Genomic DNA, 115,343 nt, shown 5'->3' with positions numbered 1-115,343 from the left:
GCGACGAGGTAGAGGACGCCGTCGACGCACTCCGGTTCGTATCGTTGCATACCCGCGGTGTATCTCGCCCCGAGTAATAATAGCGTCGTCACCCTCGGCGGGCGTCCGACGGAAGAATGAGGGGGCGTGCAGACGCCTCGATTCGACCTCGACCGAGGCGGTCCGTTCGGACGACCGCGTTCAGTCCGAGTTCGCCGTCTCGGAGTTCGCGTCGGCCGTCTCGGCGGCCGCGTTGGCGAAGAACTCCTCTTTGCTCTCGGCGGCCCCTTCGAGCGGTTCGCTGTCCCAGTAGCGGTGGTTCGGGTCCTCGCGGAAGCAGGCCGCCTTCCCGTCGCCGTCGTCGACGTCCGCCAACGTCGGGTGCTCCTCGCGGCACGCCTCGCGCGCGACCGGGCACCGCGTGTGGAAGCGACACCCGGACGGCGGGTTCACCGGGTCCGGAACGTCTATCTGCCGAATCGGCGGGTCCTCGGCCTCCATCGCGTCCAAGTCGAGGTTCGGCGTCGCCCACCGCAGCACCTCCGTGTAGGGGTGCCGCGGGTCGTGGATGAGACGCTCCGCGGTGCCTATCTCGACGATTTCGCCGAGGTACATCACCGCGATGCGCCCGTCGCCGTGCTCGGCGAAGTACCGCGCGTTCGAGAGGTCGTGACTGATGAACAGGAACGACGTGTCGAACTCCTCCTGCAGTTCGAGCATCAGGTCCATTATCTCGATGCGCAGGGAGACGTCGACGGCGCTGATGGCCTCGTCGGCCAGGATGGCGTTCGGATTCATCAACAGTGCCCGCGCGAGCACCACACGCTGCTTCTCGCCGCCCGACAGTTGGTGCGGGTAGCGGTCGAGGAAGTCGCCCGCCGGCGTCATCCCGACGCGCTCCAACAGCGAGTGCATCCGCTCGCGTCGCTCGGCCTGACTGATGTTCGGGTGCGTGTGTCGCAGCGGTTCCGAGAGGATATTCGCGATGCGTCGGTTGGGGTTGAGCGCGCTTCCGGGGTCCTGATGGATGATCTGCAGGGCGCGGCGAATCTCCTCATGAGATATCTCGGCGTTCCCTCCGTCGTCCTTCGCCTCCCAGATGTCCTGCCCCCGGTACCGTATCGACCCGCCGGTCGGACGCTGCAGGCCGATCATCGTCTTCCCGAGCGTGGTCTTCCCGCATCCGGACTCGCCGAGCAGGCAGACGAGGTCCTGCTCTTCGATGTCCAGCGAGATACCGTCGACGGCGCGGACGACGCTCGCGTCGCTCCGGAACCGGTCGAGCAGTCCCTGCTCTTTCTCGAAGTGCACCTCGACGTCGTCCAATGAGAGTAGGGACGTCTCGTCCGGCCGGGTCGCCTTGCCGCCCGTCGACCTCGCGGACCCGGATTCGGACCCGGACCCGGGGACCTGTCCCTCCTTGATGGTCGCCGCGTCCTCGCCGAAGTTGAGCGGAATCTCCTCTTGTGCCTCCTGCCAGTGGTGACAGGCGGTGCGGTGGGTGCCGCCGTCGCCGACGGCCGCCAGCGGCGGGTCGACCTCCCGGCACTCGTCGGTGGCGAGCGGACACCGCGGGTGGTACCGGCAGCCCTGCGGCACGTTCACCGGCGCCGGCCCCTCGCCCTCGATGGGTTGCATCTCCTCCAACGGCGCGTCGAGGTTCGGCGTCGCGTTCAGCAGCGCCCTCGTGTACGGATGGGCGGAGTCGCCGATGATCTCGTCGCGCGGGCCGATCTCGGCGAACTGGAACGCGTAGATGATGGCCATCCGGTCGGCCAAGGAGGCGATGAGCGGCAGGTCGTGCGTGATGAAGATGATGGTGAGGTCGTACTGACTCTGCAGGTTGTCGAGCAGTTGCAGGATCGACCGCTGCATCAGCAGGTCCAGCGCCGCGGTCGGTTCGTCCATCACCAGCACCTCCGGGTCGAGCACCATGCTCAGGGCGATGAGTGCCCGTTGTTGCATGCCGCCCGATAGCTCGTGCGGGTAGGAGTCGAGCACCCGGTTCGGTTCGAGGTAGAGGTTCTCTAAGAGTTCGCGCGCGAAGTCCAGCCCCTCGGAGACGTTCTTATCGTGCGCCTTCAGCGTCTCCTTGAAGTGGGCGCTGATCTTCATCGTCGGGTTGAACGAACTCATCGCCCCCTGGAACACCATCGACACCTCCTCCCAGCGGAACTTGCGGAGTTCCTCGTCGGAGAGTTCGAGCACGTCGACCGAACTCCCGTCCTCGCGGTTGTACGTTATCTGTCCCGTGAGGAGGCCCGGGTCCGGCACGGCGTCCATGAGCGCCGATGCGAACATGGACTTGCCCGACCCCGACTCGCCGACGATGCCGAGCACTTCGTGGCGGTCGATGTCGACGTTCACGTCCTCCATGACGTACGTGTCGCCGCCGCTGTAGGTGACGTGCGCGTCCCGTACCTCTAAGATGGGGTCGTTGACGACCCCTTGCGATGCCGCGTCGTCGGCCGATGACGTGTTCGTGTCTGTGTTGATTGCCATGTTATATCAGGCCCACGTGGAAGTGGTCTCGTTCTCGCTCTCCTCGTCGACGGACTCGGACTCGCCGGTCAACCGGGTGCGCACCCGCGGGTTGAAGATGCGGTCCATCCCCTGACTCACGAGGATGAGACCGAAGGCAAGTCCGACGATGGCGACGATGGGCACGAGCAGCCAGTGGAGCGCCTGCATGGTGAACAGGCCGCCCTGGTTGTACGCGTTGTTCAGCGTGACGCCCCAGTTTTGACCCGTGTACGGCAGCACGCCGATGAAGTACAGGCCGACCGAGGCGAAGATGGTGTACCGCGCGGCGAGCACGAAGTTGACCATCACGTACGGCATGATGTTGGGCATGACGTCCTTGAGAATGATTCTGGACGTCCCCGTGCCCATCGTGCGTGCGGCCTCGACGTAGCTCGCCTCGCGAATCGACAGCACCTGCGAACGGATGGACCGCCCCAGCCCCGCCCAGTAGTTGATGGTGAGTATCATCCCGAGGAAGATGGGGTTCTCCGGACTGAACGTGATGGCGAGGATGATGACGAGCGGGAGCCCCGGAATCGCCATGAAGAAGTCCGAGACGGACGTGATGACGGTGTCGACGGCGCCGCCTTTGTATCCGGAGACGGTGCCGACGAGGACGGCGATGCCGGTGGCCCAAACGCCGCCTGCGAGCACCATCAGCAGGATGAACGGCGTCGAATCGATGATGAGCGCCAGCAGGTCGACTCCTGACTGGGTCGTTCCGAGCGGGTACGCCCAGTTCTGGAACGGCGGGAGAAGCCGCTCAGCCTGACTGGGCGAGGGGTTGCGCCACAGGCCGAGAACCTCGACGAGCGCCATGAGCAGGTAGACGCTGAGGATGACCATACCGACGCGGGTGCGGCGGTCCGACCACGCGACGACGGCGGGTTCGTATATCGAGTGGCGGTAGAACTCCTCGAGTCGGTCGCGGCGGCTCATCTCGACCGACGACGACTCCGAGCGCCAGTCGATATCGTCCGAGGAGGACGTGGAGTCCGCCTCAGTAGCCATCGGAATCACCTGCGCTGATGCGCGGATCGATGAGACCGTACGTCAGGTCGGCGACGTAGACCGCGACGACGAGCGTAACGGTGATGACGAGGAAACAGCCCATCATCAGCGGGTAGTCGTTCGCGTTCACCGCGGCGATGAGGTAGTAGCCGAGTCCGGGGTAGGAGAATATCTGTTCGAGAACGACGGTGCCGCCGAGGCGGAAGCCGATGAGCAACAGCAGTCCGGTGTACATGGGAAGGATGGCGTTCTTCGCGACGTACCGGGTGGCGATGCGGCTATCCGAGAGACCGCGGAGGCGTGCGACTTCGACGTACTCCTCGCCGAGCACCTGAATTCCGTTCCCGCGCATGTTGAGCGCGGTGGAGCCGATTCCCCCGATGGTGAACGAGAGGATCGGCAGGGCGGCGTGATGCAGCACGCTCGCGAAGTACTCGACGCTGAGGGACGCTTCGACCCCCCTGTCGACCGCGTTCCCCGTCGGGAACAGGTTGAACTGGAAGGCGAGGAAGAACAGGAAGACGACCGCGAAGATGTAGTAGGGAACCGCCATCAGGAAGATGGAGCCCCCCGAGGCCATCTGGTCGAAGGCGGAGCCTTCCCAGTACGCCTGCACGGCGCCGATCAGAACTCCGATGACGAACATCAACACCGTGGACGTCACAACGAGGAAGATGGTCCACGGGATGGCGCGGGCGAGAACCTCCATGACGGGTTGGTTGAGCGAGATGGATTGCCCCAGGTTCAACTGAGCGACGCCCACGAGGTAATCGAGATACTGCTGCCAGAGCGGGGCGTCCGGCCGGATGTTCTGCAGGGCCTCGATGCGTGCGTTGACCTGTTCGACGGGGACTCCCTGCCGGATGAGTTGGATTCTGAGCTGGGTGAACGGCCCGCCGGGGAGCAGTCGGATGAGCCCGAAGGTGAGCGTCGCGACGGCGAGAACGGTCAACGGAATCCTGAGCGTGCGTCGGAGGTAGTAATTCATATTGGTGGATAGTGTCGGGTGGTCACGCGGCTATTGCTTGTACTGCAGGTCGCCCTCGTGGACCCACCAGAACGGCGGCCACTTGACGCGCCGGTTGGTGCTCCCCTCGGAGGCAACCGTCCAGTCGTCGTTCGTGACCCACGACTGCTCGAACTTGGAGACCAGTCCGAGGAACGGCAGTTCGATGTGATTGTGCCACGCCGACTGCTGGACGTACTGTCTCGCCTCCTCGTTGCTGGGCTGTCGGGCGATCTGTTTCGTCACTTCGAGCGGGTTGATCGTCATCTCGCCGCCGCCGCGGGCGGGAATCGTCTGTTCGGATTCGGCCTTCTCGCGGTAGCCGTGACCGCCGCCGATGTCGGTCGCCCACAGTTGGTAGTACAGCGGGAAGTAGGGGAACGCCGAGCGCGACCCGCCCGGCAGCCAGTAGAGGCTCCCCATCTTGAAGTTGCTGTTGGAGTACTGACCGAACCAGTCGTTCGTCGGCTTGGTGCTGATGGAGAAGTCGAAGCCGAACTCGTTGAGTTGACTGACGACCGTCTGGGTCATCGTCGTCCAGTCGGTCCACCCCGCGGGCGAGTAGTACTCGCCGCCGAGGGTGCCGCCCTCTTTGCTCTGCCACTTACCGCCCTGCTTGGAGTAACCGGCCTCTTCCAGCAGTTTGGTCGCCTGCTCGGTGTTCGAGGACTCCGGGCCGTACGTCTCGAAGTCGTCGAACCAATCGCCGAGCCACTGTTCTTGGTCGCGCGGCGCGATGCCGCACGGTGTCGGTGCCACGAACTTCGTGCGCGGCCCCGCGTTCTGCACCACGGCGTTCCGATTGATGACGTGCGCGATGGCCTGTCGGACCGCTCGGGTGCCAAAGTCGGGGTCTTTGTGGTTGAAGACGATGCCGTACCCCCACTTCGCCGGGATGTTCACCTCAACGACGTGGTCGGGGAAGCGGTCCGCAATCTCCGGCGGCGTGAACAGACTCGTCGCCGCGTCGACTTCGCTCCCCGAGATGAGCGCTTGGTGCTGGGCGGTGTTGCCCCCGTAGCTCTCGATGAGATAGGAGCTGAAGTTGACGTTGTCGGACTTGTAGAACTGCGGGTTGCGCTCGAACTCGAACGCCTGCTGGTCCTTGTTCACGAACGAGAACATCCCGCTCGCCACGGGGTCTTCCCACGCCCACTGCAGGAACGCCGACGCCTCTTGGTCGAGCCACTGCTCGTGGGTCTCCTTCTTCGTGTCGACGAAGAAGTTCGTCAGCTCGAACTTGATTATCTGTGGGTTCGTCGGCCCCGAGAGCAGCAGTTTGGCCGTGTGGTCGTCGACGATTTCGTAGTCGTCGACGTATCCCCAGAGGGAGCTTCCCGTCTTCTGGGCCAGTTGAATCTGGACCTCGAAGTCCTCGGTCGTCCACTCGTCGCCGTTGTCCCACATGAGGTCGTCCCGGAAGGTCAGCGTGACTTCCTGGTCCTGTATCTGGAGGTCCGAGAGCGCTCCCATCAGGAACGACTTCTCGTTGAAGGAGTACTTCAGGTACGGCGCGAACACCGCTCGGCCGGCCGGCCAACTGAAGTTCTGCGTCGCCGAGGAGTTGAAGTGTAGGTCGACCGGATTCCCGGTGTAGGCGTTGACGAACGTCGCGTCCGCCACCGACCCGCCCGAAGAACCGTTCGTCCCGGCGTCGGTCCCTCCGGACCCGCCGGACCCGCCGGTTCCCGATTCACCCTCTCCTTCGCCTCCGTCGCCGCCCGAACAGCCGGCGAGCGCGGCCACACCAGACGCACCCGCCGCCGCCAGCATCCGCCGCCGGCTGATTGTTCTGTCGTACTCGCCACGCCCGCTCCTGGATGACATAACATGGCATTCTTGTCCATAATGGTTTATAAGTATTGTGGATCATCGTTAAGGTGGTACATTGAACAGAAATCGGTCGGGCCTCAGCCCCGCTCTCGGGCCCTCTCGACGACTTCCTGTCCGTCCGCCCGTCGACGGTTCGAACCATCACCATCGTTTTATCGGACGCCGACGAGTCGACGGTCGCACCCGATGAACGACTACGACGACTGCTGGCTCCGGTACGACCGCGCGGACGCGGACCGCCTCGACTCGTACCGACGACTGTGTCGACACGCGTACGTCGCCGAGAAATCCCCCGAACTGAGCGCGGTTCGCGACGAACTCCGGCGAGCGATTCCCAGCCTCCTCGGTGACGACCCGCACCTCTGGCAGCACCCGCCGTCGACGGCCGGGGGATTCCTCGCTATCGGTACGCCCGACGACATGCGGATGGTCGCCGACTCGGTCTCGGTCGACGAAGTCGGGAGTCTAACCGACGGGGGGTTTCTCCTCAGAACCGTCGAGTGGGAGGGCCAGCGCTGCGTCGTCGTCACCGCGCCGACGGACCGAGGGCTGGTGTACGGCACCTTCCACCTCCTCCGACTGATGAGCGTCGGCGACCCCATCGACGACCTTGACGTCCGCGAGGAACCGGCGTACGCCAATCGGCTCATCGACCACTGGGACACGCCGTTCCACCGGTCGGTCGAGCGCGGGTACGGCGGCGAGTCCATCTTCGACTGGGAGCGCCTGCCCGACCTGCGGGAGCGATACGAGGACTACGCCCGGTTGCTCGCCTCGGTGGGAATCAACGGCGTCGTGCTCAACAACGTCAACACCGAGAAGCCGCCGCGACCGAGCGCTAGCGAGGCGTTCGACGCCTTCGAGGGCTGGCAGTTGTTGGAGTCGCAACGGCTGGAGGCGATGACCGGACTCGTCTCGGTCTTCCGGCGGTACGGCATCCGGACGTACCTCTCGGTGAACTTCGCGTCGCCGATGCTCGTCGGCGGCCTCGACACCGCCGACCCCCTCGACGACGAGGTTCGAGAGTGGTGGCGACGGAAGGCCGACGAGGTGTACGACCTGATACCCGACTTCGGGGGCTTCCTCGTGAAGGCCGACTCCGAGGGGCAACCCGGTCCGTACGACTACGACCGCGACCACGTCGACGGCGCGAACGCCATCGCGGCGGCGCTGGAACCCCACGACGGCCGCCTCTGGTGGCGCGCGTTCGTCTACGGCTCCCACGAAGACCGCGCGGTGCAGGCGTACGACACGTTCGAACCGCTGGACGGCGAGTTCGCCGACAACGTCACCGTGCAGGTGAAGAACGGCCCCATCGACTTCCAGCCCCGAGAACCGGTGTCGACGCTGTTCGGCGCGATGCCGGAGACGGACCTCGGACTGGAGTTTCAGATAACCGGCGAGTACACCGGTCAGGGGGTCCACGCGACCTACCACCTCCCTATGTGGGAGGAAGTGTTCGAGTTCGACACGCACGCCGACGGCGCGGGGACGCCGGTGAAGTCGCTGTTCCGCGGCGACGGCGAGGGCGTCGTCGGCGTCGGCAGCGTCGGCGAGGACCACACCTGGACCGGCCACTACTTGATGCAGTCGAACCTCTACGCGTTCGGGCGCGCCGTCTGGAACCCCGACCGCTCCGTCGAGAAGATAACCGAGGAGTGGGTCCGGCAGACGTTCGGGTCCGACGAGGCCGTCGTCGACACCGTTTCCGAGATTCTCAGAGACTCCTGGGAGGCGTGCATCGACTACGAGACGGGGGGTCTCGGCCTGATGCACATGATGTACAACGGCGAGGCCTTACTCGAAAATCACTACGACCCGTCGCCGGGGGAGTGGCCCGGTTACCACGGCGTCACCGAGGACGGCGTCGGCGTCGACCGGACGAGCGCGGGGAGCGGCTACGCCCCGCAGTACCGGGACCCGGTCGCGGAGCGCTACGAGTCCGTCGAGACCTGCCCCGAGGAACTCCTCCTGTTCTTCCATCACCTCCCGTGGGAGCACGAACTCTCGGACGGGACGACCGTCGCTCAGCGACTCTACGACAACCTGTTCGCCGGCGTCGAAGAGACCGAGCGACTGCGCGACCTGTGGGGTACGCTGGAGGGCCGGGTGGACGAGAGGCGGTATCGCCACGTCGCGGAGCGGTTCGACGAGCAGGTGGCGCAGGCGGAGCGCTGGCGGGACACGCTCGCCGCGTACTTCTACGAGCACTCGGGCGTCCCCGACGAACGGGGTCGGGTTCCGTCGGAATGACGCGGCGGAGCGGCGCGGTGCGCCGCTTCACAATTTAGCATCTCTGTTATTTCCGACCTGTCGTTAGTTCCACACAATTATATAATATGATTGTGTCTGCCGCAACGCAGTTTATGTCAGACGATAATGCTAATTTCCGAAGCGGACGGCGACCGTTCCTCAAGTCGATGGGCGTCCTGGGCGTCTCGGCGGCGTTCGGAACGGCCGCGGCGGGCGCACAGTCGGACGACTCGCTCGGCGCGTACCACGCGACGCTCCGAGAGGAACTGACGGCGTCGAGCAGACAACAGAAACAGCTCCCGGCGGGGGAGTACGTCTACGGAACGACGGAGGAGGAGGCCATCGAGGCGTTCTCGCTGGTCGGCGGCGACGAGTCGACGATTTCGGTCGACTCCGACGCCATCCCCATCACAATGGGCGAGCGGCTCGAACTCCCCGCCGACGGCGGGAGTCCGTCGGACTACGCCTATCGCGGGGAGATATCGGACCGCTCGTTCGAGGAGGGCGACCTGCTGTTGGCCGTCGCGTACCTCCGGAGCGACGCGCCGGACGCCGAGGTGGCGGCGAACTTCGCCTACCACTACACCGACGAGGACGGGGCCGACGCGACGAGCGCGAACTTCGTCCAGCGGGGGACGCACGTCGAACCGTGGGACCGGTGGATGCGCTACTTCTTCCCGATACAAGTGGGCGCGGCGCCGACGGCGGACGCCGCGCCGGCGCTGGAGTTCTGGACCTGCTACGGCGAGCAGACCGTCGATGTCGGCGGTATCGCGCTGTTCGACTACGGCGACGCGGAGGTGACGCTCGACACACTTCCGCCGTACGACTATGAGGGGCGCTCTCTCGACGCGGCGTGGCGCGAGGAGGCGGCCGACCGCATCGAAGAGACGCGCAAGCGGGACTTCGAGGTGCGCGTCCTCGCTCCCGGCGGCGAACCGATGACCGACGCGACGGTGGACGTCGAGATGACCGAACACGCGTTCGACTTCGGGAGCGCCGTCTCGGTGGCGCACATCACGGGCGACGACCCCGACGACGAGAGGTACCGGAGCACCTTCTTGGAGGACTTCAACAAGGCCACCGTCGAGAACGGCCTGAAGTACCCCGCCTGGGAGAGCGAGGAGGGATGGGACATCGACAACGAGACGACGCTGGCGACGCTCGAATGGCTCAACGACCGCGACTACCCGGTGCGCGGCCACTACCTCCTCTGGGAGCAGTTCACCGCCGACGGCGGCGGCGGGATGGCGATGGAGAACGGCGAGTTCCTCTCGGCCGAGGAGATTCGAGCCATCGTCTCCGAGAAGATTCGGAACCACGCCCACGAGTTCGAGGAGGAAGTAACCGAGTGGGACATGCACAACCACCCTATCTGGCAGTCCAACTTCCGCGACATGGAGGAACTCGGCTGGGACGCCGTCGCGGAGTGGTGGGCCGCGGCGGACGAGGCGACGGACCACGCCCTGTACACCAACGAGATGGGCGCCGTCGGCGGGCAGTGGCAGCGGAGCCAGTACCTCGACTACGTCGAGCATCTCGTCGAGAACGACTACCCGCTCGACGGCATCGGCTTCATGGGCCACCACCAACAGCAGTACAACCAGATGCTCGACGTGGGGAACCTCATCGACGGTTTCGAGGCGTTCTCGGAGTTCGGCGTCCCCCTCCTCGTCACCGAGTTCGACATCCAGATATTCAGCCGGCGGAACGCCCAGGACGTCGAGGTGCAGACGGACTACCTGCGCGACTTCCTGACGGTGGCGTTCAGCCAACCCGCCGTCGAGGGCGTCGTCTCGTGGGGATTCTGGGAGGAGGACCACTGGCGGCCGACCGGCGCGTACTACGACGCCGACTGGAGCATCCGCCCGCACGGCGAGATGTACCGGCAACTCGTCTTCGAGGAGTGGTGGACCGAAGAGCGCGGCGAGACGGACGAGGAGGGCGTCTTCGCGGCGAACGGCTTCAAGGGAAGCTACGAAGTGACCGCCCAGAAGGGCGCGCTATCGGGAACCACGGTCGCGACGGTGGACGAGGACCACGGCGCGGTGACGGTCGAACTCGAATCGTCGTCGGACGGGGACGAGTCCGAGGGGCGCGGCGACGACGAGAACGGAGAGAAGCGGGGGCACGACGAGAAGAAGGAAAAAGGAGACGAGAAGGAGGACGACGACCACGACGACGAGGAGACGGACACAGAGAGCGACTGATCAGCCGACGCGAGCGGAGACTAACTCCCGGCCGCGGGGGAGCGCGGCTCCGTCGGCCGAACGACCGCCGGATTTTTTACGTGAGTCCGCCGACCAGCAGTCATGTCCAAAACGTCGGCGCTGCTCGACCTCGTCTGCGCGCAGCGCAAGCAGATGAAGGTCATCCTGGCGCTCCTCATCGCGTCGGGCTTCCTCCTCGGACTCTCCTTGCTCTTCGTCGAACCCGGCGACCGGTCGTACCCGCTTCTTGTCGTCGACCTGGTCCTCGTTGTCGTCGGGTTCGCCTTCTTCAGCACGACCTACTGGTACTGCACGAAGCGCGCCATGGACGAGTGAGGGACGGTCGTCTCCGGACGCCCGATTCAGGACTCTTCTGCCAAGAACGCGGCCGTCTCGGCCGCTATCTCCCGCACGTTCTCGTCGTCGTCGGTTTCGGCGACGGTCCGAAGCTTCGGGACGGCCTCCTCGTCGCCGAGGCGTCCGAGCGCCCGGACGACGCGCGCGCGCACGAACGTTCGTGGATGGTCGAGACGGGCGCGCAGTTCGTCCCTCGCGGGGGCGACGGCCTCGGGGTCGGCCACGGCCAGTTCGCCGAGGGCGTCGACGGCGCCGCCGACGACTGACGGGTCCACGTCGTCCAAGAGACCCAGCAGTCCCTCGACCGTACCGAGCGCCGACTCCGGTTCCTCCTCGCAGACGGCGACGACCACGTTGACGAGCGTCCGGCGGCCGGAGGTCCGCCGCTGGCGCTCGGACTCCTCGTGTTCTTCGAGCGTCCGCCGGGTCACCGGGTCCTCGACGGCGCTGAAGTCGTCCGGGGTGGGGTCGGGTTCGGTGGCGCGAATCGCCGCGACGAGTTCGCCGACGAACGGGGCGACGAGGTCCGGTCGCTTCACGACGAGCACCCCGAGCGCGGCGGCCGCGGTCAACTGGACGTCGACGATTTCGCTGTCCGCCGCGTCGACGAGGCCCGACGTCGCGCCGTCGAGCGCCGCGGGGTCCGCCCGGGCGACGGTGTCGAGGACTGAAACGGCCCGCAGGGCGACGGCGGCGTTGTCGTCGCCCGCCAGCGGAGCGACGTCGTCGAGGAGGGGTCGGACAGCCTCGACGTCCGCCGCGGCGAGCGATTCGCAGACCGCCACCCCGCGCTGTCGCACCGAGGGCGTGTCGGACGCGAGGGCGGACCGGACCTCTCGGTCGTCGACGTCCTCGGGGGTGACGGATTCGGGTTCGATACCGTCGAGCGGTCTCGACGCGTTCGCGGTCATGGCGGTACGATACGTGCCGTCGTGTAAATACGTGAGGGTTAGCTCGGTCCGCGCCGTCGGTACCGACGAAAATGATTTATCGTCCAAGTCGAAACCTCCAGTGAATGACTGGAGACGATTCGCGGGGGCTCTCCCGCCGGACCATGGTGAAAGCGGCGCTCGCTATCGGCGGGTCGAGCGCGCTCGCGGCCTGCCAGGAGGCGGAGCGCTCCCCCGACGAGGAGACGACCGAGGGGCCGGAGTACCCCCGCGGGACCGAGGACCCGTCCGCGCTGCCGGCGCGCCAGCACGCGTGGGACGACTATCTGGTGAACAGCGTCCACGGCACCGTGACGCAGAGCCAACACCAGTTGCTGCTCGGTCTCTCCTACGAGGGGTCGGTCCCGCCGACCGACGAGGAGCGAGAGCAGGTCGAAGCGGCACTCCGAACGTTGGAACGCGCCTTTCAGTGGGGGAGCGGCCTCGACACGAGCGGCAGCGTCAACGACGGCCTGCTGTTCATGGTCGGGTACGCGCCCCGGTATCTGGAGCGGATGGGCATCGAACTGGACGAACTCCAGCGACCCGAGACCGTCCTCGCGGAACTCGGCGAGGACGAGTCGCTGGCCGCCGACTTCGACGCCCTCCTGCTCCTCGACAGCGACTACGCGTCCGTGCTCCTGGCCGCCGAGCAGGCCCTGTTCGCGGAGAAGGAGCGACTCAACGGCGTCGAGGTGGAGCACCGCCTGTCCGATATCTTCACCGTGACGGAGCGCCGGACCGGCGTCCTCGGGAAGGGGCGACCAGCCCAGGAGATAGACAACGAGGACATCCCCGAGGACGCGCCGCTATCGATGGGGTTCCGGGCGGGATTCAGCAACAGTCTCCCCGCCGAGGACGCCGCGACGCTCTCGACGGGTCCGTTCGCCGGCGGGACGACGCTGGCCGTCTCGCGCGTGCGGACGGACCTCGACCGCTGGTACGACCAACCGCACGAGCAGCGGACCAAGGAGATGTACTGCCCGGCCCACGACTACGAGGACGTGGGTGACGTGGGTGACGCCCTCGGCGACCACAGCGAAATCACCGAGGAGAACGTCGAGAATTTGGAGGAACTCGCGGCCGAACACGGCATCGTCGGCCACGCGCAGAAGGTGGCTTCCGCCCGCGACGAGGAGTTCCGGACGCAGATTCTGCGGCGCTCGGAGGGCGTCGCCACGGACGACGTGCACGGCTCCGCGTTCAACTTCTCGTCGGTCCAGACGGACACGCGAAAGTTCGTCGAGGTCCGGCGGGCGATGAGTGTCGAGGAGTACGACGTGGACGTCCCCGCGGACAGGCACGGTATCGTCGACTACCTCGGCACGCTCTCGCGGAGCACGTTCCTCGTGCCGCCGCGGGCGGACCGCGCGCTCCCGAGCGACCGATGAGTCCGCCGCGCACCGGGGCGACCGGGACCCAAACCCGAACTCGAACGCGCCTCGCCGCGATGACGCTCGCGCTCTTACTTCTCTCGTCGGGCTGTCTCGGCGGCGTCGCGGACACCCTCTCCGGTGCCCCGGACACGACTATCGACTTCCGCGAGCGGACGGACGCCTCGGGCCTCGCCTACCAGACCGACGGCGGCGGCGCCGGCAACGGCGACGACGGCGTCTACGTCGCCGACTACGACCGCGACGGTTGGCAGGACGTGCTGGCCGTCGGCGGCGAGCGCCCCGTTCTGTTCCGAAACGTCAACGGCACGTTCGAACGCGACGCCGCGTTTCCGACGTTCGACGGAGCGGTCAAGGGGGCGCTGTTCTTCGACTACGACGGCGACGGCTGGGACGACCTGCTGGTGCTTCGCTCCCACGCGGAACCCGTCCTCCTCCACAACGACGGGGGGACGTTCGAGCGCTCCGGGGAGGAGTTCGGTAATCTGACGTACCCGATGGGGGCGACGGCCGCCGACTACGACGGCGACGGCGACTTGGACCTCCTCGTCTACCAGTCGGGCGACTGGACGTACGGGAAGCCGGAGGGCTACTTCGGACTCCACAAGTACGTCCGCGAGGACAACGGCAACCCGAACGTCCTCTACGAGAACACCGGCAACGGCTTCGAACGCGTCGCGGACTCGGAACTGAGCGACGCCGCGCGGTGGAGCCTCGCGGCGAGTTTCGTCGACTTGAACGGCGACGGCCGGCAGGACGTCCACGTCGCCAACGACTACAACACCGACGTGGTGTACCTGAACCGGGGGAACGGGACCTTCGAGGCGCGCCCGATTCGCGGGAACACCTCCCGCAACGGGATGTCCTCCGAAATCGCGGACGTGAACGGCGACGGCGCGCAGGACGTGTTCACGACGAACATCTACCTCCCTCTCGACGAAGTCGAGGACAAGGAGCGGTACGAGCGGCTCAGACTCCTGTTCGGCTACGTCATCAAATCCGGGCGGACGAAGGGGAACACGATGATGGTGAACGACGGGTCGGGCAACCTCACCGACCGCGCCGTGGCCTACGGCGTCCGGCAGGGCGGGTGGGGGTGGGCGGCCAGTCTGACCGACCTCGACAACGACGGCGACAGGGACCTGATACATGCGACGCAGAACGTCGTCAGAATCGACCGCGACGACCCGCACTACACCCTCCCGATGCTGTTCGAACGCGACGGCAACAGCTTCGAGAATCTCGACGCCTCCGAACGAAACCTGACCGAACACGACGGGCGCGGACTCGTCTCGTTCGACTACGACCGCGACGGCGACATGGACGTGGTCATCGCCCCCTACGACGGCGAGGTGACCGTCTACGAGAACGTCGGCGTCGGCGCCGGCGCCGACAGCCTCGACTTCCGCGTCGCCGACGCGAACGGGTCGACCGTCTACGGCGCCGAAGTGACCGTCTCGGGCGCTCCCGGCGGGCCGACGACGGTCCAGCAGACCGTCGGATCCGACTTCCTCTCCCAAGAGGGACGAGTCTCCCACGTCGGCGCGGGCGGCGCCGAGACGGTCGACTTCGCCGTCCGCTGGCCCGACGGCACCGAGCGCACCTTCGAGGACGTGGCGACTAATCAGCGGGTGCTGGTCACGAAAGACGGCGTCGAGACGGTCGTCGAGTACGGCGACTGAGAACCGCTCCCACCCGTCCGTTCTCGTCCCGTCCCCGTCCCGAAGCCGGACCCGCAAGCTTTACTATCGGGTTTCGGGATATACGCACGTAATGGTCGACTACGCGAAGCTACGCGACCCGAACGCGGAGTACACGATGCGGGACCTCTCCGCGGAGACGATGGGCATCACCAACGAACGCGGCGGCGTCCGCGACGCTGAGATTACGGACGTACAGACGACGATGGTCGACGGCAACTACCCGTGGATTCTCGTCCGCGTCTACACCGACGCCGGCGTCGTCGGTACCGGCGAGTCCTACTGGGGCGGCGGCGACGACGCCATCATCGAGCGGATGAAGCCGTTCCTCGTCGGCGAGAACCCCCTCGACATCGACCGTCTGTACGAGCACCTCGTTCAGAAGATGTCCGGCGAGGGTTCCGTCTCCGGGAAGGTCATCTCGGCTATCTCCGGCATCGAAATCGCTCTGCACGACGCCGCCGGGAAACTCCTCGACGTGCCCGCCTACCAACTCGTTGGCGGGAAGTACCGCGACGAGGTGCGCATCTACTGCGACCTCCACACCGAGAACGAGGCGGACCCCGAAGCCTGCGCCGAGGAGGGAGTGCGCGTCGTCGAGGACCTCGGTTACGACGCCATCAAGTTCGACCTCGACGTGCCCTCGGGTCACGAGAAGGACCGCGCGAACCGCCACCTGCGCAACCCCGAAATCGACCACAAGGTCGAAATCGTCGAGGCCGTCACCGAGGCCGTCGGCGACCGCGCGGACGTCGCCTTCGACTGCCACTGGTCGTTCACCGGTGGGTCGGCAAAGCGCCTCGCCCGCGAACTCGAACCGTACGACGTCTGGTGGCTCGAAGACCCCGTGCCGCCGGAAAACCACGAGGTCCAGAAGAAGGTGACAGACTCCACGACGACGCCCATCGCCGTCGGGGAGAACGTCTACCGGAAGTTCGGCCAACTCTCCCTGCTGCAACCGCAGGCGGTCGACATCATCGCGCCCGACCTCCCGCGCGTCGGCGGCATGCGCGAGACGCGGAAGATAGCCGACCTCGCCGATATGTACTACATCCCCGTGGCGATGCACAACGTCTCCTCGCCCATCGGGACGATGGCCTCGGCGCAGGTCGGCGCGGCCATCCCGAACTCGCTGGCCGTCGAGTACCACTCCTACGAACTCGGCTGGTGGGAGGACCTCGTCGAGGAAGACAACCTCATCGAGGACGGCCGCATGGAGATTCCCGAGAAGCCGGGTCTCGGCCTGACGCTCGACCTCGACGCCGTCGGCGAGCACATGGTCGAGGGCGAGACGCTGTTCGACGAAGCGTAGCTTCGTCGTGCAGTCCGACGAAGAATAAATCCGATTCGACGGCCGCAGCCGCCTTTTTTGCACCTCGTCGCTCAGAACGCGCTGTCGCCGAAGCCGCCGTCGACGGTGGCGACTTCGCCGGTGACGTAAGAGGCGGCGTCGCTGGCGAGGTAGACGGCCGCGCCGACGATTTCCTCGCGGTCGGCGACTCGTCCGAGGGGCGTGCGCTCGTCGATGCGCGTCCGCTTCTCCGTCCCCTCGGCGTACGTGTCCTCGTTCTGTGGCGTGATGACGAATCCCGGCGCGATGGCGTTCACGCGCACTTCGGGAGAGAGTTCCTTCGCGGACGCGCGGGTGAACGCCTCGACGCCGCCCTTCGCGGCGGAGTAGGCGGGGAGGTTCGACATCGAGAGCGTGGCCGCCAGCGAGGAGATGTTGACGATGGCTCCCGACTCGCTCTCTTCGAGCGCCGGTGCGAACGCCTGTGTGACCCGGCGGACGCCGTCGAGAGCCACGTCGGTCACGAAGTCCCAATCCTCCTCCGAGATGTCCCGAACCGACTCCCGGGAGATGGCGCCCTGCGAGGCGACGACGATGTCCACGCCGCCGAGTTCCTCGACCGCTCGGTCGCGGACGCGTTCGAGCGACTCGGCGTCCGTCACGTCGCAGGTCACGCTCACCGTGTCGGCCCCGCGGTCCCGAATCGCCTCCGCGGTCGACTCCACTTTCTCTTCGCTTCGACTCGTCGCCACCACGTCGGCGCCCTCGCTCGCGAACCCGAGCGCGATGGCCTCACCGATGCCGCTGGTCCCGCCGACGACGACGGCGCGCTTGTCCTCGACGGTGACCGGCGTGTGCTCGTACGAATCCATACCTCGGTCGACAACCGCATCTGTCTTTATCCCTGTGGTCGCTCGCCGCTCCCGAACGGGCGACCGCTCCGCTGACCGACACGCTGATAACGCTCCCGACGGGAGTCGGATACATGCGAGGACTCACCAAGACCAGCCGCGGTCACGGCTCGATGGAACTCGTCGACGTCAACCGACCGACGCCCGCGGCGGACGAGGCGCTGATCGAAGTCGACTACGCAGGACTCTGCGGGAGCGACGCCGGCATCTACGAGTTCGAGTCGGCGTTCGAGCGGATGAACCTCCCGACGATCATCGGCCACGAGTACACCGGTCGCGTCGTCGAAACGGGCGACGCCGTCACGAAGTTCGCGGTCGGCGACCGCGTCGTCGAGCGGCCAATTCGGGGCTGCGGCGACTGCTACCAGTGCGAAATCGGCGAGGAGAACGTCTGTCAGAACGCCGTGATAACGGGCGTCGACCACGACGGCGCGTACGCGGGCTACGTCACGGCGCCCGAGACGGCGCTTCACCCCGTGCCCGACGGCGTCGACCCGAAGCACGCGGCGCTGGTCGAACCGACGAGCATCGGCGCGCGCGCGGTCATACAGAACTCGCGCGTCGGCGCCGGAGACAGAGTGCTGGTCGCCGGTCCGGGCCCCATCGGTCAACTGACCGCCCAGATCGCCGACGCGCAGGGCGGCGAGGTGGTCGTCGCGGGCGTCGGACAGGACACCGAGTATCGACTACCGCTGGCCGAGGAACTCGGATTTCGGACGCTCAACGTCGAGGCGGACGACATGGCGGCCCGCCGCGAGGACCTGACCGACGGCATCGGCTACGACGTGGTGTTCGACACGACCGGTCATCCGTCCGGACTCACGATGGCCGTCGAACAGGTCCGGAAGGGCGGACAGATCGTACTCATCGGACAGACCGGCGAGACGACGATGCCGTACTCGCCGCTCGTCCGGTCGGAGATAGACCTCCAGTGCTCCTACGCGTCGATGTACGAGGACTTCGAGAACTCCTTCCGGCTCATCGAGTCGGGCGACGTGGACCACGCGACGTTCCTCGACGACCGTTTCAGCCTGCTCGACGCCGACGAGGCGTTCGAGACGTTCCTCTCGGGCGGGACGTGCAAGCCCGTCTTCGACGTCTCGGTGCTGCGGGACGAGTAGGGAACGTCTCCGCGACACCCTGCTCGAAGATGATGATACTAGTCGAATAGAAACTATTTTGCGACGCGCTACGGAAGCGGCAATCCGTGCTATGGTAGTCGAATTTGCGCACAGCCCCTTGCTCACGTTCGTCGTGGGTCTTGTCTTCGTGGTACTGTTCTTGGTCGTCTGGGACCTCCCGGCGTTCGTCGGGTTGACGCTCGCGGCGCTCTCGGTCGGTCTCGTCAACTCGGTGTTCGTCGCCGACTTCGCGTTGGCGGACGCAGCCACCCGGACGGCGACGGCGTTCGGAAACGGGATGGCCGGTATCGGCATCCCCATCCTGATGGCGGCTATCATCGGGAAAGCGATGCTGGAGGCGGGGTCCGCACAGCGCATCGTGCGCGGCTTCCAGTCGGCCCTCGGCGAGGACCGAAGCGAGTACGCCCTCTGGGGGAGCAGTACCGTCCTCGCGATTCCCGTCTTCTTCGACAGCGTCCTCTTCCTTCTCGCACCGCTGGCTCGTTCGATGCGCGCGCGTCGCGGGAAGAACTACGCGCTGTACCTCGTCGCCGTCGGCGCCGGCGGGTCCGCGGCGCACGTGTTCATCCCGCCGACGCCCGGTCCGCTGGCCGTCGCCAGCGAAATCGGCGTCAACCTCGGCATGACCATGCTCGTCGGCGTCGCCGTCGCCCTCCCGTCAGCGACGGTGTCGGGACTCGTGTTCGGTCACTGGATCAACCGCCGCGTCGAGATTCCCCTCCGCGACGCGATGGGTACCTCGACCGAGGAGTTGATGGAGCGCGCGAACCGCTCCGCGGAGAACATCCCCGGCACGTTGGAGGCGGCGCTTCCTATCCTCCTCGCCATCACGCTCGTCAGTTCGCTCACCGTCGTCGACACGCTCGAATCGCTCTATCCGATGCTCTCGACGGTCAAACCCGTCGTCGCGTTCATCGGGGACAAGAACGTCGCGCTGACCATCGCGGCCATCGCGGCGGCGCTGACGTACCTGCGATGGTCCGACTTGACGCGTTCGCAGTGGGAAGACGAACTCACCGAGGCGCTGAAGAGCGGGGGTAACATCGCCGCCATCACGGCGATGGGCGGCGCCTTCGGCGCGCTGTTGGCCGCCTCCGGAATCGGCTCCTACATCGCTGGCAGCCTCCAGGGTATCGGCATCGGGCTGCTCGTCACCGCGTGGCTCATCGCCGCCATCGTTCGCATCGCGCAGGGCTCCGCGACGGCCGCGATGCTCACCACCGCCGGCATCATGGCTCCCCTCGCGAGTCAACTGAACGTCCACCCGGCGTACCTCGTCATGGCCATCGGCTCGGGCGGCATCATCTGCTCGTGGTACAACGACTCGGGCTTCTGGCTGATGAAAGAGGTCGGCGGACTCACGCAGGCGGAGACGTTGAAGACGTGGACCGCGCTGACGACGGTGCTCTCGTTCACCGGCATCGTCTCCGTCCTCCTGCTCTCGACGTTCGTGCCGCTCTCGTAGCGCACCCGATCCCCGATACGTTTTTAACGGAACCTCATCATCAATGGGTATGCGATATTACCGACTCCCCGGTGGAGAGTCGCGGTCGGATTCCGACTCGCTCGTCGTCGTCGACGACGAGGGGGACGCCTACGACCTGTCGACGGCGTCGGACGACCTCGGCTCGTTCACCGCACTGGCCCGCGCGGCGAACGCCAGCGATCGGTCGATCGACGACATCGCTCGCGACCGAATCCCGGACGCCGTTCGGCGCGACCTCGACGACGTCGAGGGGAACGCGCTCTTGCCGGTCTCGGCGGAAGAGGTGTGGGCCGCGGGCGTCACCTACAGCATCAGCGAGCAGGCTCGCGAGGCCGAGAGCGGCAAGCCCGAGGTGTACATCGACGTCTACGACAGCGAGCGCCCGGAACTGTTCCTGAAGGCGACGCCCTCGCGGACGGTCGGCCCGCACGACGCCGTCGGCATCCGCGGCGACTCCGAGTGGGACGTCCCCGAACCGGAACTCGGCGTCGTCCTCCACCGGGAGGAGGTCGTCGGCTACACCATCGGCAACGACGTCTCCAGTCGCTCCATCGAGGGTGAGAACCCCCTCTACCTCCCGCAGGCCAAGGTGTACGACCGCTGCTGCTCGCTCGGACCCTGCGTCGCTACCGAGTCGGTCGTCGAGGACCCCCACGACTTGGAGATGTCGCTGACCATCGAACGCGACGAGGAGGTCGTCTACGAGGACTCCACCTCGACCAGCGAGATGGCGACGACCTGCGAGAAGTTGGTCGAGTACCTTCGGCGGCACAACAATCTCCCGGAGACGCTCGTGCTGCTCACGGGCACGGCGCTCGTCCCGCCGGAGTCGTTCACGCTCCACGAGGGCGACCGCGTCTCCATCGACATCGACCACATCGGTCGCCTCGTCAACGACACCGTCGTCGTCTGAGCGGTCGATTCGAGCGCGGACGGCGGCGGACGCGCGGAGAAGAGAAGCGCAGCGACGAACGGAGCGGCCGGCGACTCGCCGACCCGACGACCTACTCGGCGTCCGAGACGGTCGTCCCGGCGAAGTACGCCCGGCCGTTCTGCGGCACCTCCTTCGTTCCGGTCACCTCGAACGACGCCGCGGAGACGACGTCGGCGGCGGAGCGACCGACGCGGAACTCGTAGGGTCCCTCCTCGACCGCGAGGTCGAAGTCGCGGTCGTGGTAGGCCAGTTGGGTCGCGTCCACCTCGAAAGCGACGCGCGCGGACTCGCCGGAGTCGAGCGAGACGCGCTCGAATCCGACCAGTTCCTGCACCGGACGCGCTTGGTCCGGGTTCTCCGCGCGAGCGTACAGTTGGACTACCTCGCGTCCGGAGCGGTCGCCCGCGTTCGCGACGGTGACCTCGGCCGTGACGGTACCCGCGGGGGCGAGTTCGTCGCTCGACAGCGAGAGGTCGCCGTACTCGAACTCCGTGTAGCTCAGCCCGTGACCGAACGGGTAGAGCGGGGCGCTCTCGGTGTAGACGTACTCCTCGTTCGCCGTGTTCGGCTTCCTGCTGTAGTGGACCGGAAGCTGACCGACGGTTCGCGGAATCGAGACGGGGAGGCGGCCGCCGGGGTTGTGCTCGCCGAACAGGACGGAAGCGATTCCCTCGCCGCCGCGTTCGCCGGGGAGCCACGCTTGGAGTACGGCCGGCACCTCCTCGGCTATCCACTCGATGGCGTGGGGCTTCCCGCTGGCGACGACGACGACGAGGGGCGTGCCCGTCTCGTGGAGTCGCTCGACGAGTCCCTGCTGGACGCCGGGGATGCCGAGGTCGACCACGTCACAGCCCTCGCCGCTGGTGGCGACGCTCGGCATGTTGACGCGCTCCTTGTCGGAGTCGGAGAAGTCGACCGCCGACCGCGCGCCGACGAACGCGAGCGCCACGTCCGCCGATTCGGCCGCGTCGGCGGCCGCGTCGAAGCCGTCCGTCTCGGGTCCGGTCGTCGTACAGCCCTGTTCGTGCAGCACGTCGAACCCGTGTTCGTCGCCGCGCGCTCGGAGCGCATCGAGCGGGGTCGTCGCGTCGAGTTCGACCTCCTCCTCGGGGTAGTGGGCGGGGTAGGCGTAGTCGCCCATGAGTTCCTGGGCGTCGTCCGCCTTCGGACCGACGACGGCCACCGAATCCGTCTCCCCGCCGGCGATGGGGAGCAGGTCGTCCTCGTTCTTCAGGAGCGTCATCGATTCGCGGGCCGCGCGGGTGGTTAGTTCCTCGGCCTCGTCGGTGCCGAACGGGTCGGCAGCGGCGTCTGCGTCGACCGTCGAGTCGTCGAGGAGTCCGTGCTCGACCTTCGCGCGGAGGACTCGTCGGACCGCCGCGTCGAGCGTCGCCTCGGAGAGTTCCCCCTCCTCGACCGCCTCCGCGAGGTGCTCGCCGTAGCAGTCCGTATACGGGAGTTCCACGTCGATGCCGGCCTCGACGGCCATCACACCCGCTTCGCGTTCGTCGGCGGCGACGCCGTGTTCGCTCCGCAGGAACTCGACGCTGTAGTAGTCGGAGACGACGGTGCCGTCGAAGCCCCACTCGCCCCGGAGTACGTCCGTCAGCAACCACTCGTCGCTGGCGCAGGGGACGCCATCGATGTCGTGGTAGGCGTTCATGACGGACTTCGCGCCCGCCGTCCGAATCGCCGCCTCGAAGGGGAACAGGTGCGTCTCGCGGAGTTCGCGCCGACCCACGTTGACCGAACTACGATTCTTCCCGCCCTCGCCGGCCCCGTGACCGGCGAAGTGTTTCAACGTCGCCGTGATACCGTCTCCGTCCCCTTGCAGGCCGTTCACGTACCCGCACGCCATCGCCGCGACGAGGTACGGGTCCTCGCCGAACGTCTCCTCGACGCGGCCCCACCGGTGGTCGCGCGCGATGTCGAGCACCGGCGACAGCGCGTGCTTCGTGCCGATGGCCTCCAACTGGGTCCGAATCGTCCCCGTGACTTCTTTGAGGAGGTCGGGCGACCACGTGCTCGCCATCCCGAGCATCTGCGGGAACGCCGTTCCCTCCGGCCCCATGTACCCGCTCAAACACTCCTCGTGGGGTATCGCCGGAATTCCGAGTCGCGTCTCCTCGCGGAGGTACGTCTGAAGTTCGTTCGTCCGCTCGGCCGCCTCGGCGGGTGGGAGGCTTCCCTCGCCGCCGAGTCGCGTGAGATGCCCGATACCCTCCGAGAGATGCTTCTCGACGGCGTTCCGGTCGAGAGTTCCGTCGTCGTTGAGGATAGCCTCGGCGTTCACCGACCCCAACTGCGCCGCTTTCTCTTCGAGTGTCATCCGATCGAGCAGTTCTGCCACCCGACGCTCCGTCGACGCGTCGCCGTCTCCGCTAGTCGAACCTGTTTGCATCACTTTTTGCGTCACGACCCCATACCTTAACGATTCGGACGCGGTCGCGTCCATATTATCTCCGAATCTGTTCTCTATAGAAGAATTCGACACGGGGAGAAATCACCACATAGGGGGATTCTCGGACGATATCTATTGGGGGGACATTTTGATAGTCTCTTTGTGACCGCTATCTGGACGCTACACGTTCTCACCTCGACGTTCTGAAATACGAAACAAATCGCAACGGTCGTCCCAACCGCCGATACGTGGCTATGGACATTACGAATTTAGTGATGTAATGGAAACTCTCCTATTCGACTCGCAGGCCGTCTCGTCTCGGCTTCCCTGTGGCCCCCTTCGCTCGCTCGGCACACCCAGCGGGTTCGCGCGAGTGAGATGCTGTTCTCTATTACAGAATTGCTAGCGTAATCTGTCATCAGACCGCTCGGGGATATAGAAGTAATTGTACAACCCTGCCGACGGGGGTATAGCCAGCCGAACGAGTTACTAATTCCGTTCTCAACTTTTATCTACACGTACATATCTAAATGTCTTGCCTTTCTATCTTATACTTCTGCTCTAGACAGCTATTACCGGTAAATGGGCCCTTCTATTGTATTACTTCTCCTTTCCCGTGGTATCTCTATTCAGATCGAGTTGGCTCCGACTTTGAACCTCTCGAACTCAGTTCCGTGAATGTACACTCAACGGCTCCAATTCGGGTGAAAACGGCGTATAAACGTTCAGTACGCCGAACTACGAAAAGAGTCAGACATACTCCACGTGTCAGCACGTCGCTCGGGACTCTAACACCGTGTAATGAGAGCGTAACCGTGTTCTCAGACGTTCTGACTCTCACTTCATATCGAACTCCGGAAGTCTCCTTCAGTCATCGGTCGTCGCGTCAAACTCGCGACGCGGCGAGTTCTATTATACAACTACTTATATCGAATTTGAGAAGGGTATTCGACGGCCAGTCTTGTCTACTCCCCGATTCGTCGGCGAGGGTCGAGATGGACGCCGGCGTTCGCGACGACCTGAGTTCGTCGATACGTTTTATCCGCCGTGGTAGTCTCTGGACGGCCGACCGCCCCACCGTCTCCTATGTACGGCGGTGACCGGGTGCGCCCGGCCGATATCCGTCACCCGACTGCACGAGAACCTGGGACTTTGTTTGCACCGGCCCAAATTTTTTTGCGCTGATAGACGAGAATATTAACCGATGGCGTGGCGCGGCTCTCGACTGGCGGTCGGGCGCCGTCCGCCGGGCCACGAGACGAACGCCGAGGCGGAGTCTTTCGTGCCGGACCGGGGCCGGCGTCGGGGTGGACGTACGATAACCCGACGCACGCGCGTCCCGGTCGGACGGGCGCGCGGACTCGCGCGAACCGCGCCGCATCCCGAGAACTAGCGCGGACGGCGAACCGAACCACGGAACCCGATACAGAACATGAGTACGGAGCAATCCGCGAGCCAAACAAGCAGTACCGAGACCGAACCACTCCCGTCCGTGCCGAACGTCGCGGACCCGCAACCGGGCACCGCGGTGTCCGACGACTTCGAGACCGGCACGGCGAACGACCCCACGGTGGGGACCCGAGGGACCGAAGAGACGCGGATTACCGTCGACGGGCAGACGGTCACGCTGCCCGAGGGGGCGACCATCTACGACGCTATCGACGAGATAGAGCCCGATAGCTCCGTTCCGGCCCTCTGCAACTACGACGAGGACAACGAGGACGCCGACCGAATCGGTCCGCGCAGCGAGTGTCGGACCTGCATGGTCGACACCGACGAGCACGGGATGGTGCCCTCGTGCAGTTTCCCGGCCGAGGACGGACTCACCGTCCACACGAGCACCGAGGAGGCCGAGGAGGCGCGCAGCGTGAACCTCGACCTCATCCTCGGCGACCACAACCTGCGGTGTACGACCTGCGGGCAGAACGGTCGTTGTGAACTACAGGACGCCTCAATCGAGGAGGACGTCGAGGACCCGCGCTACGGCGTCTTCGACGACCGGGACGCGTACGAACCCATCGACGACTCGTCGCCGTTCATCCAGATCGACCGCAACAAGTGCATCCTCTGCAACCGCTGCGTCGAGGCCTGCAACGACGTGCAGGTGGAGGGCGTCCTCCGCATCGAGGGGAGCGGTCCGGACACGCGCATCGCGTTCCAGAACGGCGCGGACACGATGATGGACTCGACGTGCGTCTCCTGCGGTCACTGCGCGACGGTGTGCCCGACGGGGGCGCTCGTCGAACAGGGCCTGACCGACATGGCGACCATCCCGCTTCCGGGCTTCAACCAGAAGAACAGCATCGGGAAGGTCATCGGCGAGGACTACGAGCACCAGCCCCGTCAGATGACGCCCATGAAGAAGGACGAGCGACCGAACATGAGTGAGAACGAATGAGCGACCAGCACCCGGACGAGACGAACTCCGAGGAGAAATCCGGCGTCGCGGGCTACATGGCCCAGGCGAAGGAGATGGCACAGTCCGCCCAGGAGCGAGGCGAGACGACGACGAGCCACGGGTCGGACGAGGGGCACGGCGGCCCGTTCGCGCCGGCCGAGCACCTCGCCGAGTCGTTCGCGGCGAACACGATGTCGGAGGGGCGCCTCTTCGACATGGCCGACGCTATCAGCGACTACCGGCTCAACGACGTCGACGTCACCGACACCACCTGCGGCTACTGCGCCGTCGGCTGTCGGTTCGACGTGCTCTCGAAGGACGACGAGGTGTTGGGTATCCGGCCGAACGCCGAGAAGGCCCCCATCAACGGCATCTCGACGTGCGTGAAGGGCAAGTTCGGCTACGGCTACGCCGACGACGAGGACCGCCTGACGACGCCGCTCATCAAGGAGGACGGAGAGTTCCGCGAAGCGTCGTGGGACGAGGCGCTGGACCGCGTCGCCGAGGAACTGCAGGAGACGAAAGACGAGTACGGAGCCGACGCCCTCGGACTCGTCTCCTCCTCGAAGACGTCGAACGAGGCGAACTACCTGATGCAGAAGCTGTCCCGGCAGGTCCTCAAGACCAACAACATCGACAACTGCAACCGCCTCTGTCACTCGCCGACCGTCGCGGGCCTCTCGCAGACGGTCGGGTACGGCGCCGGGTCGGTCGGCACCGAGGCACTGAGCAACACCGACTGCTATCTCATCACGGGGTCGAACACGACCGAGGCCCACCCCGTGCTGGGGACGGACATCAAGCAGAATCTCAAAGAGGGCGCCGAGGCGTACGTCTTCGACCCCCGGAAGGTGCAGATAGCCGAGTACGCGACGCAGTACGCCCGCGTCCAACCCGGCTACGACACGGTCTGGATCAACGGGCTGACCCGGCACATCCTCGAAGAGGACCTGCAGGACGACGAGTTCATCGAGAACCGGACCGTCGGCTTCGAGGAGGTGAAGGAGGGCGTCGAGAAGTTCACCCCCGAGTTCGTCGAAGAGCACACGGGCGTCCCGCCGGAGAAACTGAAGAACGCCGCCGAGGCCATCGCCACGGCCGATAGCTGTACGTTCTGCTGGACGCTCGGGCTGACCGAGCACAGCCACGGAACGGAAAACATCATCTCGATGGCGAACCTCGCCTTAGTGACGGGCCACGTCGGCACCGAGAAGTCGGGGCTGGCGCCGTTCCGCGGGCAGAACAACGTGCAGGGCGGCGGCGGCGACATGGGTCCCGTCCCGGGCAACTTCCCGGGCTACCAGAAGGTGACCCACGACGACGTCCGCGAGAAGTTCGAGGACTACTACGGCGTCGACGACCTGCCGGACGAGGTGGGTCTGACCATCACCGAACAGTTCCTCGCCGCCGACCGCGGCAACATCAAGTCGATGTTCGTCGAGGGCGAGAACCCGGTCATCTCCGAACCGAACGTCCAACACGCCGACGAGGTCCTCGAAGGCCTCGATTTCCTCGCCGTTCAGGACATCTTCCTGACGGAGACGGCGGAGTACGCCGACGTGGTCCTGCCGGCGACGGGCCACGTCGAGACGAACGGGACGTACACGAGTTCGACCCGGCACGTCCAACTCGTCAAGCGCGCCGTCGACCCGCCGGGCGAAGCCAAGGCGGACTGGCTCATCACCCAGGAACTCGCCGAGCGCTTCGGGTTCGAGTGGGACTACGACTCGCCCAGCGACATCATGGACGAGATAAACGACCTCACGCCCATCTACGGCGGCGTCACGCACGAGCGTCTCGAGAACGGCGAGGAACTCCAGTGGCCCGTCTGGGACGAGGACCACCCCGGAACGCCGCATCTCTACAAAGAGCAGTTCAACACGGCCGACGGGAAGGCGCACATGTTCCCCACGGACATCACCGGTCCCGCCGAGCGTGACATGGACGACGGCGACTACCCGATCAAACTGACGACGGGGCGCGTCCTCTACCAGTACCACACGGGGACGATGACCAACCGCGAGGAGGGTATCCGCTCGTACACGGACGAGTTGTTCGTCGAAATCAACCCCGAGACGGCCGAGTCGCTCGGCATCGCGGACGAGGACCCGGTCCGCATCACCTCGCGCAAGGGCGAGATAGAGGCGATGGCGCAGGTGACCGACCGCATCGGGCCGGACGTGGTGTTCGTACCGATGCACGTCCTCGGCGACGGCAGCGACGTCGTAAACGAACTGACGGACGAGAGCCACCTCGACGAGCAGGCGCACGTGCCGGAGTTCAAGGTGACCGACGTGAAGGTGGTGCCGCGGGACCGCCCCACGGCCGTCGACGACGACGCGAACACGTCGAGCCCCGAGAGCGCCGACGACTGAACCAGACCCAAACACAGCTATGACAGACGACTACAACGAGAAAGAGACGCCCGAAGAGGACCCGGACAACCCCACCGCGCAGGACCACGAGTGTCAGTTCTGCCACGAGTCGTTCGACTCGGAGGAGGAGATGCGCGACCACGTCGAGGCGGAGCACTCGAGCGTCGAGAAGCCCTCGGACGGGGACTGAACACCGAACGATGAAACGAACCCACCAGTTCAAGAAGCTCTTCGGACTCGCGAACGGCCCCGTCGGGGTCGAGAGCGACGACGAACACGACGTACACGACTGCACCGTCTGTGACACGCGGTTCGACGCGGGGAACGCGAAGTGTCCCTCGTGCGGGAGCGGCATCTACCGGACGAAGACCATCGTTCCGAACGCGACGCTGAACCTGCTGTTGGTCTTCGTCGTCTCCGGTCTGGGCGTCGTCTACAACTTCCTCACCGGGGACATCCCGAAGAAGTCGCCGAAGGAGGAGTGACGCGATTCGAATGAGTCGGCAGCGCGAACCGGCGTCCGAACGCGAGTCCGACGCCGAGGCCGACGTCCCGCCGGACACGGACGGAGACGGGGACGACTCCCGGCGGTACGCCCCCGTCGACACCGTCTGTCCGTCCTGCTCGGTCGGGTGCGGCCTCCGCTACAGCGACCGGACCGGCGGCGCCGTCGGCCGCGAAGGCGCGCCCGTCAACCCCGAGGGGCGCCTCTGTCCGAAGGGTATCGAGGCGTTCGACGGCCTCGACGAGAACCGACTGACGACGCCGCTGGTCCGGGAGGACGGCGAACTCGTCCCGGCCTCGTGGGAGGAGGCGCTTGGCCGCGTCGAGCGAGAACTCGGCGGCCTCGTCGACGCGCACGGCCCGGATTCGCTGGCCTTCCTCGGCGCGCCGCGCTGTACGAACGAGGAGAACTACTTGTTCGGAAAGCTGGCGCGGATGCTGGGAACGAACAACGTCGACAACCGCGCGCGCATCTGTCACCGCTCGGCCGTGACGGCGACGACGCGCCGCTTCGGGTGCGGCGCGATGACGAACACGCTGGAGGACATCTCGGAGGCCGACGCGTTCCTCGTCGTCGGGTCGAACCCGGCGGCTCAACAGCCAATCGCGTTCGACAGCTACGTTCGCCCCGCCGTCAACGACGGCGCGACGCTGGTCCACGTCGACCCGCGCGCGAACCGGACGACGCGCGCGGCGGACGTCCACCTCGCGGCTCGACCCGGCACCGACGCGCTTCTCGTGAACCTCCTCGTCGCGGAACTGCTCGAACTCGACGCCGTCGACCGCGAGTTCGTCGAAGCGCGAACGACCGGCTTCGAGGCGTTCGTCGACTCCTTCGAGGCGTTCGACGCCGACGCCGGCGCCGAACGGACGGGCGTGGACCGAGAGAAGATACGCCGGGTGGCTCGCGCTATCGGCGACGCGGACGGCACCGCGGTCATCGTCGGCACGGGCGCGGAGGCGCCCGACCACCGCGGCACGGAGACGGTGGACGCCCTCCTGAACCTCCTGCTCCTCACCGGGAACGTCGGCCGTCGCGGCGCCGGGATGAACGTCCTCCGCGGCCTCAACAACGAACAGGGCGCCAACGACGTCGGCGCCCGCCCGACGACGCTTCCCGGGTTCGACCCCGTGGACGACTCCGAGGCGCGCGAACGCGTCGCCGCCGAGTGGGGCGCCGACCCGCCGACCGACCCCGGTCTGTCGGAACTCGAAGCCGTTCGCGCCTTCGGCGACGACGTGCGCGGCGCGTACGTCCTCGGCGAGAATCCGGCGGTGACGCGGATGGAGACGCAGTTCGTCGCGCGCAAGTTCGAAACGCTCGACTTCCTCGTCGTGCAGGACATCGCGCCGAGCGAGACGGTCGAACACGCCGACGTCGTCCTGCCGGGGAGCGCGTGGGCCGAGAAGGGCGGCACGGTGACCAACCTCGACCGACAGGTCCAGCGGATGCGCGCGGCGGCCTCGCCCCCCGACTCGGCCCGGCGCGACATCGACGTCGTGCGCGAACTCGGCCAACGGCTGACCGGGACCACGTTCGCGGCCGAGACGCCCGAGGGGGTCTTCAAGGAGTTGACGCGCGTGAACCCGCTGTACGCCGGCATGTCCTACGCGGGCCTCGAATCGGGCAGCCAGCGCTGGCCGTTCCCGGAGGGAGCGACCGAGGGGGTCGGCGTGCTCCACCGGGACCGATTCATGAACGGCGAGAAACGCGCGCCGCTGCTTCCGATACGCGAGACGGACGACGCCGAAGGGGGAGAGACAGACGTCGGCGACTCGCCCTCCGGTCTCGTCGTGCTCACGCGAACGCGACTCAACGAGGGTCGTTCCGGACCGGACGACGGCGACGCGCCCGAACTCCTCGTCCATCCCGACGACGCCGCGGCGCGCGGCATCCGCGACGACGGCCGAGTCGTTCTCGACGGCGCCGAACGGGTCGACGCCGTCGCGTCGCTCTCCGCGGAGGTCCGCGAGGGAACGGTCTTCCTCGACGCCGAGTGGGCCGACCGACTCCTCGCCGGCCGGGAGTCCCGTACGGTCGACGTGCGAACGGCAGACCCGAACTCGGATTCGGACCCGAAATCGACGTCAACGTCGACGTCGGACTGATCGGTCGCCCTTCCCGCTGAACTCGACGCGAAACCGCGCGGCGCCCCACGGGGGCCGACCGCTTCATCTCCCACTCTTCTCGGCGAAATAGTTAGATTTCTACTATTTAATGGCGCCGTAGCGCGATAATAGTTCGGTAATTCTACCTTTCTTTCGCCGGTTCGTTCGTTTTTGTCCAGCGGCGTCGCCTCCCTCCCGTCTCTTTCGCCGCCCTCCGGACCGATTCGGGTTCGCTCTCGGGGTCGGGAACCGCAGACGACGGCCGGAAGCGCCCGACGGCGACGACTGAGCGAGCGGTAAGTCGCCCGTAACTATCCGCCGGGGTCGCCTGCCGGCTAGCGATGAGAGGAGCGAGACGAGCGCCGCCCTCCGCTCGGCGTCGCGCCCACAGCGTCCACGAGTTCGTGCGCGTACAACCCAGAACGGCGAGCTACCACGCCTCCGGAAAGGAGGCGCTTCGCGTCGGTCTGTCACTGCTGCTATCGAACGGCGACGACTCGGACCCTGGTTCGCGACGCTCTCCCGGCAGCTCTCGGACGGACGGCGTCGCGTGGCGCGGCGAGATGTCGTGGGCGACCCGGCGGGAACTGCGGCGGACGGACCCCGAGGCGGTGCGTCGCGACCGCCGGGAGGCGTACCGCGTCTGGGCGTCGGCCGCGACCGACTGCGAGGGCGTCGCGCCTGTCTTCGAGGACCTCCCGTCCGGCGCCTGTCCGTGGGTTTTCCCGGTCGTGGTCGACGCCGGCGGGAGACGGGCCGAACGGCTCGTCTCCCGGGTGGACGATGCGTTTCGGTGGCCCGGACTCCCCGAGGCGGTAGCCGACGACGCGGCCTTCCCGACCGCGAACCGACTCTCGCGGTCGGTCGTCTGCCTGCCGCTCCGCCGCCCGACCGACGAGGCGCACGCCCGGCGACTCATCGGAGGGACGGACGACTGAGTTTCATGGACGTCTCGCGCTCCAGCACCGTCGTCTTCTTCGCCTCCATCGGAACGACCGCGGCGGGATTCGTCGGTCACGTCTACTTCGCCCGCGTTCTCGGCCCCGAACTGCTCGGCGCCTTCTTCCTCTTTCAGGCGCTCCTCACCGTCTCTATCGTCGGGACCGACCTCGGCGTCGGGACCGGCGTCGAGAAGCAACTGAGCGGTGCGTCCGACCGCGAGGAGACGTTCTCGACCGCGGTCGCCTTCTACGCGGTCACCGTCGGCGCCGTCGTCTGCGGCATCCTCCTGTTCTCCGCTACGATCGACCGCTACGTCGGCATAGAGGTCGCGGCGCTGCTTGCGGTGGCCGTCTGCGCCAAGCAGTGCAAGCGCCTCCTCAACACCACGCTCAAGGGGGAACTCCGGGTCGGCGAGATAGCCGGCCCGATGCTGGTCGACCGGGTGGGATGGGTCGCCGTCGGGGCGGCCCTCCTCGCCCTCGGGTTCGGCGTCGAGAGCCTCGTCTACGGTACCATCTTCGGGTCCGTCGTCGGCCTCGTCTGGATCGCCGCGAAGATAGACACTTCGTTCACCCGGCCGTCGCTCGACCGCCTGCGGTCGCTGCTCGGGTTCGCGAAGTACAACTTCGTCCCCTCGCTCGGTCTGCAGGTGCACAACTGGATGGACGTGTTGATCATCGGCTACTTCCTCTCGCAGTCGGCCGTCGGCGCCTACGAGACGGCGTGGAAGGTGTCGACCATCACGACCATCCTCGCCACGTCGGTGAGCACGACGGTCCTCCCGCAGACGAGCGCTTGGGACTCCGGAGAGGAACTGGACCGCATCGAGCGACTGCTCTCGTCGGCCATCACGCCCAGCATCCTCCTCGTCGTCCCGGCGTTCTTCGGCGTCGTCGCCCTCGCGCCGAACATCCTCGGACTGCTGTTCGGTCCGGAGTTCACCGTCGCGTCGTTGGCGTTGGTCGTCCTCGTCGCCGGGAAGATACCCGAGGCGATCCAACTGCTCGTCGGGCGCTGTCTGCTCGGAATGGACAAGCCGAACCTCGTCGCGCGAGCGACCGTCTGGACCATCGGACTCAACCTCCTGTTGAACGTCGTTCTGGTCGTCCAGTTCGGTCTCGTGGGCGCGGCCGTCGCCACGACGGCCTCCTTCACCGTCGGACTGCTCCTCCGCGCGAAGTATCTCTCGTCGCTGATGGACCTCCGAATTCCGTACCGCGAGGTCGGGTGGTGCGTCGTCGCGTCGGTCGGGATGTACGCCGCCGTCGTCAGCGCCACCGCCGTCTTCCCCGCCGACACCCTGCCGCGACTCTTCGGGGTGGTGCTCCTCGCGGCGGTCGTGTACGGTTCCATCCTCCTCCTGTTCGGTCGACTCCGCACCCGCGCGGTGGGGTTAGCCCGGAGTTTCTCGCCGCTCTGACGTCGACACGACAACTCACTGGCAAAACAACTTCGGTACAAATATTCTCGTAATGAAATAGAAAAATAGAGTGGTATTTCGCCCCGTCGTGTCCAGTACCGCCGCGAGTTCGTGACGGAGTGTCTGGCGTGGGTGGACGAGCACGTCGACCCCGACTCGGCATTCGTCCGCACGACGCCGGAGTTCGGCGACATCAGGCCGTTCGGCTGGAACGACTTCGAGGCGACGCCGTTCTACACGTACGCCGTTGACCTCACGACCGACCGGGAGGATCTGCTACAGAGGTTCAGCCGCGACGCGCGGAGCAACGTCCGCAACGCCGACAAGAGCGAGTACACGGTCGAAGTGGGCGGCAAGGAGACGCTCCGGGAGACGTTCCGCGCGGTGGCGGACCGACACGACGAGACGGGCGCGCCGCTGAAAGTCGACCAGTCGTTCGTCGTCGACCTGTACGAGCGAACGCCCGAGGGCGCCGTCCGACCCTACGCCTACCGCGTCGACGGCGAGTTCGCCACCGGGATGATAACGCTCTGTTCGAATTCGACGGTCTACCGCTGGAAGGGCGGCGGGCGGAGCGACACCGGTCTGCAGGCGACGGACCTGCTCGATTGGCACATCATGTGCGACGCGATGGACCGCGGGCGCGAGCGCTACGACCTCGTCGGGGCGAACATCCCCCGCATCTGCGACTACAAGGCCAGGTTCGGCCCCGACGTGCAGACGTACTACACGCTGGACCGGGCCAATAAACTGTTCTCGGCGTCCGCGGCGGTGAAAGGAGCCATCAGCCGGTAACTCCCCGCCGCGGGACGGCCGACGCGCGCGCACCCCGACGGCCGTACCCTCTGATTTTTGACGCGACGCGGCGATGCTCCGACCGCTATGCTCGACGACACCGTAGCTATCGTCACCGGCGGTTCGACCGGCATCGGAAAGGCTATCGCGGAGACGTATCTGGAGCACGGCGCGGACGTCGTCGTCTCCAATCGTACCGAGGAGTCGGGGCGGGCGACGGCCGAGGAACTCGGCTGCGAGTACGTGCAGTGCGACGTCTCCGAGTACGACCAGGTGGAGACGCTGGTCGAGGCCACCGTCGAGGAGTTCGGCCGCCTCGACACCGTCGTCAACAACGCCGGCATCGGCCACGCCGCCCCCCTCGAAGAGATGTCCATCGAGGACTGGCAGCGGGTGGTCCGAATCAACCTCGACGGAGTGATGTACGGGTCGCGGGCGGCGCTGCCGCACCTGAAGGAAACGGAGGGCTCCATCGTCAACGTCGCCTCCATCTACGGCCTCGTCGCCGGCCCCGGCGCGCCCGCCTACTCGGCGGCGAAAGGCGGCGTGGTGAACCTCACGCGCCAGATAGCTGTCGACTACGCGTCTGCGAACGTCCGGGCTAACTGCATCTGTCCGGGATTCGTCGAGACGCCGATGACCGATGACTACCTCGAACAGGACCAGTTCTACGAGTTCGTCCGCGGAGAGACGCCCCTCGGCCGGGTGGCCCAACCCGAGGAGATATCGGGGCTCGCGGCCTTTCTCGCCTCCGACGAGGCGTCCTCATCACGGGTGCGAACATTCCCGTCGACGGCGGGTGGACGGCGCACTGACGCGTCTCGACTCTACAGCCTCACAGTAACGACGACAGCGAGAAGGCGATGGGCGACGACGCCCGCGACGGCCGACGCCCGAACGAGGTTTCTGAGCCGACTCGGCTGTGCGCCCGACTCAGCCGAGCCAATCCCGCAGGACCGCGCCGAACCCGGCCGCGCCGATGCCGAACGAGACGATGCCGCCGACGCCCGTCAGCGCCAGCGCGCCGTTGATGCCGGCGGCGACCAACAGCGGTTTGGTCCAGCCGTCCTCGCGGCCGACGAGTCGGTCGGCGATAGCCAGAAAGGCGATTGCGGCGCCGACGGCCCAGACGACGTAGGCGACCAACCCGAGCGGGATGGCCAGCAGGATGCCGACGAGAGTGAAGACGAGAAGCACCGCGACCAGCACGACCGCCACCAGACAGAACAGCCCGTAGGCGAACGACTCGACCGGCTCGTCACGCACCGTCGCCATCGTCCGCTCGACGTATCCGGGGGCGACGGCGACGAGGATGGCGCCGACGACCAGCGTCGTCAGGAACGCGCCGACCGCTCCCCCGACGACGCCGGAGGCGGGTCCAATATCGACATTCACGTCCGTGCCGACCTGTGTGGCCTGTGCGACCCACGCGACCGTCCGGCCGAGCGCCGGCGTGGCGATTCCGTTCATCGTCCGACCGAAGCACGTCCACCTACTTATCCCCCGCTGACGCCGCCGCGACGCGCCGGTGCCGGAACGCGACGGGGCGGAGCGACCGGACGCCGGTTACTCCCCCTCGAAGTCGTCCAGCCATCCGCTCACCATCTCCTGGAGGGCGCCGGTCGTGCTCCCGAGGTGGAGGAGTTGGTAGCCGTTCTCGGCTTTCTCGTTCACGTCGTCCATGCCGAAGCCGAGTCCGCCGAGGGGGACGCCGGCGTCGACGGCGGCCGAACGGACCGTCTCGACGGCCTCCTCCACGTCGGGGTGGTCGAGTTCGCCGGGGTGGCCGTACGACACGGAGAGGTCGAGGGGGCCGACGAACACGAAGCCCAACTCCGGGGAGTCCAGAATCTCCTCGATGTTCTCGACGGCGGACTTCGTCTCGATGGTCGTCCCCACGAGCGTCTCGCGGTCCTCGGTGCCGACGTAGTCGTCCGCGAGTCCCCAGCGGCGGGCGCGCGGCGCGGCTAGTCCGCGGTGGCCCGGTTCGCCGTCGTACTCGTACCGCGAGGACCGTACCGCCGCGCGGACCGTCTCCGCGTCCTCGACGCGCGGGATGAACACGTTGCGGGCGCCGAGGTCGAGGGCTTTCCGGACCGAGGTGGGGTCGGAGTCCGACAGGCGGACGAGCAGTTCGGTGTCGGTCCGCTCGGCCGCCCGGAGCAGGTCCTCGACCGCCGGGCCGTGGTCGGGGGAGGGGCCGCCGTGTTCGAAGTCGATCCAGACGAAGTCCGCCCCGAGTTCGCCGTAGAACTCCACCAACGTCGGGCTGTAGGCGTTGTCGAGGACGCCGAGCGCGACGGTCCCGTTCTCGAAGTGTTCTCGCAGTCCGTTGGTCGGTTGTTCGCCGTTCATGCTCCTTCGTTGACGCCTCGCTAGCTTAAGGGTAGTTGCCGGACGCGACGACTGTCTTCGATTCGTGAGCCGTCGCGCGGTTCTCGGTCGCCTGCGGTCGGCCGAACCGGTCAGACAGCCACCAGGTTTTTCACAATCGTATCCGACGGATTTCGTGATGTTTGATGAATTAAATAATCGTTCGTCGTCAGACCTGCGCAGACGCGAGTTCGTCGGCGGCATCGCGTCGCTGGCGGCGGCCTCCGCGTTCTCGGTGAGCGTCTCCGAGTCGGCGGCGGCGCAGGTGGAGGAGGGGGACGACGAACCCGGCCAGACGCTCGCCTCGCCCGACGGGTCCGTCGAGATTTCCGTGGACGTGACGGACGGCGTCCCGAGTTACTCGGTGTCGCGCGAGGGGACGAAGGCCGTCGAGGAGTCGACGCTCGGATTCGAGTTCGAAGACCAGGCGCCGTTCAGGGAGGGCGTCGAGGTGACGGGCACGGAGCGTTCCAGCGTCGACGAGCGGTGGACGCCGGTGTGGGACCAGTACGACGAGATACCGGAGCGATACGAGCAACTCCGAATCGGACTCCGAGAGACCGCAGAACCGAACCGATCGCTGACGCTCGAACTGCGCGCGTTCGACGACGGTGTGGGCTTTCGGTACGTGTTCCCCGCCGAGAGCGGGTTCGGCGACTTCGCCATCGCCGCCGAGCGAACCGAGTTCGCCTTCGCGGACGACCACACGTCCTGGTGGATCGAGAACAACTTCAACAGCTACGAGTACGCCTACGAGGAGACGCCGCTGAGCGACATCGGAGAGCTGAGTTCGTTCGGCGGGGCGCACACGCCGCTGACGATGAAAGCGTCCGAGGACCTCTACCTCAGCGTCCACGAGGCGAACCTCGTCGACTACGCGGCGATGGCCGTCGAACCGACCGCCAACGGCGGCGGAACGACGTTCGAGTCCGTCCTCGCACCACTCCCCGACGGGACGAAGGTGACCGCCTCCGCACCCCACCGGACGCCGTGGCGGACGGTGCAACTCGCCTCCCGGCCGGGCGAACTCGTGGAGTCGAACCTCGTCCTCAACCTGAACGAACCGTTCGACCCCGAGTTGTTCCCGAAAGGCACCGACTGGATCGAACCGGGGAAGTTCGTCGGCATCTGGTGGCTGATGATCACGGGCCGCGCGGACTGGGAGTATCAGGGTCCGGAGACGGGCAACCACGGCGCGCAGACCGGCCGGATGAAGCGCTACATGGACTTCGCAAGCGAGCACGGCATCCGGAGCGTCCTCGTGGAGGGGTGGAACGAAGGGTGGGATAGCTACCCCGGCGAGGGGAGCACGATGGACTTCGACGACTCGTACCCGGACTTCGACTGGCAGGCGGTGACCGACTACGGCCTGAACCTCGACCCGCCGGTGGAGATGACCGCGCACAACGAGACGGCGGGGAACGTCTCCAACTACGAGTCGCAGTTGGAGAACTCGCCGAACCCGTTCGCCGACTACGAGGAGAAGGGTATCCGCTCGATAAAGACGGGCTACGTCGCCGATTCGGGCGTCACCATCGACGGCACGACGTACAACCACCACTGCCAACCGCTGGTGAATCACCACCACCTCGTCTACCGCGAGGCGGCGAAACACCGGCAGATGCTGGAGGTGCACGAACCCATCAAACCGACCGGCGAGCGGCGGACGTATCCGAACGTGATGACCCGCGAGGGGGTGCTCGGACAGGAGTACGACTCGTTCGGCTACGTCAGCCCCGACCACCACGTCACGTTCCCGTTCACGCGGATGCTCGGCGGCCCCGTCGAGTACACGCCCGGCATCTTCGACATGGACTCGGGGTCCGGCGGCATCGAGACGACGCGCGCGAAGCAACTGGCGATGTACCCGACGTACCTCAGCGGTCTGCAGATGGTCGCGGACCTGCCGAGTTCCTACCTCGCGGAGCAGGACGCGACGCTCGGCGTCGCCGAGCAAAGCTCGGCTGCCCGCCGGACGCAGTCCGGCGACGTCGGCGACGTGGCGCAGGCGGAGTTCGGCGACCGAGACGGCCTCTCGCGCGCCGCCCGGTGGGCGAACGCGCAGGGCGGTCGGTACGTCCCCTTCGACCCCAACGCGGCCGACTCGGGAGCGAGCGTCTCGTGGACCGTCGAAGACGTTCCGGCGGCGGGCGAGTACGACGTGCACCTCCGCTACGCCAGCGACGCTGAGGAGAACGCCGTCGCCGCCGACACGCCGCGGACGGCCACCGTCGTCGCCGGCGACTCCTCGACGCGGGTGACGCTTCCGCCCACGGCGTACTGGGACGAGTGGGCGACGACGACGGCGGCGCTCTCGTTCGACGAGGGCGAGAGCGACCTCTCCGTGACGCTCGGCGAGGACGACACCGGCGGGTTCAACCTCGACGCCGTCGCCGTCACCGAGTCCGGGGCGGCGATGCCGACGCCCGAGGCGGACCCGACGCTCGGCCCGACGGTGCCCGAGTTCGAGTTCGTCGAGGACGTACCCGCCGCCGGATGGGACGACACGACGGTGCTCGACTCCGAGATAGGCGAGTACACGCTCACGGCCCGACGGAAGGGCGAGGAGTGGTACGTCGGCGCGATGACCGGGTCCGACGGACGCGCGCTGGACGTGCCGCTGGACTTCCTCGCGCCCGGCGAAAGCGGTGATGCGCCCGGCAAGAGCGGGGACGCACCGGGGAATAGGGGGAACGGAAACTCGAACGGCGCGCCGCGCGGCCCGAAGTACGTCGCGGAGATGTACTCAGACGCCGCGGACGCCGCCTACGACTCGAATCTAGACGACGTCCGCGTCGACGAGTTCCTCGTGGACCCGAGCGCGACGGTGCTCGCGTCGATGGTCGAATCCGGGGGAACCGCGCTCCGACTGCGACCGCCGGAGGACGGCGAGGCCGGCGACCTCCCGCGGTACGAACGACCCGAACAGGACGTGGACGTCACCATTGCCCCGGAGACGTTCGTCGAGTCGACGTTCGTCACCGCCACCGGGTCGAACGCGGGCGACTACGTCGGCGGAACGACGGTCGAGGTGGTCGTCGACGGCGAGGTGGCGTCTACCTCGAACGTCCGCTTCCCGCCGAACTCCTCCGAGCAGTCGTACGCGTTTTCGTTCACCATCGACGACGCGGGGACGTACGACGTGGCCGTCCGAACGCCCGACGGAAACGTGCTCGCGCGGCGGACGGTGACGGTGAAACCGCCCGTCGAGGTGGCGTCCTTCGCGGACCCGCCGGGCGACGACGTCGGCCCCGGCGAGTACGTCTACCCCACGAACGAGGCGTTCGAGGACGGGGCGTTCGACCTGCGGTCGTTCGTCGTTTCGCGGACCTCCGACGCGTACCAGTTCACCTTCGCGGTCGAGAACCTGTACAACGCCTTCGGGAGTTCCCGCGGGTTCTCCCCGCAGATGTTCGTGCTCTGGGTCCGCGACCCGAGCGCCGACGGCGGGCGGACGGACAGCCTCGACGACCTCGGCGCGAACGCGACGTTCGAGGCGCCGTGGCACTACCGAGTGGAGATAAGCGGCTTCACGAAGAGCGTCGTCGACGCCTCCGGGACGCCCCTGACGTCCGACGACGGGAGCGCCGTGACGCCGGCCGAGAGCGTCGACGCCGAGGCGGGGACGGTCACGCTCACGCTCCCGCGAGACGCCTTCGACGGCGTCGACGCGGCCGAGTTGGAAGTCGTGGCGATGGTCCAATCGGAGGACAGAGGGTCGCTCCGACCGGTCGCGGAGACGGCCGAGGGCTACGTCTTCGGCGGTGCGACGGCCGGCGCCGTCGAACAGGCGCCGCTGGTGATGGACCTCGTCACGGACGCCGACGTCGACCAGTCGGCGGCGCTGTCGTACTCCTCGGAGGAGAGAGCGACGCTGCCGTACGTCTCGCTCGATGGAAGCGAGAGCGGCGACGAAAGCGAAACGGAGACCGAAAACGGCGAGAGCGACTGAGTGCGGGCGATGGCGCTACGCGTCGTTGACGAGCAGCACCTTGCCGCGGAGGTCGTCCTCTTCGGCCGTCTCGTGCGCGTCGATGACGTCGCTGAACGCGAAGCGCGCGGAGATGGCGGGCGCTATCGCCCCCTCGTCGACGAGCGAGGCTATTTGCTCCAGTTCGTCGCCGACGCGTTCCTGATGTTCGCCGAGCAGGACGGGGAGAATGACGAGGACGACGCCCAGTTCGAGGGAGTTTTGATGCATCGCCGAGAGGTCCTGCGTCGAACTCGACTCCGTCGAGAGGACGGTGCCGAACGGCCGCACCGCCTCGAAGGCGGTCTGGAGGTGGTCGTCGCCGACGGGGTCGAAGACGGTGTCGAATCCGACGCCGTCCGCGTACTCCTCGACGTACGTCTCGACGTCCGTTTTCGTGTAGTCGACGGTGGCGTCCGCGCCGAGTTTCTCGGCGAACTCGCGTTTGTCCTCGGAGGAGGCCGTCGCGGTCACGGTGGCGCCGAGGTGGTCCGCGAGTTGGACGCCGATGTGGCCGACGCCGCCGCTGGCGCCGTAGACGAGGAGGTTGTCCCCCTCCTCGGTCTCGGTCTTGTCCGTGAGCATCTCGAACGCCGTGAGGGCGACGACGGGGAGGGCGGCGGCCTCTTCCAGCGAAATGGACTCGGGGGCGTCGGCGAACGTCCCGGCGTGGCCGACGGTGTAGTCCGCGAGCGACCCCTGCTGGCCCGCGCCGCCGGGCATCCCGTACACCTCGTCTCCCTCCTCGAACCGGTCGACGTCCTCGCCGACGGCGTCGACGACGCCCGACACGTCGCAGTGCAGGGTCGCCGGGAACTCCGGGGTGAAGTCGGGAATGGCGCCCTGTCGAATCTTGTAGTCGACGGGGTTGACGCTGGAGGCGGCCACGTCGACGCGAATCTCTTGGGGACCGGGTTCGGGCATCTCGACGGTGGTTCGCTGGAACACGTCCGGGTCGCCGTACTCCTCGATAACGTAGGCGGTCATCTCCGCGGGCATTGGGGTTCGTCGTTCGACCCCCAGACACGAATATGCGGCGGCCCCGGAAGCCGTAGGAAAAACGGAGTCGACGCCGGATGCCGGACGCCCGCTACTTCGAGATGCCGTAGGTGTCGCCGGTCCACTCGCGCGCGGGCGTGTCGTAGACTACCTTCTCGCGTTCGATGTCGTCGATGCGCCGTTTGTCCTCCTCGTCGAGCGACCACTCGAACAGGTCGAGGTTCGAGCGGACGTGGTCCGGTGAGGAGGACTTCGGCAGGACGACCACGTCGTTCTCGACGGCCCACTTCAGGATGATCTGCGGGGCCGACTTCTCGTACTCGTCGGCTATCTCTTGGACCGTCTCGTCTTCGAATACTTCCGTCCGCCCGAGGGGGGCGGCCGCCTCGACGACGGTGTCCGTCTCGCGGCAGTGCTCCACCACGTCGTCCTGCCTGTTCCACGGGTGGTACTCTATCTGGTTGACCGCGATGGGCACGTCGGAGACGTACTGCGCACAGCTCAGTTGGTACGCGCTGAAGTTCGAGACGCCGACGTTCTTCACCATCCCCTCCTCGTGGAGCGTCGCCATCGCGTTCAGCGTCTCGCGGAGCGAGATGGCCGGGTTGGGCCAGTGGATCAAGTAGAGGTCGAGGTGGTCGGTGCCCAACCGTTCGAGCGACTGCCGACAGGAGTCGATAACCGAATCGTAGTTGAGGTTCTTCGGCAGCACCTTCGAGGTGAGAAAGACGTCCTCGCGGTCGTAGTCGGCGAGCACGTCGCCTATCTCCGATTCGTTGCGGTAGCCTTCGGCGGTGTCGACGTGGCCGTATCCGGCGTCCAGTCCCGCGCGGACGGAGTCGCGGACGGTGTCGCCGTCGATGTTCCACGTGCCGATGCCGACCATCGGCAGTTCGTCGCCGCTCGGGAGCGTCGTCGTCGGTAGTGTCATCGGGCCGTCGTTCTCGGCCTCCCCCCAAAGCAGTTCGGTTCACAGCGACCCGCGGGGGGTTCGAGGCGGCCGGGAACCCGGTTCCGGGTTCGAGTCCGTCTCGCCGTCTCAGGCGTCGACGTCGTCGCGTTCCCGAAGCGCGACGGTCTCGTCACCCTCGATGGTCGAGTCGTCCGTCGAGTAGACGAGCGCCAGGTTCTTCTCCTCGAACTCCTCGCGGAACGTCTCCCACTCGACCTCCGTCAGGTCCTCGTCGTCGTCGCGGGAGCCGATGCGGAGGAGGCCCTCGTCGCCCTGCCCTTCGGACTTCGCGGCGTGGGCCGGGTAGCCGCCGCGGTCCTCGACGACGCTCTGAGCCGTCCACGGGTCGTCGGTGTACTCGGTGGTCGACTCGCTCTGACTCGTCTCGGCCTCGGTGTCGTCGGATGACATCGTCACCGCCTACTCCGCGCGCCGCCGGAAAAGAAGCTACGGCAGACCCGCCGGACGGCGAGTTCGGCGCCGCCGCTCTCGCCCCGAACAACGGACAATACATTTACACGACGGCGCGAGCGACGCGACCGTATGTCCCTCCGACGCGACGCCGGCGCCATCGCACTGGTCCTCCTCGTCGTCCTCAGCGGCTGCCTCGGTGGCGGCGCGACGTCGGGTGAGAGCGCCGCGAACACCGACGCCGCGACGGGTGCGTCCGCGCCGTCGTCGGCGCGAACGACCGGCGGGCCGGCCGCCGGAACCCCGACGATGGGGGAGATACCGACGCCGACCGACCGGACCGAGGAGGTTCTCGAAGAGATTCGGCGAAAGCAGGCCGACATCGGGAGCTACCGCGCGACGGTGACCGAGCGGACGGTGACGCAACTATCGAACGGGAGCGAACTCGTCCGCGAACGGACGCGGTACGTCTGGGTGAAGTACACCGAGGAGGGCGTCTTCGCGCGCGTCGAGACGCCGTCGCCGGGGGATTCGTCCGACGAGCGGCGGGTGTACGTCCGGAATCGCACGGCGAGCGTCACGTACGACCCGGCGCAGGACGAGTACCTCGTCGACCGGAACGGCGGCGCGGCCGACGCCGACGAACCCGTCAACCTGCACCCGCACCTTCGCTCCGACGGTAACGAGTACACCCTCTACGAAGCCCCGACGTCGGTCATCGAGACGGAGAACGCCGTCTCCTACGAGGGTACCGAGGCGGTCCGCGGGAAAGAAGCGTACGTGATTCACCTCGACGGCAACCCCAACGGCGGCACCCGCGCGTACTACGACGCCCAGACCCTCTGGGTCGATACGGACACCGGGTTGGTGCTGCGGCAGACGGCCCAGAAACCGCGTCTCGACTCGATGCCGAACGTCTCGGTGAGCGACGTCCGCAATCCCGAGGAGAACAGTCCCTTCAACGACTCCGACGACGGCCCGAACGCGGTGTACTTCGGCGACAAAACGATAACGACCACGTACACGAACGTGAGCGTCGGCGTCTCCGACGGCGTGCTCGACGCGGACGTTCCCGCGGGTGCGGACGTCGAGAACGTGACTGACGGGTCGGCGTAACGGGAAGAGTAGACACTCGAAACTACTGTCTGTATATAGATACTTTCTTGCATAGAGTTATGTTGGATAAGCGTACATACATCTACCGTGCACGATCTCACCGGATTTCAGCGCGACCTGCTCATCGTCGTCGCCGGTCTCGACGAACCGCACGGACTCGCCATCAAGGACGAACTCGAAGAGTACTACGAGAAGAAGATCCACCACGGTCGGCTCTATCCGAACCTCGACACGTTGGTGGAGAAGGGATTAGTCGAGAAGGGGACGGTCGACCGGCGGACTAACTCCTACGCGACGACCCGGCGGGGGCGGCGCGAACTCGACGCCCGACAGGAGTGGGAGGGGCGGTACCTGGGCGCGTAGCGCCCGTCCCCCGCGGTCCCTCAGGCACGCCATTGACCCGTCCCGACGGGGCCGCTACGCACCGAGCACCTGTCGAGGGTTCTCGTAGACGACCTGCCGAATGGTGTCGACGTCGAGTCCCATCCGGTAGAGCTCGAATATCGTCCGCTTGAACGAGAACACGTCGCTGCGGAGGATGCCGGCGCTGTCCGTCTCCACGAGGACGCGTTCGGGTCCGTACTCCAGAACCACCTCGGCCACGTCGCGGGGCGTCACGCCGAGCAGCCACGGGTAGCTCACGGTGAAGCTCAGATAGCAGTCGGTGTTCTCCAGCACGTAGGGCGCGATGCCTTGGTCGGCGTGCGACAGCACTACCTTGTCCTCGGCGAGGCCGGCCTCTCCGGCCAGTTCGACGTCGAGTTCCGTCGCCGCCCGCTTGACGTCCTCGGCTTCGAGGACCGGGTCCTGCTGGTAGCTCATGTCGAGTTCGTAGCCCGGGATGGTCCCCCGCTTACGGTACGGGATGTCCACGTTTTCGAGGTCCGGTGGCGTGTGGACGACGGCGGGCAAGTCGTGGTCGGCGGCTATCTCCATCTGTCGGCGCATCACCTCCTTCTGCTCTTCGAGCGGCCACGCCGAGACGTGCTGGGAGGCGGTGATACCGATTTCGCCGACGGCCGCGACTTCGTCCAGCGCGCAGTACTCGGGCATGACGTCGAGCAGTTCCTCGGAGTCTTCGACGCGCGCGCCCGTGTGGACGCCGACGCCGAGTTTCGCGTCGAACACGTGCGAGCGCCGTATCTGCGGGAGGCGGTTGAGCGCGTCGTCCCACAGATACCGCACGTCTTCGGCGGCCACCGGCTTGTAGGGGGTCCAGTAGTATGCCGCCGCCATCATCACCATCCCCTGGCACCCGCTCAGCGCGAACTGCTCGCGCTCGTTCCACGAGAGCGTGTGCGCGTGGTTGTGTACGTCTATCCACGGGACGTTCGTTAATTCCGGTGGGAACGGTTCGGGGGCCTCCCCGGTCCGGAACGCTGCGTCGGTCGGTCGCTTCGTCGGGTAGTTGGTGTCCATCGTCTGTCTGGTATCGGGTATCGAGTGTCGGGACGCGCGTCGGAAATCAGCGGGCGGTCGGAGAGCGCTTCGAGTGCCGGTGAGACTGGGACCGACCCCGTCAGTCGACCGTAATGTCGGGCAGTTGCTCGTCGATGTAGTCGATGTCGACGTCGAGCCAATCCGGGACTTTGAGGTTCTCGCCCAGTTCGTCGACGTCTTCGTCGAGCGTCACGCCCGGCCCGGTGGTCGCGAACTCGAACACCGCTCCGCCGGGTTCGGTGAAGTACATCGACCAGAAGTAATCGCGGTCCTTCCGTGAGGTTGTTATCAGCCCCTCCTCGCGGAACCGATTGCTCCACTCCTTCTGCTCCCACTTCTCGCCGGCGTCGAAGGCGACGTGGAGGAACGTCCCGGTCCCCATGACGCCCTGCGGCGCGTTCGGTCGGATGAGCACGTCGACGAACTCTGCGCCCGTTCCGTCGCCGGGTGCTTGATACCGGACGCGGTCGCCCGCCTGCGGGTAGTTCTGCCGGCCGACGCGCTTCCAGTCCATCGTCTCCAGCGCGCGGAACGTGCCAGCCGGGTCGTTCGAGTGGACCGTCACGCTGTGCAGGCCGCAGATGGCGTGTTCGCCCGGTACGTCGCCGCCGTCCCACGGTTCGATATCGGATTCGCCGGTGACGAGTTCGAACGGGGTGCCGTCGGGGTCGGTGAACTCGATGGCCGTCTCGTCGAAGCGGTCGGTGACGACGTGTTCGACGCCGTGGTCCTCGAAGCGGTCCGTCCAGTAGTCGACCGACCCCTCGGGGATGACCAGCCCGCACCCGCTGAGTCCGCCCTTGCCGATCGAACCCTGTTCCATGTCCTCAATGGGGAAGAACGTGACAATCGACCCCGCCGACCCCACCTCGTCCCCGTAGTAGAGGTGGTATATTTTCTCCGGGATGTCGAAACGGACGGTTCGCTTGACGAATCGCAGTCCGAGAACCTTCCTGAAGAAGTCTAGGTTCTTTTGCGCGTCGCTCGCGAACGCCGTTACGTGATGGATGCCGCCAATTTCTCCCATGATAATCCGTGTTTGACCAAGTGGTAAACTATCAAATCGCTACCGTTACCGGAGATTGTTGACGGTTTTTGTTGTGAGACCGGTCCAACCGCCGTCGACAGCTGTCGGTTCGAGTGCGTGACCGGCCGAGACGACCGCCGACGTCGGAACCCGACCGCGCGTACCCGCGGACGGGTGCGTCGAACGGGAGACCTCGCCCGTCCGACGGACCGGTCGCCCGACTCGCGCGGGACGTCAGCGAACGCGGCGGTTTACCGTTCGGTCAAGTCCAGCGGAGACTGTCTAGAAGAACGCGAGCGATTCAGGGGGAAGCGGGCGACTCCGGTCTATTCGGCCGGTCCGGTCGTCTTCTGCCGCGAGGAGACGACGAACTCCGGTTCGAGCAGCGACGCGAGGACGAACTGGTGGACGCTCCGCCGCGCCTGGTCGGGGGCGTCCTCGTGGCCGAGCGAGATGCGCCGCGCGCGGGCGGCGTGGATGACGTCGGTGATGAACTGCGCCGTCTCCTCGGCGTCGACCGGTCGGAAGGCCCCCTCCTCGATGCCGCGTTCGATGACCTGCGTGATGCTGTCGCGGATGGCGACGTAGTGGTCGTTGAACACCTCGCGGTGGCGTTCGTTGTGTTGCGCCTGCGAGAACAGTTCGTGGTACACCTTCATCCGCTCCCAGTGCCCGAAGTCGCTGTCGAACTCGGGGCCGAACAGGCACTGGTCGATGCGTGCGTTCAGTTCGGTCAGCGGGTCGGCGTTCTCCTCGACGCGCACGCTCCCCTCGTACTGCTCGATAACGTACTCCAAGAACGCCGAGATGAGGTCGTGCTTGCCGTCGTAGTGGTAGTGGATGAGCGTTCTGCTCATCTCGAACTCCTCGCCGATGTCCCGCATCCGGAGGTCGTTGTAGCCGTGCTTGCTGAGCGCCCGGAACGTCGCCTCCATGATTGCCTCCCTCGTCTCCGCAGAAGAACCGGATTCGGCCGACGAGTCCATACGGTCACGTTCGACGGCCGAGGTCTTATACTCGCGGACTCGTCCGCCCGCGCTCAGAACCCGATGTGCGAGGAGGAACTCGGTCCGTCGTCCCTCTGGACGCCGCCCTCGTGCAGGTAGCTGTAGTTGTCGTCGACGAGGTAGACGCTCCCCTCCTCCGCCGCGACGTCGACGTCCGGCAGGGTCGTCCCGGCGGCCTCGCCGTTGTCGCAGGCGCCCGAACAGGCGTCGAACATCGACCCGTGCCGCGGACAGATTATCTGTCCGTCCCGCATGGCGGCGCCGGACCCCCGGTCCAGTCGTTGGTCCTCGTGCGTGCAGTTGTTCACCCACGCCTCGACGCCGGGGTCCTCCTCGCACCGCACGAGGATGACCTCTCGCTCGTTGGTGAAGGCGTCCTCGGCGGTGAACAGATACGACCCGGTCGCCGGCACGTCGTCGACGCTCGCGATCCGCGTTCCGTCGTCCATCGGACCGACGTACTCGACAGACGCGCAAATAGTCGTCGCCGCGCCGAGAGGAACGGTCCGACCCGCCGCCGAACTTCCGCTTGCGAGACCGTTATCAGCGACGGCGACATTCCGTCGAGTATGGACGAGTACGCCGCCGAGAGCGCGGCCGCGGGACCGGTCGCCGGAGAGACGGTCCGGCACGGAACCGGCGTGAACTCGAACCGCGCGTTTCCGACGAACGGCTACCCCTCGAACCTGGACCCGTTCGTCCTGTTCGAGCGGTTCTACATCGACCCGGACACCGGATTCCCGATGCATCCGCACCGCGGGTTCGAAATCGTCTCCTACATGCTCGACGGCGGGATGGCCCACGAGGACTCCCTCGGCGTCTCCCACGTCGCCCGGGCGGGAAGTGCGATGCACGTCGTCGCGGGGTCGGGCATCGAACACGCCGAACTCCCGGCCGACGGCGCGGGGTGCAGCGGTCTCCAACTCTGGGTGAACCTCCCTCGGGAGAAGAAAGGGATGGACGCGTCGTACGCGGACGCCGAGGCGGCGGAACTCCCGACGGTCGACCGGAACGGAGCGACGGTCACGACGGTCGTCGGCGAGGGGTCGCCGCTCTCTCCCGAGACGCCGATGGAGTACCTCGACGTCCGCGTGGACGACGCGTGAACGTGGGACGCCCCCGAGAACCGAGCGGGGTTCGTCTACGGCGTCTCGGGGTCGGGAACGGTCGACGGCGAGGCGTTCGGCGCGGGGGACGTGCTCCCGGTGGCCGAGACGCGACCGGTCGAACTCCGGAACGAGGACGGTCTCCGCGTCGTCGCCGTCTCCGGTCGCCCGCACGGCGACCCGATTCGACAGCGCGGCCCGTTCGTGCTCTGAATCGGACGGCCCTCGCTCACTCGGCCTCGAGGCGTTCGCCGCCGACCCCGTCGCGGCGATGCGCGGCATCGACGACGCGTTCGGGGAGACGCCGGTCGGGAGCCCCCACGAGTTCTCGGGGTTCCCCGAAGCGGTCGAGTGGGAACGCGAGTACCTCCCGGAGGAGGACCGGCCCTCAGCGACCGCCGACGTCCGGCAGAGGACAGGAGTCGGCGGCGGTCACGCCCGTCGCGTCGGCGCCGACGACGGCCTCGCCCGAACAACTGATTCGCGTGTCCTTGAACTGACCGGCGCCGTCCTCGAACACGACGCCGTGCTGTCCGTCGGCGTCTAACCGGAGACAGCAGCCGTCGAATACCGTCCCGTCGCGGCCGCGAACGCGGACCGCCGCGCCCCCGGACCCGCCGTAGCCCGTGACCGACACGTTCGAGAACGTGATACGGGTGTCGTCCCACTGGACGTTCGGCGACCCGGCGCCGACGACCTGCCCCACGTCGTCCGAGGTAACGCGGACGCGCGTGTCCCTGACGACGGCGGCGCCGACGCTGTTCCCGACCACGATGGCGCCGGAGGCGCGTCCCGTCTCCATGTGGACGTCGCAGTCCTCGACGAGCAGGTTCGTTCGGTTGGCCAGCCAGATGCCGCGGGCGTTGACGACGGGGTCGGGTTCGCTGCCCGACCGCGGCATGATGTCGTACCCGCGGGAGTCCCACGTGTCGCCCGAGGGGTTGCGCTCGTTGACGACGGTGACGCCTTTCACCGAGGAGTCGGTCGTCCCGATTCGGACGTTGGCGATGTTGTTGTTCTTGTAGACGCCGCCGAGGACGTGCACCTCGCCGTCGCCGCGTTCGGTCGTCTCCGTCCCCCCGTAGGAGCCGACGTATCCGGGCGAGGACGCGTAGAGGCCGTTGTCCGACCAGTTCCACACCTCGCAGTCGACCACGTCCAGGCGGCCCGCGTGGGAGTCGGCGACGAAGATGCCGTGCGACGGCGAGTCGTAGCCGCTCCCGTCGCGGGCGTAGAACCGTTCGACGGTTCCGACGCCGTCGGGGTCGTCGACGGCGACCGCCAATCCGTCCACCGAGTCGGGAGCGATGCCCCGGACGCGGACGTCCTCGACGTGGAAGTCGCCCTCGCGGGCCATGAGTCGCAGCGACCCGCCGTACCCCTCCCGGGTGAAGTCGAACTCCACCCCCGAGACGACGTAGTCGCCGCCGGTCTTCAACAGCAGCGTCCAGTCTTCCGACTCGGCGGTGGGTTCGGCCGGGACGAACACGGGGTCGGCGCCGTCGGCGGCGACGAGGCCGACGTTGTCGGACCGAATCCAACAGGAGTCGATACGGTACCGTCCCGTCGGGAACTCGACGCGGGTTCCGGGCTCGACCGATGCCAGCGTCTCGTCGACGACGGCTCCCTCGTCGGGATCCAATCCGAGATCCGCGACGGCGTCGACGGTGCGGTCGAACGTGATGTCGTGGCGCGTCATGTCCCCTCCGAGTCTGACGATTTCCGGTTCACGTTCCCGAAAGACCCTCCCCTCTGGTAGTCGTTCGGGCCGTCCGAACGAGGGGTTCTACCGCGTGACTCACACTCGTGATTCCGCGTTCGGCGCAACTTTCAGTTCGTACGAGCCTCGAACGGTCGAAGAAAAGACTCTATTCTGAAATACGAACATAGATTATCAGATAGAATACCAGACACGAAAATGTCGCTCGACAGCTGCCGAGTACAATTCTATAATCGGCTGAGATAGAAACATAGGTGGTCGAGTAAATCTATCAGCCGTCGAAGAAAACTCACAGGAGGTCGTTCTCGATGGATTTCGCGGTGCTGACGACGAGGCCGGTGATGTCCTCCTCCAACGTCTTGCCGGACATCCGGTCGGTCGGGCCGGAGACGCTCACGGCGGCGACGGCGCGCTGCCGGGAGTCGGTGACGGGGGAGGCGACGCTCTGCCACCCCGTCGCGCTCTCCTCGCGGTCGAACGCCACCCGCCGGTCCCGAATCGACCGAAGCTCTCGGCGCAGTCGGTCCCCGTCGGTGATGGTGTTCTCGGTGACGGCGTCGAGGCCGTCGTCGACGACCCGGTCGACCTCTTCGGCGGGACGGTAGGCGAGTATCGTCTTGCCGCCCGCCGTCGCGTGCAGGGGGACGGCGTCGCCCTCGCTCACCGGCGGGGCGAGGGCGTCGTCCCCGCAGGTCTGTGCGACGACGACGCCGCGACCCGACTCATAGACGACGAGTGTCGCCACGCACCCCGACACCTCCGCGAGTCGCTCGACGGCCGGCAGCGCCACCCCGTAAACGGGGAAACGCTCGCGCGCCGCCGCTGCGAACTCCAAGAAGCCCAGTCCGAGGTAGTAGTCGTCTCCCTCGCGGGCGAGCAGTCCGAGGGAGGTGAGCGTCCGCAGGTGCTTGTGGACCGCGCTCTTCGAGAGGTCCAACCGGCGCGCGAGTTCGGAGACGCCGACGCCGTGCGCCTCCATCACCGCCCGCAGCACCCGGACGCTCGTGTGCGTCGCCTTCACCGGGTAGTCGTCGGTCACAGGCTCACCTCTCGCCTACCGTCGCACCTCGTACTCTCGACGACCCCCACGTCGGGCTGTTTCGACAGCCGTTCTCTATGAGTGAACATAGTTCGAATCGCCGTCGGGTACTGTTATAGCTTTCGCTCGGAGTCCCGCTTGTCGGTATATAGCCTCGTGCAACGTCTCTTCCCTCTGTTTTCCCCCCGAAACCGGTGTACGAGAAGAGCTCGGCAGGCATCCTAAAATTACAAGTCTACAGCTGTAACGGAAGCTGGTCTTTCCGTATCCGTACTCGACGTTCGTTAGCCTCGTGTCGATATCCTCCGTGTACGCCGGTCGCATCAGCCGACTGTGGGAGCCCGTTAACTATCGGAGAACGAGTCGCGGAGGGCTTCCGAACTCTCTGGACTCACAAAGGGGGTGCGAATGCACCGAACTATGGTAAAAGTTCGGTATGAATCATCGCTCATCGAACGGCCGGCCGAACGTCGTTCGTTTACCATTAGGAAACGGACGACGGTCCTCGCACTTCCTTTTCGATGCGCTTCGCCGCGGAGATCGTCAGTCCGACCACGTCCTCTTCCAGCCGTTTTCCGGACATCTGCTGGACGTCCCCCGCCACGCTCACCGCTCCGACGGGCGTCCCGTCGTCCCGGAGGACCGGGGACGCCACGGACTGACACCCGCGGACGTACTCCTCGCGGTCGAACGACGCCCGCCTGTCGCGTATCGACTGCAGTTCGCGGTCCAGCGCCGACCGGTCGGTGATGGTCTTGTCGGTGCACGCCGGCAGTCCCGTCCGGTCGAGAATCCCTCCGCGCGTCTCCTTGTCGAGGTTGGCGAGTATCGCCTTCCCGTCCGACGTCGCGTGCAACGGTGCGATTTCCCCTTCGGTTCGCTCCGCGGGGGCCGACTCGGACGGGTCGGCGCGACAGACGTAGACCACCCGGTCGTTCTCCCGGACGGAGAAGTGAGCGGCGTGTCCGGTCGTCTCCGCCAACCGGGCGACGACCGGTTCGGCGACGTCGTACGGGAGGCGCTCCCGCGCCCGCGTCGCGAGCGTCAGAAAGCGGAGGCTCAGGTGGTATCTGTCCCCCTGACGGACGAGGTACCCGAGTCGGGAGAGCGTCTGGACGTGCTTGTAGACGCCGCTCTTGGAAACGCCCACGTCGCGAGCGAGTTCGCTGATACCGGCGTCTCCGTTGGTCCGAACGGCCTCGATGATGGCGAAACAGGTTGCTGTCGATTTGATCTCGGTTCGTGCCACGGCGTCTCGTCACACGGAGTGGGAGAGCAAAAGTCGTTCGTCGACGGAGCCGGGACCCCGCCGCCAGCCGTTCTCCAATAGTTAACGCCGGCCGCCGGTCACCCGACTCAGTACCGTCCTCGGACCGACGCGGCGTCGACGGAGAACGGGCGGAACGCGAACGTGAACGCCGTCGGTTCCGGTTCGACCCGGTAGCGTTCGAGCGTCGCCGGCCCGCAACTGCCGGACCCGAGACCGCAGTGTGCGGCGTCGAGCGTCACGTGGACGGCGTCCCGACGGGGGAGTTCGTTCCGGTGTGCGGCCGCTTCGAGGTCCGCGGTGGTGTAGCGATGCGCGGAGAAGTCGAACGACTCGCCGCCGGCGACTTGGAGGCCGACGCCGCCGTCGTCCGAGAAGGTGACCCAACGGGTGTCGGTCCGGTTACCGTTCTCCTGGGGTGCGACGTACGGGGTGTGGAGGTCGTCGACGGACGCCTCGTACCGGCCGAGAAGCGCGGCCTCCCTGCTGTCGGCGTAAGACTCCCCCGGACCACGGCCGTACCACGTCGTCCGGTCGAACTCGTCGCCGAGCGTCAGGTCCACGCCGAGGCGCGGGAGCGACGGCAGCGCCGAAAGGTCGCCCTCGGGGTCGAGGCGCGTCTCGACGCTGACCGTGCCGTCGCTCTCTATCGCGTACTCCTGTTCGACGCCGAAGCCGTGCTCGAATATCGGCGGCGCGAGTCGACCCTCAACGGAGATGCGCACGCGGTTGTCGCTCGCCTCGTACTCGACGCCGTCGGTCCGAAATCGGAGGCTGTCGAGGCCGTGTTCGCGCCACAGTTGCGCGAAGCCGACGGTCCGGACGTCGTCCGCGTCGAGTGTCTCCCCCGCCTCGTGACGTCGCACCATCGTCGTGAGGAACGTCCGGGAGAGGGGGAGGCCGCGGTCGTTATCGGTCGGCGCGCGCCACATCCCGACGCGCGGGCCGTCTTCGAGGAGTTCGCGGCCGCGGTAAGAAAACGAGTCGACGACGCCGTGCGTGTCGTCGAAGACGAGTTCGAACCGCGCGTTCGAGACGACGATTCCCCGCTCCGTCTCCTCGCACGTTAGCGGCGACGCTGTTTCGGAGACGGGAAGCGACGAGGCGGCGTCCCGTCCGCCCGCCGCGGCGTCACCGTCGAGTTCGAACTCGCCCGTCGAGATGACGTGGCCGCGTTCGGCCCACGGCGTCTCCGCGGCGAGGGAAGCATCCAACGTGAGGACGAGTTCGCCGTCCGCTCCGCTCGGGTCCCCGTCGACGGGGACCCGAACGGACGCGCTCTCGCCCGGTTCGACGGACGGCAGTTCGAGCGACCCGCTGTCGACGACGGCGCCGTCGACTGCGAGGCGCCACCCGACGTCGAGGTGGTCGAGCGACCGGAAGTCGTAGCGGTTCTCGACCGCGAGTTCGCCGCTTTCGGGGTCGTACTCGTCGAAAACGACCGGCTCGACGACCTTCTTGTACTCGGTCAGTCCGGGCGAGGGCTCCCGGTCGGGGAACACCAATCCGTTGATGTTGAAGTTCGCGTCGTTCGGTTCGTCGCCGAAGTCGCCGCCGTAGGCGAACCACTCCTCGCCGTCCTCGTCGACCTGCCGGAGTCCCTGGTCGATCCAGTCCCAGACGAACCCGCCCTGCAGGCGGTCGTGTTCGTAGAAGAGGTCCCAGTAGTCGCGCAGGCTTCCCGGTCCGTTGCCCATCGCGTGAGCGTACTCACAGGGGATGACCGGGTGTTCGGGGTCCTCCTCCGCGGCCCACGCCTCCAGTTCTTCGAGCGTCGGGTACATCGGACCGACGGTGTCGACGACCTCCTGCTCGAAGTCCTCCTCGTAGTGAATCGGTCGCGTGGGGTCGCGTTCGCGGGTGAGTTCGGCCATCGTTCGGTGGTGCTCGCCGAACCCCGATTCGTTGCCCAGCGACCAGATGACGACACTCGGGTGGTTCTTGTCGCGTTCGAGCATCCGCACCATCCGCTCGACGTAGGCGTCCTCCCACTCGGGGTCGTCGCTGATGTGGTAGGGCGACTCGGCGAACCCCATCCCGTGACACTCGATGTCGGTCTCGTCCAAGACGTACAGGCCGTACTCGTCGCAGAGGTCGTAGAACCGGCTGTCGTTGGGGTAGTGGGCCGTGCGGACGGCGTTGAGGTTGTGCCGCTTCATCATCTCGACGTCCTCGCGCATCGTCTCGACCGGCACCGCGCGACCCCGGTCGGGGTGGAAGTCGTGGCGGTTGACGCCGCGAATCGTCACCGCCTCGCCGTTCACCAGGAACCGGCCGTCCGAAACCTCCACCTCGCGGAACCCGACCGTCTGCGTTGCGACGGCGGACTCGCCGTTCGCCTCGACAGCGAGGGCGAGTCGGTAGCAGTTCGGCGTCTCGGCGGTCCACTTCGCGGGGTCGGACACGTCCGCTTCGAGGTCGACGGTGGCCGTCTCGTCCGCGTCGACTTCGACCGAATCGGCGATTTCGAGTACCGACTCGCCGTCCGGGTCGACCAGTTCCGCGCGGACGTCCGCGGTGGCAGACGATGTCCCGGCGTTGCGGACGTCGACGGCGGCGGTGAGGCGAGCGTCTTCGTACCCGTCGTCGAGTTTGGTCCGCACGTCCGCGTCCGCGACGTGAACGGCGGGAAGCGCGTAGGCGTACACCTCCCGGAAGATGCCGCTCAGCCACCACATGTCCTGGTCTTCGAGGTAGCTCCCGTTCGACCACTTGTACACCCGGACGGCGAGGGTGTTCTCGCCGGGGGTCAGTTCGTCGGTCACGTCGAACTCCGCGGGGAGGCGAGCGCCCTCACTGTACCCCACCTCCTCGCCGTTCACCCAGAGGTGGAACGCGGAGTCGACTCCCTCGAAGTGGAGGCGAATCCGCCGGCCGTCCCACGACTCGGGAACCTCGAACGTCCGCCGGTAGGACGCTGTCGGGTTCTCCGTCGGGAGGTTCGGCGGGTCCAGCGGGAACGGGTAGACGACGTTCGTGTAGTGGGGTCGCCCGTACCCCTCCGTCTGCCAGTTCGACGGCACGTCGATACCGTCCCACCCGCTCGCGTCGAACGACGGGTCCTGGAACTCCGCCGGCGCGTCGGCCGGCGTCTCGGACAACTCGAACGACCACCGGCCGTTCAGCGAGGCGAACCACGGAGACCGACCCCGGGAGCCTTCAACCGCGCTCTCGGCGTCGTCGTAGGGGAGCAGGTCGGCGTGCGGGGCGAGTCGATTTCGGTCGGTCACGCCTAGCTCTCGCCAGTCTTCGGACATCGTGTCGGTCACAACAGAACCGGCCGAGAAGATTCTTTCGGTGACCCTCACGAACTATTTCGATAGACGTCGACGGAGCATCCCCGGCGAGAGGGGTCCGACCGGCGAGAGGCGTGCGGAAACGGACCGAGCGAAGTCTCTCGCGAACGAAGCTGGCTCTTGTGAACGTATCACTCGATTTCCGCAACCTTGATATACACCGTCACCCATGTTCTGATGAGTTAAACATGAACGATTCCTCGGACCCCCGCGTACGCCGCCGTCGATTCCTCACGGCGCTCGGCGTCGTCGGGGCAGGCGGTCTGGCGGGATGCATCAGTACCGGTGGCAGCAGCGACGGCGGGAACGGCGGCGGAAGCGACGGCGGTGGAAGCAGTGGCGGCGGAAGCGGGACGGGAACCGGCGGCGGCTCCGGCTCCCAGATGGCGGGGTCGGCCCAGGGGTGGGGCTGGAACATCGCCGCTCGCGCCCTGCAAGGCGCCGCGGAGACGTACAACGAGGAGAAGGGAGCCGACGTCTCCGTCAAGGAGATGGGCGGCGACACGTGGGAGCAGCGGTTCCAGACGGCCGTCACCAGCGGGACCGGCGCGCCCGACTTCTCGGTCGTCCAGAACTACGACGTGACGGCGTTCGGCAGCAAGAACGGACTGATGGACCTCACGTCCCGCATCGACGAGGCTGACGTCCGCGACGACATCGTCGACGGAAAGTGGCAGACGGTCAGCGTCGACGGGAAGGACTACGCGCTGCCGTGGGACATCGGACCGACGGGCGTCTTCTACAAGCGCGACCGGTACGAGACGGCCGGCATCGACCCCGAGTCCCTGGAGACGTGGGACGACTTCATCGAGGCCGGCAAACAGATGCCGGATGACGTGGCGATGATCAACATCCCGGCGCAGGACTCCCCGCAACTGTGGCGGATGCTGTTCCGCCAGCTCGGCGGTCAACCGTTCACCGAGGACGGCGCGGTGAGCATCAACAGCGAGGAGAGCGTTCGCGCCCTCCAACTCATCAAGGACATGAAGGACGCCGGTATCACCCGTCGAATCGAGACGTGGTCGGGCGGCTGGTTCACCGCGTTCTCCGAGGGGACGCTCGCGTCCGTCGCGACGGCGGCGTGGATGGACGGGACGCTTCGCGCGGAACTCCCGGATACGGCGGGTAACTGGGGGGTCTACAAACTGCCCGCGTTCGAGAAGGGCGGCAACCGAGCCTCGAACCGCGGCGGGTCGAACATGGCGATTCCCTCCCAGATATCCGACGAGGCGACCGTCAACCGCGCGTGGGACTACATCGAGTACGCCATGACGACGCCGGAGGTGCAGAACACGATGCTCGAGGAGTTCGGTCTCTTCCCGTCGCTGACGACGGCGTACGACGCGGACATCTACGACCAGGAGCTCGACTTCTACGACGGTCAGCCCGTCTTCCGCCTGTTCGCGGAGGTCGCACAGGACATCACGCCCTACCGGTACACGACCGACACGCCGGAGGTCCAAGATGCGATGAACACCGAGATCGGACGGATGCTCGACGGCGCGAAGTCCCCGGAGAAAGCCGCGCAGGCGGCCGCACAGACCGTCGCAGACCGGACTGACCGCGAAGTGGCGTAACTCGACCCCGGCGGCGGCACGGCACAATCTTTATAAAATAATACGGTATGATACAAGCAACCGAGAGCACGAGTATGTCGAATCAACTCACTCGGCGGACTCGTTCCGCCTTCGAGAGGACTCCTCCCACGGTCGACGCTTCGCACCGCGGGGCCGGCCGGCGGAGCGTCGGGCCTCCGGAACCGTACGGACGACTACCGACCCTGTCGGCCCGAGACGACGCGAGGGCGGTGAGCGACCGGTGGTACTGAACGCGATTCAATCGAGAGTTCAGGCGTCGCCCGCGTATCGAGCGGTGGCCGACCAGTTCCGCTACCGACGGCAGGACGTTTCCGGGGTCGTTCCGAAGATACCCGCGCTCCCCTACCTGTACATCTCGCCGTTCTTCGTTCTGTTCGCCGTCTTCCTCCTGTTCCCGACGGCGTACACGCTGTACCTGTCGTTCTTCGACTACCTCGGGGCGTCGAACGAGGTTCTGCTGACCGTCGACTTCGTCGCGTTCCAGGTGACGGTTCCGCAGATAGCGAACCTCCGGTTCGTCGGACTCAGCCACTACACACGGCTGATACTCAGGGACTCGCTGTTCCACCAGGCGCTGTTCAACACCTCGTTCATCTTCCTCGTGCAGGTGCCGCTGATGGTGATTCTCGGTCTCGCCACGGCGCTCGTGTTGGACGCGAAGTTCATCCGCGCGAAGAGCATCTTCCGGACGCTCATCGCCCTCCCCGTCGCGACGGGGTTGGTCGCCTACTCCACGATATTCCTGCTGCTGTTCAACGGCGACGTGGGCGTCATCAACTACGCGCTGGAGACGATCGGTCTCGGGCGGGTGCCGTGGCTCACCGACGCGTGGTGGGCGCGCATCACGCTCGTCATCGCAGTGACGTGGCGCTGGCTCGGGTACAACATGATAATCCTCCTCGCCGGTCTCCAGACCGTCCCGGAGCAGTTGTACGAGGCCGCGGAAGTCGACGGCGCGACGCGCTGGCAGAAGTTCCGGTTCGTCACGCTGCCGCAACTCCGCCCAGTCCTCTTGTTCGTCGTCGTCTCTTCGACCATCGGGACGTTCCAGATATTCGCCGAACCGTACGTCATCACCGGCGGCGGTCCGTCGAACGCCACGATAACTATCGTCCAGTATATCTACAACCAGGCGTTCCTGCAACTCAACCTCGGGTACGCCAGCGCCGTCTCGGTGGCGCTCGTGATACTGGTGAGCATCATGTCGATAATCCAGATTCGGTACGGAGGGACGGAGTAATGCGCCGCGAGACGAGAAACGAAGCGCTGTGGAAGTTCGGGAGCTACATCTTCCTGCTCACCATCACGGCGCTGGTGATGATACCCATCTACTGGATGCTGGTCGCGGCGACGATTCCCCAGTCGGAGTTCTTCTCGTGGCCGCCGCGGCTCCTCCCGGGTCTCCACTACCTGCAGAACTTCGAAGCGCTGCAAGAGAGCGTCGACTTCCTCCGGAGCATCGGGAACAGCCTCATCATCGCCGTCTCCTACACGGCGCTGTCGCTCGTGCTCTGCTCGATGGCGGGGTTCGCGTTCGCGAAGTACGAGTTCAAGTTCAAGGAGCCGCTGTTCTACGCCATCCTGGCGACGCTCGTGCTCCCCATTCAACTGCTCATCATCCCCCTGTTCCTGCTCATCACGCAGATCGGGTGGACGAACTCCTACCTCGCGGTCATCCTCCCGTGGGCGGCGAACCCGCTGGGAATCTTCCTGATGCGACAGAACATGAAGGCGATACCCGACGCGCTGTTGGAGTCCGCTCGGATGGACGGCGCGACGGAGTTCCAACTGTACTACAAGATAGCGCTCCCGACGATGATCCCGTCGCTGTCGGCGCTCGCCATCATCCTCTTTCTCAACCAGTGGCAGGCGTTCCTCTACCCGCTCATCGTCCTGCAGGAAGAGGAGATGTTCACCATCCCCATCGCGCTTGCGCAACTCGTCGGGCAACAGCGGGTGAACTTCGATCAGGTGATGGTCGCCACGTCGCTGGCGATAATCCCCATCTTCCTGATGTTCATCTTCCTCCAGCAGTACTTCATCAAAGGCATCCTCTCCGGGTCGGTCAAACAGTAAGGAGACACCAATGGCAACAATCGATATCACGAAACTTCGCAAAGAGTTCGGCGACGAGGGCGAACAGATAGTCGCGGTCGAGGACGTAGACCTCACCATCGAGGACGGCGAGTTCATGGTGTTCGTTGGTCCGTCCGGGTGCGGCAAGACGACCACGCTGCGGTGCATCGCGGGTCTCGAAGACGTCACGAGCGGAACCATCGAGTTCGACGACGTCGACGTCACAGACCAACGCGCCCGCGAGCGGAACGTCGCGATGGTGTTCCAGAACTACGCGCTGTACCCGCACATGACCGTTCGGAAGAACATCGGGTTTCCGCTCCGACTGTCGACGAAACAGTCGAGCGACGAGATAGACGAACGCGTCGAGGAGATAGCGACCCTGCTCGGCATCGAACCGCTGCTCGACGACAAGCCGAAAGAACTCTCCGGCGGACAACAGCAGCGCGTCGCCCTCGGCCGCGCTATCATCCGCGACCCGGAGGTGTTCTTGATGGACGAACCGCTGTCGAACCTCGACGCGAAACTCCGCTCGGTCATGCGGACGGAGCTACAGGAACTCCAGCGGGAACTCGACGTCACCACCGCCTACGTGACGCACGACCAAGTCGAGGCGATGGCGATGGGCGACCGCATCGCCATCCTCAACGAGGGGCGACTCCAGCAGGTCGGCGACGCCAACGACGTGTACCGTTCGCCGACGAACGAGTTCGTCGCGGGGTTCATCGGGTCGCCGAGTATCAACCTCCTGACGGCCGAAGTCGACGGCAACACGCTCGTCGGTCCCGCAGGCTTCGAGTACGAACTCGACGACACGTCCTGGGTCGACGAGCGGAGTCGCGTCCGCGTCGGCGTCCGCCCGGAGGACATGCGCCTCGTCGAGAACGGCGGCGGCGGCGGCATGCCGAGCGAAGTCACCGTCGTCGAGCACATGGGAAACGAGAACTTCCTGTACGCGAAGATGGGCGAGGTGGACCTCACCGCCCGCGTCCCGAGCAAGATGCGTCCGCCCGAGGGGTCGCGCGTCCGGTTCGACTTCGACGAGGAGGACCTCTACCTGTTCGACGCCGACACGCAGGAGTCCATCAAGACGAAGACGGGCGAGACGGACGTCGGCTACGACCGATTCGTTCAGAAAAAGGCCTGAGACGAGCGAATTCGGTCGTCTCGGCGCGGGTCTGCTGCGATAAATGCGGCCGCCGCGTCTCCGAGAGCCGACGGCCCGTCACACCGCGAATAACGGGCGTTTCGTGCCGGATGCCCGCGTTTTTATCACGGTCGACGTGAACCGATACCTATGCGCATCGGAGTCTGTTACTTCCCGGAGCACTGGCCGGCGGACCGGATGGAGGCCGACGTCGAACGGATGGCCGACGCCGGACTGCGGTACGTCCGGATGGGCGAGTTCGCGTGGTCGAAACTGGAACCCGAACCCGGCGAGTACGAGTTCGGGTGGCTGGACCGCGCCGTCGACCTCGTGGGCGATTACGGCATGAAGGCCGTCCTCTGCACGCCGACGGCCGCGCCGCCGAAGTGGTTGGTCGACGAGTACCCGGAGATACGGCAGGAAGAGGCCGACGGGACGACGCGTCACTACGGCGGTCGCCGGCACTACTGCTACAACTCGGAGGTCTTCCGGCGGGAGACTCGCCGCATCGTCGGGACACTCGCGGAGCACTACGCCGACCACCCGGCGGTGGCGGGGTGGCAGACCGACAACGAGTACGGCTGCCACGGCACGCTCCTGTGCTACTGCGACGACTGTGCGAGCGCCTTTCGCTCGTGGCTCCGCGAGCGGTACGGCGACGCGGAGACGCTCAACGAGCGGTGGGGGAACGCCTTCTGGAGTCAGGACCTGAACGACCTCTCCCAGGTGGACCCGCCGCGGCACGCCGCGGCCGACCACCACCCCTCGCGCCTGCTCGACTACCGACGGTTCAGCAGCGACGGCGTTGTCGCGTACAACCGCCTGCAGGTCGAGACGCTCCGCGAGGCGAACGACGAGTGGTTCGTCACGCACAACTTCATGTCGCACGACGGTCTGAACGCCTACGACGTGGCCGAGGACCTCGATTTCGCCTCCTGGGACTCCTATCCGACCGGACACGTGCAGGAGCGGCGCGGTTCGCGTTCGGAAGCGGAGTTCCGCGCGGGCGACCCGGACAACCTCGGCCTCGACCACGACCTGTACCGGTGCGCGGCCGACGGCGCCCACTGGGTGATGGAACAACAACCGGGTGACATCAACTGGCCGCCGTACTCCCCGCAACCCGCCGACGGCGCGATGCGACTGTGGGCGCACTACGCGACGGCCCACGGCGCGGGCGTCGTCTCGTACTTCCGGTGGCGGCGGTGCCGAACGGGACAGGAGCAGTACCACAGCGGCCTGCTCGCGGCGGACGGGACGCCCGACGCCGGGTACCGCGACGCCGCGGACGCCGCCTCCGACCTCGAAACGCTCTGCGACGCCGCGGAACCGGACGAAGAGGACGAGGTCGGAGGCGGCGCGTCGGCGCCGACCGGCGACGTGGCGCTCCTTCACGACTACGACAACCTCTGGGCGTTGGAGATAGAGCCGATGACGCCGGAGTTCGACTACTGGGACCACGCGGAGACGTACTACGCGGCGCTCCGGGAGCGGTCCGTCGGCGTCGACGTCGTTCCGCCGTCCGTCGACTTAACGCCCTACGATGCCGTCGTCGCGCCGACGCTGTACCTCGCGGACGACGACCTCGCCGCGCGACTGGAGTCGTACGTCGCCGACGGCGGCGAACTCCTCGCAACGATGCGCTCGGGCGTCAAAGACCCGTACGACACACTCCACAACGCGCCGCGACCGGGTCCGCTCCGCGACCTCGTCGGCGCGACGGTCGACCAGCACGAGAGCGTCCCCGATTCGCTCGCGAGCGACGTCGTCTACGGGGGCGACCGCTACGAGGCCCGCGTCTGGAACGAGTGGCTCGCCCCCGCCGACGGGGGCGCGTCGGTCGAGGGACGTTACGAGGGCGGGCGCGCGGACGGAACGCCGGCCGTCGTTCGAAACGCCGTCGGCGACGGGTCCGCGACCTATGTCGGGACGTGGCCGGACGCCGACCTCGCGGGGGCCGTCGTCGGCGACCTGCTGGACCGGGCGGGCGTTCCGACGACCGACCCCCTCCCGCCGCAGGTCCGAATCGCGACCCGGGGCGGACTGACGTGGGTGGCGAACTTCGGTTCCGAGGCGTTCCCCGTCGATTCCCCCGTCGGCGCCAACTGGGTCGTCGGCGGCTCGACGGTCGCGCCGTACGACGTGGCGGTCACGGACGCGGCACCGAGCGATCTCTCGGCGGGAGAACGGCCGTGACGCCTCGCGCGCGGCCGTACGCTCCGAACCCGAAAGACAGTAGTCGCCCGCACGAGAGGGCAGGGACATGGCGCCCGAACTCGTGGCCGACTACCCGTGCGAGACCGGCGAGGGGCCGGTCTGGCACGTCGACGAGGAGGTCTTGTACTGGCTCGACATCCCGAACGGACTGCTGTACCGGTACGACCCCGAGACGGGCGAACACGGAGTCGTCCGCGAGGGCAATCCGGTCGGCGGCGCGACCGTCCAAGCCGACGGGTCGCTGCTGCTGTTCGGCGCGGGCGGCGCCGTCGACCGATGGGACGGGGAGACGACGACGCGAATCGCGACGCTCGGCGAGGCGGCCGACACCCGGTTCAACGACGTCATCGCCGACCCCGAGGGCCGCGTCTTCTGCGGGACGATGCCCACCGAGGACCGCCTCGGTGCGCTCTACCGCTTGGACCGCGACGCGACGTTCACCCGCGTCGTCGACGAGGCGGACATCCCGAACGGGATGGGGTTCTCGCCGGACGGGGAGACGTTCTACTTCACGGTCTCCGAGGAGGAGACGATACACGCGTTCGACTACGACGTCGAGACCGGCGGTATCTCGAACCGCTCGGTCCTCGTCGATACGAGCGGCGAGGCGGGCGTCCCGGACGGACTGACCGTCGACGCGGCGGGCGATATCTGGTCGGCGCGGTGGAACGGCGGCGTCCTCGTCCGGTACTCGCCCGCGGGGGCGGAGCGAGAACGGATCGAGTTCCCCGCGCGGAAGGTGTCGTGCCCGGTGTTCGGCGGTCGCTCGCTGGAGGACCTCTACGTCACCACGGCCGGCGGCGACGACCGCCCCGACGAGGGGGACCTCGCCGGGTCGCTGTTCCGGTACGACCCCGACGCGTCGGGAACGCCCGCGTTCCGCTCCCGCGTCGGACTCGACTGAGCGGTCGGCGACGAAGCGGGGGCACCGACCGACGACCCGTGCGAGGAGCTAAGTTCTCGCACGCTCTGCACGCACACGAGACCGCCCGTCCGACCGACGAACCGAATCGCAGACGACAGACACGGACACCGATTACCGATACACCATGAAGATAGTCGACTACGACCTCTACGCCGTACCGCCCCGATGGCTGTTCCTCCGCGTCGAGACCGACACCGGTCTCGTCGGGTGGGGAGAACCCGTCGTCGAGGGCCGCGCGCGAACCGTCAGAACCGCCGTCGAAGAGTTGATGGACACCTACCTCCTCGGCAGCGACCCGCTCAGAATCGAGGACCACTGGCAGACGATGTACCGCGGCGGCTTCTACCGCGGCGGCCCCGTCCTGATGAGCGCCATCGCGGGCGTCGACCAGGCGCTCTGGGACATCAAGGGGAAACACCACGACGCGCCCGTCCACGAGTTGCTCGGCGGGAAGGCCCGAGACAGAATCCGCGTCTACCAGTGGATCGGGGGCGACAGACCCGACGGCGTCGCCGACGCCGCCCGCGAGAAGGTCGAGGCGGGGTTCACGGCGCTGAAGATGAACGCCACCTCGGAACTCCGCCGTATCGACTCGCCGAAGGCCGTCTCGCGCGCCGTCGAACGACTCGGCGCCGTCCGCGAGGCGGTCGGCGACGAGGTGGACATCGGCGTCGACTTCCACGGGCGCGTGACCAAGCCGATGGCCAAGCGCCTCGCGGAGGCACTCTCCGAGCACGACCCCTTCTTCATCGAGGAACCGGTGCTGCCGGAGCACAACGACGCGCTGCCCGAAATCGCCGCTCACACCTCGACGCCAATCGCGACGGGCGAGCGGATGTTCTCCCGGTGGGACTTCAAGGAGGTGTTCGAGCAGGGCGTCGTGGACGTCATCCAACCCGACCTGAGCCACGCGGGCGGAATCACGGAGGTGAACAAGATAGCCGCGATGGCCGAGGCGTACGACGTGGCGCTGGCGCCGCACTGTCCGCTCGGGCCCATCGCCCTGGCCGCCTGTCTGCAGGTGGACGCCTGCGCGCCGAACGCCCTCATTCAGGAGCAGAGCCTCGACATCCACTACAACGAGACGAGCGACGTGCTGGACTACCTCGCGGACCCGAGCGTCTTCGAGTACGACGAGGGCTTCGTCGACATCCCGGACGGACCCGGCCTCGGCGTCGATATCGACGCGGAGGTGGTCGAAGCGCGCGCCGGCCACGACGACTGGCACAACCCGGTGTGGCGCCATCCCGACGGGAGCGTCGCCGAATGGTAGGCGGGGACCCGACGCCCGTTTCGGGGCGCTTCGAGGGCGATACGGCTCTCGTCACCGGGTCGACGCGCGGCATCGGCGCGGGCATCGCGGAGCGACTCGCCGCCGAGGGGGCGAACGTCGTCGTCACCGGCCGAACCGCCGACGCGGGGAAGGCCGTCGCCGAGCGAATCCGCGACGACGGCGGCGAGGCGACGTTCGTCGAGGCCGACATGCGAGACCCGGACGACATCGCCGCCCTCGTCGACGCGGCCGTCGAAACGTTCGGCGGCCTCGACGTCCTCGTGAACAACGCCGGTGTCGAGACTGACACCGGCGCCGACGAGGCGTCGATGGACGATTGGACGTTCGTCTTGGAGACGGATTTCCGCTCGTACTGGCTCTGCGCGAAGCGGGCGTTCGCGGAGATGGACCGCGGCAGCGTCGTCAACGTCTCCTCGAACCACGCCTTCCTCACGATGCCGGGAAAGTTCCCGTACAATGCCGTGAAGGCGGGCATCAACGGGATGACGCGCGCGATGGCGCTGGACTTCGGGCCGACCGTCCGCGTCAACACGGTCAACCCGGGGTGGGTCGCCATCGACCGCACGACCGACGACATGTCCGACGAGCGACGCCGCGAACTGGAGTCGATGCATCCGACCGGTCGCATCGGCACCCCGGAGGATATCGCGGGCGTCGTCTCCTTTCTCGCCAGCGACGACGCCGCGTTCGTCACGGGCGCGCACCTGCTCGCCGACGGCGGGCGGACCGCGGTCATGCAGGACGACACGCTCCCGGACTACCGCGCGCGCAGAAACGAGTAGCAAGCGACCCGTCTTCACTCCGACCGCGCGTCTTCGACCTCGGCGACGAAGGCCCGAGCGTTCTCCTCTATCGTCTCGAAGTCTCCGCGAGCGACGGCGTCGGTGTCGGCGATGGAACTGCCGACGCCGACGGCCGTCGCCCCGGCATCGAAGAACGCGCGGACGTTGCCGAGACTCACGCCGCCCGTCGGGACGGTCGGAATGTGACCGAGCGGTCCCCCGAGCGAGGAGACGAACTCCGGTCCCAGCGTCCCCGCCGGGAACACCTTCACCATGTCCGCGCCCGCCTCGAACGCCCGAACGGCCTCGGTCGGCGTCGCGATACCGACCAGCGAGGGCTTCCCGTAGCGGTTCGCTACCCGGACTACGCCCTCGTCGAACGACGGCGTAACGAGAAACTCCGCGCCGGCGAGCGTCGCCGCCCGGGCCGTCTCCGCGTCGAGCACCGTCCCCGCTCCGACGGTCACCTCGTCGGCCGCGAACGACGAGGAGACGTCTCCAATCATGCCGAGGACGCCCTCCGTGTTCGCCGTGATTTCGACCGTCGGGACGCCGCCGCGTCGAATCGCGTCGACCGTTTCGATGGCCGCGTCGGCGTCGGTTCCGCGGACGATCGCGACGATACCCGTCTCTCGGATGCGACCCGCTGTCGTGTCGCTCATACTCATCACTCGTCGAGCACTCGTTTAAACGCGGGGGTTCGTATCGGCGGCGCGTCGGCGCGGTCGACGACCATGTTCTCGTCTCGCCAACCGTTTGATCGGGGAATTTTCCGATTTATTTTGTCATCTTCCATCGTAGGACCTCCGTCAACGTCGTAATATTGTGCGCGTATGTACCCGTACAGGTACTCTATTCCGACAAATAGATACTATAGGGCCCCAATACACCCGAAACAATCAAGAATATACACTTCGTATGGTATTATATCCGCGTATCTAAATAGAAAATATTAGACTACTTTTCAAGCGACACTTCGGCTATCTGCGTCGTCTAAGCCATCTTATTTTGATAGCTTGTACAGGATATTTAGTTTTGCTAGTTTTGACAACTTTGCTATCTTGTATAGTACTCCTGTCTTTCGCAGATTTGCTGAGGCGTCGACGCTGGACTCGTCGGAGGTCAGGAGAGGTGGTGGATGTTGACGAAGTGCGCGGCCGGATTAGCTCCGACCCGCCGTCGGTGGACCGCCACCGTCTCCAGTGCGTCCTCGAATCCGCCGACAACGGTCGCCGAGAACGAACAGTCGGTGCAGTTCACCCTGTAGAGCGAGGTCACGGTTCGACTCTACAAACTACGAGTCCCGGAAGACGTCGACGGTGCCGGCGGACGTGATCACCACTTCGTAGCCGTGGTAGACGAACTCGATTCTAAGCTGAACGCGACTCCGGTCTCCCTCCTCCCGCACGAGAGCGTCCAACGCTTCCGGGTCGACTACGTCGAGCAGAGGGTCGAGTTCGACCGGATCGACGTTTTCGAGGGAGGCGACCTCCCTGACAACGGTTTCTGTCGGAGTCCGCTGCCAGGGTTGTGGTGTCACGCTCATTGTCTACCCGCGTACAGCGTTCGTCCCGAGATAACTGAGAGGGAAACGGTCGTTTAGATCCGCTCGCAACAAACGCTCGGCGCGCCGGATTCGTTCGAACCGCTCGGATCCGGCGCGGATATCCTGCTCGACGAGCGATCCTGAACCCGACCTCCCGGGAGACTACTTCCCGTCGGTGGTCGGTCGAAACTGTACCGACGGTTGGCTGTACTCGTTGCGTAGGAGTATCTCGTCGGCGACGGAGTAGCCTATCTCGTCGAGTTTGTGCGCGATGCGCGTGATGTCCTCGTTCGAGGCTCCGACGGCCTGGATGTGGACGTTCTTCTCCCCCGTCATCAGTTCGCGGACGTTCAGCACGCCCTCGACGCCGAGCGTTTCGGTGGCGAGGGCTTCTCGCGCCGCGATGGGCGCGGTGCAGACGAACAGCACCTGCAGGGGGAACCCGGCCCGTTCGTAGTCTATCTCCGGCCGATACCCCTTCAGGATACCCTCTTTTTCCAACCGGGCGATTCGCTTGCCGACGGTGCTGGCCGAGACGCTCACCTGTCGACTGATCTCGGCGTTCGTGTTGCGACGGGCGTCCTCCTGTAGAAGGTGCAGGATGATGCGGTCGATTTCGTCGATGGGAACGCCGTCCATGACCCGTACAGACCGTCGAACCGCAAGAAGCTATGGTCAGTTCGGACCGCATCGGTCGGCCGTTGGCGTCTCTCACCTTGACTTCGTCCACCTCGGTGCGGCGGATCGGGCGGATTCGGAGACTCCCAGTTCTCGACTCGACGGCGACCCTTCAGAAATCCCCGAGGGCGGTCTGGTTCCGCTTGAGCGCCGTCGCCTCGTAGCCGCGTCGCGTCAGCGTCTCCGCGAAGGCGTCCGTCGACCCGTGCTGGGTGTACACCCGATCGGGGTCGACGGCGTCGACGAGGTCGCAGAGTTCGGCGAAGTCGCAGTGGTCCGACAGAGGGAACGTCTCGTCGAAGTCGCCGCGAAACTTGAACGCGTCGTCGACAGCCCACCCCGAGAAGCCCGCTTTGACCGCTCCCGTCTCCTCGGCGAGGTTTCCTATCCAGTCGATGCGCGCCGTCGTCATGGGGAGGACAAGGGCGTCGCCCGGACCGAGTTCCGTCTCAGATTCGTACTGTTCCGCGCCGAACGACACGTCGAGGTGCGACTCCACCACGTCGTTCACTCGAAAGACGGCGTCGGTGGTGAACAGTCGCTCGCGGCCCGCCTCCTCGGCGAGCAACTGGAGCTTTTGCGCCCGACCGAGGGCGTAGCCGAACAGCAACACCGGTTCGTCTGTCTCCCGAAGCCACGAGACGATATCCGAGGCGACCGTCTCGTGGTCGGGGAAGACGTACTCCGGTTCGCCGTACGTCGTCTCGACTATGAGCACGTCCGCGTCCGGCGGTTCGAAGCCGTCGAGGTAGAACCGCGACCGGGTGCAGACGTCGCCCGTGTAGAGGTAGCGCGTGCCGTCCGGGTCGGTCACGAGGGCGGCCGTCGACCCGGCGACATGACCCGCCGGGAGCAGTTCGATTCGCTCGTCGGTCGTCGCGTGCAGGGGAACATCGCGACGCGCCGACGCGAGGTCTGCGGTTAGCGGCGAGCACACCGCCGTCGCCTCGCCCTCGGGGAAGTGGTCGCCGTGCGCGTGGGAGACGACGGTCACGTCGCTGTCCGGGGGGTCGTCAGCGTCACCGGACGACGTCCGGTTGGCAGACCCACTGGGTGGGTCGTCGGCGTCGCAGACGACGCGCGTCCCGTCGGAGAGCGTTATCTCGATGCCGTCGCGGTACTGGACCGTCACGTCGGGTTCGTAGCATCCGCGGACGCAAGGCGGTTCCGGGCGGAGCGGGACGAACGGGGTCGTTCACTGCGAGTCGAACAGCGACTCGACCCGCTCTATCGTATCCGCGTCGGTGCGGCCGAGGTCCGCGCGGACGTTCAGGAAGCGCGGGAAGCGGAGCGCGTACCCCGAGTCGTACTCGGAGGAGGACTGTATCTCCTCGTAGGCGACTTCCAGCACCACCTCGGGTTCCAGTTCGACGAGGCGGCCCTCCCGGTTCACGATGCGCGCCTCCAGTTCCTCGGTGAGGTCGGCCAGTTCCTCGTCGGTGTAGCCGGTGGAGAGTCGACCTACTTCGAGGAGTTCGTCGCTCTCGGGGTCGTAGCAGGCGAGGTAGAGCCGACCCAGCCACTCGCTCCGTCGGCCCTCGCTGTACTTCGCGCGGGTCACCACGAGGTCGAGCGGTTCCATCGTCGGCTTGAGTTTCAGCATGCGCCCGACGCGCCGCCCCGGTTGGTACGCCGCGGTCGCGTTCTTCATCATCAGCCCCTCGTGACCGCGTTCCAACGCCTCCTCGTAGAGCGTCGCCGCCGAATCGGGGTCCTCGGACGACGCCGACGCGGACGTCGCCCGTTCGAGTCCGGCGACGCCCCCCTCGGGGTCCGGCGCGACCGACGAGAACGCGGCGCCGAGGCGTTCCAGCCGTTCTGATGCCGGGCGGTCGAGCGTCGTCTCGCCGTCGTACAGGCAGTCGAACAGGTGGACGACGACGGGAATCTCCCCGACCATCGCCTCGATGTCGGACTCGCGTTTGACCCGTCGAGAGAGCGTCTGGAAGACGACCGGCGAGCGGGACTTCTCCCGAATCGTTTCGGGGGCGTACCCGACGAGTTCGCCGTCGAAGATAGCCCGGTCGGCCGCGACGCCCTCCCGAACCGCGCGGACGACGTCCGGGAACTGGAGGGTCACCTCTTCGAGACGCCTCGTGAACAACCGCACCTCGTCCCCGTCGACGTGTATCTGTACCCGGATTCCGTCGTACTTGTACTCGCAGTGGACCGCCTCCCCGCCGTCCCCCGCCGCGTCGGCGAGACCCTCGGCCAGCGTCTCGGCCTTCTCGGCGAGCATCAACTGAATCGGTCTGAACAGTTCCACGTCGAGTTCGCGGAGGGCCTCGACCCCGCCGCCGCGCGCCGTCTCGGCGACGACGCCGAAGTCGTTCGTCACCTGGTAGGCTCGCTCGACGGCGTCGACCGATTCTCCCCCGTCGTCGAGGAACGCGACGGCGAGAGCGTCCCGAATCGTCCCCTCGCCGACGCCGACGCGCAGGTGTCCGAGGGCGGTCCGAACGACGTAGCGCGCCTCGTCGGCCGTCGCGTCGGAGACGAGTCCCGCCAGGGCATCGACGCGCCGCCCCTGACTCCCCTCCCCCTCGAAGTCGGCCAGTCCGCGCAGGTCGTCGTGGACGCGTTCGACGGTCAAATCGCGGGAGAACAGCGTCTGCTGGCCGCCGTTGTCGACGGCCCACGCCGCCGCGTCGCCGAGGTCACCGGTCTCCCGCCACCGCTCGCGCACCGCGTCCTCCGCGGCGCCGGTCGCGGCGAGGACGGCCTCCAAGGTGAGACTGGACGAGACGCCGAGTTCCCCGCGGTCGTACGCGGGGAACAGTCGCCCCCGCGCGAGGACGACCAGTCGCGGCAGGAGGTCGCCGGCGCCGGCGAACGTCTCGGCCAGGATATCGCGCTTCTCGTTGTTCGAGGCCGTCGCCGCGAGGCGGTCGTACACGTCGACGAGGGCGGCGTACTCCATCGGGCGCGCTAGGGGAAGCACGGACAAAAGGCCCTCGCGGTCACCCCGTCGCGGGACGGGAAGACCGGACCGCCGTCGGGGCAACGAGGGGTATTATAGTCGCGTCTGCAAGTCTTCACACACTCGACCGTACGACGGCGTGCGGTCGGACGAGTAATCAGTTGCAGACGCTACTATAGCGTCTCGGAGCCTCAGAAGGAGGCGCGCTCCGCGAACCGCCGCACGAGGTTTCGTATCGTCTTCTGCTTGACGTAGCCGACGACGGAAATCGCGACTATTGCGCCGAAGATGGCCATCGCGCCGACGAACCGTCCGCTCGCCAGTTTGCCGCCGGCGTAGACGGTGAGCACGTAGGCCGGGAGCCGTCCGACCGTGATGGCGGCCATGAACGTTCGGAGCCGCCAGTTCGTGATTCCGGCGAGAAAACAGATGGCGTCGTCCGGGAGGCCGGGGATGACGACGAACGCCAGCAGACCCGGAACCCCGACCCGGTCGACGAACCCGTCGAATCGTTCGACCACCTCCTCGTCGAGCACCTCCTCGACGAAGCCCCGTCCGTACCGGTCGGCCAGCATGAACGCGATGGCGCTCCCGAGGAGCACGCCGACGAGGCTGTAGACGGTCCCCGCGACCGGACCGAACAGGTACCCCGCGACGAGCGCGACGACCTGGCCGGGAATCGGGGCGACGACGACCTGCACCGTCTGAAAGAGGACGAAGACGACCGGCGCGAGTACGCCGAACCCCTCGATCCACGCGCGGAGTTCCTCGGGGTGGAGGACGAACGGCGCGTAGCGCCGGAGACCCGCGTACAGCGCAGCCAGCGCCGCCGCAACGGCGACTAGGAGCGCCGCGCTCCGCCGTCGGGCCGCCGCCGAGGAGAACAGCCTCACTAGCCGACGAGGGTGCGCGAACGGACTTCAATGTGTTCGCCGGGGTGCGCGCTCCCACCGGTGAAGCGACGGTTCCGCGAGACCGGACCCCGAAGAACGTCGGAAACGAGGGGGGTGGGACGCGAACGGTACGCGGCGCCGCCCGCCTCGGACCCGGAAGTTCGCCGACCCGACGTTTCTTACCCGTCGTCCGTGACAGTGAGAACGATGGTGTCGAGTGACGACGTGCTGTCGCGCGAACCCGACGAGACGGTGCAGGTACTGGACGCCGACGGGACCGTCGTCTCGCCGGACCTCCTGCCCGACCTGGGAGCGGAGACGCTCGTCTCGATGTACCGCGATATGCTCTTTTGTAGGCGGTTCGACGAGCGGATGATCAGCCTCCAGCGGCAGGGTCGCATCGGGACGTACTCCTCGCTCGCGGGGCAGGAAGGGTCGCAGATGGGGTCGACGTACGCGCTCGCCCCCGAGGACCTCGTCTCCTATCAGTACCGCGAGCACGGCGCCGTCGTCGGCCGCGGATTCCCGTGGGAGTATCTCCTCTACTGGGCGGGTCACGAGGCGGGGAACGCGGCGCTGGCGGAGTTGGAGATATTCCCGCTAAACATCGCTATCGCCGACCACCTCCCGCACGTCGTCGGCGCGGCGATGGCGATGAAACTGCGAGAGGAGTCGCGGGTGGCGGTGGCGCACTTCGGCGACGGCGCGACGAGCGAGGGGGATTTCCACGAGGCGATGAACTTCGCCGGCGTGTACGACGTACCCGCCGTCTTCGTCTGCAACAACAACCAGTGGGCCATCTCGACGCCGCGGGCGCGCCAGACGGCGAGCGAGACGTTCGCGCAGAAGGCGACGGCGTACGGCTTCGACGGGGTTCAGGTCGACGGGATGGACCCGCTGGCGACGTACGTCGTGACGCGGGCCGCCCGCGAGCGAGCGCTGGACGACTCGGGCGAACACCCCCGCCCGACGCTCGTCGAGGCGGTGCAGTACCGCTTCGGCGCGCACACGACGGCCGACGACCCCTCGGTCTATCGCGACGACGAGGAGGTTGAAGAGTGGAAGCGGAAGGACCCGCTGGACCGCTTCGAGACGTTCCTCCGCGACCGGAGGCACCTCGACGACCAGAGGCGAGAGGAGATGGAAGCGGAGATAACCGAGGCGCTGGCGGACGCCGTCGACCGGATGGAGTCGTTCGAGGCGGACCCCGAGTCGATGTTCGACTACACCTACGCGGAGGCGACGCCCGGAATTCGGGAACAGCGCGAACGCTTCCACGACCTGCGTGAGAAGTACGGCGACGAGTCGTTCCTGCGGGAGTAGCCGCCGACCGGCCGTTTCGGCCCCCGCCGCAGTCATTCGTGGACTCACGGGCGACGACAGCGCTACTCGTATCGGTCCTCGGCGCCGTTGAGCGCCATCCAGTACCGGATGAGCGCCGAGGCGTCCTTCTCCTCGTCGTCGGCGAGGCGTCGGGTCGCGCGGAAGGCCTCGTGGACGACGGCGTTCACCGGCAGGGCCGTCCCCTCCTCGTGGGCGACGGACCGCGCGTACCCGATGTCTTTGTCCCAGATGGCCCGAGCGCCCAACCCCTCGACGTCCCGCGTGAAGTCCCCGGTGACGAAATTTTCCGGGATGTCCATGCCGAAGAACTCGGCGAACAGCGTCGGGTCGACGCCGTTGTCGCGGGCGAACTCGACTATCTCGGCGTCGAGCGCCCGCCGCCCGGCGTAGCGCATCTGGAGGCCGAGTTTGAGTATCGTTCCGTCGGGGACGGGGCCGACGCGGACGTGGGCGTCCGAAAGCACGTCGAGCAACGGCGTCGCCGCCGCGTAGTGCTCCTCGCTCCCGCCGACCATCATCTGATAGCCCTCCCGCGGCGCGGCGCCGGTGATGGGCGCCTCGACGAACCCGGCGCCGGCGTCGGCGCACAGTTCCTCGCAGGCGAGCGAGGTGTCGGGGTGCGTGGTGGTCGCGTCGACGAGGAGTTGGCCCGGCGAGAGCGACCCCGCGAGTCCGTCTTCGCCCTCCATCGTCGCCTCCACCTCCGGCGTCCCGGGCACCGCCATCACCACCGCATCGGTTCCCTCGGCGACCGCCGCCGGGGAGTCGGCCGCCGTCGCGCCGCGGTCGACGGCGTCTTCGACCCGTCGGTCGTCGACGTCGTACACCGTCACCTCGCGGTCGGGGAGCAGTCGGTCGAGGAACTCCGTTCCGATGTAGCCGGCGCCGACGAGTCCGATTCGGTCCATGCGCCTTCCGTGGGCGGCCGCCTCCAATAACTCTCGGGCGCGAATCCAACCCGACGCCCGCCCGGTCGGTGTACTTTTGGAACCGACGGGAGACGTTCGGCCGATGGCCCACGACATCGCGGTGATACCCGGCGACGGCATCGGGAGAGAGGTGGTCGAGGCGGCGTTTCCGCTCGTCCGGGACGCGGCCGAGGCGCACGGCGCGACGCTCGCGGTGACGGAGTACGACTGGGGGAGCGAGCGGTATCTGGACGCGGGTCGGATGATGCCCGAGGACGGACTGGACCGTCTCGAAGCCCACGACTCGATTCTCCTCGGCGCGGTCGGGCACCCGGACGTCCCCGACCACGTCACCCTGCACGGACTGCGCCTCCCGATAACGAAGGGGTTCGACCAGCACGTCTGCAAGCGCCCCTCGTACCTCTTCGAGGGGGTGGACAGTCCCCTCCGCGGGTACGACGCCGGCGAGATAGATTTCGTCGTCTACCGGCAGAACACGGAGGGGGAGTACGCGCACGTCGGCGGCCGGGAACACGAGGGTTCCGACAACGAAGTCGCGGTGCAGAGCGCGGTGTTCACGCGGGAGGCGACGGAACGACTCCTCCGGCCCGCGTTCGAGGCGGCGGCCGCCCGCGACGGGAAACTGACCAACGTCACGAAGTCGAACGCGCAGGCGTACGGCATGGTGTTCTGGGACGACGTGGTGGAGGAGGTGAGCGCCGACTATCCCGGCGTGGAGGTCGAACGACTGCTCGTCGACGCCGCGAGCATGGACTTCGTGCGCCGCCCCGAGGAGTTCGACGTCGTCGCGGCGTCGAACCTGTTCGGCGACGTCCTGACCGACCTCGGCGCGATTATCTCCGGGAGCATCGGGCTTGCGCCCTCCGCGAACGTCGACCCGACGGGGACGAACCCGTCGATGTTCGAACCGGTCCACGGGAGCGCCTTCGACATCACAGGCGACGGCGTCGCGAATCCGCTCGCGACCGTGCTCTCCTGTGCGATGATGCTCGAGCATCTCGGTGAAGACGAGGCCGCCGACACCCTCCGGGGGGCCGTCGCGGCGCAACTCGCGGACTCGTCGGCGCCCCGGACGCCGGACATCGGCGGCGAGGGGACGACCGCGGAAGTCGTCGCGGACCTCCGGACCCGACTGCTCGGATGAGGCGCGACCGGGGCCGCGACGCACGTCGCCGGCCTCCGACTCCGGTCACGAACGCACGTCCCGTCTCACCGCTCGCTCTCACCGGAACGCGGCTACTTTTTTCCGTTACCGGGATTCGTCGCGATGTCGGCCCAGACGAGTCGGTGGTCCGAGGCTTCGTCGACGTCATCCAGGAGGCCGTCCTCCGTCGCGGCCTCGCTCGGCCAGACGACCGCCGAGTCTCGGAGCGAGAGGTCGGGAGACGGAAGGACGTAGTCGATGAGTTCGACGACTCCCTCCACGTCACCGCCGAAGCGTGTCGCCGTGGGAAGACCGTGCTGGAACCCGCCCGAACTCGTCGGGAGACGGTCGGTGTTGAAGTCGTCGTTGTCGACGAAGAACTTCTGTGCGGGTTGGAGCGGACGGGCGTCTCGGCCACGTCCCGGTCCCGCGTTCATGTCGCCCATCAGAACGTACGAGGCGTCGTCGTCGAGACCCCCGTGTACGCCGTCGTCGTCGTAGATGTAGTCCTCGCCGGCGACGTAATCCGCGAAGAACCGGACCTCGTCGTGGTTCCACTTCCCGTTGAAGTTGTTTACGCCGTCGAAACCGGGCGGCGTCGGGTGCGCGAACAGACCGTGGACCGTTCCCCCTTTGACCCGGAACGGGACGTCGACGTGCGTCTTCGAGGAGAGTCGGTAGACGTCGAGTTCGTCTTCGGTGAGGTAGAGCGCCGTCTCGTCGTCCGCGGGGTCCGTGACGACGCCTTCCTCGCCTTTCACCGGAATGAGGTTGTCGGGCATATCGGCCCACTCGAACGTCTGGAACGACCGTATCTCGGACTCCTCGATCGGGTACGTGCTCGCCACCGCGAACGCGTAGTGTCCGGGGAACTCACCGAATCCGAACGCGTCGCCGGGCCGCGCACCGGCCTCTCCGTCTTTGTTGAAGTCGTAGTCCTCATCGGGGAGGACGCCCGTGTTACTTGTCGGCTGATACGTGTGTTCGTAGTCGATGCCGTCGAGGTCGTCCCGTTGCGGGACGCTGAGATAGTTCTCGACGAATGCGTCGATGTTCGCCGTGTCGGTGTGTTCGCCCTCCTGCAGGTTGTTCGTGAGTTCGTTGACGACGAGCACGTCCGGTTGAGCTTCTTGCACGACTCGGGCGGCCGCTTCCGCCTGCTTGTCTCCCTGTTTTTGGACCTGCTCCGTCTCCAGTTCGATCACGTTGAAGGCCGCGTAGCGAACCCCACGTCGCCGATTCCGGTTCCGACTTCGATTCTCCGCTCGCTGTCGACCGCTGACAGTACCGGTCAACCCGGCGGCAGTCGCCGTGCCGCCTATCGTCTTGAGCAACGCTCGTCTCGTTTGGAATAGTGGCATCGACCGTGTTAATACAACGAACTCACATTAAAATCCCTACTATCTAATTTCGAGAATTTTTTGAATCCCACACCGAGGACGCATCACTCGACGATTCACGGGGGCGCTTCCGGTGACCCTCCGATGTTCGTGACTGGTGCGCGAAGAGGCCTCGCAGTCGGGTCGAACTACTCGTCGAGAAGTTCGCTCGCCGCCTCGCCCCGTTCCGCCGCGTCGATGTGCGAGTAGGCCGCTTTCGTCACGGAGAGACTGGAGTGCCGTAGAACGTCGGACGCCAGTCCTCGGTCTTTGCGGAACAGCGCGTCCCCAAGACCGCGACGAGCACCGTGTAGCTTCGGTGCCTCACCGTCGACGTCGACGCCGGCATCGTCGGCGATTCGCGCGAGGACCCGACGCGCGCCGTGAGTCGTGACCGCCGGCGGCGCGATTTCGTACTCGCGGAGGACCTCGTCGACGTCAGCGTCGTCGAGAAGCGCGTCGGCGTCGTCGCGCGCGTCGCGGACCGCCGCGTACTTCGACGGTGCGTGTCCGGTTGGAAACACCGGCCACTCGTCAGTCGGGGGATTCTGCACGCGTTTCCACTGCCGTACGGACTCGCGGGCCTGTTCGAGTACGGAGACATCCTCCCACGATTGCGATTTTCCCCACACGCGGAACGTCCACGAGTCCGTGTCTACCCGTTTCCAGGTGAGTCCTTGCCGACCCGAGCGGTCGTCGCCGCTCACGCGGAAGACCTCCGCCCCTCGGACGCCCGTGTACGCGAGGACGTGAACGAACGCGCGGTCTCGGACGCTCCGCATCGCGTCGAGACCGTCCGCTTCGATTGCTTCGTACGCGCGGTCGTTCGCGTACTCGACGAGCGTTCGACGAACCTCGGGGGTCCAGAACTGCTGCGTGCGGTCTTCGTCGTCGCGAGGCAGGGGTTCGCGAGCGCGCTCCGTGAGAGCCGGGTTTCGCGAGAGAACGCCGTCGCGGACGCAGTAGCCGAGAAAGCCGCTGACGACGTCGTAGTACATCCCTGCCGTCGACGCTTCGATGCCGTCGGCTCGGACGCGCTGATTGAGTCGGTCGGCGTACCGGCGAAGAATCTGCTCGCCATCGCTCTCGAAGGAGTCGAAGGTCTCGAGATCGCGGCGTCGGAGCCAGGTGGTGAACTGTTCGAGGACCGTCTCCGCGGTGTGACGGTACTGGTCTGAGTCCCCGCTGGCGCGGAGGTAGCGGTCGACAGCCTCCGAGACCTCTGAGTCGTCGACGGTCACGAAACTCTCCGTCGCGCTGGAATCGCATTTCGCGGGTCGTAGCCCCTGGATTTCGTCGGTACCATCGGATAGGATGAGGGTACAGCGTGGACCCCCTTAGTTCTACGTACGTGTAGTGACCTACACGTAAGTGAATACTCACGACCACGAGACACCACGGACAATTCTTCTACCTACTGGATTCCGTGGTTGAGCGTCTCAGATCAGACTAATAAACTTTATGATGATATACAGAAACACCCTCCATGGAGTTCGAGACTACGCTGCTTGCAGAGCGACTGTAGTGCGTGTCTTCTCTCGAATTGGGAAGAAGGGAAGATTCGATTACGGGGTCAGCCCGCAGTCCGATTCGGTGTTTTAGCTAATCGCGTCGAACACTCGTCGTCGAAACGGCACCGCCGTTCGCGGTCCATCGCGCATGCGTGATAGAGTTCAGTACAGCCCGCTGTTTCAACAGTGCCAGAGCCGTATTCGCCGTCGCTACCGGTGACCGGTTGTATCCACTCGTGAGCTTGAACCGTACCGGGAGCGTAACCGTCCTCCAAATCGAGTGCGGAAGATACGCGCATGCAGGCAGAAGAACCGCAGCACGAAGTTCTTCGAGCCCGAGTTGTTCGCGGAGTAGAGCCGCTGTTAGCGGTACTCAGTGAGTGCCATCTCGTAGTCCCGCCGAGGTCTTTGAAGGGAAAAGCGTCACCGACCTCGACCGCTGAAATCGAAGCAAATCGAGCGACGGAGTAGTATACGCCGAACCGGCCGAAGTGGTCCCAGACGCTACTTACTTGTCGTACGTATCGGGGACCAGCACCACTCCGTGGAGGTCGAACAGGTCGTCGACGACGTTGCTGATGCGGTCGAGGCTGGGCGAAACTGCCGTCGCAGGTAGATAGAAATTCGTATTCTCCTTCTCGCTAACGTCCGCGTTGAACTTGGTCAGTTCACTCATTGCAACTACTGCTTACGGCTGCCCCTCCTTAGCCGCTAGCGCGTACAACTACGGGGTATTTAGTATGAAAGAATTCGTATAATTGTTACTGATGGACCGATAAGCGGACGGCGGCTTCGGACAGCCGACCGGAGACGGGACGCCTCGATGGGGTGGCGGGAACGGGTTCTCCCGTTCACTCGTGGGTTACCCCGCACGAGGGTCCTAGGTTCGACCCCGTCACACGAGGTAACACACTGCTATGATATATATCGGTCGGTATATTCTACGCCCCATTCTCGTCGCCTTCTATTCCGCCCTGTTCGTTCGTAGCGCCCCTCCGCCGGGTATGGCTACTTCTTCGAATACCGCTCCGAAATCGCGAGGCACCCACTAATCGGCAACATTGTCTTCAATAGATGCGTTTAAGATACATGTATATATTCACATTAGTACTCATCGGAGCATGGATAGTAAGACACACACGCGCGCAAAAACCGAAGGCGTCGAGCCTGTAGGAGTGGTACGGGCGCGCGGGCGACCCTATCGACCGGAAAACGAACTATATCTATGTCAATAACAGCAAAGATCCACATCAGACATGACCGACTCGCGCTTGTTCCGACGCTTCGGTCCCTCGACGACGTAAAAATCAGAGTCATTTCTCAAGGAACGACCAATCCGGGAACGACCGTCTTTCCCTTCCTCGTCGAGTGCGACGACCGGGAGTCATTGGAGAGTGCGCTGGACGACGATCCGACGGTCGCGAGCTACAAACTCGTCGACTGGGACGACGGAAGCGGCATCTACTACATCGAACACGCCGAGGGAACGAAGCTGATCAGCGCCGTCGTGACGGACGTCAACGGCTTCTTGGCCCACACGGAGACGAAAGGAAACGGATGGCTCGTCCGGCTTCTCCTCCCCGACAAAGAGGCGCTCAACTCGGTGTGGCAGTACGCTCGCGAGAACGACATTTCGCTCGAGATCATAGAAATCTACGGAAACGAGAGCGCGGGAGGCGAAAGTTCGTACGGACTCACCCTCGAACAGCGGACCGCTCTCCAAACCGCCTACGAGAAGGGACACTTCCAGGAGCCGCGGGACATCTCGCTGACCGAAGTCGCCGAGGAGATGGGGTTATCGTCGACGGCGATGAGCGGCCGACTCCGACGCGGGATGCGAAACCTCATCGCCGCGACGATCGCTGAGCCGAAAGACGAAGAGTGAACGACCGCGCCCGGAGAACGGCTACACCACCGACCGACTACTCAACCTGCGCCGCCCCCGTCCACCCCGCTCACGACACACCGGAAGCGAACAGCGGTGCACCTACGTCCGAGACGGGCGGCAGTTCGTTCGCCACGTATCGGACTCCGCTCTCCGCGACTTGAAGACGGCGTCGACCGGCATCCTGTATCGACGGCCGACGGTGGCTGCGGACCCTCGCGGCGGTCACATCCCGACTGTGACCCGTTGTTCTCCGACCGAAGGACGCGCGGTGGGCATCTCCGCGTCGCTCTCTGGTCGTCCTCTCGGTCGATAACTCTCGGGCGCCCTGTTGGACGACCTACGACGGACGAGGGGCGGATTCGTCGGTATCTCCCGTCACCGTGTTCGGCTCGGAACTACCATCGAACGCCGTGGATTTTCCGGGAGGGGATATAAAGGATAGACGTGTTGAACACCGTCTTTTATCTAGGTTTACCCTGTTGGATTGAATGCTATGAGAGAGGATGCCGAACACCCGAACCATCCGGGTGTCGACCAGTCAGACCGCGTACTGCCCCGAAACCTCCGCCAGAGCGGAGACCCGGGAATCCAGATGCTCGTTTCGACCCGCGTGCGGAAGTCGCCGTTCTTCGACAAGTCGTTCAACGAAGAGGGCGCCTGGCGCTGCACGGTGTACAACCGAACGTACCACCCGCGCGGCCTCGTCGAACCCGAAGAGGGCGGCGCAATGGCCGAGTACGAAGCGCTGACCGAGAAGGTCACCCTGTGGGACGTCGCCGTCGAGCGCCAGATTCGCGTGAAGGGCCCGGACGCCGAAGCGCTCACCGACTACGTCATCACGCGTGACGCCACCGAAATTGACACGATGAAGGGCAAGTACGTCATCCTCTGCAACGAGGACGGCGGGGTCCTCAACGACCCGATCCTTCTCCGCGTCGAGGACGACGAGTTCTGGTTCTCCATTTCGGACTCCACGCTCATGCAGTGGCTGCAGGGCGTCAACGTCGGAATGGACTTCGACGTCGAGATCGACGAGATCGACGTCGCCCCGATGCAGATTCAGGGTCCGCTCTCCGAGGACGTGATGATCGACGTCGTCGGCGAGGAGGTCAGCGAGATTCCCTACTACGGTCTGATGGACGCCGAAATCAACGGCGCCGACGTGCTGGTGAGTCAGACTGGGTTCTCGGGCGAGAAAGGCTTCGAGATATACGTCAAAGACGCGATGGAGAACGCCGAACGCGTCTGGGACCCGGTGCTCGACACCGTCAAAGAGCACGGTGGGATGCAGATCGCTCCGGGTCACCACCGCCGAATCGCGGCCGGGATCCTCTCGTGGGGTCAGGACATGGACCACGAGACCTCGCCGTTCCAGGTGAACCTGGGGTACCAAGTTCCCGACGACAAGGAAGGCGACTACATCGGGAAGGAGGCGCTGGAGGAGCAGAAAGAACAGATCGAGAGCGGCGAGTACCCGTTCAACCTCAAGATGGTCGGTCTCAAGATGGCCGGCGAACCGATCCGCGACTACGCGCCGGACTTCTGGATCGTCTCCGACCCCGACACGGGCAACGAGTGCGGGTACATGACCTCGCCGTGGTGGAACCCCGAACTCGAGACGAACATCGGACTCGGGTTCGTTCCCGCGGAGAAACTCCAGAACGAGACCGGAGCGGAACTCAACGACGAAATCTACGAGGAGGACCTCGACATCGAGTTCGAGGTGCACCTCCCCGACGAGTACGCCGAAGACGGGGAAGACTCCGTCTACGCCACGGTCGCCGAGGTTCCGTTCAAGGAGTCCGTCAACCCGAGCGCCCGCGAACAGGCGAAACTCAGCGCGGCGCAGGAAGCCAGCGACGACTGATCGACCGAGGCGTCCGCGCCGCGTTCGGCGTCGGCACCGACGCCGACGTCGACCCATCGCCTTCAGCCGTCCATTCTCTTTTTTCCGACCGTGAGCCACGGGACTCGATCGCACTCGGTGCGCCTTAGCATACATTCCGATCAGCGGGAAACGACATCGGAAAATCGGCGTCGCTCTCGCTTGGCACATCTTCGTCGAGCGTGGCCCAGTCACCAGATATGGGAGGCGGCTTCGCGATCGTCGACCTGACGGACGTATCGAAGACGTCGTTTCAGACCTGCAAGACCGGTTCTGTTGAAATCCTCCGTCACTGATCGTTTGCTGAGGCTCCACTGAATGGAGAGCGCGAATGCAGCACGTTACCTCTTTCCGTTATCAGATTCACCCGAATACTCGTTATACAGCTCTGGAGTGAAAATGTTACCACTTCACAATGACGGGCACTCTCTATTAGGTCGAAGCCCAGGGAGGTAACTGACCAATGGCAACACAACAACAGGACAACGCTGACGCCTTGCGTGAGGGGTACAAAGCATTCAACGAACGGGATTTCGAGGCAGTGATGGAACTCTTCGATGAAACGATCGAGTGGATCGAACCTGAAGGATCGCGCTATCGCGGCACCTATCACGGCCCCGAAGCGGTTGGAAGCATGTTCGAACGCCTCCTTTCAGATATTGCTGATTTTGCGGTTGAACCTGACCGAATCCTCCAGGCTGGACAGACAGTCGTTGCGCTCGGTCACCACCGAGGAACAGCCGTCAAGGCGGGCGAGACCCTTACTGTGCCGTTTGCACACGTGTGGGACATGGAAGATGGCCGTGTCACGCGAGTCCAGCATTACACCGATACAGCACAGTTCGAACAGGCTCTCACCGAGTAAGGTCGAGAGCCACTGTGGTCGTCCTCTTTTTATTGCCTCGGTGACCACCGGTTCGATCGTTGCAGTACACTCGCGTATCTCCTGTGCGGTATACATCTCCTTTCAAGTGCGCTTTTCTATCTGTTCGCAACGCTCTTTGTTTTCCAAGACTCCACGATACCGGCGTTATTTCAGTTCTCAGAATCCGTCGGTCTCGGTGCCAATTCGCACCTGCTACTCTCGTACCTTCTCGGTATCCTTGTCAGCTGTGCGTTCGTCTTTCGAGGTGGAATTGAGTATTCGGTTCTCGCTTCGGTCGATAGGAGCCACCTGCTCTGCTGTATGCATCCTCTGTCTGTTCCGTGCGTGTTCGGCAGCTTCAGCAGGATTTGCGTGTGACTCTCTAAGCGAGTCACCTCTTAGTACCCTGGCTCGATACGCTCAACGAGTCCGTCAAAATCTGTGTCGAAGCTCAGCACAGCATCGATACCACGCGAGTCACACAGAGTGACTATTGTCGCGTCAGTGAAGCTGAGGTCGTGATCGTCGTATCGACGAAACGTTTCTAGCGATGTCCGAACGTCGTCCGGTTCGACGTGAAGCATCTCGAAGACATGAGGGAAGGAGTCTTCTCCGAGAATACGACTAGCGACGATGTCCGCAGCCTTGAACGACCCTGTTCGGGCGCGTGTGAAGGTCACGGTCTCGTCGAAAACGTAGTCGTTCGTGTACGGCTGTCCGTGTTCCCCATCAAGCAACTCCTCGAACGCACTGACGGCTTGATCGTGCCGGTCAGCATCCGTATCGTGGTGCGCAAAGAACACGCCAGTATCGACGAAGACACTCATCCGTACAGCATGTCGTCGATGTCTTCTTCGCTCGTCGAGACTCCGGACGAGACCATCCCATCGTGGAACTTCTCGCGCTCGGACTCGGCGAGGGGAACACGTTCCTCTCGGAACGAATCGATGAGATCCGCTTTGGACTCGATGGCCTGTTCGACGAACCGTGCCAAGATTTCCTGTTGTGTCACTCGTCTTCCTACCTTCAGCCGAATCTCGGCCTGCAACCGTTCGAGCCGAGACTTAGTGTCGTCGTCCATCTTCACCGACTGGTCATGCTCTTTAGTAGAGCATACTACTGGGTGAAGTTTGCCACCGGACCACTGGCACAACCAAAGTTTGCTGAACTCATCCTCTCTATTTCGTACGCAACTTCTGTCTGCATATGAGGTTTTAAGCAGAGCTGCGAGACCGATATGAAAAATCTCAGGCGCCCCCTCGGCGCGACCAAGGTGCGCACCAATCAAGTGTTCGTCAACCCCGGCGAGATGAACACACCGGCGAGTCGACGCAGATATGGCTCGCACTCGGCGCACCGCCGGTGGGCTCCGTCGAGGAGTTCGGCGCCTACGTGGTCGACGACCCGGACGGCGAGAACGACTCCGGTAGCGCGGACGAAACCCGTTGAGGCGGCCGGCGTCCTGAGAGACGTTCCCACGACCGACTCTCCGGCGTTCAGTCGTACAGCGGATGCCGCGCGGCCAGGTCGTCGACGCGGTCGCTCACGTCGGCGACGACGTCCTCCGTCGGCGACTCGACGAGTTCGGCGACGAGATCGGCCACTTCCCGGGAGGCGTCCTCGTCGAACCCGCGGGTCGTCAGGGCCGGCGTCCCCGCCCGGATTCCCGACGGGTTGAACGCCGACCGCGTCTCTCCGGGAACGGTGTTCGCGTTCAGGACGACCCCCGCCTCCTCCAGCGCGGATTCGACCTCCTTCCCCGTCGTGTCGGGGTGTGACGGTCGGAGGTCGACGAGTACGAGGTGGTTGTCGGTGCCGCCGGAGACCAGGCTGAGCCCGTGTTCCTGCAGTCGCTCGCCGAACGCTTGCGCGTTGTCGACGGTCTGTCGAGCGTACCGCTCGAACGCCGGATCCAGCGCCTCGCCGAATCCGACGGCCTTGCCGGCGACGTTGTGCATCGCCGGCCCTCCCTGGGTACCGGGGAAGACTGCGCTGTCGATGTCGTCGGCGTGCTCGTCGCCGCACATGATGATGCCGCCCCGGCCGGAACGGATGGTCTTGTGCGTCGACCCCGTCACGAAGTCAGCGACGCCCACCGGGGACTCGTGCACGCCCGCGGCGACCAATCCGGTGATGTGCGCGATGTCCGCGAGGTGGTACGCTCCGACGGCGTCGGCGGTCGTCTGGACCCGCTCGAAGTCGACTTCGCGGGGGTACGCGGAGTAGCCCGAGACGATCACGTCCGGGTCGAACGACTCGGCTATCTCCCGAAGCCCCTCGTAGTCGACGTATCCCGTCTCGGGGTCGACCTCGTACTGCTCGACGTCGTACACCTGCCCGGCGAAGTTCGCCGGGTGGCCGTGACTCAGGTGGCCGCCGTGCGTGAGGTCGAGCGAGAGAATCTTGTCGCCCGGGTCGAGCATCGCCAGGTAGACGGCCATGTTCGCCTGCGACCCCGAGTGGGGCTGGACGTTGACGTGCTCGGCGCCCCACAACTCCTTCGCGCGGTCGATCGCCAACTGCTCGATTTCGTCGGCGACCTCGCAGCCGCCGTAGTAGCGTTCGCCCGGATACCCCTCGGCGTAGTTGTTGGTCAGCTCGGAGCTTTGGGCCTCCATGACGGCTTCGGAGACGTGGTTCTCGCTGGCGATCATCGCCAGCGTGTCGTTCTGTCTGGCTCGCTCTCCTTCGAGCAGTTCCGCGGCGGTCGAATCCGTCTCGCGGACGGTGTCGTACGACATGTACAGGTCTCGGAACCGCCGCCTAATAGTCTACACGCAGACATGAAATGACGGACGAGCAACTGATCGTGTTTGAACCGCGCGAACGAGAATGAAAGCGCGTTCCTCGAAAGCGGCTCTCGACTCGCGGCGCGGCGGCGCGAGCAGCGCTACCGTTCGAGGCGTTCGAGCCGCCAGGACTCGAGGTCCGCCGTCTGGTTGAACGCGTAGATGTGGACGCCGCGGATGTCGTACGCCTCGTTGGCGACGTAGGGTGCGAGGCCGTCGATAAGCTTGTCCGGCTTGTACGTCCCTCGGGAACCGATGAGTTGGCGGATGAATCCGAGGATACCGGTCGTTTTCTTCAGGAACTGGATCGAGTCGCCGACGCCGACCTTCTGTGAGATTTCGAGCAGGCGCTGGTACTTCATCACGCCCGGGATGCCGACCTCGACCGGGAGGTCGACCCCGCGGTCGCGCACGTCCGAGATCCACTCGAGCACCGTCTCCGGGTCGTAGCAGAGTTGCGTGACGATGTAGGTCGCGTAGGGTTCCTTCCGCACCATCGACTCTCGGAGCGTCTCGTCGTCCAGGAAGGCGTGACCCTCGGGGTAGCCCGTGATGCCGACCTCCTCGAACTCGTACTCGGTCCTATCGAGCGCCGTGAGGAGGTCGTACGCCGACTCGAACTCGCCGGCCGGTTCCTCGCGGTCGCCGCCGGGAACGAAGATGTCCGTGATGCCCGCCTCGGTGAGTCGGCGGGCGATCTCCTCCAGATGCTCTTGGCCTTCCACGTAGCGGGCGGCGATGTGCGGAACGACCTCGTATCCCCGTTCGGCCGCCATCTCGGTCTTCTCGACGGTACGGTCGATGCCGAGTTGTGGCGACGTCGTGATGGCAATCGTCGCCCCGTCCGGGAGGTGAGCTATCTCCTCGTCGAAGCTCTCGAACGGCATGAGTTCGTAGCGGGTGTTCCCGAGGAGGAGTTCAACGTTGTCGACGTCGTCGACCGTTTTCGACTCGGATTTCAAGGACATTGCTTGTGCCAAAGATTCGTGTGGAATCACTTCCCTTTGCGGGTGACTCACAGCACCCATTTAAGTAGTAGCGACGGACCCGAGCGGTCGTCCGAGTTCGGGTCGTCGCTTGCGCTGGCCACGGCCGAGGCCGGTTCGGGGCCGACGGCCGGCCTACGCGCTCCCCGTGCTCCGGCGGATCTGTTCGGCGACGTCTTCGTGTGATATCTCTTGTTTCCGCCCCGCCGGGAGTCGTCTGGGGACGAAGTCGAGTAGGTTCAGCTGCCGCAGGAGTTCCCGTGCGTCCTCCTGTTCGAGGTCGAGCCGCCGCGCGAACCCGTACAGAGTCACCGAGACGGTGACTGCGTCGACGACGTCCGGAATCTGAACTCGGTTCGGCAGTCCGATACCGTCGGTGACGAGTTTCTCCGCGCCGACCGCGTCGGGGGACGGTTCGGGCGTCGTCTCGGGCGAGGAATCACCCTCCGACTCCCGTCGCTCGTCGGGGTCCGCCTCCGGCGAGTCGGCATCCGCGCCGTGTACCGCGGACGGGCCGGCGTCGGGTTTCGGGGCGTCCCGCTCGTCGGTATCGGATTTTCGGAGCCGGGGCTTCCCGCTCTCCGACTCCCGGGTTCGGGGGGTCGTGTCGTAGGAGGTCGGAGAGTGGACGCCGGCCTCGATCATGTAGCGTCTGACGGTCTCCGAAGTGACGTCCATCTCGATCAGCCGAGTCATCTCCGTGAACGTCTCACAGCGTTCGTAGAGCCGCTCCAAATACTCGACGTCCTCGCACGGGAGGACCGACTCGTCCCGAATCGCCGCGAGTTCCTCGGCGACGGACGGCGACGGCGTCGGGTCGTCCCCGGTGCACCCGGCCGCCTCGGTTCGGTCTTCTTCCGTCTCGTCGTCGTCGAACGCCTCGACACCGCTCTCGACTGTCTCCTCGGCGCCGTCCGAACTCTCCTCGGACGTCACCCGAGTCTCGTCTGCATCTGCGTCCGTATCGATGTCGGCGTCGTCCGCCGCGGTCGCCTCAGAAGCGCCGGTCAGCGGCTCGATAACGACTCCGACGGTGAGAACGAGTTCGCCGTCGTCGGTGCTCGACGCCTCCCGAACCTCGGCGTCGACGGACATCTCGGTGTGTTCCGCGACGTCCGTGAGATTCGACGCGGAGAACGAAACCTCAACGTCACCCTCGTCGTTGACCGACGCCGATTCGGCGACGAGCGTCGGCTTCCGTCCGCTTTCCGAACCAGGAACGGCGACCGAAACGGTAATCGTCGCCCGAACCGCTCGGTTGTCGTCCGTCGTCGTCGTCTCGACTGCCCGTACCGACCCCCCGTCTGACTCGTACCGCTCGACGATTCGAGAGAGGAGGTCGAAGCAGGTTCCGAGTGACATGTGTTGATAGACCGTAACACACTCTCAAGCATAATCGTACGTGGGGAATAGCGCACCCTTTTAACAGCCCGTTCTGAGAGGACCGCTCATCGCTCGCTGCGGGAGCGAATCAGCACTGCTCGCGGAACCGAGGACGACTCCTAAGCAGGCCGTTCCGCGCTAATCCGCACGCTCCAGCCGACGCTACGTCCATCAAAAACTAACCACGAACCGAAAAAACTAAAACTGTCCGGATTCGTCGTCTCGAAACTTCGAACCATCGGACGACGAACGACTGACGGCGTCTGGAACGCGCCCGAGGGAGTCCCGAGGATAGCCCGCTCGGAGCGTACCTCGAACCCGATCAAAACGTTCGCGAGTCGGGACGCCGAGCGCCGAAACGCGAACGACCGCGCTAATCCGCTAAACGACAGTAAAAATAACGATAGATAATCGGATTCCACGATCACATCCGAAGAAGACGGGTTCAGACGCGACGCGAGGAACGCGAGGATTCGTTCTCGGACGCTCGAAATCCGGGCGAGTACTGGTTAGCTTCACTTCTGCGAACCGAAACTCGACCGGAGACGGATGCGGTGAGCGTCCGCAGAGTCCGGTCTGTTCGGCCCCGTCGATGCCTCCCGCTCCGCGGACCACGAACCGCTCTCCGAGAACCGTCGCCCTCCAGCGCGGAGAGGTCGTCAGCCGTCCGTGCCGCGTATCGTGCGACGCGTCCTGACCGCGGCGGCGTTCTCCGCGACGTCGTGAACGCGGACGACGTCCGCTCCTCGCTCGGCCGCTACCGTCGTGGTCGCTATCGTGGGTGGGAGCCGCTCGGCGGAACTGCAGTCGACGCGTTCGAACATGGACTTGCGCGAGTGGCCGACCAGGATGGGACACCCGAGAGCGCGTAGCTCCCCTAACCGATCGACCAACTCGAAACACTCCGCGGCGGACTTCCCGAAGCCGAGGCCGGGGTCCACGACGATCTGATCGCGACTCAGCCCCGCCTTCTCGGCGAGCAACACCCGTTCGTTGAGCTCTCGGGTTACGTCTTCGACGACGTCGTCGTACGTTACCGTGTGATTCGGATCCACCGGAGCGTCCGCGCTGTGCGCGATAACGATCGGCACGTCGTGATCGGCGGCGACGAAGCGCATGTTCGGGTCCGCCAACCCGGAGACGTCGTTGATCACGTCCGCGCCCGCATCCAAGGCGGCGTCTGCGACGGCGGCCCGCCTCGTATCGACGGAGATTGGCACCGCAACGTCGGAGATGCGTTCGATAACCGGGACGACGCGTTCGATCTCCGCTTCGACCGTAACCGGCTCGGCCCCGGGTCGAGTGCTCTCGCCGCCGACGTCGACGACGTCTGCGCCCGCGGCGACCATCTCGCGGACTCGCCGTACGGCGTCCTCGACCTGCTCGTACCGACCGCCGTCGTGGAAGCTGTCCGGGGTCACGTTCAGAACGCCCATGACTGCCGTGTCGGCGCCCCACGGGCGCCGGTTCCGGTCGGTCGTATCTCCGCCGTCGACGATGTCTCTGAACCGGTCAGACGTGTGTGAAAGCCCCGTATCACCGCGACGCACTTCGTCGGCCAGACGCTCGTACTGTGCGGCGGTTCCGGACAGGACGGCGGGGACGTGCCTGCCGGGAGAATCGGTCTCCGGCAGGACGCACGTTCCGCCGATTCGTTGCATCAGACGCTGTAAGTACTCCGCCTGTCCGTCGTACAGCCAGGTCTTGAACGCGTGCGTGGTAACGTCTCCGGCGAACTCCTCGTCGACGGACGACTCTGCGAGAACGGAGCGTGCGGCGTCGAGCGTATCTACCCGCTTCGGAATCTGAAGCCGCGTCCAGCGGTTGCGAGCTTCGGCGACGACGTACAGCGAACCCGTAATCAGCACGCAGTCGTCCTCGCTCGCCGCGTCGAGTGCCCGCTCGACGGCCGTTTGGACCGCGCCGTCCCGCGCGATGTCGGTCGAACGCGACGCGAACGCGTCCGAGAGTGCGTCGAAGGAGGCGGCCCGACTGACCTCCGGCCGGCAGAGTCGAATCGCGTCGGCCTCGGGGAGTGCGTCCGCCATCTCCGCGTGGTCCTTGTCCGTCATAGCCCCGAAGACGAGGTGCGTCTCGTCGAACTCGTACCGGTCGAGGAGGTCTGCGACAGTTCGGCACGCGGCCGGGTTGTGGGCGCCGTCCAGAATCACGAGCGGCTCGGTGGACAGTATCTCGAATCGACCCGGCCAGTGGGCGCCGCGGAGACCGCGTTCGATAGCCGGCGTCCCGGCGTCCGATACCCGTCGGGCGAGCGTCGCCGCGACCCCGGCGTTCGTCGCCTGGTGTTCCCCCGGCAACGGGAGGTTCGCGGCGACGTCCCAGTCCGGGCCGACGATAGAGACGGACGTTTCGATGCGCGAGGGCATCTCCCCCTCTTGAGCGACGACGTCGGCCTCGGTCCCGCCCACCGTGACGACATCGGTTTCCGCCCGGATCGCTTCGAGCGCTTCGCCGCCCGCACTCGTCACGAGTCGTTTCCCGTCGGGTGCGACCTGCGCTTTGTCCCGCGCGATTTCTTGGACGGTCTCGCCGAGAATGTCGGTGTGCTCCAAACTCACGTTCGTGACCGCACTCGCCACCGGGTCGACCACGCTCGTCGCGTCGTACCGACCCCCGATACCGACCTCCAGCACCGCCACGTCGACGTCTTCGGCCCCGAAGTACTGGAGTGCGAGCACGGTGAGCACCTCGAAGTAAGTCGGACAGTCGTCTTCGTCGCGCAGACGGGAGATACACGGTTCGATCTCCTCGACGAACGACCCGACGTGGTCTTTCGGCACTTTCCGCCCGTTGACCCGGACGCGTTCGCGGAAGTCGTTCAGGTCCGGGGACGTGTAGAGTCCGACGTCGAGACCCGCCTCTCGCAGTATCCGTTCGAGCATCACCGCCGTGCTCCCTTTCCCGTTCGACCCCGCTATCTGGACGTGGTCGACGTGCTCGTGAGGGTCGCCGAGAGCGGACAGCATCCTGGCGGTCGTCTCCGTTCCGAGTTTCGGCCGGGAGCGGTCCAAGCTCTCCAAGTAGTCGACCGCCTCGTGGTAGTCCATACCACGTAGGGATGCCGTGCCTGTATTAATTTATTGCCGCACCCGTACCGGGCGAAACCACCTCGAAACGCCCGCGACCACGCTCCTCGTCGACACGCGGGTGCCCACGAGTGCTCCGAGATGGAGCCGTATCGTCTTCGACTGTCCCACCGTCCGCCGAACACGTACGCGACCGGGCGCAAATCGGTTCGGACGGCGTCGTACTGGCGTGTCCTCTATAGTAGCGTCTGCAACTGTCCACTCATCCGACCGCGCGCTGACGTGCGGCCAAGTGAGTGATGACTTGCAGACGCTACTACAGGCACCGCTTCGGAGCGTTCGTCGCACGCCCGGCGTCCGGAGCGTGTCAATTCCGTCACGTGATGTGCTACGAAACACAACGTATTCCGGTGCTAGCAGGAGAAACAAGGTTAATGACCGGAGACCCAGAAATGCGATGTGAATGCTCGACATAGAAACTCGGAGGTCCGCTTCGGCGGACGACGACCCGTCGCTCGGTGAGCAGACGGACGCTCTCTCCGACAGATCGACGCGTCGAACGAAGAACGGAACGGACGGCGGCGGTCGGAGGAGGGACCCGGTATGAGCCGCGATTGGACCGAGATAACCGTCATCGGGGAGGACGACACCGGCCTCATCGCCGAGGTGACCTCCTTCCTGTTCAAGCGCAACGTCAACATCCTCGACATCAACCAGGCCGTCCGAGACGGGACGTTCCGGATGATGATGCAGGTCGATACGTCGGAGATGGTCACGGCTCGATCGAAGTTCCGAGAGGACCTCGAGGGCCTCGGCGACGACTTCGGCGTCGACATGCAGATCGAGTTCCCGTCCGACAGTCAGAGCCGGTCTATCGCCGTGCTCGTCACCAAGGAGAGTCACTGCCTCGAAGTTCTGCTCGAAGCCGAGGCCAACGGCGACCTCGGCGCGGACATCGAGGTGGTCATCGGAAACCACGACCACCTCCAACCGCTCGCGGCGGAGTACGACGTTCCCTTCCACGACGTCGGCGACGAGAAGGGGACTCCCGACGAAGAGAGACTGCTGGACCTGCTCGGCGAGTACGGCGTCGACCTGATCGCGCTGGCGCGCTTCATCCGCATCCTCTCGCCCGAGGTCGTCTTCCGCTACGAGAGCCAGATCATCAACGTTCACCCGAGTCTGCTCCCCGCGTTCCCCGGCGCCGCCGCGTACAGGCAGGCTCTCGAAGAGGGTGCCCGTATCGCCGGTGTCACCGCCCACTACGTGACGACGGACCTCGACCAAGGACCCATCATCACGCAGCGTGCGTTCAACATCCCGCCGGACGCCACGGAGGAAGACATGAAACGGCTCGGGCAACCGCTCGAAGCCGAGGCGCTCCTCGAGGCGATTCAACTCCACCTCAACGACGAACTCTCCGTGCAGTTCGGTCGGACGAAGTTGGAAAACCCCGAAGAGAGCGATGCGCAACTCGGCGCTCCCGAGGAACTCAACCAGATTATCCCCGAGCGACCGACGGACGGATTCGACAAGACGTCCATCGACCTGGACGAGACGGCCACTGCGGACGACTGATTCGCTGTCCCGAAAGACCGCTCGTGGGTTCGCTCGCGGCGACGGTGAGCGCTCTTCTCGCGTTCTCTGCTTCGGCTTCTTCTTCGAGCGTGACTCCGTCGTGCGTCTCTCGGTCACCTCACGATACTCACAGGTAGTCGACGACGGGGACGCCGGCCGACGACTTTGTAGCCGGTGCCGGAGACGGTCATCCGTCCGACCGACGCGGCCGTCGTAGGTGACCTCGGACTCGCTTAGTTCGGAGTTGGCGAACTCGAACGATACGACCGGCCGGTGAGATGCCCGCGCGCGACGCGAACGAAAGCTCGCACTCTCGAAGGAGGCACGACGATACCGCTGCCCGCGGGAGCTATCTCTCCGTTCGTGCTCGCGACTGAGTTGCGACCGCCGCCGTGTCAAAATATCACGAATCCGTTAATTTATGTTTGAGATGTTCGTGAGGTTGCGAAAATGGGCAATTTTTGGGATAGCGGGCTTCTAAAGACCGATTCGGGACGAGCGTTTCGGAGGTCACCGGTGTATTTAACACACTGACGGCAAGAATCGGCTGTAACAGAGATGAATTCCACGGACCTTCCCGATCAGTCGACGACTGTCGTAATCGGCGCCGGCGCAGTTGGATGTAGCGTCGCGTACCACCTCACCGAACTCGGGGCCGAAGACGTCACCGTCATTGACCAAGGCCCGCTTCCCGTCACCGGCGGGTCGTCGGTTCACGCGCCGGGGATCATGTTCAAGACGTCGCCGTCGAAGGTACAGACGAAGGCTGCCCACTACACCAGTCAGTTTCTCTCGGACATCGGCACGTACGACGAGGTCGGCGGCATCGAGACCGCGCGCAGCGAGGAACGCATGGACTTCCTCGAACGCCGCTTCGAGTGGGCGACCTCCTACGGACTGCCCGACCCCGAACTCCTCTCGCCCGAAGAGGTCGGCGAGCGTCTCCCGTTGGTGAACGAGGAGGAGATTCTCGGCGGCTACTACTCGCCGACGGACGGTCGCGTCGACGGTATCGAGACGCTCCAGTGGTACATCGAGAACACGCCCGCGAACTTCGTCGGCGACACCGAAGTGGTAGACCTCGACGTGTCGAACGGCGAGATAACGTCGGTCCTCACCGACAAAGGGCGGATCGACTGCGACCGCTGCGTCATCGCGACGAACAACTGGGGGTACCAGACCGGCCAACTCGCCGGACTCGACCTCCCCATCGCGCCGGTCGAACACCAGTACGTCGTCACCGAACCGATGGAAGAGTTGTCCGGCGCCGACTCGGCCGTCGGCGACAACACGGCCGGCCTCGACATCCCCGGCGACCGCTCCATCCAGGAGTACATGAGCGAGGGACCCAACCGACCCGTCGGCCGCGACCAGGACCACTCGCTGTACTTCCGAACCCACGGCGACGCGCTCGGTATGGGGTCGTACAACCACGAGGCGTTGTCGGTCGACCCCGAGGAGATGGGTCGAAACAGCGAGGACCGTCAAGCGTCGGTCCGCGGCTTCACCAAGAAGCACTGGGAACGTCCGACGCACCCCGGCCGCGACAAGTCCGCCAAGCAGGCGTTCGACGAACTCCTGCCGGCCAGCGCGGACCAGGAGTACGCCGTCACCGAGAACGGCATCTTCGTGTTCACGCCCGACGGCATGCCGGCGGTCGGTCCGACGGCGCAGGTCGACGGCCTGTGGACCGCGCTGGCCATCTGGTGGACCCACTCGGCCGGCTACGGCCGCATCGTCGCCGAGTGGATGGAGAACGGCGTTCCGCGCCTTCCCTCCGGACCGGTCGACTCCGGCGGCATCCACGTCCGGCGCTTCGAGCCGCACGCCGGCGAGAAGGACTTCTTCGTCGACCGCGGCGCCAAGCGCTACGAGCAGGTGTACAGCATCGTCGAACCGCGCTGGCAGCCCGACGACCACCGCGGACTGCGGACCAGTCCGTTCTACGAACAACAGCGCGACCTCGGTGCCGAGTTCGTTCAGAGCGGCGGCTGGGAGAGCGCCCAGTACTACGAGTCCAACGCCGACCTCGTCGACCGGTACGAAGACCAGATTCCGGAGCAGGACGGCTGGCAGGGGGTGAACCGTTCGCCCATCCAGGGAGCCGAACACCTCCACACGCGCGAGCACGTGTCGATGTTCGACATGACGACGTTCAGCTCGATTATGGTGTCGGGCGAGGGGAGCGGCGAGTTCCTCCAACGGGTGTGTAGCAACGACATGGACATCGAGGAGGGGAAGGTGCGCTACTCGCTCCTCTTGAACGAGGGCGGCGGCATCCTCGCGGACGTCACCGTCGTCCGACTCGGCGACGACGAGTACATGGTGACGACCGGCGGCGGCAACTCCCCGCGCATCCACGGGTCGTGGCTCGAAGAGCACGCCCCTGACACCGTCTCCGTCCACGTCGAGGAGGGCGCGAAGTCCACCATCGGTCTCTGGGGTCCGAAGTCCCGCCTCCTGCTCCAGCGCTGTACCGACGCCGACGTCACGAACGAGGGCTTCCCGTACTTCAGTGCGAAGCAGATGTACGTCGGCGACGTGCCGGTCATCGCCCTGCGCGTCTCGTACGTCGGCGAACTCGGCTGGGAACTGTGGACGCCCAGCGAGTACGGCCGGCGCCTCTGGGAGACGCTGTGGGAGGCCGGTCAGGACCTCGACGTGCGGCCGATGGGCGGCGGCGCCCTCGAATCGATGCGCCTCGAGAAGGGATTCCGCCTCTGGGGGACCGACATCGACACCGACTCCAACCCGTTCGAGGCCGGCCTCCCGTTCGCCGTCGATATGGACACTGACTTCGTCGGCAAGGACGCGCTCGAAGCCGCGAAGGAGGAGGGAATCGACTCCCGAATCACCCCCCTCACGCTCGACGATTCGACCGACATCGCCCTGAGCGGGCGGCCGGTGCTGAAGGACGGCGAGGCCATCGGCTACGTTCAGGCCGGCGACTACGGCTACACGATCGGAGAGTCTATCGCGTACACGTACGTCCCGAGTCAGTACGCCGAGGCCGGAACGGACGTGCAGATCCGGTGCGAGGGAGAACTGTACGACGCGACCGTGCGCGAGGAACCGCTGTTCGACCCCGGCCGGGAGAAGATCATCCGGTAGCGCAACCGGTCGTATCCCACCGATTCGGGACGATACCGCCACTCACGACTGACCCACACTCACGAACGATTCATCCCCACCTCACCTACTACTCATGACCGACGACGACACGGACGGGCTTTCTGTCCGGTACGCAGACATCGAACAGGCGCGCGAACGACTCGACGACGAGACGGTGGTAAAGCACACGCCGGTCGAGCGGAGCACGTCGCTCGGCGGATTCGTCGACGCGGAGGTCTACCTGAAGATGGAGCACCTCCAGTGGACGGGTTCGTTCAAGACCAGAGGGGCGTACAACAAGATCAGCCAGGACGTCGAGCGCGGCGTCGATAGCTTCGTCGCGGCGAGCGCCGGCAACCACGCGCAGGGCGTCGCGCTGGCGGCGACGAAGTGCGGGGCCGACTCGACGATATACATGCCGGAGAACGCCCCGCAGACGAAGGTCGATGCGACGCGCGACTACGGCGCCACAGTCGAACTGGTCGGCAAGGACTTCCAAGAGACCATGTCGCGGGCGCAGTCGGCCGTCGAAGGGACGGACGCGGAGTTCGTCCACGCCTACGACGATACGGACATCATCGCCGGGCAGGGAACGCTGGGCGCCGAGATGTACCACGACTGCCCCGACATCGACACGGTGGTCGTCCCCATCGGCGGCGGCGGACTCATCTCGGGCATCTCGACGGCGATCAAACACCTCTCCCCGGAGACGCGCGTCGTCGGCGTGCAGGCGACCGGGGCGGAGACGGTCCACAAGAGCCTGGACAAGGGAATCCCGGTGACGCTCGACGAAGTCGACACCATCGCGGACGGCATCGCGACCGGCGGTATCTCGCGAACGACGCTCGATATCATCCAGCGCAACGTGGACGAGGTGGTCACCGTCTCGGACACCGAAATCGCCCGCGCCATCCTCGTGCTCCTCGAACGGGCCAAGCAGGTCGTCGAGGGGGCGGGCGCCGCGTCGGTCGCGGCGCTCCTGAGCGACGAACTGGACGTGAGCGGCGAGACGGTGATGCCGCTGCTCTGCGGCGGGAATCTCGACATGACGCAGTTACAGACGGTGTTGGTCCATGCGCTCACGGAGCGGCGACAGCTCCTCCAGCTCAGGGTGCATATCGACGACCAACCCGGGAAGATGCAGGAGATATCCGGCTGTATCGCCGCTCACGGGGCGAACATCCGCAACGTCCGCCACGACCGGTCCATCCAGGACCTCGAAGTCGGCGAGGCATACCTCGTGTTCGACGTCGAAACCAACGGCGAGCAGCACGCGGCGTCCATCATCGATTCGCTCGAAGAGGCCGGCTACCCCGTCGACGACGTGACGAAAGCCCGGTAAGGAACTCCTCGACGAGCGTTACGTCACCGCGGCCGAACGCGACGTCGGATGCGGGACGGACGTACGATGCGAACAGATGGCGACGAGACGGTCGACCACACCGAGGCGGACGGGACGAACGCGGCCGTAATCGAGTCGACGTACTCCGAAGCGTCGGCTCGCTTCTCTCGGGGCGCGGCAGACCCGGCGGTCCGTAGCGTCCGACCGCGCCCGTCGTTCCATCGCCGATGTCGTGCGACGACCGAACCGGGACGAGGAGAGGTCGTCCCGCTCCGTTTTTCATCCACAACCAGACACTATCACGAACAGTACGTGAAGGTTTATGCCTCTCCGTTCGTTCTCCAAGCGTGAGGTTGTGTATCATGCGACAGCACGGCCAGACGAGACGCTGGGCGACTCGACAGCGGCAACTCCGAGGATGACCAACATGAAACAAAGCGACCGACTGCACCGTGCTCGACCGGCGAGCCACCGGGAGGAATCACATGCCAGACGATGAGCAGACGACGGGGGAGATGTCCGAGGGGTTGCAAGTAGAACTGTTCCACCCGGACTCCGACCGAGCCCCCGGCGACACCAACATCGAAAAGTTCGGATTCGACGTTCATCCGGTCGTCTTCCCGGTTTCGCTGGCGATCATCGTCGCGTTCGTCGCGGCGACCATCGTCCTCGGAGACCAGGCGGCCGAGATCTACGGCGCGGTGTTCACGTTCATCAACACGAACTTCGGCTGGTTCTATATCATCGCGGTGAACCTGTTCATCATCACCATCCTCTACTTCGCCTTCAGTAAGTATGGAACCATCCGCATCGGCGGGGTCAAGGCTGAAAAGGAGTTCAGCGACTTCTCGTGGATGGCGATGCTGTTCAGCGCCGGGATGGGAATCGGGTTGATGTTCTACAGCGTCGCCGAACCGATGTGGCACTTCGGCAGCGGCGCCTCCGAGTTCATGGCCGTCCCGCCCGCGTTCACCGCGGAGGGCGGGACGTCCGCCGCCGCCATCGCCGCGATGGCTCAGACGTTCTTCCACTGGGGGTTCCACCCCTGGGCCATCTACGGCCTGGTCGGACTCGGACTCGCTTTCTTCTCGTTCAACCGCGGCCTGCCGCTGACGTTCCGCTCGATCTTCTGGCCGCTGCTCGGAGAGCGCATCTACGGATGGCCGGGTCACATCATCGATCTGGTGACCGTGTTCGCGACGCTGTTCGGCCTCTCGACCTCGCTCGGACTGGGGGTCACGCAGGTCAACACGGGGCTCTCGTACGTCGGAGGGGACATCCTCGGTCTCGTGAGCGTTCCGACGGGAGCGATCCCGCAGGTGGTCCTCATCGCCTTCATCACGGCGATCGCAACGCTTTCGGTCGCGGCCGGGTTGGAAGGCGGGGTCAGACGGTTGAGCACGGTGAACCTCTACTTGATGTTCACCATGCTCGCGTTCCTCTTCGTCGTCGGACCGACGCTGTACATCCTCGGAGTGCTCTCGGGAGGGATCGGTACCTTCCTCGACAATCTGTTCCAGTTGAGCTTCTTCACCGGCATCGTCGGCGGGGGTGCGGAACTCGGCGGGTACTCCGTTCAGGGATGGATGGGGAGTTGGACCGTTTTCTACTGGGGCTGGTGGATCGCGTGGTCGCCGTTCGTCGGGATGTTCATCGCGCGCATCTCGAAGGGCCGCACCGTCAGGGAGTTCGTCCTGGGCGTGCTGTTCCTCCCCGCGCTGTTCTCGTTCGTCTGGCTAGCCACCTTCGGCGGCTCCGCGCTGTGGCTCGAACTCGCCGGAGGCGGAGGCGTCGCGACTTCCGTTGCCGAGCAGGGACAGGCCACCGCGATGTTCGCCATGTTGAACCAGTTCCCGCTGGGCGCCATCTCCGGACTGCTGGCGACGCTGCTCGTCATCACGTTCTTCGTCACCTCCTCGGACTCGGGGTCGCTGGTCATCGACCACCTGACCTCCGGCGGGAAGCACGACGTGCCGAAAGTTCAGCGCATCTTCTGGGCTGTCACCGAGGGTGCCGTCGCGGCCAGCCTGCTCATCGGAGGTGGACTGGACGCACTGCAGACCGCCGTCATCACGACGGGGCTTCCGTTCGCGGTCATCCTCGTCCTGATGTGTTACACGGTGTACCTCGGGTTGGACAACGAGTACGAGATCCTCCGCTCCGAGCAGTTCGCCGACCGGATCGACCACCTGACCGCCGAAGGGGACGTCGACGTCGTCACCAACGACAGCGAACTCGTTACCGAGGTCAGGGGTTCCGACGCGGAAGGAAGCGACTGAACCCATTCTTCCCCGTCAGCGTCTCCGGCGCTATAGTAGTGTTCGCAACTGATTACTCATCCGACCGTACGGTGTTGTGCGGTCGAGTGAGTGAAGACTTGCGAACGCTACTATAGTTCGGACTGACGCCGTCACGTTCCGTTCTTCCGTCGTCAACCCGGTCTAGAATAGGAATCGCACGTCGTTCAGAACGCGCCGGGCGCCCAGTCGCTGTCTCGGACCGACTCGCGGAATCGCTCGCGGTCCGCCGACGACAGTTCACCGACCGATTCGTGCGTCGTCGTCGCCGTCGCCGTCTCGACGCCCCGCATCGCCTCGCACATGTGCGTCGCAGTGACCTCGACCACGACGCCCTCGGCCTCGAGTTCCTCGGCCAGACCGGTCGCGACACCGCTCGTCAGCGCTTCCTGCGTGGTGAGACGCCGCGACCGCCACCGAACGTAGCGGACGAGTTTCGAGAGTCCGACCATCGACTCCCCGGGTTTGTACGCGACGTGTGCGGCTCCGTAGAAGGGGAGCAGGTGGTGCTCGCACATGCTGTACAGCGGGATTCCCGTCTTGATGACGAGGCCGTCGGTCTCCGCCTCGAAGGTGCGCATGGTCGGCTTCGCCGCCTCGCGTCGGCCCTCGGTGAGCGTCTCGAACATCGCCGGCACGCGGCGCGTCCACGTGTCGGAGACGCCGCGCGCGTCGGGGTCGCGGCCGACCGCCTCAAGCAGCAGTCGCGCGCCCTCGCGCGCTTTCTCGTGGTCGAACCCCTCCGCTTCGGTTGACCCGGTCACCTCGGCCGTCCCGGCGGCCTCGGTCGTCGGAGCCGCCCCATCCGACTCGGTTACGCCGGTCGGAACAGTCGACGGCGTCCCATCTCCGGCGTCGTAGCCGCGGTCACGCTGCTTGTCATGCGAATCCATTACTCCGTCTTAGGTGGTCTGCGTGGAAAAAAGTGCCGTCCTCGAGGACAGCCGTGCTACTCGGTCGTCGCGATGGCCTCGATTTCGACCGCCGCACCTTTCGGTACGGCACCGGCCTCGACGGCGCTGCGCGCCGGCGGGTCCTCGTCGAAGTACTCGCTGTACGCCTCGTTGAACGCGTCGAAGTCGTCGATATCGTCGAGGAACACCGTCGTCTTGAGGACGTCGTTCAGCGAAAGTCCCTCGGACTCGAGGATGGCCGCGACGTTGTCGAGACACTGCTCGGTCTGCCGACCCACGGATTCGTCGTCAAGCAGTTCTCCGTCCGCCGTCAGCGGAAGCTGACCGGCCGTGATGAGCAGGTCGCCGTTCGTCGTCGCCTGGCTGTACGCCCCGACCGCCGCCGCTGCGTTGTCGGTGCTGATGGTTCGCTTCACGTGAGTTCGTACCGGCCGGGTGCGACTTAAATCCCGGTCGCTCGACCGGCGGTCGCCACATCGTGACAACCGCCGTATCGGTCGTGGATGGCAGGCGGCCGCGTCCGCAGAGGCGTGCTCGAGGAAAGAGCGGGTCGCGCCCGTGCTCTCGCGCTCTCTTCTGCTCCGGACCGGCGGTCCGTCGTTCCACGCGATTGTCTCTTGGGTTGTCGTCTTCTGTTCGGCCTACCGTGGTACCGACCTATCGGAGGTGCAAGCGACGAACACATCGACGACCGGCCGCCGAAGGAGAGCGAACGCGGACGGTGAGGGTGCCCGCGGTGAGTCGAAACGACCCGCCTCACCCGCTCGCAATCGACGAGCAGAAGTTCTCGACGATGCGCTTGCCCGCGTCGGTGAGGATGCTCTCAGGGTGGAACTGGACGCCGAGATGCGGCCGGTCGGCGTGGCGCACGCCCATCACGACGCCCCGTTCGTCGTTCGTGTACGCCGTCTTGACGAGGTCGGCGGGCAAGTCGCCGTCCTCGACCGCCAGCGAGTGGTAGCGCCCCACCTCGAACGGGTCGTCGACGCCGTCGTACAGCGCCGACCCGTCGTGGCGGATCTCGGAGGGCTTGCCGTGGACGACCTCGGGAGCGTGGACGACCGACGCCCCGTTGGCGGCACACAGCGCCTGGTGGCCGAGACAGACCCCCAGCGTGGGGTAGTCGAGGTCGCGGAACACGGGGATAGAGACGCCGGCGTCGGCGGGGGTCCCCGGGCCGGGCGAGACGACGATTCCGTCGGGGTCGAGGTCGGAGATTCCGGCGACGTCGACCGCGTCGTTACGTCTGACGACGACGTCGTCGAACTCGCCGACGTACTGGACGAGGTTGTACGCGAACGAGTCGTAGTTGTCGACGATGAGTATCATCTCACCGGACCTCCTCTAGCGTGTCCGCGGCGGACTCGACGGCGAACGACCCTCGCTCGCCGAGTGCCTCGTCGACGGCGTTGACGAGCGCTTGGGCCTTGTCCAGCGTCTCTTCGTACTCCGCGACCGGGTCGGAGTCGTGGACGACGCCGGCGCCGACGCGCAGGCGGTACTCGCCGCCGCGGCGGACGAGCGTCCGGATCGTGATGTTCAGCGTCGCCCGGTCGTCGAAGCCGAACACGCCGATGCTCCCCGTGTAGGGGCCTCGACGGGTCGCCTCCACCTCGTCGATTATCTCCATCGTCCGGGGCTTGGGCGCGCCGGTTATCGTTCCGCCCGGGAACACGGCCGCGACGGCGTCGGCGATACTCACGCCCTCGCGGCGGCGTCCCTCCACGAGCGAGACGAGGTGCATCACCTCCGAGTAGCGGTCGACCCGGCGGTACTCGGCGACGTCGACGCTGCCGTACTCGCTGACCTTCCCGAGGTCGTTGCGCTCGAGGTCGACCAGCATCGCGTGCTCGGCGCGTTCCTTCTCGTCGCTCGTGAGGTCGCGCTCCAGTTCGGCGTCGGCCTCGGGGGTGTCGCCGCGCGGTCGCGTGCCCGCGATGGGCTCCGTCGACAGACGGTCGTCCTCGACGTCCAACAGTAGTTCGGGGCTGGCGCTGACGAGGTCGACCCCCGGAAACTCGAGCAAACCGGAGTACGGCGCCGGGTTCACGCGCCGCACGGCGTCGTACGTCTCGACCGGGTGGACGGCGGCGGGGGCGACCAGCCGGTGAGAGACGTTCGTCTGGAAGGTGTCGCCGTCGCGAACGTACTCTTTCACTCGGCGCACCCGGTCGGCGAACGCCGCCTCGCCGCACTCGCTCTCGAACCTCGCCCGTCGGCTCGCGACCGGCGGGGAGCCGACGGTCGGGTCCCCGCGGAGCGCGGATTCGGCCAGGTCGGTCGCCATTTCCACGCCGGCCTCGTAGGCCGCCGCGGGCGACTCGTGTTCGTCGACCACGGGACAGGCGGTCACCCGCAGTCGAACGTCGCCCTCGGTCGGCGCCTCCCAGGCGGCGACGCGGTCGAACACGCCGAGTTGAAGCCGCGGGAGCCCGTCCGGGGTCGTCGTCGACGGTAAGTCCTCCAACTCCCGCGCGACGTCGTAGGAGAGCCAGCCGAACGCGCCGCAGGGATACGGAATCTCACAGTCCCCGCGGACGAGGTCCTCGCGGTCAAGTAGCGAGTCGATGGCGTCGACGGTCGGACTCTCCCCGTCCGGCGAGGTTGCGTCGGCGGCCACCTGCAGGCGGTCGACCGGGTCGACCGCGAAGTACCCCCACCCGGACTGCCCGCCGGTCGTTTCGAGGAACACCCCGTCCGCGTCGCCGTCGCGGGCCCGACGGTAGGCCTCGAAGGGGTCCGAGACGGTGACCTTCACTTCGACCGGGACTCGGGCTCCGACCGGGGCCGAGGCTGCGGTCCGGACGAACGATGCGCGCTCCGTGACAACTGATGGCTGGCTCATGTGAGTCGGACGGTTCTACGGGTACCCGTCGTTAGGGTCCCTACCGCTCGAACTGACACGGTCACTCGCAAAAAATCTTCCGCGCTGGCGCCTCTGACTGGGGCTTCGAGGACCGGCAGACTCGCAATTTTCGGACGGATCCGGTGGCGGTCTTCAACGGGTGGAACATGCCTCACGATGGCTTATTACGGAGGATGCAAAGACCGGAACGGAGAGCCCGTTCAGCGCGACGTTCACCGGCACGTCGGTGCGCCCTCACCGTAGGAACGTGCGACGCAAGCGGCGCGGCGCACCCGACCGGGGCCGACCCGAACGTCGTCGACGGCGCCACCACTCACCATGACCACGATTATCGACGGGAACGAGATTGCGGATCGGATACGGGCAGACGTATCGGACTGTGCGGCGCGACTCGCCGACGAAGGAGTGACCCCGGGACTCGCGACGGTGCTGATGAGCGACGACGGCGCCAGCGAGACCTACGTGTCGATGAAACAGCGGGCCTGCGAGGAGACCGGAATCGAAGGCATCCACCGGGTACTCGACCCCGACGCCTCGGCCGAGACGCTCCTCCAACAGATCGACGACTTCAACGACGACCCGAGCGTGCACGGCATCCTCGTTCAGATGCCGGTGCCGGACCACGTCGACTCCCAGGTCGTACTGGAGCGCATCGACCCGATGAAGGACGTCGACGGGTTTCATCCGGAGAACGTCGGCCGCGTCGTCACGGGAGACGCTCGGTACAAACCCTGTACGCCCCACGGCATCCAGAAACTCCTCGAAGCCGCCGACGTCGAAACCGAGGGGAAGGACGCGGTCGTCGTCGGCCGATCCAACATCGTGGGGAAGCCGATGGCGAACCTCCTCGTTCAGAAGGCACCGGGGGGCAACGCCACTACGACGGTCTGTCACTCTCGCACCGACGACCTCGCCGAGAAGACCCGGGCGGCCGACGTCGTAATCGCCGCGGCGGGCGTCCCCGAGATGATCACCGGCGACATGCTCTCGGAGGGCTGTACGGTCATCGACGTCGGCGTCAACAGAGTCGACGCGGACACCGAGAAGGGGTACGAACTCGTCGGCGACGTGGAGTTCGAGAGCGCGAGCGAGAAGGCGGACGCCATCACCCCCGTTCCCGGCGGCGTCGGTCCCATGACCATCGCGATGCTCATGTACAACACCGTCAAGGCGGCGAGCCTGCAGTCGGGCGTCGACGTTGACCTCCCCTGAGCACGTCCGTTCGAGGGTCGGCGACGCCCCGTCGCGGCACGTCGAATCGGTTCGTTCTCCGGTGGGTGAATCCTTCCTTCGTCCCGAACCCTGAACGTACCTCGACTACCCAGTGTGGAGACCGCTGACTCCGCCTTACTCTTCGTTCCGTCTTACTCAACAGGACGGAGTAGCAGTTGTTGGACCTACTCGAACACGTGCAGTGAGATTCGCGACCGATTGATGTCGATAACCTCCGTCTCGTTTCGCTCGACCCGAGACTCCCGTCGGAGTTTATGGCGATTTTTCCGTTCGGATGATATGATAATTCTGAACGGAGCTACCACGTTTCCTCAAGTTGTTGACCAGTCGAGCATCCTCTTCTACCGTCGATGAGTTCATTCCCGGCGCGTCGTCGACTACGGTGGCTCGTACCGACGAAGGAGCGTATCCTTGGCCGACCTCCTTAGAGTCGTCCGCCGAACGGAGTGACTTGCTTCGGCGAGAAACAATATATTCTCTATTCGAAGAACTTCGAAGTCGGAAGCTGCGTTCCGGAGAACTGTGGAAACCCCGGTCGGTCGCCTGCTGAACTCTGTAAGCCATGAAGAGGGAGAGATCGGTCGGACGGCGCTCGTTCGCTACCCGGAGGGCGACTGCGTCGGTCGAACGTCGTTTCCACCGCCGTAGAACATTACACAAATAGTAGTGTAATGTAGGTCGTTGTTCGGTGGGCTGACGCTGAAGACTCGTAGACGGACCGTAGCGCGTCGTATTTCACTCACCCCACGGCCGAGCCCGCGCGTTCAGTTCGCACTCCTATGCGCAGAGACCTTCGCTCGAAACCGCGCAGTTGCAGAGGTTGACAGGGGAAGTATCGGCATCGGTATGACCGAAGACGGATTCAATTTATAGATAAGATAGAAACTAGCGATTTGTCCTGTATCACCGAGAGAGTATGAGTGGAGTAACGCAGTATGAATTTGTATTTATAGAATATAATACTAAATTTGACGGCATCGGCCGGGCCGACGAGTCTCCTGCAGAGTCTGCGTTCTGAATCCGCAATCTCGTGCGTCGGCGACTCGGTATCGGGAATAATACGAGTAAAGTAGCGGACGGCAATCAACAACGGAACCGTTCGGGACCTGACCGACCGGACCGACGAACCACCTGCCGTCGAATCTTCCTCTGCGTCACGCGAGACGGCGCAGTCGAAGTCTGACACGTACGATACCCGTAGATAACGAACTGGCCGGCTGACTCGCCAACTGTTCATCACTCAATTTCGTGAGCTGGCTCGCTTCGGAGCAGAACGACGGCCACCAACCGACAGTCACCGGCGGGACTTCGAGCCGCCGTTCGCGGACCGAGATAGCAACCGGTTTGACAGTGCTTCCACAATCGAGGACAGCGACCGTGAGCGACCATCCCAACGCAGGCACTTCTCGACGCGAGACGCTCGGTCTCTTCGTCGGATTGTTCGTGCTCTCGACGGCGGCCGCAGCCTACGAAATCGCTCCGGCGAGCGTCCTGCCGCTGATTCAGGACTCGCTCGGACTCACGGCGAGCACGGCGGGGTGGCTCGTCAGCATCATGTACGCGACTGCGGTCGTCACCAGCGTCCCTACCGGTATCGTTCTCGACCGCTTTTCGGTCCGTCGAGTGATTCTCTTCGGGACCGTCGCGCTCGTCGTCGCGGGTGCGTGGGGCTGGTATACGGCCACCGCCGGTGCGTACCGCTGGCTGCTCGTCTCGCGCGTCCTCGGCGGCATCGCATACGTCATCTTCTGGAACGCGGGCGCGAACATCGTCGGTAGCGCCGTCGCGTCTCGGTATCGGGCAACCGCCGTCGGCGTGTTCACCGCGAGCGCACCGGTCGGATTCGCACTCGGTCAGTTCGGCAGTCCGCTCGTCGCAACTGTCGCCGGGTGGCCCGCAATCCTCCCGTTGTACGCCGCCATCGGCGTCGTCGGCGTCGCGCTGTTCTTGCTCGCAACCCGTCGCCACGTCCCCGGCGTCGAGACGGCCACGCCGGACCGAGCGGCACTGAGCGAGTTGTTCACCAGCCGGGCGGTCTGGACCGTCTGCGTCCTCTGTTTTCTCGCCTACTCGCTGTACCTCTTCGTCAACACGTGGCTCCCGAGCTATCTCGTCGACGGGTTCGGCATCTCGCTGGCGGCGGGTGGGCTGCTGACCGCGCTGTTCCCGGCCATCGGTGCGGTCGGACGGTCGAGCAGCGGTGTGGTCTCCGACCGCGTGTTCGGCGGCAAGCGTCGTCCCGTCGTGATATCGGCGTTCGCCGTCGCCGCACCGGCCGTCGTCGCGTTCGTGTTCGTCTCGCGCCTCGAACTCATCGTCGGGGCGGTCCTCGTCGTCGGCTTCGCGATCCAACTCGTCACCGGGTTACTCTTTTCGTACATCACCGAACTCGTCCCGCCGGCGGTGCGGACGACGGCCATCTCACTGCTGACGAGTATCGGTCTGCTCGGCGCGTTCGCCGCACCCATCGCTGCGGGCACCATCATCGACCGCGTCGGCTACGACCCGGCGTTCTTCGTCGCCGGCGGCGTCGCCCTCCTCGGTGTTCTCTTGGCGTTACGTACGCCCGAACCGGCGTAAGAGACCCTCTCGCACGGTCGCGCGGTGAGGATGTCAGCAGCGCACGAACGGTTCGGACTGCGAATCGGCCTCCGCCGTCACCGATATCGCCCCGTCGCGCAACCCGACCGAGAGTCCGTTCTCAGTCGTGCGGCGACTGTGCGAAGGAGACAGGGATGTGATCTATAACGACGCGAATGGCGTCTGTGAACTCTCCGGCAGCCCTGAAGCAGAGCCCAAAGCACGATTTACTCGCAGCGTTGCCAGTTCATGCTGTGACCGTCTGTCGGATCTTTTACTGGCCCGCGATCGTAGCGTGACCTGGCTATGCTATACGACCGCGTCGCTGATCTCGACCTCCGGGTAGAGGGGTACGACCTCGAACGGCACGAACGGGAGACGTCCAGCGGCTTCAGCCGAGCAACGACGGTCGTCTCGTTGCACGGTGACGGTGAAACCGGACAGGGTGAAGACGTTACGTACGATACCGATACGCACGACGCACTTCACGAGTCCTCCGAAGAGTTCCCTCTCACCGGGGAGTACACGCTCGATGAGCTCTCGAAACAGCTTTCCGAGATCGACTTTTTCCTCGGAGACGAGCCGAATCAACCGATATTCCGGAACTATCGGCAGTGGGCGTTCGAGAGCGCTGCATTAGATCTCGCGTTGAAGCAGGCCGAGACCAACTTCGCCGACCAACTGGAACGCGAGTACGACTCCGTTCGGTTCGTCGTGAGTACGCGATTGGAAGACCCGCCAACCGGCGACCGCGTTATCGACTGGCTCGACCGAAATCCCGATTTGGAGTTCAAGCTCGATCCCACGTCCGACTGGACCGACGAGGTCGTCGACCGATTGGCAGAGACCGATGCAGTGGTGACGCTCGATCTGAAAGGGCAGTACCACGGGACGACGGTCGATCAGCCGGCCGACCCCGCTCTCTACGAACGGGTCGTCGAGGGCTTTCCGAACGCGCTCGTCGAGGACCCGGAGTTGAACGACGAGACTCGGCCGTTGTTCGAGGGCCAGGAGGAGCGCGTGACTTGGGACTATCCCATCCGAAGCGTCGAGACCATCGAGGACCTACCGTGGGACCCCGAGTGGCTCAACATCAAGCCGTCGCGGTTCGGGTCGGTGCAGTCACTGTTGGATACGATCGAGTACTGTGAGGACCACGGAATTCGGATGTTCGGCGGCGGTCAGTTCGAGCTCGATGTCGGCCGCGAACACATCCACGCGGTTGCATCACTGTTCTACCCGGACTCACCGAACGACGTCGCTCCGAAAGCGTACAACGACCCGAATCCGAGCGATGAGCTTCCGTCGAGTCCGCTCTCGCCGCCGACTGCTCCACGAGGACTCGAGTGGAAATGAGGACGGACTGAAGTCGGAACGGAAATTTGAGTCGCGCGCTTCCGGCGCGCCGCTACCGGTGCAGTCGGGACGGTTCGGGCCCGCTCATCGCTCGAATTCGGGGTCGACCAGCGACGCGACGCGCTCGCGGTCCGACGCGGTGAACTCGACCCGGGCGGCGGCGAGGTTCTCGACGACGTGGTCGGTATCCGTACTCGACGGAATCGGGACGACGCCGCGGTCGACCTGCCAGGCGAGTGCGGCCTGCGCCGGCGAGACGCCGCAGTTGTCGGCCACTTCGTGCAGGGCCGACTCTTCGAGGAGTCCGGGCGCGGAGAGCGGCGAGTGGGCCATCACGCGGATACCCCGCTCGTGACACCACTCGACGAGTTCCCGACGGGGCACGTACGGATGGGACTCCACTTGGACGACGGCCGGCAGAACGTCGGCAACCGCCGCAATTTGGTCGAGTTCGTCGACGGTGACGTTACAGACGCCTATCGTCCGGGCGAGACCGCGTTCGTGAACGTGCTCCAGCCGCTCCCACGTCTCCGTCAGCGACGTGTCCGCGGTCTCCGGGTCGCCGTCCTCGTCGGTCGGGAACGCGAGAGCGTCTTGTTCGGCGGGTGAACAGTCGGCCAGGTCCCGCAGCGGTCCCTGGTAGGCCCAGGCGGTCGGCCAGTGGAGCATGTAGCAGTCGAGACTCGCCGCGCCGAGCGCGTCGAGCGTCCCTCGACAGGCCTCGACGACGTGTTCGTGGTTCGTGTTCCAGACCTTCCCGACGAGGAACAGTCCCTCGCGGCCGGGACTCCCGGGCGCGTCCAGCAGGTCGCCGATTCGCGCCTCGTTCCCGTACAGTTCGGCCGAATCGAGCAGACGATAGCCGGCGTCCAGCGCCGTCGCTATCGAGTCGACCCGGTCGACGTAGTCGCCGTCGCGGTACCGCGAACACCCGAAGCCCACGGGCGGGAGTCTGACGGCCGCGTCGCGAGAGCGGGGTGCGGTCGCGTCCCCGACATCGCGTTCGTCCCGGACCTCCCGCCCGTCGCGGGGGGGCCGCACCGGAGGCGGAGACAAGTCGGGAACGCCGACCCCGTGGGCGTCGACCGCGACGGGGCCGCCCGCTTCGACGGCTGACTCGACGGCGTTGCAGACGGCGACCACGTGGGTCGCCCGCCGCGCGCTCGCGACCGGGCGGGCGCCCGACGCGACGGCGGCCGCGAGACGCGCCGGCCCGTCGAGGTACGGTCGTTCGCGCCGCCTCGCGGGGTGGGGCGCGTCGACGTACGGTCTCCCGTTCCCGCCGACCCTGACGGTCTCGGGGTCGGCGGCGAGCGCACCGCTGTCGGCGAGGTACAGCGACCCGTCGTCGCCGTGGAGTTCGAGGGTGTTGAATTCGCGGCTCCGGTGGGGGGCGTACAGGCTCGCAGTCAGCCGAATCGTCGGGCCGCTCTCGAACGCGAGGGTGGCTTCGACGTGCGAGTCCCGCCCCGGCGTCGCCGCCTCCCTGTCGGGCCAGACGTCGAGACCGTCGGCGACCCGGACCTGCTCGACCGGCCCGAACCAGGAGACGAGACAGTTCAGCGGGTAGACGGCGCCGTCGTACAGCGGTCCGACGGACAGAAACGACTCCGGGTTGTCGTGCCACTCGGTGACGCGGCCGACGTGTGCGTGCGCGTATCCCAGTCCGACTCGTCCGAGTCGGCCGTCGCCGAGCAACCAGCGAACGTGACGCTGCGGGTCGCACCGGTTGTTAATGGGCGCGCATCCGAGCGCGAGACCATCACGCTCGGCGGTTCTGACGAGGTCGGCCGCCCGGTCGGCGTCCAGCGCCAGCGGTTTCTCGCTGTAGACGTGCCGTTCGTCGGCGAGCGCTCGTTCGGTCACCGGCGCGTGCGCCCCGTGGCTGGTCAGGTTGATCACGAGCGGTGCCGCGTCGTCGGCGAGCATCGCGTCGACGTCGGCGTACGCCGTCGCGCCGTGAGGCTCCGCGACCCCGCGCGCTCGCTCGAGATCGAGGTCACACACCGCCGTCAGTTCGAGCGACGACTCCTCGAATCCGGCCGCGTAGCGCCTCGCGACCGCACCGGCACCGACGAGCGCACAGTTCATTGGCGGATGTTCGTTTATATCGACAAAAGTGTACGGGAGCGGTCATCTCGCGGCAGTCGCCGGTCGAGCCGTAGATTGAAGACACCTGTATCCAATGAACTTACATGTCGACCGATACCGCATCCCGAACGGGCGTCGAAACGGCGTCGCTGTCGAGGCTTCACCTGCTCGGAATTGCTCTGGCGGCCGTTTCGGGCGTGTTGCACCTCTATCTGGGAGTGCTGTTCGTCTCGAGTCCGCTCGGGTGGTCGTTCCTGTTCGCCGGCGTCGGCTTTCTCGCCGGGTGCGCGGCCGTCGTCCTGAACTTCCGGCGTCGGCTGGTGTACCTGCTCGGTATCCCGTTCACGCTCGGACAGGTCGTCGCTTGGTACGTCGTCAACGCGCCCGACTTCTCGACGCTCGGGTACGTGGACAAAGCCGTACAGATCGGTCTCGTGGCGGTGCTGGTCCTCCTCTACCGGCGGGAGTTTTAGCGAGTGCGCCTCCGCCAGTCCCGGTCAGTCCCGCGTCTCGCCGGACGGGCGGTCGGCTCGGGCGTTTCGTAAGAGAACGACGCCGAGACCGGTCCAGAAGGCACACTCGAGGAAGAACGACGGCGACCAGAGATAGTAGAAGAAGAACGCGCCGGGCGGGAGCGCAAGCGGGTCCGGGGGGACCACGACCGGCCACCCCAAGAACAGAGCGTCACCGTACCGGCCGTTGAGGACGATGTGAAACGCGTCGAGGAACAGGTGCGACGCCCATCCGACCGCGAGCGCTCGACCCGCCGAACTCAGGAGCGCGGCGACGACGGCCAGGGGAGCGAGCAGCGCCGTGTGGCCCACGGTGTGGTACAGGTCGACGACCCCGAGCATCGCCAGCGGTTTGTCGACGACGTCCGGGAGCGCCGTCCCCGCGACGACCCAGGGTACGGGCAGTCGCGACCACCGACCCAGGAGCGCCCCGACGGCCAGGTGCGTTACGAAGTACACGAGGAGCAGTGAGGCGGTCGACCCTCATCGGTCTTCCCCCGGATAGGTTCCGGCGGTGGCGGTCGGCAGCCGAGTCGCCTTGCCGTTTATCCGTGACGGCGCTGAAGGCTTGCGCATGGAATTCGATCCCGACAGCTTCAGTGCTCGCGACTGGGAACGGCCCACGGACGCCGACCCGATTCGGTTCGCCATGGTCGGACTCGGGTGGTGGACGCGCGAGCAGGCGATTCCCGCCGTCGAAGACGCGGACTACTGCACGATGACGGTCCTGGTCAGTTCCAGTACCGAAAAGGCAGCGGACCTCGCGGCCGACCTCGAAGGAATCGAGGAGACGCTCACCTACGAGGAGTACGCCGACGGCGCGGCGACCGACGCCTACGACGCGGTGTACGTCTGCACGCCGAACGGACTCCACCGCGACAACGTCGAAGCCGCGGCGACGCACGACAAAGCGGTTCTCTGCGAGAAGCCGCTGGAAGCGACCGTCGAAGACGCTCGGGCGACCGTCGATACCTGTCAGGAGGCGGACGTCCCGCTGATGGTCGCCTACCGAGTCCAGACGGAACCGGCGGCCCGCCGCGCCCGAGAACTGATCCGAGACGGCGCAATCGGGGACGTCGTTTCGATACTCGGGCACATGTCGGACACGATTCTCGACTCCGTCGACGAAACGAGTTGGCGGTTCGACCCCGACCTCTCCGGCGGGACGACGATCAACGATATCGGGATTTATCCGCTGAACACGATTCGGTTCGTCCTGGAGGAGGACCCCCAGGCGGTGTACGCTCGGACGGAGTCCGAACAGTCGGCCTACGAGGGGACTGACGAGCACGCGGCGTTCCAGTTAGAGTTCCCCGACGGCAAACTCGCCTCGTGTACGGTCACACACAGCGCGGCGGTGACCTCGAGCCTCCGGTTCGTCGGCACCGAAGGCGAACTGAGCATCGAGGGGCTGTTCTTCCCGAACACTCGGAAGGTGCTCAGGGTGTCCGGACCGGACATCGAGAGCGAGTACCGACCGGAACCGGTCGACCAGATGCGCGAGGAGTTCGACTACTTCGCCAACCGCCTCCAGCACGGTCTCGACGTCGAACCCGACGGCGAACACGGGATGGTCGACATGCGCGTCGTCCGCGCCCTCTACGACTCCGCCGAGCAGGAACGACGCGTCGAACTCGACCGGTGAGCGCGAACGGGGGCGGGGCGCCTCGGTACCGAGCGACGTGAGCCGTCTTCCGGCACCCGCCGTCGACGTCGGTTCCGAGGCCGACATCACGCGGGTTTATCGACCCGCGGTTGATTGCTACCGGTGTGAGCAACGCGACAGACGTCGACCTGGACTACGTTCGACTCGGTGAGACGGGCATCCACACCAGCGAACTCCAGTTCGGCACGTGGCGGTTCGGTAAAGAGACCGAGCAGGGGAACGTCGAAATCGGCGAAGAGCGTGCCCACGAACTGTTAGACGCCTACGAGGCGGCCGGCGGTCGCTACATCGATACCGCCGACGTGTATGGCGGCGGCGCGAGCGAGCGATGGATCGGCGAGTGGCTGAACGACGGCGACCGCGACCGAGAGCGGTACACCATCGCCTCGAAGATTTACTGGCAGATTCGGGACGGAGACCCGAACAGTCGCGGCACGAACCGCAAGAACCTCCGTCACCGCATCGATGCGCTGCTCGACCGCCTCGACACCGGGTACGTCGACGTGCTCTACATTCACCGCTGGGACGACCAGACCCCCACGCGCGAGATGATGAAGACGCTGAACGGACTCGTCGACGACGGGAAGGTCCACTACCTCGGCGCGTCGACGCACCGGCCGAACGCCTGGAAGGTGGCGAAGGCCAACGAGATCGCCCGCGAGAACGGGTGGGAGCCGTTCACCGTCTCGCAACCCCGATACAACCTCGTCGACCGCGAGACCGAAGGCGACTACCTGGAGATGACGCGGTCGTACGGGATGGCGGTCTGTCCGTGGAGTCCGCTCGGTCAGGGCTTTCTCACCGGCAAGTACTCGCGGGAAGACGGCCTCACCGGCGAATCGCGCGCCGCGGAGTCGAGCCGATTCGAGGACGCCTACCTCACCGAGGAGAACTTCCAGGTCCACGACGAACTCGAAGCCGTGGCCGACGAGGTGGGAGCGACACCCGCACAAACCGCTCTCGCGTGGCTGCTGCACCGTGACGGCGTCACCGCGCCCATCGTCGGCGCCCGCACCGTCGAACAGCTCGAAGAGAACCTCGCGGCGGCGGCGGTGACGCTCTCGGACGAGCAGGTCGACCGGCTGACCGAAGCGAAGGGCGGGCCGTACGCCGGCCTGTAAGCGGCCGACGTCCGGGACGCGCCTTCAGCGCTCCCCGCGAGCGAGCGTCACTGAGACGGCTTCGTAGTCTTCCAAGAAGCCGCCGGTCCCCCCGACGGTCACGCGGCCGTCGTCAGTCTCCACGACGAGTGTGTTCTCCATCCCGAACTCGACGTTTCGGGGGTCGACGAGACTCTGCCGCGTCTCGACGAGGCGGCCGCGAACGTCCGCGACCGACCGTCGGCCCCGGCCACCTCCCCCGGCGGGCCTGACTCGCGCCTCGACGGCGACGTCGTCGCCGTTTCGGAGACGGAGCGTGGCGTCGTAGACGGCCCGCCTGAACCCGCGGTACGTCGTTGGCAGGGATGATGGCTCCCGGAGCGCCGCTTCCTCCGACGCGGGCCAGACCGTGCCGAGGAAGGCGGCCTCGACGGCGACGGCGACCGACCGGTTGACGAAGCCGATGGCCTCGGCGTCGCCGTGTTCCCAGCCGAGCAGCGAGGACGGCGAGATGACGCCGCGGGTCTGATCGGCACAGACGTACACCGTCGTGCCGCGGACCCACGACCGGACGGCCGTCGCCAGCGACGAGACGTCCTCGTCGACCGCCTCGAGGTCGCCGGCCGCAGCGAGCAGCACGAACACGCCCCTCTCGACCGCATCGGACAGCGGACCGGCGAGGTCCGAGAGGAGTTCGACCGGAACGGCCAAGAACAGTTCCGATTCCGCGCGTTCGGCGTGGGCACGAATCCGCTTCCGAAGGGTCTGACGGGACTGGACGATTTCGAGCGCGTCGTGGTCCTCTGGGGGCCGTTCGTACCGCTCTGTTACCTCCGACATCGTCTGCTGCATCGTCTCTAGCCGGTCCCGCAGCGACTCCGCGGGCGGATGCGCTCGAACCCGCGTCGGCGAGCGGTGGTCGTCGACGCTCACGAACCCCGCGTCCGCCAGTCGGTCCGCGAGTTGGTAGACGTAACTCGCCGACACGCCCGTATCCGAGGCGACGACGCTGGGGGTCGCCTCGCCGCGGCGGACGACGGCGAGGTAGACGCTCGCCTCCGTCTCCGAGAGGCCGAACTGTTGGAGTCGCCCGACGAGGTCTGCGTCCCGTGTCATCGCTTCGATGCACGGCGCGGGCGAACCATGACGCTATCGCTCGCGCTCGGGGTCGGGCTTCCGGCGGCGGGAACCGCGCCGTGACGACGAAAGATTCTGAGCGCTCGAAAAATATTTTTTACTAACCTTGTGAACGATTGTTAACATTTATGCGCCGATGGGGAGAGGGCGACGTGATGACAGACAACCCAGACGACGGCGGCGAACCGGACGACCGAGGCGGACTCGGAGCGTCTCGGCGGACGTTCCTCCGAGCGACTGGCGGACTCGCTCTCTCGGGCGCGTTCCTCGGGAGCGCCGGGTCGGTCGCCGGGGACGAGGAAACCGAGGCGGAACTCGAAGAACTGGTCGCGGAGATGACGCTCGAAGAGAAGGTGAGTCGAACGCACGGCGCCGACGGCGGCCCGGAGGGCGTCGCGGGGTATCTAACCGGCGTCGAGCGACTCGACGTGCCGGGGATGGTCATGGCCGACGGACCGCCGGGTGCGTCGCTCGGTACGCCGACGACGGACTTCCCGCACCCCGTCGCCGCCGCGGCGACGTTCGACCCGGAACTGATTTCCCGTGAGGGGCGAGCCATCGCCCGCGAGGCCAAAACCGAGGACGTGGCGGTGCTACTCGCCCCCTCGCTCGACCTCTTCCGGGTGCCGACCCACGCCCGCGGCGGCGAAACCTACGGCGAGGACCCCTTCCTCGCCGGTGAGATGGCCAGAGAGTACGCGTCTGCCG

The 115,343-nt window shown here is 65.9% G+C and carries 89 protein-coding genes and 2 pseudogenes (2 of these 91 only partly in view); 46 read left to right on the top strand and 45 right to left on the bottom strand.

What is annotated here, in order from left to right; translation table 11 throughout:
- From NDI76_RS18845 to NDI76_RS18825, 5 genes are all read right to left on the bottom strand, one after another.
- Positions 1 to 50: the 5' end (the start) of a hypothetical protein gene (locus tag NDI76_RS18845; RefSeq protein ID WP_310925715.1), read on the bottom strand. The gene continues 307 nt to the left of window position 1, outside the view; only the first 50 of its 357 coding nucleotides appear in the window; the start codon lies at positions 48 to 50; the stop codon falls past the left edge of the window.
- Between the two features lie 130 nt (positions 51 to 180).
- Positions 181 to 2,481: an ABC transporter ATP-binding protein gene (locus NDI76_RS18840; protein WP_310925714.1), complete on the bottom strand. Its 2,301-nt coding sequence runs from the start codon at positions 2,479 to 2,481 to the stop codon at positions 181 to 183.
- 6 nt (positions 2,482 to 2,487) lie between these two features.
- The gene (locus NDI76_RS18835; RefSeq protein ID WP_310925713.1) at positions 2,488 to 3,513 is read right to left on the bottom strand and encodes an ABC transporter permease; all 1,026 of its coding nucleotides are present in this window, start codon (positions 3,511 to 3,513) and stop codon (positions 2,488 to 2,490) included.
- Positions 3,503 to 4,501: an ABC transporter permease gene (locus NDI76_RS18830; RefSeq protein ID WP_310925712.1), complete on the bottom strand. Its 999-nt coding sequence runs from the start codon at positions 4,499 to 4,501 to the stop codon at positions 3,503 to 3,505. Before NDI76_RS18830 ends, NDI76_RS18835 begins: the two co-directional genes overlap by 11 nt.
- Positions 4,502 to 4,531: 30 nt before the next feature.
- Positions 4,532 to 6,292, bottom strand: coding sequence for an ABC transporter substrate-binding protein (locus NDI76_RS18825; RefSeq protein ID WP_425498388.1), 1,761 nt, complete (start codon positions 6,290 to 6,292; stop codon positions 4,532 to 4,534).
- Between the two features lie 246 nt (positions 6,293 to 6,538).
- Between NDI76_RS18825 and NDI76_RS18820 the strand changes: the two genes are divergently transcribed.
- From NDI76_RS18820 to NDI76_RS18810, 3 genes are all read left to right on the top strand, one after another.
- Positions 6,539 to 8,605: an alpha-glucuronidase family glycosyl hydrolase gene (locus tag NDI76_RS18820; RefSeq protein ID WP_310925710.1), complete on the top strand. Its 2,067-nt coding sequence runs from the start codon at positions 6,539 to 6,541 to the stop codon at positions 8,603 to 8,605.
- 113 nt (positions 8,606 to 8,718) lie between these two features.
- Positions 8,719 to 10,815, top strand: coding sequence for an endo-1,4-beta-xylanase (locus NDI76_RS18815; protein WP_310925709.1), 2,097 nt, complete (start codon positions 8,719 to 8,721; stop codon positions 10,813 to 10,815).
- 102 nt (positions 10,816 to 10,917) lie between these two features.
- Entirely contained in the window at positions 10,918 to 11,151 is a 234-nt protein-coding gene (locus NDI76_RS18810; RefSeq protein WP_310925708.1) for a hypothetical protein, read from the top strand.
- Positions 11,152 to 11,177: 26 nt separating this feature from the next.
- Here NDI76_RS18810 and NDI76_RS18805 read toward each other — a convergent pair whose 3' ends face one another.
- Complete coding sequence (locus tag NDI76_RS18805; protein ID WP_310925707.1) at positions 11,178 to 12,083, bottom strand: HEAT repeat domain-containing protein; 906 nt, start codon at positions 12,081 to 12,083, stop codon at positions 11,178 to 11,180.
- 104 nt (positions 12,084 to 12,187) lie between these two features.
- Here NDI76_RS18805 and NDI76_RS18800 point away from each other — a divergent pair, with 104 nt between their 5' ends.
- From NDI76_RS18800 to NDI76_RS18790, 3 genes are all read left to right on the top strand, one after another.
- Entirely contained in the window at positions 12,188 to 13,492 is a 1,305-nt protein-coding gene (locus NDI76_RS18800) for a DUF7405 family protein (RefSeq protein WP_310925706.1), read from the top strand.
- 59 nt (positions 13,493 to 13,551) lie between these two features.
- The gene (locus NDI76_RS18795) at positions 13,552 to 15,177 is read left to right on the top strand and encodes a CRTAC1 family protein (RefSeq protein ID WP_310925705.1); all 1,626 of its coding nucleotides are present in this window, start codon (positions 13,552 to 13,554) and stop codon (positions 15,175 to 15,177) included.
- A gap of 91 nt (positions 15,178 to 15,268) precedes the next feature.
- A complete protein-coding gene (locus tag NDI76_RS18790; protein WP_310925704.1) occupies positions 15,269 to 16,507 on the top strand; it encodes a mandelate racemase/muconate lactonizing enzyme family protein in 1,239 nt (412 codons plus the stop codon).
- A gap of 71 nt (positions 16,508 to 16,578) precedes the next feature.
- On the opposite strand, the gene NDI76_RS18785 is transcribed toward NDI76_RS18790, so the two are convergent.
- Complete coding sequence (locus NDI76_RS18785; RefSeq protein WP_310925703.1) at positions 16,579 to 17,358, bottom strand: SDR family NAD(P)-dependent oxidoreductase; 780 nt, start codon at positions 17,356 to 17,358, stop codon at positions 16,579 to 16,581.
- A gap of 113 nt (positions 17,359 to 17,471) precedes the next feature.
- On the opposite strand from NDI76_RS18785, the gene NDI76_RS18780 reads away from it, so the two are divergent.
- The 3 genes from NDI76_RS18780 to NDI76_RS18770 all read left to right on the top strand — a co-directional run bounded on the left by NDI76_RS18780 (position 17,472) and on the right by NDI76_RS18770 (position 20,938).
- Complete coding sequence (locus tag NDI76_RS18780) at positions 17,472 to 18,518, top strand: zinc-dependent alcohol dehydrogenase (protein WP_310925702.1); 1,047 nt, start codon at positions 17,472 to 17,474, stop codon at positions 18,516 to 18,518.
- A gap of 91 nt (positions 18,519 to 18,609) precedes the next feature.
- On the top strand, positions 18,610 to 20,004 hold the full coding sequence (locus NDI76_RS18775) for a GntP family permease (protein WP_310925701.1): 1,395 nt from the start codon (positions 18,610 to 18,612) through the stop codon (positions 20,002 to 20,004).
- A 49-nt stretch (positions 20,005 to 20,053) separates the two neighbouring features.
- Positions 20,054 to 20,938: a fumarylacetoacetate hydrolase family protein gene (locus NDI76_RS18770; protein WP_310925700.1), complete on the top strand. Its 885-nt coding sequence runs from the start codon at positions 20,054 to 20,056 to the stop codon at positions 20,936 to 20,938.
- A 91-nt stretch (positions 20,939 to 21,029) separates the two neighbouring features.
- Here NDI76_RS18770 and NDI76_RS18765 read toward each other — a convergent pair whose 3' ends face one another.
- Positions 21,030 to 23,360, bottom strand: a complete 2,331-nt coding sequence (locus NDI76_RS18765) for a glycoside hydrolase family 3 N-terminal domain-containing protein (RefSeq protein WP_310925699.1) — start codon at positions 23,358 to 23,360, stop codon at positions 21,030 to 21,032.
- 1,432 nt (positions 23,361 to 24,792) lie between these two features.
- Here NDI76_RS18765 and NDI76_RS18760 point away from each other — a divergent pair.
- The 9 genes and pseudogenes from NDI76_RS18760 to NDI76_RS22675 form a co-directional block, all read left to right on the top strand.
- Positions 24,793 to 25,758: a 2Fe-2S iron-sulfur cluster-binding protein gene (locus tag NDI76_RS18760; protein ID WP_310925698.1), complete on the top strand. Its 966-nt coding sequence runs from the start codon at positions 24,793 to 24,795 to the stop codon at positions 25,756 to 25,758.
- Positions 25,755 to 28,133 carry a formate dehydrogenase subunit alpha gene (gene fdhF / locus NDI76_RS18755; RefSeq protein WP_310925697.1) on the top strand — a complete coding sequence of 793 codons (2,379 nt, stop codon included), beginning with the start codon at positions 25,755 to 25,757 and terminating at the stop codon, positions 28,131 to 28,133. The genes NDI76_RS18760 and fdhF overlap by 4 nt, the downstream gene beginning before the upstream one ends.
- Before the next feature lie 19 nt (positions 28,134 to 28,152).
- The gene (locus NDI76_RS18750) at positions 28,153 to 28,323 is read left to right on the top strand and encodes a hypothetical protein (protein ID WP_310925696.1); all 171 of its coding nucleotides are present in this window, start codon (positions 28,153 to 28,155) and stop codon (positions 28,321 to 28,323) included.
- Positions 28,324 to 28,333: 10 nt separating this feature from the next.
- Positions 28,334 to 28,618 carry a hypothetical protein gene (locus NDI76_RS18745; protein WP_310925695.1) on the top strand — a complete coding sequence of 95 codons (285 nt, stop codon included), beginning with the start codon at positions 28,334 to 28,336 and terminating at the stop codon, positions 28,616 to 28,618.
- A gap of 10 nt (positions 28,619 to 28,628) precedes the next feature.
- Entirely contained in the window at positions 28,629 to 30,746 is a 2,118-nt protein-coding gene (locus tag NDI76_RS18740; protein WP_310925694.1) for a molybdopterin oxidoreductase family protein, read from the top strand.
- Positions 30,747 to 31,150: 404 nt separating this feature from the next.
- Positions 31,151 to 31,684: a hypothetical protein gene (locus NDI76_RS18735; RefSeq protein WP_310925693.1), complete on the top strand. Its 534-nt coding sequence runs from the start codon at positions 31,151 to 31,153 to the stop codon at positions 31,682 to 31,684.
- A 5-nt stretch (positions 31,685 to 31,689) separates the two neighbouring features.
- Entirely contained in the window at positions 31,690 to 33,108 is a 1,419-nt protein-coding gene (locus tag NDI76_RS18730; RefSeq protein ID WP_310925692.1) for an oligosaccharide flippase family protein, read from the top strand.
- A gap of 111 nt (positions 33,109 to 33,219) precedes the next feature.
- Positions 33,220 to 33,903, top strand: coding sequence for a GNAT family N-acetyltransferase (locus NDI76_RS18725; protein WP_310925691.1), 684 nt, complete (start codon positions 33,220 to 33,222; stop codon positions 33,901 to 33,903).
- Between the two features lie 87 nt (positions 33,904 to 33,990).
- Positions 33,991 to 34,608: pseudogene (locus NDI76_RS22675) on the top strand (SDR family NAD(P)-dependent oxidoreductase); the annotation flags it as partial.
- Between the two features lie 228 nt (positions 34,609 to 34,836).
- On the opposite strand, the gene NDI76_RS18720 reads toward NDI76_RS22675, so the two are convergent.
- The gene (locus NDI76_RS18720; RefSeq protein ID WP_310925690.1) at positions 34,837 to 35,373 is read right to left on the bottom strand and encodes a DUF8173 domain-containing protein; all 537 of its coding nucleotides are present in this window, start codon (positions 35,371 to 35,373) and stop codon (positions 34,837 to 34,839) included.
- Between the two features lie 96 nt (positions 35,374 to 35,469).
- Positions 35,470 to 36,258, bottom strand: a complete 789-nt coding sequence (locus NDI76_RS18715) for an HpcH/HpaI aldolase family protein (RefSeq protein ID WP_310925689.1) — start codon at positions 36,256 to 36,258, stop codon at positions 35,470 to 35,472.
- Positions 36,259 to 36,415: 157 nt separating this feature from the next.
- On the opposite strand from NDI76_RS18715, the gene NDI76_RS18710 reads away from it, so the two are divergent.
- Positions 36,416 to 40,228, top strand: a complete 3,813-nt coding sequence (locus tag NDI76_RS18710; protein WP_310925688.1) for a glycoside hydrolase family 97 N-terminal domain-containing protein — start codon at positions 36,416 to 36,418, stop codon at positions 40,226 to 40,228.
- A 15-nt stretch (positions 40,229 to 40,243) separates the two neighbouring features.
- On the opposite strand, the gene NDI76_RS18705 is transcribed toward NDI76_RS18710, so the two are convergent.
- The 3 genes from NDI76_RS18705 to NDI76_RS18695 all read right to left on the bottom strand — a co-directional run bounded on the left by NDI76_RS18705 (position 40,244) and on the right by NDI76_RS18695 (position 42,608).
- The gene (locus NDI76_RS18705) at positions 40,244 to 41,245 is read right to left on the bottom strand and encodes a zinc-binding dehydrogenase (protein ID WP_310925687.1); all 1,002 of its coding nucleotides are present in this window, start codon (positions 41,243 to 41,245) and stop codon (positions 40,244 to 40,246) included.
- A 91-nt stretch (positions 41,246 to 41,336) separates the two neighbouring features.
- The gene (locus NDI76_RS18700) at positions 41,337 to 42,176 is read right to left on the bottom strand and encodes an aldo/keto reductase (RefSeq protein ID WP_310925686.1); all 840 of its coding nucleotides are present in this window, start codon (positions 42,174 to 42,176) and stop codon (positions 41,337 to 41,339) included.
- A 108-nt stretch (positions 42,177 to 42,284) separates the two neighbouring features.
- Positions 42,285 to 42,608: a hypothetical protein gene (locus tag NDI76_RS18695; protein WP_310925685.1), complete on the bottom strand. Its 324-nt coding sequence runs from the start codon at positions 42,606 to 42,608 to the stop codon at positions 42,285 to 42,287.
- Between the two features lie 132 nt (positions 42,609 to 42,740).
- Between NDI76_RS18695 and NDI76_RS18690 the strand changes: the two genes are divergently transcribed.
- Complete coding sequence (locus tag NDI76_RS18690) at positions 42,741 to 43,724, top strand: LolA-like protein (RefSeq protein ID WP_310925684.1); 984 nt, start codon at positions 42,741 to 42,743, stop codon at positions 43,722 to 43,724.
- Positions 43,725 to 43,811: 87 nt separating this feature from the next.
- Entirely contained in the window at positions 43,812 to 44,087 is a 276-nt protein-coding gene (locus tag NDI76_RS18685; protein ID WP_310925683.1) for a helix-turn-helix transcriptional regulator, read from the top strand.
- A gap of 54 nt (positions 44,088 to 44,141) precedes the next feature.
- Here NDI76_RS18685 and NDI76_RS18680 read toward each other — a convergent pair whose 3' ends face one another.
- The 4 genes from NDI76_RS18680 to NDI76_RS18665 all read right to left on the bottom strand — a co-directional run bounded on the left by NDI76_RS18680 (position 44,142) and on the right by NDI76_RS18665 (position 47,647).
- Complete coding sequence (locus NDI76_RS18680) at positions 44,142 to 45,143, bottom strand: TatD family hydrolase (protein WP_310925682.1); 1,002 nt, start codon at positions 45,141 to 45,143, stop codon at positions 44,142 to 44,144.
- Positions 45,144 to 45,243: 100 nt separating this feature from the next.
- Positions 45,244 to 46,191, bottom strand: coding sequence for a VOC family protein (locus tag NDI76_RS18675; protein ID WP_310925681.1), 948 nt, complete (start codon positions 46,189 to 46,191; stop codon positions 45,244 to 45,246).
- Between the two features lie 326 nt (positions 46,192 to 46,517).
- Entirely contained in the window at positions 46,518 to 47,177 is a 660-nt protein-coding gene (locus NDI76_RS18670) for a TetR/AcrR family transcriptional regulator (protein ID WP_310925680.1), read from the bottom strand.
- A 53-nt stretch (positions 47,178 to 47,230) separates the two neighbouring features.
- Entirely contained in the window at positions 47,231 to 47,647 is a 417-nt protein-coding gene (locus tag NDI76_RS18665) for a Rieske (2Fe-2S) protein (protein ID WP_310925679.1), read from the bottom strand.
- Positions 47,648 to 47,767: 120 nt separating this feature from the next.
- Here NDI76_RS18665 and NDI76_RS18660 point away from each other — a divergent pair.
- A pseudogene (locus tag NDI76_RS18660) lies at positions 47,768 to 48,517 on the top strand (pirin family protein).
- A gap of 175 nt (positions 48,518 to 48,692) precedes the next feature.
- Here NDI76_RS18660 and NDI76_RS18655 read toward each other — a convergent pair.
- From NDI76_RS18655 to lacZ, 4 genes are all read right to left on the bottom strand, one after another.
- Positions 48,693 to 50,003, bottom strand: a complete 1,311-nt coding sequence (locus NDI76_RS18655; RefSeq protein ID WP_310925678.1) for a hypothetical protein — start codon at positions 50,001 to 50,003, stop codon at positions 48,693 to 48,695.
- Positions 50,004 to 50,313: 310 nt separating this feature from the next.
- On the bottom strand, positions 50,314 to 51,063 hold the full coding sequence (locus tag NDI76_RS18650; RefSeq protein WP_310925677.1) for an IclR family transcriptional regulator: 750 nt from the start codon (positions 51,061 to 51,063) through the stop codon (positions 50,314 to 50,316).
- Between the two features lie 484 nt (positions 51,064 to 51,547).
- Positions 51,548 to 52,312 carry an IclR family transcriptional regulator gene (locus tag NDI76_RS18645; protein WP_310925676.1) on the bottom strand — a complete coding sequence of 255 codons (765 nt, stop codon included), beginning with the start codon at positions 52,310 to 52,312 and terminating at the stop codon, positions 51,548 to 51,550.
- A 107-nt stretch (positions 52,313 to 52,419) separates the two neighbouring features.
- Entirely contained in the window at positions 52,420 to 55,587 is a 3,168-nt protein-coding gene (gene lacZ, locus NDI76_RS18640) for a beta-galactosidase, LacZ type (protein WP_310925675.1), read from the bottom strand.
- 227 nt (positions 55,588 to 55,814) lie between these two features.
- On the opposite strand from lacZ, the gene NDI76_RS18635 reads away from it, so the two are divergent.
- The 8 genes from NDI76_RS18635 to NDI76_RS18600 all read left to right on the top strand — a co-directional run bounded on the left by NDI76_RS18635 (position 55,815) and on the right by NDI76_RS18600 (position 65,665).
- Positions 55,815 to 57,203, top strand: a complete 1,389-nt coding sequence (locus NDI76_RS18635) for an ABC transporter substrate-binding protein (protein WP_310925674.1) — start codon at positions 55,815 to 55,817, stop codon at positions 57,201 to 57,203.
- Positions 57,204 to 57,444: 241 nt separating this feature from the next.
- The gene (locus NDI76_RS18630; protein ID WP_310925673.1) at positions 57,445 to 58,464 is read left to right on the top strand and encodes a carbohydrate ABC transporter permease; all 1,020 of its coding nucleotides are present in this window, start codon (positions 57,445 to 57,447) and stop codon (positions 58,462 to 58,464) included.
- Complete coding sequence (locus NDI76_RS18625) at positions 58,464 to 59,300, top strand: carbohydrate ABC transporter permease (protein WP_310925672.1); 837 nt, start codon at positions 58,464 to 58,466, stop codon at positions 59,298 to 59,300. The genes NDI76_RS18630 and NDI76_RS18625 overlap by 1 nt, the downstream gene beginning before the upstream one ends.
- A 10-nt stretch (positions 59,301 to 59,310) precedes the next feature.
- Positions 59,311 to 60,447 (top strand): ABC transporter ATP-binding protein, encoded by a 1,137-nt coding sequence (locus NDI76_RS18620; RefSeq protein ID WP_310925671.1) that lies wholly within the window; start codon positions 59,311 to 59,313, stop codon positions 60,445 to 60,447.
- Positions 60,448 to 60,597: 150 nt separating this feature from the next.
- Positions 60,598 to 62,643 carry a beta-galactosidase gene (locus NDI76_RS18615; RefSeq protein WP_310925670.1) on the top strand — a complete coding sequence of 682 codons (2,046 nt, stop codon included), beginning with the start codon at positions 60,598 to 60,600 and terminating at the stop codon, positions 62,641 to 62,643.
- A 67-nt stretch (positions 62,644 to 62,710) separates the two neighbouring features.
- Positions 62,711 to 63,568: an SMP-30/gluconolactonase/LRE family protein gene (locus NDI76_RS18610; protein WP_310925668.1), complete on the top strand. Its 858-nt coding sequence runs from the start codon at positions 62,711 to 62,713 to the stop codon at positions 63,566 to 63,568.
- A gap of 145 nt (positions 63,569 to 63,713) precedes the next feature.
- Positions 63,714 to 64,862 carry a galactonate dehydratase gene (gene dgoD, locus NDI76_RS18605; protein WP_310925667.1) on the top strand — a complete coding sequence of 383 codons (1,149 nt, stop codon included), beginning with the start codon at positions 63,714 to 63,716 and terminating at the stop codon, positions 64,860 to 64,862.
- Positions 64,856 to 65,665 carry an SDR family NAD(P)-dependent oxidoreductase gene (locus NDI76_RS18600; protein ID WP_310925666.1) on the top strand — a complete coding sequence of 270 codons (810 nt, stop codon included), beginning with the start codon at positions 64,856 to 64,858 and terminating at the stop codon, positions 65,663 to 65,665. The genes dgoD and NDI76_RS18600 overlap by 7 nt, the downstream gene beginning before the upstream one ends.
- A 14-nt stretch (positions 65,666 to 65,679) precedes the next feature.
- Here the strand turns inward: NDI76_RS18600 and NDI76_RS18595 are convergent, their stop codons facing one another.
- The 7 genes from NDI76_RS18595 to NDI76_RS18565 form a co-directional block, all read right to left on the bottom strand.
- A complete protein-coding gene (locus NDI76_RS18595; RefSeq protein WP_310925665.1) occupies positions 65,680 to 66,327 on the bottom strand; it encodes a bifunctional 4-hydroxy-2-oxoglutarate aldolase/2-dehydro-3-deoxy-phosphogluconate aldolase in 648 nt (215 codons plus the stop codon).
- A gap of 460 nt (positions 66,328 to 66,787) precedes the next feature.
- Positions 66,788 to 66,943, bottom strand: a complete 156-nt coding sequence (locus NDI76_RS18590; protein WP_310925664.1) for a hypothetical protein — start codon at positions 66,941 to 66,943, stop codon at positions 66,788 to 66,790.
- Between the two features lie 16 nt (positions 66,944 to 66,959).
- Entirely contained in the window at positions 66,960 to 67,211 is a 252-nt protein-coding gene (gene ddfA, locus NDI76_RS18585) for a DdfA family disk-determining factor (protein WP_310925663.1), read from the bottom strand.
- Between the two features lie 162 nt (positions 67,212 to 67,373).
- Entirely contained in the window at positions 67,374 to 67,850 is a 477-nt protein-coding gene (locus NDI76_RS18580) for an Lrp/AsnC family transcriptional regulator (RefSeq protein ID WP_310925662.1), read from the bottom strand.
- A 151-nt stretch (positions 67,851 to 68,001) separates the two neighbouring features.
- On the bottom strand, positions 68,002 to 69,021 hold the full coding sequence (locus NDI76_RS18575; RefSeq protein ID WP_310925661.1) for an MBL fold metallo-hydrolase: 1,020 nt from the start codon (positions 69,019 to 69,021) through the stop codon (positions 68,002 to 68,004).
- A gap of 63 nt (positions 69,022 to 69,084) precedes the next feature.
- Positions 69,085 to 70,809, bottom strand: a complete 1,725-nt coding sequence (locus NDI76_RS18570) for an ATP-dependent DNA ligase (protein ID WP_310925660.1) — start codon at positions 70,807 to 70,809, stop codon at positions 69,085 to 69,087.
- 191 nt (positions 70,810 to 71,000) lie between these two features.
- Positions 71,001 to 71,702, bottom strand: coding sequence for a TVP38/TMEM64 family protein (locus NDI76_RS18565; protein WP_310925659.1), 702 nt, complete (start codon positions 71,700 to 71,702; stop codon positions 71,001 to 71,003).
- 207 nt (positions 71,703 to 71,909) lie between these two features.
- Between NDI76_RS18565 and pdhA the strand changes: the two genes are divergently transcribed.
- Positions 71,910 to 73,025 carry a pyruvate dehydrogenase (acetyl-transferring) E1 component subunit alpha gene (pdhA, locus tag NDI76_RS18560; protein WP_310925658.1) on the top strand — a complete coding sequence of 372 codons (1,116 nt, stop codon included), beginning with the start codon at positions 71,910 to 71,912 and terminating at the stop codon, positions 73,023 to 73,025.
- A gap of 62 nt (positions 73,026 to 73,087) precedes the next feature.
- On the opposite strand, the gene NDI76_RS18555 is transcribed toward pdhA, so the two are convergent.
- Positions 73,088 to 74,071 (bottom strand): NAD(P)-dependent oxidoreductase, encoded by a 984-nt coding sequence (locus NDI76_RS18555; RefSeq protein ID WP_484494591.1) that lies wholly within the window; start codon positions 74,069 to 74,071, stop codon positions 73,088 to 73,090.
- Between NDI76_RS18555 and NDI76_RS18550 the strand changes: the two genes are divergently transcribed.
- Positions 74,058 to 75,119 (top strand): isocitrate/isopropylmalate dehydrogenase family protein, encoded by a 1,062-nt coding sequence (locus NDI76_RS18550; protein ID WP_310925656.1) that lies wholly within the window; start codon positions 74,058 to 74,060, stop codon positions 75,117 to 75,119. The genes NDI76_RS18555 and NDI76_RS18550 overlap by 14 nt on opposite strands.
- 92 nt (positions 75,120 to 75,211) lie before the next feature.
- Here NDI76_RS18550 and NDI76_RS18545 read toward each other — a convergent pair whose 3' ends face one another.
- The 3 genes from NDI76_RS18545 to NDI76_RS18535 form a co-directional block, all read right to left on the bottom strand.
- The gene (locus tag NDI76_RS18545) at positions 75,212 to 76,324 is read right to left on the bottom strand and encodes an endonuclease/exonuclease/phosphatase family protein (RefSeq protein ID WP_310925655.1); all 1,113 of its coding nucleotides are present in this window, start codon (positions 76,322 to 76,324) and stop codon (positions 75,212 to 75,214) included.
- Positions 76,325 to 76,647: 323 nt separating this feature from the next.
- A complete protein-coding gene (locus NDI76_RS18540; RefSeq protein ID WP_310925654.1) occupies positions 76,648 to 77,739 on the bottom strand; it encodes a tyrosine-type recombinase/integrase in 1,092 nt (363 codons plus the stop codon).
- 778 nt (positions 77,740 to 78,517) lie between these two features.
- Positions 78,518 to 78,685 (bottom strand): hypothetical protein, encoded by a 168-nt coding sequence (locus NDI76_RS18535; RefSeq protein ID WP_310925653.1) that lies wholly within the window; start codon positions 78,683 to 78,685, stop codon positions 78,518 to 78,520.
- A gap of 549 nt (positions 78,686 to 79,234) precedes the next feature.
- On the opposite strand from NDI76_RS18535, the gene NDI76_RS18530 reads away from it, so the two are divergent.
- The 3 genes from NDI76_RS18530 to NDI76_RS18520 all read left to right on the top strand — a co-directional run bounded on the left by NDI76_RS18530 (position 79,235) and on the right by NDI76_RS18520 (position 82,647).
- Positions 79,235 to 79,894: a helix-turn-helix domain-containing protein gene (locus NDI76_RS18530; protein WP_310925652.1), complete on the top strand. Its 660-nt coding sequence runs from the start codon at positions 79,235 to 79,237 to the stop codon at positions 79,892 to 79,894.
- 496 nt (positions 79,895 to 80,390) lie between these two features.
- The gene (locus NDI76_RS18525) at positions 80,391 to 81,764 is read left to right on the top strand and encodes an aminomethyltransferase family protein (protein WP_310925651.1); all 1,374 of its coding nucleotides are present in this window, start codon (positions 80,391 to 80,393) and stop codon (positions 81,762 to 81,764) included.
- A gap of 481 nt (positions 81,765 to 82,245) precedes the next feature.
- Entirely contained in the window at positions 82,246 to 82,647 is a 402-nt protein-coding gene (locus NDI76_RS18520; RefSeq protein WP_310925650.1) for a nuclear transport factor 2 family protein, read from the top strand.
- Positions 82,648 to 83,045: 398 nt separating this feature from the next.
- On the opposite strand, the gene NDI76_RS18515 is transcribed toward NDI76_RS18520, so the two are convergent.
- The 6 genes from NDI76_RS18515 to folP all read right to left on the bottom strand — a co-directional run bounded on the left by NDI76_RS18515 (position 83,046) and on the right by folP (position 90,873).
- Complete coding sequence (locus NDI76_RS18515; RefSeq protein ID WP_310925649.1) at positions 83,046 to 83,474, bottom strand: type II toxin-antitoxin system VapC family toxin; 429 nt, start codon at positions 83,472 to 83,474, stop codon at positions 83,046 to 83,048.
- Positions 83,471 to 83,728 carry a hypothetical protein gene (locus NDI76_RS18510; protein ID WP_310925648.1) on the bottom strand — a complete coding sequence of 86 codons (258 nt, stop codon included), beginning with the start codon at positions 83,726 to 83,728 and terminating at the stop codon, positions 83,471 to 83,473. The genes NDI76_RS18515 and NDI76_RS18510 overlap by 4 nt, the downstream gene beginning before the upstream one ends.
- A 415-nt stretch (positions 83,729 to 84,143) precedes the next feature.
- A complete protein-coding gene (gene glyA, locus NDI76_RS18505) occupies positions 84,144 to 85,388 on the bottom strand; it encodes a serine hydroxymethyltransferase (RefSeq protein WP_310925647.1) in 1,245 nt (414 codons plus the stop codon).
- 149 nt (positions 85,389 to 85,537) lie between these two features.
- Positions 85,538 to 86,404, bottom strand: coding sequence for a methylenetetrahydrofolate reductase (locus tag NDI76_RS18500; protein ID WP_310925646.1), 867 nt, complete (start codon positions 86,402 to 86,404; stop codon positions 85,538 to 85,540).
- A gap of 153 nt (positions 86,405 to 86,557) precedes the next feature.
- Complete coding sequence (locus tag NDI76_RS18495) at positions 86,558 to 87,784, bottom strand: DUF8073 domain-containing protein (RefSeq protein ID WP_310925645.1); 1,227 nt, start codon at positions 87,782 to 87,784, stop codon at positions 86,558 to 86,560.
- 680 nt (positions 87,785 to 88,464) lie between these two features.
- The gene (gene folP, locus NDI76_RS18490; protein ID WP_310925644.1) at positions 88,465 to 90,873 is read right to left on the bottom strand and encodes a dihydropteroate synthase; all 2,409 of its coding nucleotides are present in this window, start codon (positions 90,871 to 90,873) and stop codon (positions 88,465 to 88,467) included.
- 582 nt (positions 90,874 to 91,455) lie between these two features.
- On the opposite strand from folP, the gene NDI76_RS18485 reads away from it, so the two are divergent.
- From NDI76_RS18485 to NDI76_RS18470, 4 genes are all read left to right on the top strand, one after another.
- Positions 91,456 to 92,430: a formyltetrahydrofolate deformylase gene (locus NDI76_RS18485; protein WP_310925643.1), complete on the top strand. Its 975-nt coding sequence runs from the start codon at positions 91,456 to 91,458 to the stop codon at positions 92,428 to 92,430.
- Between the two features lie 558 nt (positions 92,431 to 92,988).
- The gene (locus NDI76_RS18480) at positions 92,989 to 95,541 is read left to right on the top strand and encodes a GcvT family protein (protein ID WP_310925642.1); all 2,553 of its coding nucleotides are present in this window, start codon (positions 92,989 to 92,991) and stop codon (positions 95,539 to 95,541) included.
- Between the two features lie 94 nt (positions 95,542 to 95,635).
- Entirely contained in the window at positions 95,636 to 96,883 is a 1,248-nt protein-coding gene (gene ilvA, locus NDI76_RS18475) for a threonine ammonia-lyase (protein ID WP_310925641.1), read from the top strand.
- Between the two features lie 485 nt (positions 96,884 to 97,368).
- The gene (locus NDI76_RS18470) at positions 97,369 to 99,162 is read left to right on the top strand and encodes a BCCT family transporter (RefSeq protein ID WP_310925640.1); all 1,794 of its coding nucleotides are present in this window, start codon (positions 97,369 to 97,371) and stop codon (positions 99,160 to 99,162) included.
- Positions 99,163 to 99,347: 185 nt separating this feature from the next.
- Here NDI76_RS18470 and folE read toward each other — a convergent pair whose 3' ends face one another.
- The 4 genes from folE to NDI76_RS18450 form a co-directional block, all read right to left on the bottom strand.
- Positions 99,348 to 100,073 carry a GTP cyclohydrolase I gene (folE, locus tag NDI76_RS18465; protein ID WP_310925638.1) on the bottom strand — a complete coding sequence of 242 codons (726 nt, stop codon included), beginning with the start codon at positions 100,071 to 100,073 and terminating at the stop codon, positions 99,348 to 99,350.
- Between the two features lie 56 nt (positions 100,074 to 100,129).
- The gene (locus tag NDI76_RS18460; protein WP_310925637.1) at positions 100,130 to 100,510 is read right to left on the bottom strand and encodes a Rid family detoxifying hydrolase; all 381 of its coding nucleotides are present in this window, start codon (positions 100,508 to 100,510) and stop codon (positions 100,130 to 100,132) included.
- Between the two features lie 340 nt (positions 100,511 to 100,850).
- A complete protein-coding gene (locus NDI76_RS18455; RefSeq protein ID WP_310925635.1) occupies positions 100,851 to 101,423 on the bottom strand; it encodes an anthranilate synthase component II in 573 nt (190 codons plus the stop codon).
- A gap of 1 nt (position 101,424) precedes the next feature.
- Positions 101,425 to 102,939 (bottom strand): anthranilate synthase component I family protein, encoded by a 1,515-nt coding sequence (locus tag NDI76_RS18450; RefSeq protein ID WP_310925634.1) that lies wholly within the window; start codon positions 102,937 to 102,939, stop codon positions 101,425 to 101,427.
- A gap of 339 nt (positions 102,940 to 103,278) precedes the next feature.
- On the opposite strand from NDI76_RS18450, the gene NDI76_RS18445 reads away from it, so the two are divergent.
- From NDI76_RS18445 to NDI76_RS18435, 3 genes are all read left to right on the top strand, one after another.
- The gene (locus NDI76_RS18445; RefSeq protein ID WP_310925633.1) at positions 103,279 to 104,172 is read left to right on the top strand and encodes a bifunctional methylenetetrahydrofolate dehydrogenase/methenyltetrahydrofolate cyclohydrolase; all 894 of its coding nucleotides are present in this window, start codon (positions 103,279 to 103,281) and stop codon (positions 104,170 to 104,172) included.
- Positions 104,173 to 105,570: 1,398 nt separating this feature from the next.
- Entirely contained in the window at positions 105,571 to 106,773 is a 1,203-nt protein-coding gene (locus NDI76_RS18440) for an MFS transporter (RefSeq protein WP_310925632.1), read from the top strand.
- A gap of 306 nt (positions 106,774 to 107,079) precedes the next feature.
- On the top strand, positions 107,080 to 108,129 hold the full coding sequence (locus NDI76_RS18435) for an enolase-like domain-containing protein (protein WP_310925631.1): 1,050 nt from the start codon (positions 107,080 to 107,082) through the stop codon (positions 108,127 to 108,129).
- 84 nt (positions 108,130 to 108,213) lie between these two features.
- On the opposite strand, the gene NDI76_RS18430 is transcribed toward NDI76_RS18435, so the two are convergent.
- Positions 108,214 to 110,220, bottom strand: coding sequence for an aldo/keto reductase (locus tag NDI76_RS18430; protein ID WP_310925630.1), 2,007 nt, complete (start codon positions 110,218 to 110,220; stop codon positions 108,214 to 108,216).
- Between the two features lie 104 nt (positions 110,221 to 110,324).
- Here NDI76_RS18430 and NDI76_RS18425 point away from each other — a divergent pair, with 104 nt between their 5' ends.
- Entirely contained in the window at positions 110,325 to 110,693 is a 369-nt protein-coding gene (locus NDI76_RS18425) for a DUF7475 family protein (protein WP_310925629.1), read from the top strand.
- Positions 110,694 to 110,717: 24 nt separating this feature from the next.
- Here the strand turns inward: NDI76_RS18425 and NDI76_RS18420 are convergent, their stop codons facing one another.
- Entirely contained in the window at positions 110,718 to 111,191 is a 474-nt protein-coding gene (locus NDI76_RS18420; RefSeq protein ID WP_310925628.1) for a metal-dependent hydrolase, read from the bottom strand.
- A 115-nt stretch (positions 111,192 to 111,306) separates the two neighbouring features.
- On the opposite strand from NDI76_RS18420, the gene gfo6 reads away from it, so the two are divergent.
- Positions 111,307 to 112,377, top strand: a complete 1,071-nt coding sequence (gene gfo6, locus NDI76_RS18415) for a D-xylose 1-dehydrogenase Gfo6 (RefSeq protein WP_310925627.1) — start codon at positions 111,307 to 111,309, stop codon at positions 112,375 to 112,377.
- Positions 112,378 to 112,502: 125 nt separating this feature from the next.
- Positions 112,503 to 113,519, top strand: a complete 1,017-nt coding sequence (locus tag NDI76_RS18410) for an aldo/keto reductase (RefSeq protein ID WP_310925626.1) — start codon at positions 112,503 to 112,505, stop codon at positions 113,517 to 113,519.
- A 24-nt stretch (positions 113,520 to 113,543) separates the two neighbouring features.
- On the opposite strand, the gene NDI76_RS18405 is transcribed toward NDI76_RS18410, so the two are convergent.
- The gene (locus tag NDI76_RS18405) at positions 113,544 to 114,614 is read right to left on the bottom strand and encodes a TrmB family transcriptional regulator (RefSeq protein ID WP_310925625.1); all 1,071 of its coding nucleotides are present in this window, start codon (positions 114,612 to 114,614) and stop codon (positions 113,544 to 113,546) included.
- A 176-nt stretch (positions 114,615 to 114,790) separates the two neighbouring features.
- On the opposite strand from NDI76_RS18405, the gene NDI76_RS18400 reads away from it, so the two are divergent.
- On the top strand, positions 114,791 to 115,343 hold the 5' portion of the coding sequence (locus NDI76_RS18400; protein ID WP_310925624.1) for a glycoside hydrolase family 3 C-terminal domain-containing protein. It continues 2,159 nt past the right edge of the window; the window shows 553 of its 2,712 coding nt (coding positions 1-553); the start codon lies at positions 114,791 to 114,793; its stop codon lies off the right edge, out of view.

This window comes from Halogeometricum sp. S1BR25-6 (genome assembly GCF_031624495.1).
GTDB classification, from domain to species: domain Archaea; phylum Halobacteriota; class Halobacteria; order Halobacteriales; family Haloferacaceae; genus Halogeometricum; species Halogeometricum salsisoli.
This window is presented reverse-complemented; position numbering and strand designations above follow the sequence as displayed.

What these genes read in the sequence shown, in the direction of transcription:
- NDI76_RS18740 (WP_310925694.1), top strand. Translation starts at nt 28,629, where the DNA reads ATGAGTCGGCAGCGCGAACCGGCGTCCGAACGCGAGTCCGACGCCGAG.
- NDI76_RS18530 (WP_310925652.1), top strand. Translation starts at nt 79,235, where the DNA reads ATGTCAATAACAGCAAAGATCCACATCAGACATGACCGACTCGCGCTT.
- lacZ (WP_310925675.1), bottom strand. Translation starts at nt 55,587, where the DNA reads ATGTCCGAAGACTGGCGAGAGCTAGGCGTGACCGACCGAAATCGACTC.
- NDI76_RS18840 (WP_310925714.1), bottom strand. Translation starts at nt 2,481, where the DNA reads ATGGCAATCAACACAGACACGAACACGTCATCGGCCGACGACGCGGCA.
- NDI76_RS18825 (WP_425498388.1), bottom strand. Translation starts at nt 6,292, where the DNA reads ATGCTGGCGGCGGCGGGTGCGTCTGGTGTGGCCGCGCTCGCCGGCTGT.
- NDI76_RS18790 (WP_310925704.1), top strand. Translation starts at nt 15,269, where the DNA reads ATGGTCGACTACGCGAAGCTACGCGACCCGAACGCGGAGTACACGATG.
- NDI76_RS18525 (WP_310925651.1), top strand. Translation starts at nt 80,391, where the DNA reads ATGAGAGAGGATGCCGAACACCCGAACCATCCGGGTGTCGACCAGTCA.
- NDI76_RS18715 (WP_310925689.1), bottom strand. Translation starts at nt 36,258, where the DNA reads ATGAACGGCGAACAACCGACCAACGGACTGCGAGAACACTTCGAGAAC.
- NDI76_RS18550 (WP_310925656.1), top strand. Translation starts at nt 74,058, where the DNA reads ATGGCCCACGACATCGCGGTGATACCCGGCGACGGCATCGGGAGAGAG.
- NDI76_RS18455 (WP_310925635.1), bottom strand. Translation starts at nt 101,423, where the DNA reads ATGATACTCATCGTCGACAACTACGACTCGTTCGCGTACAACCTCGTC.
- NDI76_RS18775 (WP_310925701.1), top strand. Translation starts at nt 18,610, where the DNA reads ATGGTAGTCGAATTTGCGCACAGCCCCTTGCTCACGTTCGTCGTGGGT.
- fdhF (WP_310925697.1), top strand. Translation starts at nt 25,755, where the DNA reads ATGAGCGACCAGCACCCGGACGAGACGAACTCCGAGGAGAAATCCGGC.
- NDI76_RS18695 (WP_310925685.1), bottom strand. Translation starts at nt 42,608, where the DNA reads ATGTCATCCGACGACACCGAGGCCGAGACGAGTCAGAGCGAGTCGACC.
- NDI76_RS18795 (WP_310925705.1), top strand. Translation starts at nt 13,552, where the DNA reads ATGACGCTCGCGCTCTTACTTCTCTCGTCGGGCTGTCTCGGCGGCGTC.
- gfo6 (WP_310925627.1), top strand. Translation starts at nt 111,307, where the DNA reads ATGGAATTCGATCCCGACAGCTTCAGTGCTCGCGACTGGGAACGGCCC.
- NDI76_RS18675 (WP_310925681.1), bottom strand. Translation starts at nt 46,191, where the DNA reads ATGGGAGAAATTGGCGGCATCCATCACGTAACGGCGTTCGCGAGCGAC.
- NDI76_RS18780 (WP_310925702.1), top strand. Translation starts at nt 17,472, where the DNA reads ATGCGAGGACTCACCAAGACCAGCCGCGGTCACGGCTCGATGGAACTC.
- NDI76_RS18800 (WP_310925706.1), top strand. Translation starts at nt 12,188, where the DNA reads ATGACTGGAGACGATTCGCGGGGGCTCTCCCGCCGGACCATGGTGAAA.
- NDI76_RS18690 (WP_310925684.1), top strand. Translation starts at nt 42,741, where the DNA reads ATGTCCCTCCGACGCGACGCCGGCGCCATCGCACTGGTCCTCCTCGTC.
- NDI76_RS18705 (WP_310925687.1), bottom strand. Translation starts at nt 41,245, where the DNA reads ATGCCCGCGGAGATGACCGCCTACGTTATCGAGGAGTACGGCGACCCG.
- NDI76_RS18830 (WP_310925712.1), bottom strand. Translation starts at nt 4,501, where the DNA reads ATGAATTACTACCTCCGACGCACGCTCAGGATTCCGTTGACCGTTCTC.
- dgoD (WP_310925667.1), top strand. Translation starts at nt 63,714, where the DNA reads ATGAAGATAGTCGACTACGACCTCTACGCCGTACCGCCCCGATGGCTG.
- pdhA (WP_310925658.1), top strand. Translation starts at nt 71,910, where the DNA reads ATGGTGTCGAGTGACGACGTGCTGTCGCGCGAACCCGACGAGACGGTG.
- NDI76_RS18720 (WP_310925690.1), bottom strand. Translation starts at nt 35,373, where the DNA reads ATGAACGGAATCGCCACGCCGGCGCTCGGCCGGACGGTCGCGTGGGTC.
- NDI76_RS18520 (WP_310925650.1), top strand. Translation starts at nt 82,246, where the DNA reads ATGGCAACACAACAACAGGACAACGCTGACGCCTTGCGTGAGGGGTAC.
- NDI76_RS18580 (WP_310925662.1), bottom strand. Translation starts at nt 67,850, where the DNA reads ATGGACGGCGTTCCCATCGACGAAATCGACCGCATCATCCTGCACCTT.
- NDI76_RS18600 (WP_310925666.1), top strand. Translation starts at nt 64,856, where the DNA reads ATGGTAGGCGGGGACCCGACGCCCGTTTCGGGGCGCTTCGAGGGCGAT.
- NDI76_RS18815 (WP_310925709.1), top strand. Translation starts at nt 8,719, where the DNA reads ATGTCAGACGATAATGCTAATTTCCGAAGCGGACGGCGACCGTTCCTC.
- folE (WP_310925638.1), bottom strand. Translation starts at nt 100,073, where the DNA reads ATGGATTCGCATGACAAGCAGCGTGACCGCGGCTACGACGCCGGAGAT.
- folP (WP_310925644.1), bottom strand. Translation starts at nt 90,873, where the DNA reads ATGGACTACCACGAGGCGGTCGACTACTTGGAGAGCTTGGACCGCTCC.
- NDI76_RS18445 (WP_310925633.1), top strand. Translation starts at nt 103,279, where the DNA reads ATGACCACGATTATCGACGGGAACGAGATTGCGGATCGGATACGGGCA.
- NDI76_RS18510 (WP_310925648.1), bottom strand. Translation starts at nt 83,728, where the DNA reads ATGGACGACGACACTAAGTCTCGGCTCGAACGGTTGCAGGCCGAGATT.
- NDI76_RS18625 (WP_310925672.1), top strand. Translation starts at nt 58,464, where the DNA reads ATGCGCCGCGAGACGAGAAACGAAGCGCTGTGGAAGTTCGGGAGCTAC.
- NDI76_RS18430 (WP_310925630.1), bottom strand. Translation starts at nt 110,220, where the DNA reads ATGAACTGTGCGCTCGTCGGTGCCGGTGCGGTCGCGAGGCGCTACGCG.
- NDI76_RS18435 (WP_310925631.1), top strand. Translation starts at nt 107,080, where the DNA reads ATGCTATACGACCGCGTCGCTGATCTCGACCTCCGGGTAGAGGGGTAC.
- NDI76_RS18570 (WP_310925660.1), bottom strand. Translation starts at nt 70,809, where the DNA reads ATGGAGTACGCCGCCCTCGTCGACGTGTACGACCGCCTCGCGGCGACG.
- NDI76_RS18500 (WP_310925646.1), bottom strand. Translation starts at nt 86,404, where the DNA reads ATGTCCTTGAAATCCGAGTCGAAAACGGTCGACGACGTCGACAACGTT.
- NDI76_RS18805 (WP_310925707.1), bottom strand. Translation starts at nt 12,083, where the DNA reads ATGACCGCGAACGCGTCGAGACCGCTCGACGGTATCGAACCCGAATCC.
- NDI76_RS18405 (WP_310925625.1), bottom strand. Translation starts at nt 114,614, where the DNA reads ATGACACGGGACGCAGACCTCGTCGGGCGACTCCAACAGTTCGGCCTC.
- NDI76_RS18665 (WP_310925679.1), bottom strand. Translation starts at nt 47,647, where the DNA reads ATGGACGACGGAACGCGGATCGCGAGCGTCGACGACGTGCCGGCGACC.
- NDI76_RS18515 (WP_310925649.1), bottom strand. Translation starts at nt 83,474, where the DNA reads ATGAGTGTCTTCGTCGATACTGGCGTGTTCTTTGCGCACCACGATACG.
- NDI76_RS18710 (WP_310925688.1), top strand. Translation starts at nt 36,416, where the DNA reads ATGTTTGATGAATTAAATAATCGTTCGTCGTCAGACCTGCGCAGACGC.
- NDI76_RS18745 (WP_310925695.1), top strand. Translation starts at nt 28,334, where the DNA reads ATGAAACGAACCCACCAGTTCAAGAAGCTCTTCGGACTCGCGAACGGC.
- NDI76_RS18655 (WP_310925678.1), bottom strand. Translation starts at nt 50,003, where the DNA reads ATGACGCGCCACGACATCACGTTCGACCGCACCGTCGACGCCGTCGCG.
- NDI76_RS18425 (WP_310925629.1), top strand. Translation starts at nt 110,325, where the DNA reads ATGTCGACCGATACCGCATCCCGAACGGGCGTCGAAACGGCGTCGCTG.
- NDI76_RS18770 (WP_310925700.1), top strand. Translation starts at nt 20,054, where the DNA reads ATGCGATATTACCGACTCCCCGGTGGAGAGTCGCGGTCGGATTCCGAC.
- NDI76_RS18635 (WP_310925674.1), top strand. Translation starts at nt 55,815, where the DNA reads ATGAACGATTCCTCGGACCCCCGCGTACGCCGCCGTCGATTCCTCACG.
- NDI76_RS18730 (WP_310925692.1), top strand. Translation starts at nt 31,690, where the DNA reads ATGGACGTCTCGCGCTCCAGCACCGTCGTCTTCTTCGCCTCCATCGGA.
- NDI76_RS18785 (WP_310925703.1), bottom strand. Translation starts at nt 17,358, where the DNA reads ATGGATTCGTACGAGCACACGCCGGTCACCGTCGAGGACAAGCGCGCC.
- NDI76_RS18820 (WP_310925710.1), top strand. Translation starts at nt 6,539, where the DNA reads ATGAACGACTACGACGACTGCTGGCTCCGGTACGACCGCGCGGACGCG.
- NDI76_RS18750 (WP_310925696.1), top strand. Translation starts at nt 28,153, where the DNA reads ATGACAGACGACTACAACGAGAAAGAGACGCCCGAAGAGGACCCGGAC.
- NDI76_RS18835 (WP_310925713.1), bottom strand. Translation starts at nt 3,513, where the DNA reads ATGGCTACTGAGGCGGACTCCACGTCCTCCTCGGACGATATCGACTGG.
- NDI76_RS18480 (WP_310925642.1), top strand. Translation starts at nt 92,989, where the DNA reads ATGAATTCCACGGACCTTCCCGATCAGTCGACGACTGTCGTAATCGGC.
- NDI76_RS18495 (WP_310925645.1), bottom strand. Translation starts at nt 87,784, where the DNA reads ATGTCACTCGGAACCTGCTTCGACCTCCTCTCTCGAATCGTCGAGCGG.
- NDI76_RS18610 (WP_310925668.1), top strand. Translation starts at nt 62,711, where the DNA reads ATGGCGCCCGAACTCGTGGCCGACTACCCGTGCGAGACCGGCGAGGGG.
- NDI76_RS18535 (WP_310925653.1), bottom strand. Translation starts at nt 78,685, where the DNA reads ATGAGTGAACTGACCAAGTTCAACGCGGACGTTAGCGAGAAGGAGAAT.
- NDI76_RS18760 (WP_310925698.1), top strand. Translation starts at nt 24,793, where the DNA reads ATGAGTACGGAGCAATCCGCGAGCCAAACAAGCAGTACCGAGACCGAA.
- ddfA (WP_310925663.1), bottom strand. Translation starts at nt 67,211, where the DNA reads ATGAGCGTGACACCACAACCCTGGCAGCGGACTCCGACAGAAACCGTT.
- NDI76_RS18595 (WP_310925665.1), bottom strand. Translation starts at nt 66,327, where the DNA reads ATGAGCGACACGACAGCGGGTCGCATCCGAGAGACGGGTATCGTCGCG.
- ilvA (WP_310925641.1), top strand. Translation starts at nt 95,636, where the DNA reads ATGACCGACGACGACACGGACGGGCTTTCTGTCCGGTACGCAGACATC.
- NDI76_RS18670 (WP_310925680.1), bottom strand. Translation starts at nt 47,177, where the DNA reads ATGGACTCGTCGGCCGAATCCGGTTCTTCTGCGGAGACGAGGGAGGCA.
- NDI76_RS18700 (WP_310925686.1), bottom strand. Translation starts at nt 42,176, where the DNA reads ATGACACTACCGACGACGACGCTCCCGAGCGGCGACGAACTGCCGATG.
- NDI76_RS18680 (WP_310925682.1), bottom strand. Translation starts at nt 45,143, where the DNA reads ATGGACACCAACTACCCGACGAAGCGACCGACCGACGCAGCGTTCCGG.
- NDI76_RS18615 (WP_310925670.1), top strand. Translation starts at nt 60,598, where the DNA reads ATGCGCATCGGAGTCTGTTACTTCCCGGAGCACTGGCCGGCGGACCGG.
- glyA (WP_310925647.1), bottom strand. Translation starts at nt 85,388, where the DNA reads ATGTCGTACGACACCGTCCGCGAGACGGATTCGACCGCCGCGGAACTG.
- NDI76_RS18765 (WP_310925699.1), bottom strand. Translation starts at nt 23,360, where the DNA reads ATGCAAACAGGTTCGACTAGCGGAGACGGCGACGCGTCGACGGAGCGT.
- NDI76_RS18620 (WP_310925671.1), top strand. Translation starts at nt 59,311, where the DNA reads ATGGCAACAATCGATATCACGAAACTTCGCAAAGAGTTCGGCGACGAG.
- NDI76_RS18485 (WP_310925643.1), top strand. Translation starts at nt 91,456, where the DNA reads ATGAGCCGCGATTGGACCGAGATAACCGTCATCGGGGAGGACGACACC.
- NDI76_RS18810 (WP_310925708.1), top strand. Translation starts at nt 10,918, where the DNA reads ATGTCCAAAACGTCGGCGCTGCTCGACCTCGTCTGCGCGCAGCGCAAG.
- NDI76_RS18470 (WP_310925640.1), top strand. Translation starts at nt 97,369, where the DNA reads ATGCCAGACGATGAGCAGACGACGGGGGAGATGTCCGAGGGGTTGCAA.
- NDI76_RS18555 (WP_484494591.1), bottom strand. Translation starts at nt 74,071, where the DNA reads ATGTCGTGGGCCATCGGCCGAACGTCTCCCGTCGGTTCCAAAAGTACA.
- NDI76_RS18450 (WP_310925634.1), bottom strand. Translation starts at nt 102,939, where the DNA reads ATGAGCCAGCCATCAGTTGTCACGGAGCGCGCATCGTTCGTCCGGACC.